Here is a 112,511-nt window from a genome sequence, read left to right as displayed (position 1 = left end):
GCACTCCGCCGTGACGGACGCGACCACCGAGAACGTGGTCGCCACCCTGCCCGGTGCCTCCGACCACTGGGTGATCATCGGCTCGCACCACGATGCGCCATGGGCGTCAGCGGTGGAGGACGCCTCGGGAATCGCCATGGTCCTGGCAGCGGCGACCCACTGGTCTCGGGTGCCGCAGTCGCAGCGGCCGCACAATCTGATGTTCCTGTTGAACGGCGGTCACATGACCGGCTTGGCGGGTGGGCGGGCCTTCATCGCACGGCATCGCGAGGATCTGCTACCCAACGTCGTCCTGGAACTCCATCTCGAGCACGCCGCGGTGCGCTGCCGCCCCGAGGACGGAAAGCTGGTGCCCACAGACGAACCCGAAGTCAGATGGTGGTTCGCCAGCTCCGGACTCGAGGATGTGGTGCTCGAGGCGATCACCGAGCAGGGTCTGCGGCGATCACTGATTTTCCCGCCCGATGCGCTGTTCCCCGAACCACCCACCGACGGCGCCCACTTCCATCGGGAACGAGTTCCGTTGGTGCACTTCATCACCGCACCGCCGTACCTATTCGACTCCTGCGACACGCTCGACAAAATTGATGCCGAGGGGCTGGTACCGCTCAGTCGCGCAGCTATCCGTATCGTCGCCTCGACCGCAGGACAGCACCCTCCGCGCACAACCTGAGCGCGATTGCGGATATCCGACGCCGCCGACGCAACCCGACCGGCGCGCGTACGAAGATCTTTCGGGAATACCCGACACAGGATGTCGTGTATCCGATGCGAAGCTCAGCAGCATGGGATACGGAGGTGACGCGGTGATGGACGAGCTGGACACCAGGTTGCACCAGATCGGGCAGCAGCCCTTTCGCGCGAAATTCCGGTTGCGGGGCCGGGACCGCGCGGTGGTCGACCTGCGCGGCATCACCACCGTCCGCAAACACGCCGAAGACCTGATCGCCCGCAGACTAGCCCCGGCCGAACCACTCAACGACGGCCGCCAAACCCCCTACCGCGGTCACCCCGTCTTCGTCGCCCAGCACGCCACCGCCACATGCTGCCGCACCTGCCTCGCTCGCTGGCACCACATCCCCGCCGGGCACGCGCTCGACCCCGCCGAACGCAGCTACGTCGTGGAAGCGATCTGCCGATGGATCGCGAACCAGTACGCCCCCCAATCCCCACCGCCGTAGTTCCTCGGCTCCGGTGCGCACCACGCATCTGGATTCGTCTTCGGCGCAACAGAATACGACCTGAGAATCATCGACGCCGCCGGCTTCAAAGCGATCGTATTTCTTCGGCTTGCACCTGGTCGTCGAAGCGTGCGCGTGCGCGCTCGACGTCCGGCAGTGTGGTTGTGGTCCATCGCAGGAGTGCGTCGATGAGGTCTTGCAACGACCGTCCGAGGGACGAGAGGCGGTACTCGACGGCGACGGGTCGCGTGCTTGTGACGACGCGCTCGACCATCCCGTTGCGCTCCAGACGGCGGAGTGCGGCGGTGAGTGACTTCTGCGTCACGGCGGGAATCGTTCGACGCATCTCGTTGAACCGCAAGGGCCCTCCCTCGCACAGTGCGTCGAGGATCTGCAGTGACCACTTGTCGAGCATCTGGTCGAGCAGTTCGCGGTGTTGCTCGGTGAGCTGAGGGCTGTCCGACGGTGGCGGAGTGGTTTCCGGCATGAAACCTAGTCTCGTTGAAGTGTCCTTGGAGTACCAGGTAGACATCAGATACCTACTCCGAAAGTGAAAGGACACCCATGGCAGTCCAGCTGCTGACCCCGGAAGGCATGTTCACTCCTGTTCCGTACCACCATGTTTCGATCAGCACAGGTACTCGCCACGTGCACGTGGCCGGCCAGATCGCCCGCGACGCCGACGGCAATCCAGTCGCCACAGGCGATCTCGCCGGTCAGGTCGCGCACGCAATGCGCAACACCGCCCTAGGCCTCGCCGGCGCCGGCGCAACCTTCGCCGACGTAGTGCGTCTCCGCTTCTTCGTCACGAGCTGGAGCCCAGACAAGTACGCCGACTTCGTCGCCGGAATCGAGCGCGTCACAGAAGAACTCGGGCTACCACAACCGCTGCCACCCCTGTCGGCGATCGGCGTCGACTACCTCTTCGAGCCCGACGTACTCGTCGAGATAGAAGCATTCGCCGTGCTCGACTGAGCTCCAGACCCCGCCTCATGACCGTGGTGACGTGGCGGACCCGCCACGTCACCACCAAACACCCTGAGAACTCCGCGGCGCGACAATCCGCTTGTAGGATCCCCAGTCCTTCCTGCGGATGGGAAATCGAGTTCCGGCAGGGCGGGCAGAGTGGGACTGTGACCGAAGGCGTCTCCCACTCCTACTATTCCCAGGAATGAGCGTTGGCCCGATCTGCCGCAGAGCGCCCTGATGCTGGTCGAGACGACCTGCCAGCCGTGTTGGCAAACCCGCCATGGCGGCCGCGGCGTCATCCGCCGCGCACGATCCTGACCCGGATGGCGCCGAACCGCCCGCTGACTCTCGAATGGCAACCGGGCGAGCGGCAACAATGGGCTGAAATTCCCCTGGGCTCGGAGGAATTGTGGCGCATCAAGGCGGCTTCGTTCCTCGGAGATCTTGCTGATCCCCGGATGTCCCACCCGCTGGTGAGTGCCTTGGCCGTCGCCCCCGACGAACTCGCGCTCCCGCATCTGCGAACCTTCAAGCCGTGTCGGTTCAGCGGTGACGTGGCCACGCTCCGTCGACTGTTGGGGAGGTTCGGGGTGCAGGCACTGGATTTCGTCTTCTCAGCCGTGCAGCACAACCCCTTGTTTCTCGACATCCTCGCACCGATCGACGGCACCGCTGTGTCGGTGTTCTGGGCACGATGGCTCAACAGCGGCACTCGCCGCACCGCAAAAGCCATCGGCTGGTTCGACCGCCACTTCGATACAGCAGCAACAGATCTCATCGCGGTCGCGCTGTCGAGGAGTGGCAAGGATCGAGTGCCTGCCGAACGCGCACTTCGAATCCTGGCCGCGGCCGGGCAGCGCGGGCGCATTCAAGCCGCGGCCGCGGCCTACCACCCTGCAGCACCAGCTGCGGTGGATGCCATCCTGGACGTCGATCCGCGCCTGCTCTTGCCCGGCCGAATTCCCCAACCGCGGCAGTGGATGGATCTGGACCGCTTGCCGAAGCTGCGGCGGCACGGAAGTCACGACGTTTGGCCGATCACGGCGAGCGTCGATTTCGTATCGATGTTGATGATGTGCCGTCCCGGCAACTATTACGCGGGAGTCCGCGACGTCATCCAAGTCGTCGATCCCCTCTATTTGGCCGGATTCGGGCGCGGGCTGCTCGCCCAATGGGGGCGGGCCGGCTATCCGGCCAAAGATGACTGGGTCTTACATGTCCAAGGGCTTCTCGGCGACCACGAGACCGTTAATGTCTTGGAGACTCGGATCCAGCGGTGGTCGCACATGGCCGACGCGAGCTGCGCCGCCATTGCCACTCTGCGCAACGGCCGCTTGCAGGCCATTGCTAACGGCTATCTACTCGAGAGGCCCTAGCGGGGTCTGAAGAGGTTATACGTCACTTATTTCGAAGATTCCACAGCGCGATCTCAGCAAGCTGTCCGTCGGCAAAGTCGCCCGAATCGAACCTCTGCCGGGCTTCGAGGAGGACCGCACTGCGAGGCTCTTTCACAACCGCAACCGTTCCTGTCAGCGCGAAACCTCTGAGCGAAGAATCCCACACAACCTGCACGTCGCCATCGCCCATGGAGCCGACGTACCGACTATCGGATGTCGTTCGGGCTCTGGGGATCTCTTCACGACAAGCGTTAACGATACCAACGCCTGGGACGGCGAAGACATCGAAGATATCTACGCCGTCCCATACCGTTGCCTATTGCCAGATCATCCATCCCCGCCCGAGCAGAGAGTACGTCGTCACCTTGGTCAGGCTCTTCCTCCTACCGCCGATGAATATCGACGGTAGGCCTCGTCTGCCCTATTACTCGACAGAACGGATGAACTCGTGCAGATCCTGGCTCGCCTGTGTATGACTGCCGACGGCTATGTGACGACACCGGACGGTTGGCCGCCGCAGGTCATCGATCCGGTGCACGGGCCGGGCAGTCACGGCATCGCCGACTTCCTGCGGACCTGCGAGGCCGCTCTGATGGGCCGCACCACCTTCGAACCTGCGCTCACCGCCGATCGCTGGCCCTGGCCGGATCTGGAGGTCTTCGTGCTGGGCTCACACCGGCCAGCGGGAACCCCCGGCGATGTCACCGTCGACGACGATCCGGTGCGGCTACTGGAGAAGATCCGCGCGGCCAATCGCGGTGGCGATGTCCATCTCATCGGCGGTCCCGGCACGATCGAGACCTATCGCGCCCTCGGTGTTCTCGACAAAATCGAACTCGTGGTTCTGCCGTTCTTCGTCGGTAACGGCATGCGCCTGACCGACTCGCTGAATCCGCAGACCGACCTGGAATTCGAAAGTTCTCGGACGTTGGACGGTGGGGCGGTTGAGATCGTCTATCGAGTGCGGCGGCAGCACTGATAATGCTGTCTCACGCCGCGCTTCACACATGAAGTCGATACGAAATCGATCATGTGATTATGAAGCGCGGCTCGAGATCGCTCTCTCAGCCTCGCGCCATGTCCACGAACCGACTCAGGTGCAGCTGGTGCGCCACAGTAATGGTGGCAGTCGGACCATTACGGTGCTTGCCGACAATCAAGTCGGCCTCACCACCACGCGGGTCGTCCCGTTCGAACGCATCCGGACGATGCAACAGGATGACCATGTCGGCATCCTGTTCCAGCGAATTGTGGACTGAAATGCCTTGGGCCACAAAGTTATGCGTGCCGGGAACGGTGCCGTCATAGACATCTTGCGCACCGAGGCTGGTGATTTCGACGACTTTGTCCCAGAAGACATCGTTTGTCGCGAACATCTCGATGTCGGCGTCTTCGAGGACGGCGGCAACCCGCGCCAGGCGGGAACGGCTCGGCGACTTCTTCCACATCGTGGAGCCGCAGAAGCGCGAGCCCATGGCCGCCGAGAAGTCACGGTGGGTCATGTGTTTGGTGGCGAGCAGGCCGCGGACCTTGGTCCAGACTTCCTTGGGAACCGTGTCGACGTTGGTGTTGCGCGCCATCGGGGCCAGTTCGGCCAACGCGAGTTCTGCGGCCTGTCCGCGAGCGCCGTGGACGCCGACGTCCTGCAGGAAGACGGTCTGGTTGTCCGCCCCGTCGATGGTCAGGTGCCAGCAATCTCGATAGCCGGTCTTGGTGACCCGTTTGATGCGTCCGTGGACACCGACTCGAAGCAGTAGCTGCGCAATGTCATCGATGAGGCGGCGGCTGGTCGACGCGTAGTACACCCGCGCCTGTCGACCCTCGGCGTCCCAGCGCACGGAGCCATCCGTTGCCCACAGGTGGCGAAGGAAGAGTGCGACTTGGTCGTTGGGCAGCGCGAAAATCTGTTGCGGGACGAACTTTTCGTAGCTGCGCAGCGTGGTCACGCGGGCGGCCGCGTATTCGTCGCGTGCCGCGGTGACACCGAAGTGGGTGGCGGCTTCGGTGACTGCGCTGAGGTTTTCTTCGTCGACGCTCGCGTAGCGGATCGGCTGCCGTTTGACGCAGGAGCCGTCGCCGATCATGTGCGCAAGCAGGATGATTTCGGCTTCCGGCATCCGAGTGGTCTGCACGGGCTCTGGGACGAGGCGTGGTGTGGCCAGCCGGTCGCCGATCGCCAACTTCTCCAACGCGATCCAGCCGTCGACGGTCAAGAACGGGTGGTTGCCGGTGGCCTCGACTACTCGTCCGGAGGCGAGGCGCAGGCGGAACACTTCCTTGCGTCCGCTGGGGAAAACTTTCACCATCGGACGCGCAACCATGCGCATCCGCTCATCCAGCGACCACACCAGCGGCTGTTCGCCACTGGCCAACAGCTCCCCGAGCGTGGTCTCGCCACCGGTGTCGGCCCGCAGGATTCGTGTCGAGGCAGGCAAGCAACCCGATTCACGAAGGTCGGACACCATTGGTCGCTTGTCGGTTCGTTGTTCCGGACCACGGTTCAGCTGACTGATCGCGATCACTGGAACTTCGAGTTCCTTGGCGAGCAGCTTCAGGTTTCGGGAGAAGTCCGAGACTTCCTGCTGGCGGGATTCGACCTTCTTGCCGGAGGTCATCAGCTGGAGGTAGTCCACCACAACGAGTTTCAGGTCGTGGCGCTGTTTCATCCGCCGCGCCTTCGCCCGAATCTCCATCATCGTCAGGTTGGGCGAATCGTCGACGAACAGCGGCGCTTCACTGATCTCACTCATCCGCCGCGCCAGCTTCGTCCAGTCGTCGTCGCTCATCCGCCCCGAACGCATATCGCCCAGCTTGATCTTCGCCTCCGCCGACAACAGCCGCATCACAATCTCGGTGCGACTCATCTCGAGCGAAAAAATGACACTGGCCAACCCATGCTTGATCGAGCAACTACGCATGAAGTCCATACCGAGCGTCGATTTACCCACTCCGGGTCGGGCGGCGACGATGATCATCTGCCCTGGGTGGAGGCCGTTGGTGAGTTCGTCTAGTTCGGTGAAGCCGGTGGGGACGCCCAGGGAGATGCCGCCGCGGCTGGCGATGGAGTCGATTTCGTCCATCGTCGGCTGGAGGAGTTCCTCGAGCGGCATGAAGTCTTCGGTGGTTCGGCGTTCGGTGACCTCGTAGACCTCGGCCTGGGCGCGGTCGACGACCTCGGCGATGTCTTGGCCGTCGGCGCCCGCATAGCCGTATTGGACGATGCGGGTGCCTGCTTCGACGAGGCGGCGCAGGATCGCCTTCTCGGCGACGATTTCGGCGTAGAAGCCTGCGTTGGCCGCGGTCGGGACGGTCTGGGTGAGGGTGACGAGGTAGGGCGGGCCGCCGATGCGTTTGAGTTCGCCGCGGCGGTCGAGGCCTGCCGAGACGGTGACCGGGTCGGCGGGCTCGCCGCGACCGTACAGATCGAGGATGGTGTCGTAGACGGCTTGATGTGCGGGACGGTAGAAGTCGCCGGGCCGCAGCACTTCGATGACGTCGGCGATGGCGTCCTTGCTGAGCAGCATGCCGCCGAGCACGGACTGTTCGGCCGCCATGTCGTGCGGGGGTTGGCGCCCGAAATCTTCGCCGGGCGGTTCGGGCGGGAAGTTCGCGTGTCCGCGGTCATCGACGACTGCCATGCGACTCGACCGTCCTCTCTCCACCCACCGGGCTCACCCTATTGATGACTGGTTCTACTCTCGGGCTACGACACGTCTGCCGCAGCGGCAGCGACGGCCTGCCGCGCGATGGTTGGTGCCACCTGCGGCTTCCAGCTACCGTTGTGAAATCCACGGATTCCGGACGTTCTCGGCCCCGTGTTCACGTCGTAGCGACGAACCTAGGCGACCTCGCGGGTGGTCGCCAAACCCTACTGTGCACACACCTGTGGATAAGTTGGGGACTGTTCACCTAACCGTGTGCACCCCCTGTGTACTACTTGGGGAAAACCCAGGTCATCCGGCCAGAACCCGCAGATAGATATCGATTTCTCGATCTATCCACGTGTGGATTAATAAAGTCGCGGCGTGTCGGTCAAGTTGAACAGCCGGGCGTGTTGGGTTAACAGCACGGGTGACGGCTATGAACTGAATCACATTGCCACCGGTCGGTTTCTCTACTAATCCACAGGCCGCTCGAATATGACCCCGATGACCAGCGACGATTAACCGAGAATGTTCCGTATGGCAAGGCTGCCCACCGCGCTAACAATCAGTTATCAGAAAAGGTGGGCAGAATCGCACAGCCGAAGACCACTCCCGTGCCGAACACGGGAGTGGCCTCAGCGGTGGGTATTACGTCAGCTGGCAGCGACCTGCAGGTCGAACTTGGCCACCACGTCCGGGTGCAGGTGCACCACGACGCCGTGCTTGCCGACCGACTTGATGTGCGACTTCGGCAGCTCGATGCTGCGCTTGTCGAGCACGGGTCCGCCTGCGGACTTGATGGCCGCGGCGACATCCGCCTGGGTCACCGAGCCGAACAGCTTGCCGGTGCCCGCCGTCTTCACCGACAACGAGACCGCCGTCAGGCCCTCGATGGCCTGCTTCAGCTCGTTGGCGTGGTCCAGGTCGCGCACCTTGCGCGCGTCCTGCGCCCGACGGATGCCAGCGACCTGCTTCTCGGCGCCACGGCTGGCAACGATCGCCAGGCCGCGGGGCAGCAGGTAGTTACGGCCGTAGCCGTCCTTGACCTCGACGGTGTCGCCGGGCGCACCGAGGTTGTCCACGTCAGCAGTCAGAATCAACTTCATTTGCGTGCCTCCCTTACTCAGCGAGCCGTCGACACGTAAGGAAGCAGGGCCACCTCACGCGAGTTCTTGACGGCAACCGCGATATCACGCTGGTGCTGCACGCAGTTGCCGGTGACGCGGCGGGCGCGGATCTTGCCGCGATCGCTGACGTACTTACGCAGCAGTGCCGTGTCCTTGTAGTCGATGTTGACGATTCCGGACTTGGCTTCCTTGCAGAATGCGCAAGCCTTCTTCTTGAGCACCTTTTCGCGCGCGGGCGCTTTAGGCATGGTCTTTTACTCCGTAATCATTGATGGTCCACGCGAAGTGGGCCTATGAGTGCCGTTATCAGAACGGCGGTTCGTCATCCATGCGGCCGCCCCCGAAGGAGCCTGCCGCGGGCGCACTGCCCCAAGGGTCGTCCTCGGCACCGCCGGAACGCCCACCGCCACCACCGGAACCGGAGCCGGCCGGTGCGAAGTTGCCTCCGCCGCCGGAACCACCGCTGCCGCCGGAACCGAAGCCGCCACCGCCGCCACCGCCGCCGCGACTGGTCTTGTTGACCTTCGCGGTGGCGTACTTCAGCGAGGGGCCGACTTCATCGACCTCGAGCTCGACGACGGTGCGCTTCTCACCCTGAGCGGTTTCGTAGGAGCGCTGCTTCAGCCGCCCACTCACGATGACTCGGGAACCCCGGGTCAGGCTTTCGGCGACATTTTCCGCAGCCTCGCGCCAGATATTGCAGCGCAGGAAAAGGGCTTCGCCGTCTTTCCATTCGTTCGAATTACGGTCGAACATCCGGGGAGTCGACGCGACGGTGAAATTGGCCACCGCCGCTCCCGCGGGCGTGAATCGAAGCTCGGGGTCGGCCGTCAAGTTTCCGATGACGGTGATGACCGTGTCGCCTGCCATGTGGTTCCTCCTGCTCGGGGTTGCAGTCCGCGTCTCGCTGTTGCGCTAGAGCCTAGAGACAGACTCCGACGCAATCGAGGTTTGCGGGACTACTTGTCGTGGCGCAGAACCTTGGTGCGCAACACCGACTCGTTCAGGCCGAGCTGGCGGTCGAGTTCGCTCACGGTCGCGGGCTCCGCGGTCAGATCGACCACCGCGTAGATGCCCTCGGCCTGCTTGGCGATCTCGTAGGCAAGCCTGCGGCGGCCCCAGATATCGACCTTGTCGACCTTGCCGCCTTCGGTACGAACCACGTTGAGCATCGTCTCGAGAGACGGACCAACGGTGCGCTCGTCCAGACTGGGATCGAGAATGACCATCACTTCGTAATGACGCACGGACCAATCACCTCCTGTGGACTAGGAAACGGCCACGGACGGTCCGTGGCAGGAGGGTCGTTGCGTCAGCAACCCGAACAGGCTACCTGACCCCCCGATGACCAGCGAAACCAGGTCCGAGCAGAGCGCTGGGTCCGTCGGACGCCGGACGTCGCGCCGATATTCGCACGAGAGTTACCGGCAAGCGATGCCTGCGCCGCTTAGGGTGGTCCCCATGTCGACCGGACTCGCCACTCGCGACTTGCTCGCGCGCCGCGTGACCCGCCGCGTAGCGCTGGCGGCGGCGGTGTTGGTGCTGTGCGGGCTCACGCTCGCGCTCGGGTATGCGAACAAGGCGCGTTGCGCGGGAGCGCCGTTCGACGCGGAGGGGCGAAGCTCGATCTTCGACACCACCAAGGATTCGAACGTCTGCTATTCCGACATCCAGTTCCTCTGGCTCGGCCGCGACATCAACGAGCACGTCTTTCCCTATGTCCATGGCGGCATCACCGACGACGGCACGCTTGTCGGTGGCGCCGTCGAATATCCGGTGCTCAGCGGCACACTGATGTGGCTCGGGGCGCTCGGCGCGGACAACGACGCCGAATTCCTGCAGCACTCAGCGCTATTGCTGGCGCCGTTCGCGTTGCTGACCGCCTGGATGCTGGCCAGGCTCGCCGGTCGAGCGGCGCTGCTGTGGGCGGCGGGACCGCCGCTGGTGCTCTACGCCTTCCACAACTGGGAACTTCCGGTGGTGTGCATGGCGGTCGCCGCGGTGTACGTGGTCGCCACGCTGACCCGATATTCGTTGCGCACCAGAGGAATACTGGCCGCGGTGCTGCTCGGTCTCGGCTTCTGCTTCAAGCTGTATCCCGGCATCTTCGTGCTGCCGCTGCTGGCGTACGTGCTGACCGGTGGTGTCGAGCGTGATCCGGACGAGCGCGGTCTCGATGTGCGCGGCGCGCTGCTGGCCGCGGGTGCGGCGATCGGCACCGTGATCGCGGTGAACCTGCCGTTCGCGCTCGCCGGCTACGAGGGCTGGCGCGCGTCGATCACCTTCCAGCAGTTGCGTCAGGCCGACATCACCACGAATTCCATTTGGTACTGGGGACTTCGGCCGCTGTTCGGCTCGGACACCGAGAGCGAGTCGTCCTTCCAGCAGATCGTGTCGGTCGCGTCGCCGACGCTGGTGCTCGCCGCGTTCGCGCTGGCCATGTGGCTCGGCTGGAAGCGCTACACCGCGACCGGGGTGTTCCCGTGGGTCGGGGTGAGCGCCGCGATGCTGTGCGGATTCCTGTTGTTCCACAAGGTGCATTCGCCGCAGTACACGCTGTGGTTGGTGCCGTTCCTCGTGCTGCTCGAGGTGCCGTGGGCGGTGATCGGCGCCTATCTGGTCGCCGACGCCGCGCTCGGGATCGGGGTGTTCCGGTACTTCTATGCGTTGGGCACCGGTAGACCGTTCGAGTTGACCGAGAAGGTCGTGCAGTTCGGGGTGTGGGGCAGGGCCATCTTGTTGGTCGCCCTGTTCGTGCTGTTCATGCGTGCCGCACCGCGCGGCTTCCGTCCGGTGCTGCCACCCATACCGCGCTTCGCGCCGGGCGAGTTGATCCCGGTCGGGTAGGTCTCGCGCCACCATGCGAGGTGCATCACTGCCCGCACCCTCGTCAGTTGCCCGAGACTTGCCGAACGCCCAGCTCGCGAGCTGACCGAGGTCGTGCCCGCGGCGCGGTGCCGGGCGTCGGTTGCCACCGATCGGCGGAGGGGCGCACTCCGTCTGGTCTTTTGTCCGTTTACGCTGGCCGCACTGGGCGCGTCTTCGCGCCTCTCCAGTGGCCGGGTGGCCGCGGGCATGAGGTGCGGCGCTGTCCCGTGGTATCGATGAGGTGGCTGCCTCGCATTCGCTCGACCCGGCGGGAGTTGGGCACGACTGCGTCTGGCCGCGTCGAGCAGACGGCGATTTCGAGGCGGTGGAGAACAGGATGGACCAAGCGGATGCGCACTCGCCTGCCGCCGTGCGGTTGACGTTGCTCAACGGTGTGGAGGCGCGCCGCGGCGACCAGGTCCTTCCGCTCGGCCCGCCGCAGCGCCGTGCGGTGCTGTGTGTGCTGGCATTTCGGCGGCGGCAGTGGGTCTCGGCGTCGAGTCTGCTTGCCGCGCTGTACGACGATGTGCCGCCGGCCAGCGGCGTCGGCGTGATCCAGACGTACGTGTCGGCGCTGCGCCGGGTGCTCGAGCCTGACCGGAAACCGCGGACACCACCGGTCGTCTTGCTGTCCGGGCACGGCGGATATCAGTTGCGGATCACGGACGAACAGACCGACCTCGGTGTGTTCGACCGGTTGGTCGCTGAGGCGGGCCGGGCGCGCGAAGCCGGTGATCTGGCGCGCGCCGAAGACCGGTACGCGCAGGCGCTTGCCCTCTATTCGGGCGAACCGCTGGCAGGGCTGCCTGGCCCGTTCGCGCAACGCCAGCGCGAGGCACTGGCGGAGCGGCGGCTCGCCGTCGTCGAGGACAGCCTCGATGTCGCTGTCGCACTTGGTCGTTCCGATGAGGTCATCGATCGCCTGCGGGTGCTCACCGCGGAACATCCGTTGCGGGAAGGCCCGAGGGCGGTGTTGATGCGCGCGTTGTACGCGCGAGGTCGCCAGTCCGAGGCGCTGGACGTCTACCGGGAAACCCGGGCCCTGCTGGTGGATCGGCTCGGCGTCGAGCCCGGTGCGAAGCTGCGTGCGCTGCACGAACAGATCCTGTCCGGTGCGGGTATGCCGGATGTCGTGGTCGGTCGCGGCGCCACCGGCAATGGTCTGACCGCTGCCAGGTCGTCGGCCGCTAGCAAAGACAACACCCGGTCAGATGCTCAGGGCAAGGCCGCTGATGCAGCAAATAGTCCTGGTGCACAGAGCATTTCGAATGATCTCGACGAGCAGCCGGTGGCGGATGATCGGCTCGCCATGGTGGCAGCGCCACGGCTGGAGCCGGTCGCGGTGCCCGACCAGGCGGCACCGGTGGTCTTCGAACGTGAGCAGGAGCTGACTCGGATCGCGGCGTGGGTGGAGCAGGCCGGAGCCGGTAGTGGTGGACTGCTGGTGATCTCGGGGCGGCCCGGACTCGGCAAAACGCAACTGCTCGACGAGGTCGGTCGTCGAGTGCCCGGTGCGCGGCGGATCGACCTGTCGACACCGTGGGGTGCCGCACCGACTCTCGGCTTGGTGTCGGAGCTGGCCGGGGAAAGCGACCCGGGACTCGCCGTGGCCTACACCGATGCGCAGGTGGCGGAAGCGTTGTGCGCCACCTTGACTCGCGATTCGGCGGAGCGTCCACTGATCGTGCTCATCGACAACGCGGAGCAGATGGACGAACGGTCGGCGCGGGTACTCGCCACCGCGGCGCCGCGGTTGCGCAGGATGCCGGTGCTGCTGGTGCTGGCGTTGGACGAAAGATCGTGGGAACCAGCGATTCTCGATCTGCATGCCAAGCTGGAGCCGCCCGCCGTCGCGATCGTCCGGTTGAGCGGACTCAGCATCGGCGCGATCGAGCGGCTGTACACACTGCGCACCGGGACCGAGTGCCCGCCCGGCTTGGCCGCCGACATTCAGCAGGCGACGGCGAGCATCCCGCTGCTGGCAGGTGCGCTGATCACGGACCTGGCCACGCTGCGCGACCCAGGGCAGCTCCCGGACTATCTGCCCGACGGGTGCTATTCGCGCTCGATCAGCCGACTACTCGGCAGCTTCTCGCCGCGCGGAGTCGTCATGCTGACGGCGCTCGCCGTACTGCAAGACGTCACACCGACCATCGATGTGCTCGCCGCCGCCTGCACCGAACCGGCGGACGTGGTCCGCGATCGCTGTGAAGTGCTCACCGCCGCAGGAATTTTGGCAACGGCTTCGCCGCCGTCCTTTCCGCATCCGCTGGTCGGCAACACGATTCGCTGGCTCGGTCGCCGCGAAGACGCGGACCGCATCCGCGTCGCCGCGGCCGAACAGGCGCGCATCGCCGGATATTCGGCCAGGCAGGTCGCGACCTACCTGCGTGACTTGACCGGGGTCGCGTACGCCCGTTGGACGGTGGTGCTGCTCGATGCCGCCGAGGAAGGCCTGCGCCACGGCATGATCGCCGACGCGGTGCGCCAGCTGGAGGTGGCGTTGCGGATCGCCGCGCCCGCCGACCGGGACGACATCCTGGTCCGGCTCGGCCAGCTGGAACTGTGGACCAATCCGGCGGCGGCCCGCGCGCACCTGGAGGCGGCACTCGCCAGCGAACGTGACCGCGGCGTCGCGCCCACCGCCCTCATCCCGCTGGCCTGGACCTTGGCGACGCACGGGCAGGCCACGGCGGCGATGGCGCTGATCGACGCGGTGCACGCGGCGACGGCGGCGCGAGATCCGCGGGCGGCCAGGAACATTCGAGCCGCGTCGTGGGCGGTCGCCGCGCTGACGGCGACGACGTGGCAGGAATTCATCGCCACACTGCCCGGCGCCGGGGCTCCCGGATCCGACGGTTCGGCCGAGCACGCCGATCAGATCACCGCCGCGGTGCTCACCTGGGACGACGCCTTCCGCGTTCGGTACACCGCGCGGGCAACGCTGGCGCGGTTCCCGTCCGAACCGGACCCGGCCCGTGGCTGGGATGCGTTGCCGCAGCAACTGGTCGGGATACTCGCCCAATTGTCCATGTGGACCGGCGACCTCGCGCTGGCCAGGCAACTCAGTGCCCAGCGCAAGGATCACTACTTCGGCAGCATCGACGTGTATCGCCTCGTCCTGCACTCGGAAGTGCTGCTGCGCTGTGGCGATTACCGCGAGGCGTTGCGTCAGCTGGCCCCTGGAGTCGGCAGTCTCGGCGACGAATCCATCCGGCCGCCGCTCGCGCTGGTCGCCCAGTATGCGCACGCCCTGCTCGGTCTCGGCCGACTCGTCGAGGCCGAACGGTGGCTCAACAGCGTGACCGCGCACGCCAACCCGGAGACCTGGGAGTGGACGGTGGTCATCCATGTGAAAGGCATGCTTTGCGCGGCGCGCGGTGATTCCCGTGCCGCGGTCGCGCATTTCCTCGACTGCGGCAGGCGCACCGCCGCGGTGGGCATCGCCAACCCGGCGCACATCCCGTGGCGCAGCTCGGCCGCCCTCGAGCTGGTGCGCCTCGGCGAGCACGAACGCGCCCGCGAGCTCGCCACTGCCGAACTCGAGGTGGCACAGCGCTGGGATACCCCAGGCACCGTCGGAAGGGCACTGCGCGCACTGGCCGCCACCGACGCCGACGGGGTGGACGCGGATCTGCTTGCCCGCGCCGTCGCTCTGCTGCGCCGCTACGACTCTCCCGTCGAACTGATCCCTGCCCTCCTGGAGCTCGCGGCCGTACGGCAGGACAACGGCGACGTCGACGGCGCACGTGAGCTGCGCTCGGAGGCTCATGCGCTGGCCGAAACTGTCGGTGCCGCAAGATATCTCGAACTCATCGCCGATCTGCTCGGCACTGCGACGCCGCCGTCACCCGGCGGGGTGCCCGCCGGGTGACGAGTGCGCGGCGCGTTCGGCGACCTGTGTGAGGTCGACGACCGCTTCCGGTCCGTTCCTCGTTCGGCGGGTTGTCCGCCGAACGTCGAAGGCCCGAAGTTCTTGTGCCCGGACGTAACTCGGGAACGATCAGTTCGTCGGCTGCACCCGAGCTGGTGGTGTCCACCGAATGTCGTTGCATCCCGTGGACTCCCGGTCGGCTACTGGTGAGGTCGCCGTACCCGCTGTGATCTCACTTCGTCGGTTTGTCCACCGAAAGACGTTGCGCCCGTGGACTACTGACTGGCGGCGGCCTGGGTGATCAGGTCGGCGATCGCGTCCGGTGCGGTGATCATCGACGCGTGCCCGGTCGCCAGCGACACGATGTGGTCCGTGGCGGTCACCTCGTGTGCCATCCGGGACTGCAGGGCGGGCGGAATCATCGCGTCCAGCGTGGAGATCTGGTACCAGGTGTTGTCCCGCAGCGTTTCCCACGCGGGCGTCGCGGCGCCCGAACCGGCAAGCGACAGCACCGAAGTCGGTTTCTGGGTGGCGGCGAGCAACGCGGCCTCGCGCGGGTCGGCGTCGGCGGCGAAGTCGGCGTGGTAGCGGTCGCGGGCGATGATCAGGTCCGGGGTCTCGGCCGTGCCGATGTTGACCAGGTCGGCGCCGCTCGGCAGCTGCTCACCGAACTCCTGGTTGATCTGGAACGCGGACTGGCCTGCGGTGGGCGCGTAGGCGGCGACGTACACCAGCCCGGTGACGTCGGCGCGGCCGGAGCCGGCCTGGCTGATCACCGCGCCGCCGTAGGAGTGGCCGACCAGGATCGTCGGCCCGGTCAGCGCGTCGAGGTCGCGGACGACGACAGCCACGTCCTCGGCGAACCCGCGCAGCGGGAGCTGGCTGGCCACCACGGTGCCGAAACCCTTGTCGCTCAGCCGCTCGATCACCTTGTTCCAGCTGGACCCGTCGGCCCAGGCGCCGTGTACGAGCAACACATTCGGGGCGGTGGTCATTCAGTTCCTCCAAGTTCGGGTCCGATCGCCTGCGCGGGCGATCGACCACAGCGTCCTCAGCCGACTGAACGTGGTCTGAATGTCCACCGAACGTGCAGCTCAGCGGCCTAGGTATGCCTAGCGCGGAACGTCGCACCTTTGACGCGGTTACCGCAGATGGTCATGTCGCACCAGCGCCTGGTGCCGCCCCGTGACGCGTCGACGTACAGGCGGGTGCATTCTGCACGGCCGCATTCCTTGATCGAGGCGGGGCTGCCGCACAGTTCGATGGCCGAGCGGGCGATCGCGGTGAGTGCGGCGGCGGGCGTGCCCGAGCGGGTGATGGTGCCGTCGGCGCCGAGGGCGATCTGCGGAAGTTCGCCTTTGGCCACGGTGTTCACGAGCTTGCGGTCGGCATCGGCGGGTGCTTCGCCGCGTGACTTGGCGACAGCCATGCGATACGCGGCTTCCCGCAGGCGCACGGCAGCGGCGAGGGCGGCCGCGTCGCAGTCGGGGGCGCGGTCGAGCAGATCGGCGGCGACCAGCCAGTCGGCGAGATCGGCGGGCGCGCCGAGGCCATCGTCGGCTGTCCCGGTGCGGGCCTTGACCGTTCCCGCGAAGTCGAGGGCGAGGTTGCCGCTCACAAAAGTGAACACCTCCACATAATAACCACCTTGACAGGTTAGGTGGAAGCCTGTCACGGTGATAACCACCTAAGGCGGTTATTTCAGGAGGGCCTGTGCAGACTCGATTCATGACGGTGGCCGCGCAGCCGGTGTTCGTCGTCCTGTGGAGCAGCGCGTTCATCGCGGGCATCGTCGGTGTCGGCGCCGCGCCGCCGATGCTTGTCCTGTTCGGGCGCTACGCGATCGCGGGTGTGCTGCTCACCGGGTACGCCGTCATGGTGCGCGTGACCTGGCCACGCGGTCGCAGGCTGCGCCACGTCGCGGTCGCCGGGCTGCTGATGCAGATGGTCCAGTTCGGCGCGTTCTACACGGCGATGGGCAACCATGTGCCCGCCGCGGTGATCGCGCTGGTGCAGGGCCTGAATCCGGTGGTCATCGCGTTGTTTGCCGGAGTGCTCGGCGAAACCGTCACGGCGCGACAGTGGTTCGGCTTCGGTATCGGCGGCGTCGGCGTCGCGCTGGCGGTCTTCGACCAGTCGAATTTCTCGTTGATCGGCTTGGTGCTCTGCCTGATCGGGTTGCTCGGCTTGAGCATCGGCACGGTCTACCAGAAGCACTACGTTCCCGACGTCGATCCACGGGCGTCCACCGCGGTGCACGTGGTGGTGAGTGCACCCATCGCAGGCGCGCTGGCCTTGGCGACCGGTCAGACGCACGTCTCGGACGTGACGCGGTTCGCCGGATCGCTCACCTGGATGGTGCTGGTGAACTCGATCGCCGCGTTCCTGCTGCTGAACATGATGCTGCGCCAGTGGGATGCGACCAGGGTCGGCAAGTTGTTCTTCGCCACTCCCGTGGTCACCGCGATCCTGGCCTGGGTGCTGATCGGTCAGTCGGTGGGCGTCTTGACCGTTGTCGGCCTCGCGATCGGTCTGATCGGTCTGGTGTTCGCCGCACGCAAGCCGTCGAGCCCCGCCGTCACCGCCCCGCAGCCCGCACTGGCAGTGCGCTGAATCCACACCGGCGCGAACACGTTACGCACTGACTCGAGCACAGTGGGAACTGGTGGCGGACGCTACTCGGGCGCGATGCCGCCACCAGTTCCCACTGTCCGGAAATCGGGGAGTAGCTCACTTACGAGCGCTGTGCCAGTTCATGCCCCATCGGTACGCCTCGTCGATCTCGCGCTGCGCACCGTTGATGTAGTGCACTTCCCGGTGCACGGTGATCCCGGAGCCCTGGTTCTGCAGCAGGGCGATGGCACACGAGCGCGCACCGTCCACCGGTGAATCGAGGCGTACCTCGATCTGCGGGCCCGCCGTCGGATACAGCGTGACCACACCATCGGCGGCGGCCCAGTTCGGCACGCCCTCGTAAATGAAGGCGAAGATCAGGATGCGCCGAAACAGCTCGGGCCGAGCGAGATTGATGTGCATGTTCTCGCCGCCGGTCGCGCTGCCGCTGCGATCGTCACCGTCGAGTTGGATATACGGCTCGCCCTCCAGCGACCCGAAATTATTGCCGATCGCCTGCACGACACCCTTGTTGCCGTTGGCGAGCTCGTACAGGCACCCGAGATCGAGGTCGACCGGTTTGGCCTTGCGGAAGAAGCCCTTCGAACCCGAGGACCAATTCAGGTTCACCCGCATGGCCCCTTGCTGCTCACCGGGTTTGGTGAGGTTGATGCTCGGTGTCGCCTTCGACAGGGTCACCTTGGACAGGTTCACCCCACCGGCGTTGTTGTCGATCGCCATCGGCGCGATCCCCCTCCAGAGAAATGAGAGCGGCAGCGGTCCTCCCGCAGGAGTGGCCGCTGCCGCATGGGTCTTCGGCTGAAAATCAGCCTACCGGGGTGGGCTCTCGTTCGCTGTTGACTTCTTCGTCGTCGTTCTCACGGCGGTTGCGGATGATGCTGGAAATGAATGCCGCACCGATGAACCCGACACCGACCAGGCCGGTGATGAGCTCGTTGATGTGCACGCCGATCGAGACGAACAGGATGACCGCCAACGCGCCGATCGCCCAGTGCGCGCCGTGCTCGAGGAACACGTACTCGGACAGCGTGCCCTTGCGGACCAGGTACACGGTGATCGAGCGCACGAACATGGCGCCGATCAGACCGAGGCCGAGCGCGATGATGATGGGGTCGGCGGTGATGGCGAACGCGCCGATCACACCGTCGAAGGAGAACGACGCGTCGAGGACCTCGAGGTAGAGGAAGAGGAAGAAGCCGGCTTTACCGGTGGCCTTGACCAGCTCGGAGGGGCCGCTCTTCGACTCACCCGATTCGGCCATCTCCTCGGTGTGGAACAGCGAGCCGAGCCCGTCGACCACGATGTAGACGACCATGCCGAGCAGGCCGGCGAGCAGCACGGTGGCACGCTCGTCGTCCGGCGTGATCAGTTCCGCGGTCAGTACCAGGCCGATGGACGCGACGACCACCGAGAGCATGTCGAGCTTGCCGAGCTGCGCGAGCGGGCGCTCCAGCCAGGACAACCAGGTGATGTCGCGCTCTTCGAAGATGAAGTTGAGGAACAGCAGGAGCAGGAACATGCCACCGAACGCGGCGATCTGCGGATGCGCGTCGGTGAGCAGGGTCTCGTAGCTCGGGTCGCCGTTCGGGAAGTAGGCCGCATCGTCTGCCGGCGGGTTGAGCGCCAGATCGAAGGCCTTCACCGGGTTCAGCCCCGCGGTGATCCACACGATCGCCAGCGGGAAGACCAGGCGCATGCCGAACACGGCGATGAGCACACCGATGGTGAGGAAGATCTTCTGCCAGAACTCGCTCATCCGTTGCAGCACCGTCGCGTTGATGACGGCGTTGTCGAAGGACAACGAGACTTCCAGGATGCCGAGGATCGCGGCCAGTGCCAGGGCGGTCGGTCCGCCGTACAGCAGCGCAACCACGAGCGACAGCACCGTCACGATGATGGACATGCCGAATATGCGCAGGACCACGCGGGGACCTTTCGTTTGCGTCGGAAGGACTTCCGTCCACCCGAGCGCCTGTTGATATATCCGAGTTGGCGCCGCTGTTTCCAGCGTGGCCGCAGATCCGCCGGATGTCCAACGGAGCTGTGATCGTCTGCAGACTGTACTGCCGGTCGTCGCTATGACAGCACGTCAACCATCTAACGACACAGCGACCGTCGGCGTTAACCGTCTAACGGCCCAGTCGCCGTTGGCGTTCCCGGCGTACCGGTCGCACAACGAGGGGGCCCGTTGCCGAGCCCCCTCGAACCACGAAGCGTTCCTTAGACGTTCACGCCGTAGTCGCGGGCGATCCCGGCGAGACCGGAGGCGTAGCCCTGGCCGATGGCGCGGAACTTCCACTCCGCACCGTTGCGGTACAGCTCGCCGAAGACCATGGCCGTCTCGGTGGAGGCGTCCTCGGTCAGGTCGTAGCGGGCGAGTTCGTTGTTGTTGCTGCGGTCGACAACGCGGATGTAGGCGTTGCGGACCTGACCGAACGACTGCTGCCTGGTCTCGGCGTCGTAGATCGAGACGGGGAAGAAGATGCTCTCGATGGTCGGCGGGGTGTTGGCCAGGTCGACGTTGATGACCTCGTCATCGCCCTCGCCCTCGCCGGTGGTGTTGTCACCCGCGTGCTCGATGGCGCCCTCCGGCGACTTCAGGTTGTTGAAGAACACGAAGTGCTGGTCCGACAGCACCTTCTTGTCCGCGCCGGTCGCGATGGCGCTGGCGTCGAGGTCGAAGTCGGTACCGGTGGTGGTCCGCACATCCCACCCTAGGCCGACCGCAACGGCGGTCAGGTTAGGCGCCGCCTTGGTCAGCGAGACATTGCCGCCCTTGGACAAACTGACACCCATGCGGGATTCCCTTTCAATAGTCCGTCATTGGTTCCCAGCATGTCCGAATCGCCGGGTACGCCTTACGACAGTAGTAGGTTTCCGCGAACTTGCGTAGGAACCCGCAGAACGCTGGGTGAACACGGCAGACCTACTACCGGGTACACGCAAATGGTGGGTTGTCTGCCGATAAATCGCGCTAGCCGGAGGATCCGCAGAACGGGCGTTGCCGGACGGAGTCCGCCCATAATCGCGCTAGCCGCAGCGAAGGCGCAGGATCCGCAGAACGGGCGCTGCCGGGCGGAGTCCGTCGATAATCGCGCTAGCCGCAGCGAAGGCGCAGGATCCGCATACGATCGGAGCGTGGTAGGCCGAAGGCGCGGATGGTTCCGGTCATCTGGGAACAGCGAATGGATCGAGCAGGCGCGAGGGTCGCTGGCCTCGGCGTTCCTCGACATGGACAAGCGCCAGAGCGCGGCGGAGGCGGCGGTGCACGCGTCCGAGCAGGTGTTCCCCGACCGCAGACTGGCCGTGCGCTGGGAGCCGGTGCGCAGCCGCTGCTATGACGCGGCCGGCGCCTACGTGACGTTGACCGAGCTGCTCGAGCAGGCCGAACGCGACGACACCCCGATCGTCGACGGCCCGGCCCGCGCGGAGGCCGTGACCAGGCAGCTGACCGACGCGGCGCGCGCCGTCGACGAGTTCTACCGCGGCAACCAGACACAGCTCGAGCACGCGGTGTCCGTCCTCGGCACTGTCCCGCAGTTTGCCAGGCAGGTGAAGATCACCGCGGCAGGCGTGCGCCGCCAGGCCGCCGAGTCGGCGTTCGCGAGCTTCCCATCGGTGCGCGAACACGCCGGAACCGTGGATGAGGCTCTGGTCACATTGGAGGCCGCGGAACGAGACGCCCCCGTAGCGACCGTCCGGGAGGCGGCGAACCGCCTGGAAGCGGCCACAAAGGTATTGGCAGATGCGTTGGCGCAGGCCCCATCTCGGGCGGGCGCGGCGAAGACCGCGATCGCCTCGGTGACCACCCGGCTGGCCGCGGCGCATACCAAGGCGGAGGGACTCGCGCCTGCCTACTCGGCGTTGCTGCGAGAATTCAATGCTGCGAGTTCGGCCGATCTAGCTGACAATGGTCGCGAAAGCCAGCGAGCCATCGAGGCCGCGGACGCTGCCCTGGCGCGGGCGCGTGCGGCAGCGGCGGAGAACAACCCGGAGATTGCACTTGATCTGACCACATCCGCCCGCGGGTACCTCACCGAGGCCGAACGCCTGGTCGACGCCGTAACGAAGCGGTTGTCCCTGTTGCGAGAGGTCAGGTCCGACCCGCAAGACAAGGCCAAGGCCGTACGATTTCGGCTGCGGGACGCACAGATGCTCGCTGTTAGCCGCGGGCTCGTCACCGAATGGGGCTCTGTGCTCGACGCACAGGCCGCCCGGATCGATCGAATCAGCGAAACACTCACGGGGCGCCACCCCGACTACTGGGCCTACGTGGCCGAACTGGATACCGTCACCGACTTCATCGCCGGAGTGGTGGATCGAATGAGAAAACAAGCAGGACCACGACGAGAATGAGGGTGGGATAACGATGACCGCAGGCATCGCCGTCCAGCAGGAGGTTTCCCTGCGGAAGCGAATGCCGCTGCGCCACTTCCGGCAGCTGCACGGCCCGGAGGCCCGGAATCTTTTCCACCGGGAACCCGAACCGTTCGGCGACGACCATACGGATCGCGAATTGCTCGCGGTCGGGCTCGGTGCGACGTTGTACGCACCGGCGACCCGACCGGATCTCGCACACACCATCAGCAGGCGGGCCGAGCGTGGCGTGTGCTCGATGGTGATCGACCTCGAGGACGCGGTCGCCGATCACGAGGTGGAATTGGCCAAGCGGCAGACGGTCGCGGCACTGGATCTGTTGGCGGCCAACGGGGATGCGAATCCGCTGCTGTTCGTCCGGGTGCGGGACGCGGACACGATCAGCGAGCTCGTCGAGCAATTGGGTGCGGGCGCCGGGGTGCTTACCGGGTTCGTTTTTCCGAAGTTCGACAGCAACACGGGCCCGGCGTATCTGGACACGTTGAGCGCCGCGGTGCAGCGGCTCGACCGGCCGATCTACGGGATGCCGGTGCTCGAGTCGCCAGGCCTGGTGCACCGGCAGACGCGGGATCAGGAGCTGACGCAGATCGCGGAGTTGCTTGCCGCGCACCGGGAACGGGTGCTTGCCGTTCGGGTCGGGGCGACCGACATGTGCTCCACGTTCGGCATTCGCCGGGACCGGGATCTGACGATCTACGACGTGCGGGTGGTCGCCGATGTCATTGCCGACATCGTGAACTACCTCGGGCGGGCGGACGGGACGGGGTATGTGATCACCGGACCGGTCTGGGAGTATTTCGCCGATCACGAGCGGATGTTCCGGCCGTTGCTGCGCACCGCGCCGTTCGAGGAATCCGACGCGGTGCCGTTCCGCCAGTACCTGGTCAGCCGGGACCTGGACGGGCTGCTGCGCGAGATAACCCTGGACCGCGCCAACGGGATTCAGGGCAAGACGGTGATTCATCCGTCGCATGTGGCGGCGGTGCACGCACTGTCGGTGGTGACGCACGAGGAGTACTCGGACGCGTTGGACATTCTGCAGGTCGATGTCGGCGGAGTGGCGGCGTCGGGGTATCGGAACAAGATGAACGAGATGCGGCCGCACCGGAGTTGGGCGCGGCAGACGCTGTTGCGGGCGCGGGTTTTCGGTGTGGCGAATAAGGGAGTTTCGTTCGTGGATTTGTTGACGGCGTTGGTGACCGTATGAGCGGCGCGACGCTCGATTTTGTGGGAATTCCTTGGGTAACAAAAACTCTCGGCTTGCGACTGGATCATGAAGAGTCCTTCGGCGCGGCCGCGCCGGATAGCGCCTTGCCTGCCGATCTGGCGATTGCCTCGCTGATTCAGCCTGGCCTGCGGCGCAATCCGCGTAGGGCGCATTTGCTGGTGTCGACCGTGTTGGGCAAGCATCTGCCGACCGATCCGCGGGTGGTGCTCGACAGCGGCAACCGGCTCGGTGACCTGGTGCGCGAGGTGCTCGGCGCGCGTGCGGCTTTGGTGCTCGGCTTCGCGGAAACCGCAACCGGGCTCGGGCATTGCGTCGCGGCACGGATCGAGGCGGTGGGGTATCTGCATTCGACGCGACGTGATGTCGACGCGGCGCAGACCCTCACCGGATTCGAGGAGGGGCATTCGCATGCCACCTCCCATCAGCTGCAACCGGTGCCCGCCGACATCTTCGTGAACGACCTGCCGCTGGTCCTGGTCGATGACGAAATCTCCACCGGCGCAACCGCACTCGATGCGATTCGTGCGCTACATGCGTTCGCGCCGCGCGCGCACTACGTACTGGCGTCGCTGGTCGATATGCGGCCTGCGGCCGATCGCGCCGTGTTCGACGAGGCGGCCGCGGAGCTCGGGGTGCGGATCGACACGGTCTGTCTGGCTTCGGGTCGCACGGTGCTGCCGAACGGTTTGGTGGACGCGGTGGCCGAGCTTCCGGAACCCGCCTTGAATCCGGTGGCCGAGCAGCGTGGCTCGTCGGTGCGGATCGAGGTGCCGTGGCCTGCTTCGGTGCCGGAGGGCGGCAGGCACGGGATGCTGCGCTCGGATGTCGCGGCCTTCGACGCCGCCGTCGCCGCGGCGACCGACGTGGTGCGGGCTCGGCTCGCGGCGGACTTCCCGGATCGGCCCGTGATCGTGCTCGGGCACGAGGAATTGATGTATCTGCCGTTGCGGTTGGCCGCGGCGCTCGCTGAGTCGGGGACGCCGACGCGGTACCAGACGACTACGCGTTCGCCCGCGTATGTGCTGGATGAGCCCGGGTATCCGCTGCGTCGTGGATTCCGGTTCACCGCACCGGAATCCGGGCAGGAACAGCCGCGCTATCTGTACAACGCGCAGTGGACCGAGGAGTTCTCCGGCGCGTTCGGGGTGTCGAGCATCGAGACCGTCGCGGCCGCGCCAGTCTTGCTCGTGGTTGTCGACGCGCCCGCCGACACGGCCGAACTCGTCGCCGACGGTGGGCTGGTCGACGTGCTCACCGCGTCCGGATCCGATGTTGTTGTCGCGGTGCTGCCCGGCGCTGATCCGCGTGAATTGGGTGCGGCACGGGCGGAATTGGCGGTATCCGCCGTTCCGGTGTCGGATTCGGCTGCGGAATCCGCGTTCGCAGGTTCGAGCACCGAGTCCGCGCGGCAGGCCGGGGATCCCGCGACGGCATCGCGATCCGCTGCCGACACGGCAGCGCCGAATCTGCCTGCGCCGCTGCATGGTCCTGACTTCGGCTCGTATGCGGCCGACGAGGTTTCCTGGCTGCTGACGGACCTGTCGGACGCGGACCTCGAGGCCGGCGTCCTCGAGCGGGAACGCCGGATCCAGGCGGGCGTCGCGCACTACGCGGAGTCCTTGCCGATCGAATACCAGCCCGACGCCGCCTATCGTGCGCTGTTCGACGAGGTGCTCGCGGACAGCGCCGAGCGGCTCGCGCTCGCCGTGGCGACCGTTGCCGAACTCGTGGTCGCCGAACGCGGCGACGACATCGTGCTGGTGTCGCTGGCTCGGGCAGGCACGCCGATCGGGATCCTGATGCGGCGCTGGTTGCGCTCCGGGCGCGGCGCCGGACTGCCGAGCCTCGACGTGCCGCATTACGCGGTGTCGATCGTGCGCGATCGCGGCATCGATGCGGTCGCGCTGGATTATCTTGCGCGCCACCATGATCCGTCCACGATCGTGTTCGTGGACGGCTGGACCGGCAAGGGCGCCATCACCAGGGAACTCACCGAAGCCCTCGACGCGTACCACGCGGCAGGTGGCGCGCGGTTCAACGACGAGCTGGCCGTGCTTGCCGATCCGGGCCATTGCGTGCGCACCTACGGCACCCGCGACGACTTCCTGATCGCCTCGGCCTGCCTGAATTCGACGGTGTCCGGCCTGGTTTCGCGCACCGTGCTCAACGACACCCTGATCGGACCCGGTCAATTCCACGGCGCCAAGTACTACCGCGAGCTGGCCGAGGACGACGTCTCGTTGCGCTTGCTCGACACCGTGGCTGCCGCGTTCAACGCGATCCGCGATCGGGTGCCCGCGCACGTGGCCGCCGTGCTGGCCAGTGATCGCAGCCCCACCTGGACCGGCTGGGCCTCGGTCGAGCAGGTCCGTGCCGAATACGGCATCGCCAGTGTGAATTTCGTGAAACCCGGCGTCGGCGAGACCACCCGGGTGCTGCTGCGGCGACTGCCGTGGCTGGTGCTGGTTCGGGACGCGCACGCGCCCGAGCACGCGCATATTCGCCTGCTCGCCGCGGCCCGCGGCGTGCCGGTCGAGGTCGTCCCCGACCTGGCCTATTCATGCATGGGACTGATCAAGGACGTGCAGACATGAGGGAGCTGGGCTTATGCAGGAGGGAGCTGGGCTGATGCTTGACTCGAGCCGACTACGAAGACACACGCTGGTCGCCACCGACCTGGACCGAACGATGATCTACTCGCGCAACGCCTTCAGCGCGCATGCCGATGTGCCGACAGTCTGCGTGGAACACCTGGAGGGTGCACCGCTGTCGTTCATGACGACCGCCGCCGCGCTGAAGATGCAGACGCTCACCGAGCCCGCGGCCGTCGTCCCCACCACCACCCGCACCATCAAGCAGTTCGCCCGCATCCAATTGCCCGGTGCCCCATGGCGTTACGCCATCACCAGCAACGGAGGCAACATCCTCGTCGACGGCGTCCCCGACCTGCGGTGGCGCATCGACATCGACGCCAAGGTGCGCGCCGGTGGTGCGACCCTCTCCGAGATCACCGCCGAACTGCGATCCAGGATCGACGATTCGTGGGTGTCCAAATTCCGCGTCGCCGACGACCTGTTCTGCTATCTGGTGGTGCGGCCCAAGGAAGTTCCCGAGGGATTCCTCGCCGAATGGGACGCCTGGTGCCGAGCCCGCGGCTGGTCCGCCTCGCAGCAGGGACGCAAGATCTACTCCATGCCGGATGTCGTCTGTAAGAGCCACGCGGTCGCGGAGGTTCGCCGCAGGCTGCTCGATTCCGGCGAACTCGGCACCGAGGCACCCACTTTCGCCGCGGGCGACGGCGCACTCGACGCCGAGATGCTGCGCGCCGCCGACTTCGCCATCCGGCCGAGGCACGGGGAGCTGGAACACCTCAACTGGACCCACCCCAATCTCACCGTCACCCGCGCCACCGGCATCCTCGCCGGTGAGGAAATCATCAACTGGTTCATCAAGGGCGCACCGCCACTGGACGAGCGCTAGGCGGATCGCGCCTCGCACGTCCGAGCTGTTTGCCTCGCAGGGTCGTCGAGAGTTCGCTTGAAGTCCGGGCATTCGACGAGGGGCTCGTGCGTGCAGGTGGCCGCGTGGCGCAGGCCCTCACGCATGCGGGTGAGGCGGGCGATGTCCGCGTCCACCTCGTCGGCCTTGCGCGCCAACCGCGCGCGCAGATCGGTGTCGCGCGGGGTGGCCTGCAGGAACCGGGTGATTTCGGCGATCGTGAATCCGGCCCGTCGCGCACACGACACCAGCCCGAGGCGGGCGAGCACGTCCGGTCGGAAGGTGCGGCGTAAACCGTTGCGGCCCGCCGAGGCGATGAGGCCGCGCTTCTCGTAGAACCGGATGGCAGAGGGGGCGAGGCCGGACTGCTCGGCGACCTCGGCGATGTCCAACAAGGTCATGCTTTCTCCTTGACTTGAAGCGCGCTTCAAGTCAGAGACTACTCGGCATGACCATTCATCACCTCAATTGCGGGTCCGTGCGACAGATCGAAGCCACCTACTCCGGACCTGCGCCCGCGCATGCCGTGAACCATTGCTTGCTGGTCGAAACCGATTCGGCGGGACTGGTTCTCGTCGAGACGGGCCTGGGTCTCGACGATGTCCGCGATCCCGAAGGCACGCTCGGCGCAGAGTGGGTGGCGATGGCGGAGCCGGTGCTCGCCGAAGCGGAAACCGCGATTCGCCAGATCGAGCGTCTCGGCTACGCACCGGAGGACGTCCGCCACATCCTGCTCACCCACCTCGATGTGGATCACTGCGGTGGTCTGCCCGACTTTCCGCAGGCCGAGGTGCACCTCTTGGCCGCAGAGCTGACGGCGGCGCGTGCCGAGGCGCCGAGCCGCCGGTATCGCGACGCGCACTGGGCGCACGGCCCGCGCTGGGTCACCTACACCCCGGACGGCGGCGACGACTGGTTCGGTTTCGCCTCGACGCCGGTGCAGGGACTTTCCGACGACTTCCGGCTGATCCCGCTCGGTGGCCACACCGCTGGTCATACGGGAGTTGCTGTGCGAGAAGGCGATCGCTGGCTGCTGCACTGCGGCGACGCCTACTACTACCACCGCGAACTGGCCACCGACCATCATCCACACCCGATCTTGGACATGGTCCAGACCTCCTCAGAGGTGCACCACGACCTCCGCATCGGCACCCAGGCGCGCCTACGTGAACTCGTCCGAAGCCACGCCGACGAAGTCTCGGTCTTCAGCGCCCACGACCCATGGGAGTTCAGCCACTACAACTGAGCATTCCTGGCCACGAGTGGCACACCATGGAGGGCTCTTCTCGCACTTTGCCGCAGCCATGTGCCACTCGTGGTCGAATGCGGCTGGCTACGCGTCGATTTCGTTGAGTACGCCAACGATCAGGGCTCTTGCCTCTTTGCCGTAGACGGCGGAGTCCTGCAGCGCGTCGAACATTCGGGCGTACAAACCCAGTTCGCTCGGTTGGGTCACCTGGATGCTCGCGGTCGGCGTCTCCAGCGCGACCAGGGAGTCGTCGAACATCCAGAATCCGGTCGCGCCGACGCCGGTGCGTTCGGTCATCAGCGGGATGATGCCCAGTGAGATATGCGGCAGCGACATCAGCTCGAGCAGGTGACCTAGTTGTCCCACTTGGGTTTCCGCGGAGCCGAACAGGGTCCGCAGCGCCTGCTCCTCGAGCACGACCACGAATCGCTTGCCCTCGAGCTGGAGCACCTGGCGTCGCTCCATGCGCACCGCCACCGCCTGATCCACGTCGTTCGGCGCCCGCAGAAAGCTGATCCAGAACGACAGGATCGCCGCCGAATACTCCGCCGTCTGAAACAACCCGGGAATCATGTTGTGCTCGTAGATCCGAAAGAGATCGGTCTTCTCGTACTGCTTCAGCGTGTGCGCCCCGAGCACCCGCCGCATCCCCGCCCTGCTCTCCCGGCGCGACTCGACCGACGCCGAATCCGCCACGCGCAGCACCGCGATCAGCTCTGCTTCCTGATCGGCCGCCGCGCACGCCGCACACCACTCCCGCACGTCCCGTTCGGTCGGTGCCTGCACCCCGTTCTCGATTTTGCTGACCCGCGTGAAATGCTGCCCCGTCGCCGCCGCAAGCTGGCGCCCCGTCAGCCCGGCGGCCCGCCGCACCTCCCGCAGCCGCCCACCCAGCTCCCGCCGCACCTGCTCAACAGAGCCCTTCCGCTTACCGGTCACGACGCGATGACGACCGCACCCAGATCACGAAAAACCCGGCACCACAATCGCTTACCCGGGATCACACCCAAGACCCCACCTACCTCAAAGTTTCGACCAATCGCTCATCCATCCTCATCGTCACGCCCCCGCCAACCCACGTCAACGGTGCTCCCGCGCAAATCACAACAATTCGCAACCACACCCCCGACCCGTAACCTGCCACCTCACTCACGAGCGGCACACCACCGAGCCCCCTTCTCGCGCTGCGCCGTACCAGATCCCGCTCGTGGCCGACGTCCGCGAGTGCCACGCCGTGGTCTATTGCGCGTCCACGGCAAGCATCCCGAACCGAGTGACGCTGGCATGGTTGTGCCCATCGGCGCTGGTGATCACGACCTCGGTCGGATTGGTCAGTGCGATGCAACAGTAGTTGTCCTGATCGTGCTGAACGCTGACGGACAGCAGACGCCGTTCATTCGCTTGCTGCCACTCCGCCATGCGGTCGTACAGCCCTCGCATGGAAGGACTTTCGAAGTAGACGAGATTGTGTTTGTTCATATCCGACATCGGACCGATCTCCCTTCGTGCCGTATACGCCTCTCCTCGTGAGATACCCGCTGCGGACCGAATCAGCGGCGCAACGGCAGGAAATCTGTTCGATCGGTGGACCGTGAAGGTGATCTCCACTAGCGGCGGCCGAAGGAGCGGTTGAGCCAGTCGAAGCCGTCGCGGAGGGTGGGGGAGGCGTTGAGCTCAGGGGCGACCAGGGGGGAATGTTCCTGTGGGGGTTGGGAAGTGGGTGCGGTGGCGCGTTTGTCAGGGGCGAAGGGGATGCCGGTGGCGAGGGCGCGGAGGCCGAGGGTGAGCATTTCGCCGAGCATGCCGACACCGAGCGAGAGGGTGATGGGGCGCGCGTCGGGGTGCATGCCCATGGTGCTGCCGAGGAGGGTGACGGCGAAACCCGCGGCGGCGGAAGTTGCCCAGACGACAAGGGTTTTGCCGGTGTAGCGCTGCCAGAGGTGGCCGTCGCGGGCGAAGAGGATGGTGGTGGTGCCGCGGAGGGCGCCGAAGGCGATGCCGACCAGGGCACCGATGATCAGCCAGGTGATGTCGGTGGCGGTGAGGTTGTCGACGTGGGCGACGCTGTAAATGCCGATACCGACCAGGATCAGCGGGGTGACGAAGGTGTCGCGGGCGTCGACGGGTTCGCCGAGGAATCGCTTCACGATCAACACGATCGCTCCGGCGATGATGAGGAACATCAGACCGATGCTCATGGTGCCTCCCAGCATGAAAGTCCTGCTGGAAAACTAACGTCGCCCTGAGCTCGGCCGAGTCCGCCGAATGGACGAGTCGGGGGATGACTCCGGGTCGTCCGTGACCCGAACCGTCCTCACCTAACGCTGATTCGGGCGGCGATCTCTGTCCGACGAGTGGGGGCGCCCGCCTCACAAGCACAGGCGCCCCCGTCCGATCAGTAGTGCTGTTGCCCACCCAACTGCTGGGTGATGAACCCCTGCAATCGCTGCAGTCCGCCCGGCGAGATCCCGCTCTGGATCTGCCCCTCGATGGTGCGCACGAGCATCGCGTCGCTGAGCACCTTTTCGCTGGACTGGATCAGCACCGTCCCGGCACCGGTGAAGTCGAACTGGCGTTCCTCGCCGGAGCTGACGCCGAAGCGCGCGGCGCCCGCGGCGAGGAAACTGTTGACCCACCGCTGGTCGTAGTGGTGGCTCGGCGACGGGCAGTCGGCCCAGCCGACCAAGGATTCCGGGTCGACCCGCAGCGGCGGCTCGGCGAACATGACCGGACCGTTGGAGGAGGCGAGGAATTTACCGGTGCCGATGAGTGTGAGGAAGCCGGGCACGATCGACTGATTCAGCGACAGACCGGGTTCGAACGCCAGCAGGTTCGCGGCGCGAATGGTGAGGTTGCCGTTGTCCTCGAGGTCATAGGAATTGATGTCGTATCCGCGGTCGCCGATGATCAGCTTGCCGTGCCCCTCGGCCACGACATAGTCGCCGGTGAACAACGGCGCCGAGAACTGCTGCGAGACCATGTGCAGCAGCCCGCCCTGCAGGCCGTGGGTGAGCATCTGAAAGCGCATGTCGCCGTAGTAGGCGATCATCGCGCCCTTGCGCATGAACCACGGCTTGTTCAGGTCGATGCAGTACGCGTAGCTGTTGCCCGGAATGTTGTCGCTCTCACCGAGAGTCATCGGGTTCAAGATGTCAGTCATGTTCACAACTTCTCTTCGGAGGCCTGCACGTAGACCACACCCTGTCCGACACAATGCAACTGCATAGCTTCTCCTGATCCGCGACCGACCGCGTCGCGCCAGCTGAGCGCGGTCTTCAGCTCGGTCTGCACATTGCCGTACGCGGCGACGAACGCCTGCGGATCGACGACGATCGGATTCGGCCCGCCTACTTGCAGTTCCAGGAATCCGCCGTGTGCGAGCAGCACCGCGGCGCCCTGCCCGGACAGCTGCGTGGTGAACATGCCCTGTCCGGTCAGCGCGCCGGACGCGGCGCCGCGCAGCGCACCCATCAGGCCGCCACCGCCGCCGCCACCACCGGAACTCATCACGGAGACAATCGAACTCTGCAATCCGGCGGTGTTGGCAAGCAGCCGCGACGCCTCGACACGCAGTGTCGCGCCCGGTTGCATCTGCACCACATGGACTTCCAGCCCAGCGAACCCGTAATGCACCTCGCCGGTGCCCTGCGCCAGCATGGTGCGCTCGTGCTCACCTGCCATCATGCGCCCGGCCATCCGCATCAGCCCGCCACCGCCGCCCATCCCTTGACCGCCCGGAATCTGGTGCGGGGCAAAGGAAACATCGCCGGTATAGAAGAGCATCGCGCCGGTGCGGGCGACAACGCCACCCGACATCCCGACGTTGACCTTGACGACCTTGCCGTTGACTTTCTCGAACATCCGCTCGCCCTTACCGTTCCGCAGGCTGGATCAACACGACGCCTTGACCGTCCCACCGCAGCGAGAACGCCTCACCGGCATCCTGGCCGACGACGGTGCGCCACGAGATGTCGGTGATGAACGACTGATTGAGGTTGCCGCGCGCTGCGACGAACGCGTCGGGGTCGACCACCAGCGGGTACTGCGGCGACACCTCGAGGTGGATCAGCGGTCCGCCCGCGGAGAGCAGCGCGACCTGACCCTGTCCGGTCACCGTGGTGGTGAACAGGCCTGCGCCGGTGGATGCGCCGCGCAGCCCGGCGAAGCGCACGTCGGTGCGCAGATTTCCGGCGAACGCGAGCAGCTGCTGCGATTCCACCTGCAGCGTCTCGTTGTTGAGGTTGACGACGGTGACGTGCTGGCCGTTCACCGCGAAGAAGACCCGGCCGTTGCCGGAGCATTCCATCAGCGAGAGTTTCTCGCCGGTGGCCCGGCGCTTGAGCCCGGCGATCACGCCGTCGCCGCCGCCGAAACCGGCCGCCTTGAACTGCACATTGCCTTCGTAGGCGACCATCGAGCCGGAAATCGCGCGGAGACTTGTTCCGGCGAGATGCGCCTCGATCACCTTTTTGGATTGTTCGAAAAGTTGCGCCATAGGGGTGTTCAGCCTGCTGTCTCGTAGGGATGGCAGCCGGTGGGACCGGCAGGGTAGGTAGGGGACAGGGAAAGGGCAGTCGGGCGAGCCGACGGGCGGGTATGTAACTGGCAGCATGGGTTAATCGCGCCACGTACCACCCGCGTTTCGTCACCTTGAAAGGCGGATCCTCCGCCTTCGCTACGGCTAGCGCGGTGTTCGGCGGACTCCGTCCGGCAGCGCCCGTTCTGCGCAGCGTGACGGATTCTATCCACAGACCGCATCGCATCGGGTGCAATGCCGGGATGCGGAACGGGTGCCACGAGAACTGACGGCCCTATCGCGATGTTCACCTGAACCCGTGGCTTGCGCCTTTCTCGTAGAGTGGCATTCGAAAGCACCGACAAGCGAAGGGTCGATCTTGTCCGCAACACTCGCCAAGGGCCAAAACGGTCCGCTGGCCACGAACGACGTGGTGGTGTCCATCCAGCTCACGGCGCCGGCGGATCTGTCCGCGCTGCTGGTCACCGAACAGGGCAAGGTCCGCTCCGACGCGGATTTCGTCTTCTTCAACCAGCCGAGCGGCCCGGGCGTAAACCTGCAGCCCGCCCCGGCCGGGCAGCCTGCCTCGCTTGCGGTGTCGTTGAACTCGGTTCCGCAGGACATCGCGCAGATCCGCGCGGTGATCACGCTGGACGACGCGACCAGCAACTTCGGCCGGTTCCCCGCGCCGACCGCGATCGTCTCGGATGCCACCGGTAATCGGTTGTACGAGTACCAGATCGACGGGTTGAACACCGAGTCGATCGTCATCGCGCTCGAGCTCTACCGCCGCCAGGGCAGCTGGAAGGTGCGCGCGGTCGGCCAGGGCTACGCGGGTGGTTTCGCCGCGTTGGTCACCGATCACGGCGTGACGGTCGACGATTCGCCCGCGCAGCCTGCGACGCAGGCCGCACCGCCGCCCCCACCACCGCCTGCCTACCCGACCCAGCCGCCGCCGACCCAGCAGGCAGCGCCGAACTACCCGCCGCCGCCCGCGCCCCCGTACCCGGGCCAGCCGCAGCAGCAGTTCGCGCCGACCGCGAGCTACCCGCCGCCGGGCCCCGGCTACCCGCCGCCGCAGGGTCAGCAGGGCTTCCCGCCGCAGGGTGCGCCCGGCTACCCGCCGCCGCCGGGACCGGCCCAGGGCTACCCGCCTGCCGGACAACCGGTTCCGCCGCAGCAGCCGCCCGCCGAGGTCAGCCTCAGCAAGGACCGCCCGGTCAGCCTGGTCAAGGGCCAGCGGGTCACCCTCCGCAAGGAGGGCGGCGCCGCACTGACCTTCGTGAAGATGGGTCTCGGCTGGGATCCGGTGAAGAATCGCGGCATGTTCGGCAACCGCACCGTCGACGTCGACCTCGACGCCTCGGTGGTGATGTTCGCCGACATGAACCCGGTGGACGTCGCCTACTACGGCCAGCTGACCTCCAAGGACGGCTCGATCCGGCACCAGGGCGACAACCTCACCGGTGAGGGTGAGGGCGACGACGAGGTGATCCTGGTCGATCTCACCCGCATTCCGGCGCACGTGAGCACGCTGGTGTTCATCGTGACGTCCTACAAGGGGCACACGTTCGAGCAGATCCAGAATGCGTTCTGCCGCTTGGTCGACGGCACCAACAATGCCGAGCTGGCCAGGTACACGCTGGCGGGCGGCATGCCGTTCACCGCGATGGCGATGGCCAAGGTCTTCCGCGTCGGTAACGACTGGAAGTTGCAGGCGCTCGGCGAGGGCTTCACGGCCAAGCACCCCGGCGAGGCGGTCCCGAATCTGGGCCGATTCCTGCAGCACGGTTGATCGAGGCGACGCGGACAGCAAGGCGAACAACGTGATTCAGCTCAAGGCCGGTCAGAACATTCCCCTGGCCGGTGATGTCGTTCGATTCAGCGCGAAAGCCGAAGGAGCGCTGGATGTTTCGGCGCTGGTGGTGGCCGAGAACCTGAAGGTGTTCTCCGAACAGGATTTCGTCTTCTACAACCAGCCGACCGCGGCGGGCGTTGCGCTGGCCGGCGAGGAGGTGACGATCACCCTGGCCGAGGTGCGTGGCGACGCCAAGGCCGTGCTGCTGGTGGTCAGCGCCGATCCCGCCGTGCCTGCGCGGGCGCAGGGGCTCGGCACGGTCACCGCGTCGCTGGTCGAGAACGGCACGGTGGCAGCGGAATTCACAGTCACGCCGTCGGCGGGGGAGGCGGCGCTCATCTGCCTCGAGGTGTATCGCCGCGGCCTCGACTGGCGGCTGCGTGCCGTCGGACAGGGTTACTCGGGCGGTCTCGGCGTGCTGCTGACCGCGCACGGCGTCGAGGTCGAGGACGAGCCCGCGGATCCGTCCGCGCAAACCGGGTCGCCCGCGCAGGCGGGCACCGTGCCGCAGCCGACCGCGACCGCGCAGCCGGGTCCCGGCGTGCACACCATGGCCGGTCCGATGGCGAGCGAGGCCCGCTCCGCCAGCGCGTCGCCGATGGAGGTCGGGCACGGCCTGGAACGGCTGTGGATGATCTTCGAGGATGCCGCCCGCTCGGCGGCCGCGCTGGTCTCGGCGCGCGACTACGCGGCAAAGCGGCTCGATCACGAGTTGTCCGCCGCCGTCTCGGATCCCGCGACCAGGAACACCCCGGCCGCGGACGCCGCGCGCCGGGCCGCGCAGCAACGCAACGACGAGCTGGTCGCCATCGCGGAGACCAACCATCGCCGCGACAGCGAACAGCTGGTGCGTGAGCTCGCCGACGCCGACCTGATGCTGCCGCCGTCGCTGGCCAGCTGGGACTCACCGGTGTGGGACAAGCCGATCACGCCGAGCGACGGCATCCGGCTCGGCGAGCTGTACGCGGACGACCGCGGCGCGCTGCGGGTGCCGTATTGCGTTCCGGTGCCGTTGAATCGGCCGCTGTGGATCGACACCGAATCCTCGCGCGCGGTCGCGCCGGTGGTTGCCGCGTTGCTCGCGCGGTTGCTCACCTCGACGCCAGGCAGGCGCACCGTTGTCGACATCATCGATCTGACGGGTGCGTTCAGCGCCTTCACCGGCCTGCTCGCCCCGGTGCTGAACGCACCGCCGATCACCGACCACTCCGGGATCTCGGCCAGGCTGGAAGAACTCGCCAGGGCCGCCGAGATGGCGGAGCTGGCCATGTCCAGCGGCATGGGCAGCGCGCCGAGCGAACACCGGGTGCTGATCGCGGCCGACTTCCCGCACGGGTACCAGAGTTCGGATGCGCAACGGATCGGTTCGCTGATCGTGCGCGGCGACCTGATCGGGCTGTCGACGGTGATCATCGGCAGCGACGAATCCGAGTCGGACAACGCCACCGTGGCGATGCTGTCGCAGTCGTGCAGGCACCTGCCGACGATGGGGCAGACCCCGCTGTTCGATCCGTGGACCGGCAGCCCGTGGCAGCTCGACCTGGACATGCTGCCGACGGAAGCGGCGCAGCTCGCGCGCTACCTGCGCACCCACTGAGCCGGGGCCACCCGAGGCCGCAGGAACTCGGGCAGCCACGGCAGCAACGGATCCGGGGCCCGGTCGAGGATGCCACCGACCGGGTCGTCGACGTAGTCGCGGCGCACCAGGTCCTCGTCGGGCCGGTAGATCTGCCGAACGATCAAGGCGCACAGCGCGAGCACCGCGAGGTCGCGCAGCACGACGGTGCCGGTGAACCACTGCTCGGGCAGGCCCTTCTTGTCCATGCCGAGGTAGTAGAACATGCGTGGCGCCCAGACCAGCGCGTCGATCGTCATCCACGCCAGCAGGATTCGGCGATGCGGCAGCGCGAGCACGGCAAGCGGAACCAGCCACAGCGAATACTGCGGGCTCCACACCTTGTTCGTGATCAGGAACGCGGCGACCACCAGGAAGCACAACTGCGCGAGCCGCGGCCGCTGCGGCGCGGTGAGCGCGATGTAGCCGATCACCAGGCACGCGGCGATGAACACCAGCAGCGACACCGCGTTCAGGACGACCGGCAGCTCACCATCGTTGAGCGGCCCGTCGAACCCGGGCCAGCCGGTGAACGAGGTGATCACGTTGTACAGCGAGTCGGGGTCGGCGTGCCGTTCGCTGTTGAGCCGGAAGAACTCCCACCATCCGTTCGGGAACGCCGCGGCGATCGGCAGGTTCACCAGCACCCACGTGAGGATCGCTGCCACCACCGTGACCGTCGCGGCACCGAGCGGGCGGATGCTGAACAGGTGGAGGCGATAGGGGGTTTCGCGCAGCCAATCGCGCGCCGTTGCCACGCTGTCGATATCGCGAAGACGCAGCCCGAGTTGCGTGCTCGGCAGCCGCTGCATCGGGTCGGCCCGCAGGCACAGCAGCACGATCGGGCCGAGCAGCAGCAGCGGATACAGCTTGGTCGCGCCGCCGAGTCCGAGCAGCAGACCGGCCAGCGCGGGGCGCCTGCGGGCCCAGGCCAGCAGCCCGGTCGCGGCCAAAGCCGTTGCCAGGGCATCGAAGTTGGTGAAGATGTGCACGATCACCAGCGGCGAGCAGGCGACCAGCGCGGTGTCCCACACCCGGCGCCCGGCCAGCTGCGTGGTCGCCCACACGGTGACCAGCCAGGCCAGTGCGAGGCCGAAGGCGACCACGTTGAAGTAGATCACCACCTGGAGTGCGCCGGGCAGCGGCGTGGCATCCCAGGCCTTGGCGATCCGCATCGAAAAGTATTGGTACAGACCGGATAACACCGGGTACTCCATGTACCTGGTCTGCTGGGCGCCGCCTTGGTTCTCGGTCCACGACTTCTTGTACGGGAACGCGCCTTCGTTCAGGCGCTCGGCGCCGTACAGCGGCACCGTGTCCGAGTAGCACATCGCCACGTACTGGCGCCCGTTGTTCCAATCGAGCGTGAGCGCCCCGTCCGCGGTGGTGGTCTGCTGGATGCACCCCGCCTTGCCGAACCAGCCGAACGCCAGGAACACCACGGTGAAGGCGAGCAGCACCCGCATCGGCGTCCAGAACCGCACCCGGCCGATCAGCGCGTGCTCACCGACCGGTCCGCCGATCACCGTCGACAGTTGCGCGGTCAGTGAATCGTTGCGGCTCGGCCGATCTCGGGCATCGGCCGACCGCAGATCCGGCGCGAGCGGTGCGGGCGCGATGTAGGGCGCCGCGCTCGTCGGCGCGGCATCGCGGTGCGGCTCGCTCCCGTTCGTCCGCTGATCCACCAGCTGCTGCTCGGTCACGGCACCCGAGGCTACCGGTCGGGCGCCGTCGGGTGCCGTCGGCACCTGCTCCCCCCTGGTCACTCGAACAGGTCTACCTGACGCGGGTCGTCGGCGCCGTGGTCGGCTCGTCGTTCTGCGAATACCCGTTCTGCCCATTGGCTCTCGGCGAAGCGGTGTTCGTCGGCGACGAGCCGTTGGTCGGCGCGATGGGCTGGCCGGGCAGCGGACCGGAATCCGGCTTCTCCGGTTCGCTGCGCTGCTGCGGCTGTTGCTGCGTCTGCGGGCGCGGCTGGCCGCCGCCGGGGATCTGGATCGGGCCGAACGGCGTATCGATCGTCGGCGGGATGTAGATCGGCGGCAGGATCGACGGTGCGTCGGTGGTCGACGGCGGGGTGTACGGCGCCGAGAACTCCGGCACGCCGGCCTGGCCCTTGATGGGTGCGGGCTTCGGGAAGGTCTCGTTCTTGCTGCCTTCCAAGGCGCCGTCCATGGTGGCCTTCCAGATGTCGGACGGCAGGCCGGAACCGTAGATCATGCCGCCCTGGTAGTTGCGCAGCTTCGTGTTGTCGATCGAACCCACCCAGACCGCGGTCGACAGCGACGGTGTGTAGCCCACCATCCATGCGTCCTTGTTCTCGCCGGTGTCGCCGAGCTGCGCAGTGCCGGTCTTGGCTGCGGACTCGCGCCCACCAGCCAGGTTGTGATTGCGCGACCACGCCGCGATCGGCTTCATCGCCGCCGTGACATTGTCGGCCACTGCGGCAGACACGCGCTGCTCACCGGCCACCTCGCCACGATCGAACAGCACCTCGCCGTTGGCGGCGGTCACCTTCTGGACGAAATGCGGGGCGTGGTAAATGCCCGAGGCCGCCAATGTCGCGTAGGCGGAAGCCATGTCGAGCACGCGCACCGGATACTGGCCGAGCACGATGCCGTTGTTCGGGCCTGCGCCGCCCGACTCGGAGAGCGACTTGCCCTCCACATTCGGAATGGTCTCCGGGATGCCGAGCTTGTGCGCCATGTCGGCGATCTTCTGCGGGCCGTTGCCCATGTCGATCTGCATCCGGTAGAAGCTGGTGTTCAACGACCGCTTCAGCGCCTCGGCGATGGTGCACGTTCCGCAGTTCTCGCCCTCGACGTTGGTGATCTTGATGCCGTTGACGGTGATCGGGGTGCTGTCGTACATCTGCGACAGCGGGATGCCCTGGTCGAGATTCGCCGCGAGGCCGAACGACTTGAACGATGAGCCCGGTTGCAGGCCCGCATTCGCGAAGTCCCAGCCCTGGCCGTTCTCGCCACCGTAGTAGGCGCGCACCGCACCGGTCTTCGGATCCACCGAGACCACTGCGGTGCGCAGCTGCTCCGGCTCGCCCTGCATCTTCTTGCGGGCCGCGTCGACGGCCGCCTGCTGCGCCTTCGGATCGATCGTCGTGGTGATCGACAGCCCCGACGTGAAGAGCTGCTGTTCACTGATGCCAGCGGCGGACAGCTCCGCGAGCACCTGGTTCTTGATCAGGCCCTCCGGACCTGAGTCCAAGGTCTTGTCCTGAGTCTGGGCGATCGGGACGACCGCGGGGAACTGTATCGTCGCCCGGTCGGCGGCGGACAGATCGCCGCCCGCAACCATGCCGTCGAGCACGTAACCCCAGCGGGTCTTGGCGCCGGTGGGGTTCTTCTCCGGATCCAGGCCGGACGGCTGCTGGATGGTGGCGGCGAGCACCGCGCCCTCCGCGACGCTGAGCTCGGACACCGGCTTGCCGAAGTAAGCCTTGGCGGCCGCGTCGATGCCGTAGGAGTTCCGGCCGAAGAAGATGGTGTTCAGGTACGCGGTGAGGATCTGATCCTTGCTCCACTCCCGCGCCATCTTGGCCGAGATGACCAGCTCACGCATCTTGCGGGTGAGCGTGCGCTCATTGGTGAGCAGCGCGTTCTTCACGTACTGCTGGGTGATCGTGGAACCACCGCCTGCGCTTTCCCTGCCGAGGACGTTGTCCCTGGCCGCGCGCGCGAAGCCGGAGATCGAGAACCCCGGGTTGGAGTAGAAGTCGCGGTCCTCGGCGGCGATCACCGCGTTACGGACGTGCGGCGGGATCTGATCGATCGTCACCTCGGTCCGGTTACCTTGCGGCGGAACGATTTTGCTGAGCACCTGCGTGCCGTCGGCGGCGAGGATGGTGGCGACCTGGTTGGTTTCGACATCGCCGGGCTTGGGTATAGGCACTGTTGTGTACGCGATCAAGAAGACGCCGCTCGGGATCAAGATGCCCATCGCGATCAGCACATAGATGACGCGGCGCACGATTCGCCACGGCGACTTCTTCTTCTGGCCCGGCTTGCGGCCACCCGAGCCACCGCTACCGCCACTGCCACCGTTGCGGCGCGGCGGGGGGCCGGCGGGCGGACCGCCTGCGGTCTTCCTGCGTTCGCCGGTGCCGTTGCCGGAATCGCCTGCCCGGCGGGCTCGTTCGGCCGTGGGCCGCGGGCCGGTTGCGGGTGATGCGCCGCGCCTGGCCACCGCCTCGTTCGGCCGCTCGATGCGCTGGGTCGCCTGTGCGCCATTCGGCGCGCCTGCGGCAGGCCTGCCCTGCTGGGGTCGCTGCTGCGGCGGCGGGCCTGGCCTGCGCTGCGGCTGCGGCCCACGGAGTTCCCCCGGATAGGGCGCAGGACGCTGCGGCGGCGGGCCGGGCCTGGCACCGGGCGGCGGTCCCTGGCGTGGGTGTGGCTGCTGCGGGGGTCCTGGATGTGAACCGCGTGGAGTACGGCCGCCGTGCGGGTCATCGCCGTAGGGGGAAGTCTCGTAGGGCGAATTCACTGACAAGATCTCCATAACTCGTGACGTTGCTGGTGGCTCGGAGCGGCGTACGCCGCTGCGGACACGTTGTGGCTCCGCGAGTCACCCGACGGGCAGATGACCAGGCACTTCATTCGGCTGCGGTGCGCCGGTTGGCTCGGGTTCCCGCGCGGCGGCGCGGCGGCGCAGGCGTGTTCCCGAGCACGTAGGACTGCACCAGATGATTCCAGCTGCAGCTTCGGCATACCTCGACGACATGGACCGAGAACTCTTCACGAGTCTCGGCGAGGCGCGTCAGCTCCTCCGGTGCGCGGGCCGATCCTGCCGCCGGACCGAGGGTGTCGCCGTAGACCCAAGATACAAGCGTGAGTTGTTCTTTCCGGCAGATGGGGCATGTGACCTCGCTCCCCCGCCCGTGGAACTTCGCCGCACGCAGCAGATAGGGATTTGCGTCACATACTTCGGCCACGTCGACGCGGCCCGCATACACGTCAGCCAGCAACGACCGCCGCCGAAGGGCGTAGTCGACCACTTGCCGCTGGATTCGCACGAGAACCAGAGTAGCGGTGTTGTCGGGGGGCCGCCCCGGCTCAGGGGTACCGAAAACCCGCTAAAGGGCCGTTTATATCGACGAGAGCTGTAGACAGTTATATCGCTCCGATATAGTTTGGAGTCGCATCCATCGGTTAGGTCTGTACATAGTCAGGGAGGTGAAGCCCGGTGCTCGAGCTGGCAATCCTCGGGCTGCTCCTCGAATCGCCCATGCACGGCTACGAGCTGCGTAAGCGGCTGACCGGCCTGCTCGGCGCGTTTCGGGCCTTCTCCTACGGGTCGCTCTATCCCACGCTGCGCCGTATGCAGTCGGACGGACTGATCGCCGAGGAGATCCCAGCGGGCGTGGTCGCGCGCAGAGCGCGCCGCGTCTACCAACTGACGCCTGCGGGCCGGGAACGGTTCAGCGAACTGCTCGCCGACACCGGACCGCAGAACTACACCGACGACGGCTTCGGCGTGCATCTCGCCTTCTTCAGCCGCACCCCCGCCACGGCGCGGATGCGGATTCTGGAGGGCAGGCGGCGCCAGGTCGAGGAGCGCCGAGAAGGACTCCGGGAGGCGATCAAGAAGGCCAGCGGGTCGCTCGATCGCTACACCCGGCAGCTCCACCAGCTCGGACTCGAATCAAGCGAGCGCGAAGTGCGCTGGCTCAACGAGTTGATTGCGGCGGAGCAATCGACGAAGGCGGCACCACAGAAAGAGGGAAATATCGGCCATGAGTGATGACAAGAAGGCTGACAACGCCAACGAAGTTCGCGTCGCCATCGTAGGCGTGGGCAACTGCGCTTCCTCGCTGGTCCAGGGTGTGCAGTACTACAAAGACGCGGACGAGACGGCGACCGTGCCAGGCTTGATGCACGTCAAATTCGGCAAGTACCACGTCAGGGACGTGAAGTTCGTCGCCGCGTTCGACGTCGACGCCAAGAAGGTCGGTTTCGACCTCGCCGAAGCGATCTTCGCCAGCGAGAACAACACCATCAAGATCTCCGACGTGCCGCCGAGTGATGTTGTCGTGCAGCGCGGTCCGACCCTCGACGGCATCGGCAAGTACTACGCCGAGACCATCGAGCTGTCCGAGGCCGAGCCCGTCGACGTGGTGCAGGTGCTGAAGGCCAACAAGGTCGATGTCGTGGTGTCCTACCTGCCGGTCGGCTCGGAAGAGGCCGACAAGTTCTACGCGCAGTGCGCCATCGACGCGAACGTCGCGTTCGTCAACGCGCTGCCGGTGTTCATCGCCTCCGACCCGGTGTGGGCCGAAAAGTTCACCAAGGCAGGCGTTCCCATCGTCGGTGACGACATCAAGAGCCAGGTCGGCGCGACCATCACGCACCGGGTGATGGCGAAGCTGTTCGAGGATCGCGGCGTACAGCTCGACCGCACCATGCAGCTGAACGTCGGCGGCAACATGGACTTCAAGAACATGCTCGAGCGTGAGCGGCTGGAGTCGAAGAAGATCTCCAAGACCCAGGCTGTGACCAGCAACCTGAAGAAGGAGATGGGCGCCAAGGACGTGCACATCGGCCCGTCCGATCACGTCGGCTGGCTCGACGACCGCAAGTGGGCCTACGTCCGGCTCGAGGGTCGCGCCTTCGGTGACGTGCCGCTGAACCTGGAGTACAAGCTCGAGGTGTGGGACTCGCCGAACTCGGCGGGCATCATCATCGACGCGGTGCGCGCGGCGAAGATCGCCAAGGACCGCGGCATCGGCGGACCGGTCATCCCGGCGTCGGCCTACCTGATGAAGTCCCCGCCGAAGCAGCTCGCCGACGACGTCGCCCGCGAGCAGCTCGAGGCCTTCATCATCGATGCTGAATAGTTGGCCGCGCGGGCGCGGCGTGTTCGTGGCCCCCTTGGTCTCGCGTCCGAGCGGCCGAGACTAGCGCCTGCGGCGCATGCGCTTCGGCCACTCGGACGCGAGACGGGCCACGAACGGCGCTCGTAAGGCTCGCGCTGTGCGTGGTCGGGTAATCGATGACAGTCGCCCGGAGGTGTAAACCTCCGGGCGACTTGGGTTCAAAGAGTTACTCAGTCGAGGGAGACGTAGACCTCGACCGAGGTCGGGCCCGTGTACCGCTCGATTTCGGCGGTGTGCGAGCGGGTGATGGTGCCTGCGCTCTCGGCCTTGCGCACCTGGGCCCACGCGGTGCGTAGCAGGTCGTAGGGCTTGTCGGAGACGACGAACTTGGCGTAGCGGCCGGTCGGCACGCGGGTCAGCACGTCGCCCGCGTCCATCTCGGCCATCGACTCGACCTCGTAGCCGAGCACGGCGACGGCATGATCGTTCTGGCCGATGTAGGCGGCCACCCGCGGCACGTTCTTGTCCCGCGCCAGGTAGCGGTCCCAGGTGAAGTTGACCAGGTCGAGGTCGCGTGCGGTGACCTCACGGCCTGCTAGCGGGACGGTCAGTCCGGCGACCAGGCTCTCGTCCAACGTGACAATCTCGAAGTCCACAGTGTTGTTCCTACCCGTCGACTTGATCGTCTGCCAGAGCTACGAAGACTTCGACCGTGCGCGCGTCGGGATAGTGCTCCCAATCGCCGGTGTAGGCGCGCACGAATCGGCCCGCCGCCTCGGCATCCCACACCGAGCGCCAGATGTAGACCACGGTGTCGCCGAGGTTGTCGCCGCTGGCGATGAACCGGGCGAATCGACCGGCAGGCACCCTGGCCAGCACATCGCCGGGGAGTAAGTCGTCGAGGTTGCGGCAGCGGTAGCCGACGATGTGGGTCAGATACGAATTGATTTCCGGCGCGTGGTCGACGTACGCGGTCGTCGGCGGCCCAGGCAGCTGGCGAGCCAGGTTGCGCTTCCACGCCTCTTCGACTTTCGCGCGGCGCGGTCCTTCGACCGCGAGCGCCGGGCTGCGAAGTACTGTTCCCGCCACCAGCGTCTCGGGTTGGTCAACGACATTGAAATCCACCGGCGTAGCCCCTATGTCTCGTCTGTCTCCAATTGGCGGCGCTCCCGGGCTCCTCCGTGGTCACGCTAGCTGCCACTGCCGGGTCTGCCGCTCGCGCCGCCGTCTTCATTCGGCAGCATTCCCCGCACTGTGGTGTGCCATTCGGGTCTGCCGCTCGCACCGCTGTCTCTAAGTCGTCGCTCGAGCGCATATCCTTCCGCATCGATCCCGCGGCGTCGGCGTCGGCCTGGTTCCGACACAGTCGTTATTCGCTCTCACTCTGGCAAACGATGCTGCCATGTCATCCGTTCCCCCGGGGACGCCGAAGGTCACAGCATCATCGCTATCCAGGAACCGGGATGCTCAGCCCGGGAAAAATTTCCATTTCCTTAGGTCCTTCCGGGGCGGGCGGGATGATGATCACCGGTTCCCGCGGCGCGCCCTGCGGCGGATTGAGAATGTCGTAGCTGCCGCTCGACGGCTTGCTCGTGGTGGGGGCGGCCTGTGCTGCCGCCGCTCCTGCGGGGAACTGCTCGACCGGGGTGCCGTCGAGCGCGTTGTCCATCACCTGCTTCCAGATATCGGCGGGCAGGCCTGCCCCGTAGATGTCGCTGCCGCGGGCGGTGCGAATCGGCTGCGATTGTGCGGTGCCGATCCAGACCGCCGTGGACAGCGACGGGGTGTACCCGATCATCCACGCGTCCTTGTTCTGCTTGGACTCGCCGAGTTGGGTGGTCCCGGTCTTCGCCGCGGACGGGCGGCCACCGGCGAGGGCGTGACCGTTGGAGTAGGCCGCGATCGGCGTCATCGCCTGGGTGGTGTTCTCGGCGATGGTGCGCGGAATGCGTTGCTGCCCAGCGGGGAGCTGCTTGCCGACCTGCTGGCCGGGGGCGCCGCGATCCAGCAGCACCCGGCCGTCGCCGGTCACCACGCGCTGCACGAAGTACGGCTGGTGGTACATGCCCGACGCGCCGATCGTCGCGTACGCCGAGGCCATGTCGATGGGGCGAACGAGGTACTGCCCCAACACGATACCGTTCAGCGGTCGCCCGCCGTCCTCGGTGAGCGTCTTGCCTGGGACGCCGGGGATCTCCTCCGGAATGCCCGCCGCGTGCGCCGCGTCGGCGATCGCCTTCGGCCCGTCGAACATCGACATGGTCAGCCGGTAGAAGCTGGTGTTCAGCGAGCGCTTGAGTGCCTCGGCCATGCTGCACCGTCCGCACGATTCGCCGTCGACATTGGTGATCTTGGTGCCGCGGTCGGTGACCGGCGAACTGTCCAACATGCGATTCAACGGCACGCTCTGCTGCTGCGCGGCAACCACGGCGAACGGCTTGAACGCCGAGCCGGTTTGCAGCGGCGCCTGCGCGTAGTCGTAACCGATGCCGTCGAACCCGCCGAAGTAGGCGCGCACCGCGCCGGAACGCGGGTCGACGGACACGACCGCGGCGCGCAACTCGGGCGGCTGCCCGTCGAGCCTGCCGCGCACCGCGTCGAGCACGGACTGCTGCGCCTTCGCGTCGATGGTCGTGATGATCTGCAGCGCACCGGTATTCAGCTCGTGCTCGCTGATCCCCGCGGAGCGCAGCTCGCGGACCACCTGGGCGCGGATCAGGCCCTCCGGCCCGCGCGCCACGTTGTCGTCGGGGATCTCGCTGAGCGGGATGATGGCCGGGAACTTGGTGGCGTCCCGGTCGCCCGGCGCGAGGACACCCATCTCGACCATGCCGTCGAGGACGTACTGCCAGCGGGCGGTCAGGTCGGGGAGATGAGTCTCCGGGTCGAGGATCGACGGCGTGCGGACCAGCGCGGCGAGCACCGCGCCCTCGGCCATGGTGAGCTGATTGACCGGCTTGTTGAAGTAGGCCTTGGTCGCCGCCGCGATGCCGTAGGCGCCGCGGCCGTAGTAGATGGTGTTGAGGTAGGCGGCGAGGATGTCGTCCTTGCTCCACTGCCTGGCCATCTTCGCGGCGATGACGAGCTCGCGCATCTTCCTGGTCAGCGTGCGCTCGGAGCCGAGGAAGGCGTTCTTCACATACTGCTGGGTGATGGTCGAGCCGCCGCCCGCGTTCTCCTGGCCCGTCAGGTTGTCGCGGGCCGCGCGGAGGAACCCGGACGCGGAATAGCCCGGGTTGCTGTAGAAGTTGCGGTCCTCGGCGGAGAGCATCGCGTCGCGCACCGGCTGTGGCACCTCGGCCAGCGGGATCGGCGTCCGATTGCCGTTCGGCGGAACCACTTTGGCGATCACCGTGCTGCCGTCGGCGGCAAGGACGGTGGCGATCTGGTTGGTCTGCACTGCGGCCGGATCGGGGATCTCGGCGCTCCAGTAGACGAGCACGCACAACAGCAGCGGCACCACACCGAAGATGACGAAGAGCGCGAGCACCAGCCGCCGGATGCGTTCGGCTCGGGTGCGCGGCGGGCGATTCGGATCGGGGGTAGGAGTTGGCCGCGCAGGTTTGGCCGAGTGCGCATGGCGCTTGCCACGCGCTGGGCCGGTCGTCAGCTCATTCCAGCCTGCGAGCGAGGCATACGGCGCCGCCTGTCTACGCCGTTTGCGGAAGCCCACGATCATCTCCTCCCGGAGCGTCGGTCGAAACTCACCTGCACGAACAACGATCGGAAATGGCCCCAGAATCACGACTTTACTCGCGCCCCAGGGTGACCCGCGATGCTAGCAGCGCGTGTTTCGCACCGTCTGAAAACGGTGAGACATGCCCGCATACGGCGGTATTCGGGTCGGCACGGCCGCTGCGGCCTGCCGCGCCGACCCGGCGAGACTCAGCTCTTCACGCCGCCGGCGGTGAGGCCGGAGATGATCCTGCGCTGGAACAGCAGCACCATGATGACCAACGGAATCGACACGATGGTGCCTGCGGCCATGATCGCCGCGTACGGCTCGACCAGCGGGTTGTTCCCGGAGAACCGGGCGACCGCGACGGTCACCGGTTCGGTCGTGCCGCTGGAAAGCAGTCGGGCCAACAGGTATTCGTTGACCGCGGCGATGAACGCGAGGATCGCGGTGGTGAACACCGCAGGCGCGGCCAGCGGCAACATCACCAGCCGGAACGCTTGCATCTTCGTCGCGCCGTCGATCCGCGCCGCCTCCTCGAGCTCCCATGGCAGCTCGGCGAAGAACGAGGCGAGGATGTAGACGGTCATCGGCAGCACGAACGAGATGTTCGGGATGATCATCGCCTGGTACTGCCCGATCCAGCCGAGGTTGGTGAACAGCTGGAACAGCGGGGTGACCAGCACGACCACCGGGAACATCGACGCGCTCAGGATCAGCCCCGACACCAGGTACTTGCCCCGGAAGGTGAGCCTGGCCAGCGCGTACGCCGCGAGCACGCCGATGATCAGCGCGATGACGGTGGTGATCGATCCGATGATCACGCTGTTGAGCAAGGCCTTGCCGAAGTTGTTGCCTCGGGTGGTGTCGAAGGCGTTGCGGAAGTTCTCCAACGTCACGTGAGTGGGCCACGGGGTGTTGTCGAAGGTGAAGTCGGGATCGCGGAACGCGGTGACGACCATCCAGTAGAACGGCCCGAGGCCCCACAGCAGCACCACGATCACACCGGTGTACAGCCGCACCGAGCGCAGCCGATGTGTCCACGGAACTGCTTGCCCGGCAGGCTTTTCCGTTGTCCGTGTCGACATCAGTGTGCCTCCCGCTGTTCTTCCTGGGTCCGAACCGCGTTGGCGCCCAAGACTTTCACCAGCACGAAGGCCACCGCGAAGATCATCAGGAAGGTGATCGTCGACAGTGCGGCCGCGCTGTTGGGCCCCTGCCTGACCTGGTCGACCACCAGGATCGACACCACCCTGGTCGCCGGGTTGTTCAGCGTCATGATCGCGGGCAGGTCGTACATGCGCAGCGCGTCCATGGTCCGGAACAGCACCGCGACCAGCAGGGCAGGCTTGAGCAGCGGCAGCGTGATCTGGGTGAACCGCTGCCAGGCCGAGGCGCCGTCGACCCTGGCGGCCTCGTACACATCGGCCGGGATCACCTGCAGTCCGGCGAGCAGCAGCAAAGCCATGAACGGTGTCGTCTTCCAGACGTCGGCCGCGATCACCGCGAACCGGGCGGCCCACGGGTCGGAGGTCCACAGGATGTGCGTGCCGAAAACCCGGTTCACCACCCCGTCGTACTGGAACATGAACTCCCACAGCCGCGCCGTCACCGCGGTCGGGATGGCCCACGGGATCAGCACCGCCGCGCGCAGCAGCGCACGGCCGCGGAAGGTCTTGCCCATCACCATGGCGAAGCCGAGACCGAGCGTGGCCTCCAGCGTCACCGTGATCACGGTGAGGAACAGCGTGACGCCGATGGCCATCCAGAACTGCGAACCGAGGTTGCCGGTCGGGCAGCTGACCGTCTCGCCCGCCGCCTGACACTGCTGCAGCAGCCAGTGCGTGTAGTTCGAGAAGCCTGCGCTGCCGCCCTCGACGAACATGCCGGTCGACTTGTCGAGGCCGGGATCCTTCTGGAAGGACATCCAGACGGCCCGGACCACCGGGTAACCGATCACGACCGCCAGCGCAAGCAGCACCGGGGCTATGAACAGCCAGGCCTTGCCGGAGCGGCGCATTTCCAATGCCAGGGTTTCGCCGAGGCCACGCTTGCGTGGCAGGAACTCATCGCTCGACACAGTGCTGGCCGCTCCCGAGGGATCCGACACCGTTTCTCTCTCCTACGGGTCTCGTCGGGTCCGTTTCGCTCTCCGCGCTACGATCCCGCGGTTTCGATGCCCTTTTGCATGCCGATGATCGCGTCGTCGACGGACTTGGTCTTGTTCAGCGCAGCGTAGGCGTTCTCCTGGATGGCCTTCGACACCGGCGTGTAGAACGGCGTGACCGGGCGCGGCACCGCGCTGGCGATGGAATCCTTCAGCGCGGGCAGGTACGGCATCTTCGCGATGAGCGCCGGGTCGTCGTACATCGAGGCGCGCACCGAGGGCAGCGCGCCCGAGGCGACGATGTGCTGGGCGTCCTCGCTGATCAGGAAGCGGAGGAAGTCGAGCGCGGTGGCCTTGTTCTTCGAGAAGGCGCTGATCGCGGCGTTGTAACCGCCGAGGGTCGACGCGCCGACACCGTTCTCGCCGGGCAGCGGGGCGACGCCGAACTTGTCCTTCACGGTGGAGGCCTCGCCGCCGACATCACCGTAGGTGGACGGCCACGACCGCAGGAACATCAGCTTGCCCTGCGCGAAGGCGTTGCTGCTCTCCGGTTCCTTGAAGGTGATGGCTTCCTTCGGGATATCGCCGTTGGCGAAGGCGTCGACGAGCACCTTGAGCCCGGCCCGCGCCTGCGGGCTGTTCACCGTCGGGGACTTGCCGTCGGCGCCGACGAAGCTGCCGCCGTAGGCGTTGATCACCTCGGCGGCGTTCACCGTCAGGCCCTCGTACGGCGCGAACTGGCCCGCGTAGCAGCCGATGTTCTGCTCCTTGGCGATGGTGCACTGGCCGAGCAGCTCTTTCCAGGTCTTCGGCGGGTCCTGCACCAGGTCCTTGCGGTAGAACAGCAAGCCGCCGTTGGTGTTGCGCGGCGCCGCGTACAGGGTGTTGTTGTAGGTGGCGCTGGCGACCGGCGGCGAGAGCAGGGCAGAGGTGTCGATGCTGAAGGTGTCCTTGAGCGGCTGGATCCAGCCCTTCGCGGCGAACTCGGCGGTCCACGGCACGTCGAGGGCGACAACGTCGTAGTTGGACTGCTTGGAGCGCATGTGCTCGACGAGGTCGTCGTACTGCTGCGAGGCGTCGTTCGACTGCTCCTTGAACGTCACCTGCTCGTCCGGGTGCGAGGCGTTCCAGCGCTCGATGAGCTGCTTGACCGCACCGGTCTCGGTGGTGTCCTTGCCCTCGACATAGGTGATCGGCCCGCGGCCGGTCAGGTTCTGGCTGGTCGGGCTGCCGCCGCTATCGCTGGAGCAGGCGCTGGTGAACGTCGCCGACAGCAGCGCGACCGAGACAGCCGCCATCGCGGCCCTCGGTACGAGCGACGTACGTAGGGACGACACCTTTTTCACAGCCATCGCGGACTCCAGATCGATCGTGAGCATTCGCACACCCTGCCGGTTGCACAACGCAAGATACATGGTGTGGGAGTGACTCGCGGGATTGTGACGCGAAGTCCCCGCGATCGACGGACGGATCCACCCCGTCCGCGCTCGTTATGCTCGCTGGTGATGACATCGCAGAATCAGGTTCCCGAGCGGATGCTGACACGCATCGGTGGGCTGCTGCGTCAGGCCGAGTCCACCGACAACGAGCACGAGGCCGAGGCGTTCCTCGCCGCCGCGCAGCGGCTGGCCACGACCTCGTCCATCGATCTCGCGGTGGCGCGTGCCCATATCGCGGGTCGCGAGCGCAGGCCGACGCCGATTCAGCGGGTCATCCCGATCGGCGAGCCGGGCAAGCGCGGGCTGCGCACCTACGTCCAGCTGTTCGTTGCGATCGCATGCGCCAACGATGTGCGCTGCGATGTCGCGCGCACGTCGACGTCGGTGTACGCCTACGGGTTCGATTCCGATATCGACACCTGTGAGGCGTTGTACGCGAGTTTGCTGGTGCAGATGGTGCGTGCCTCGGATCAGTACATCAAGTCGGGGCAGTACCGCTCGGCCACGGTGGAGAAGGTGGTCACCGAGCGGCGCTGGGGTCACCGGGTGCAACGCCGCGTTGAGGCGCCGGTGGCCGGCGTGACGGCCCGATTGAACTTCCAGATGGCGTTTGCCGCGCGGATCGGGCAGCGGCTCGCCGCGGTGAAGGCGGAGGTCGAGGCCGAGGCGGTGCCCGAGCAGTCCGCCTCGTCCGGCACCGCACTTGCCTTGCGCAACAAGGAGATCGAACTCACCGACTTCTACACCCAGAACTCGGAAGCGCGGGGCACCTGGCGCGGACCGCAGGCGTCGGCCGGGCATTCGGCGGCGGCCCGCAGGGCCGGTGACCGGGCAGGAAAAGCGGCGCGGCTCGGGACGTCTCCCGAACTCGGCGCGCCGCGTGGGCAATTGACGCGCAAGCCGCGCGGTGCGGACGACGGTTCCGCGTGAGCGCGCGCCGAGGACGATGCTCGTGACGGTGCGAGACACACAGCGCGCCAAGGTATACGACGCCGAGCAGCTGGTCCGCGGCGTATTCGACCGGGCAGACGAGCACGGTAGCCGCACCGTCGAGCTCTACGGCTCGCACATCACGCTGCCGATCGAGCGGCGGTTCGCCTCGGTGGATTCCGTGCAGACCTACGCCGACAAGGTGCTCGCCCTCAATTGGGTTCGCGCGCACTGGGATCGCGCGGGCACGCCGGTGCGCGTCCGTTCCCGCGCCGGGACAACCGCCGCGCACTACGAGTCGGCGGACGCCGTCCTCGCCGTGCCACTGCACACCGATGACGGGACCGCCTGGGCGCTGCGGGAACTGGTTGTCCTGCACGAACTGGCCCATCACCTGGAGTCCGTCCCCGGCTCGGTCGCCGCACACGGCCCCGAATTCTGCACCCGCTACCTGGAATTGGTGGACGGCATCATCGGCCCCGAAGCAGCCCTACTGCTGCGCGCGACCATGCTCGGCTGCGGCGTCCGCCTCGGCTGAAGACCCACCGCAGCGCCGAAATCCGCACCCTTTCTGGCAATCCGCACCCTTTCTGGGCTGCTAGAGCGTGTGCGTATTCATAGAAAGAGTGCGGATTGTCAGAAGGGGTGCGGATTCTCGAGGCACTGTCGCACTCGGGTGGCGGGGACCGCTGGCGCAGGTGTTCGTTCGGAACTATTCCGGCGGTGTCTCGACCAGGCGCATGGCCCGCTCGAGTCGCTGCTGCCACCAGGCAACCCGTTCTGGATCTTGTTGCCGGTACTGCTCGGCGAGCGTGGGGTCCGGTTGTGGTGGTGTGCGCGGGACTGGCAGGTAACCGTCGACGGGACGCAGGGAGTCGGTCACCAGGTCGCCGGTGAGCAGCGACAAGGTGCCGAGGCCGCAGGCGAAGTCGAGGGTGGGAAGCGCACCGGCGAGGGCGAGTTGGGCGGCGAGACCGACGCTGGTTTCCAAGGCCGAGGAGACGACGCAGGGCAGGCCCGCCGCTTCGGCGACGCGCAGCGCGCGGCGAACGCCGCCGAGCGGGGTGCATTTGAGGACCGCGATGTCGGCGGCGCCCGCGACGGCGACCCGCAGCGGATCCTCGGCGCGGCGGATGGATTCGTCGGCGGCGATGCGGACCTCGACGCGGCGGCGGACCGCGGCGAGTTCCTCGATGGTCCGGCACGGCTGCTCGACGTACTCCAAACCGCCTGCGGCCTTATCGATTCGGGTGATGTGCCGAACCGCGGTGTCGACATCCCACACCGCGTTGGCGTCCACTCGGATGGCCCCGCCGGGACCGAGTGCGGCGCGCACCGCCTCGACCCTGGCGAGGTCTTCGGCGAGCGAATCGGGATGGTCGGCGATCTTCACCTTGGCGGTGTCGCAGCCGGACCCGGCGACGATCGCGTGCGCCCGCTCCGGATCGACCGCAGGCACCGTGCAGTTGATCGGAATCCGCTCCCGCACCGGCGCAGGCCAGCCCACCGTCACCTGCTCGAGCGCGGTGGCCAGCCAACCCGCCGCTTCGCGGTCGTCGTACTCGGTGAACGGACAGAACTCGCCCCACCCGAGCGGGCCGCGGATCAGCATCCCCTCGCGCACGGTGATGCCACGGAACCTGGTCCGCATGGGGATCGCGTAAACGATGCTCTCAACAGCGTGATCGGTCATCGCCGCCAGCCTAATAGGGACGCACCGCGCGCAGATCGCCACTCATGGGTGGGCGATGGGCCTCGCTGAGCCCAGACGAGCACGGATTTCCCCCATGGCGACTGAGTAGTTTTGCGGTCCTGCCCACGCCGCCGGATCGCGACGCTCAATGTATGACGACGTACTACCCGATGGCGCAGCCGCAGTTCGCGGCTCGACCGCAGCAGCGGACCTGGGACCTGGTGCTTGCCCTCGTGCTGTATTCCCTCGCGGCGGCACTCGGACTCGTCGCCGCTTACCTCACCGTCTTCTTCGCCTTCGCGGCCGACCCGTGCTCTGCGAACAACTGCCGCGACGGTTATCTCGGCGCCGCGTTCGCGGTGTCCTGGGGCGGCACTGCGGTGGCGCTGGTCGGTTCGCTGGTGATGATCATCGTGGCGGCCGTGAAGCGCTGGTACATGTGGTACTGGCCGGTGCTCGCGATGATCATGATCGTCGCCTCGTTCCTCGGCGGTGTTGCGCTGGCTTCCCAGGTCTACCCAGGTTCTTAGCCTGCTGTTTGAAACCCCGTGCCCGAGGGCAGATCATTCCTATGTGGTCCGGCGAGCACGGGAGTGGGTGCTGGACATCGTGCGCGCACTACTCGCTTCGCTGATCGCGCTCGGATGCGCCGGGCTGGCAGTGGCTTTCGTGTCGCTCTACGAGCTGGTCGCGCCGGACAGCAGATACCTGGCGATCGCCCAAGTAGTCGGCTGGGGTGGCGTTGCCGTGGCGCTGATCTGGACGATCGCGCTGATGATCCGAAAACTGCGCTATCGCATGCCGATCGCCTGGACCCCGATGACGGCGGTGCCGTTGATCATCGGATCGTGGCTGCTCGGCTTCCTGATCGCATTGGTCCTCGCCGAGATCTGACGCGGCGCCCACCGCGAACGATGGGCACCGGCTCAGCTCGAGATCAGAGGCGTTCGAGGATCATGGCGTTCGACAGACCGCCTGCCTCACACATGGTTTGCAGGCCGTAGCGGGCGCCGCGGTCCTGCATGGCGTGCACGAGGGTGGTGGCCAGGCGGGTGCCGGAGGCGCCGAGCGGATGGCCGATGGCGATGGCGCCGCCGTTGACGTTCACCTTGGCGAGGTCGGCGCCGGTTTCCTCGGCCCAGGCGAGGACGACCGGGGAGAAGGCCTCGTTGACCTCGAAGAGGTCGATGTCGGAGAGTTGGAGTCCCGCGCGCTGCAACACCTTTCGGGTCGACGGGATCACGGCGGTGAGCATCAGCAGCGGGTCGTCACCGACGACGGCGAAGCTGTGCAGGCGAGCCAGCGGCTTCAGGCCGAGTTCCTTCGCGCGCTCGCTGGTCATGATGAGAACCGCCGCGCTGCCGTCGCTGACCTGGCTCGCGGAGGCAGCGGTGATCTCCCAGCCGATTTGCGGGAAGCGGGCGCCCATCGCCTCGTCGTAGTAGGCGGGACGCAGCTTGGCGAGGGTGTCGAGGGTGCTGCCGACGCGGATGCCCTCGTCGGTCTGCAGCCCGTTGATCGGCGCAAGTTCGCGGGTGAACAGGCCGTTCTTCGTTGCCAGGGCGGCCTTTTCGTGGCTGCCGAGGGCGAATTCGTCGAGCTGGGTGCGGGTCAGTCCCCACTTGGCGGCGATCAGTTCGGCGCTGATCCCCTGCGGCACCAGCCCTTCCGGGTAGCGCGCGGCGAAGCCGACGCCTGCGACGTCCTCGGAGCCGACCAGGTTGGCGCCCATGGGAACTCGCCCCATCGACTCGACGCCGGCGGCGACGACGATGTCGTACGCGCCGGAGATGACACCTTGGGCGGCGAAGTGGATGGCCTGCTGGCTGCTGCCGCACTGCCGATCCACCGTGGTCGCGGGCACAGACTCGGGAAAACCCGCGGCGAGTGCGGCCCGGCGGGTCATGTTCATGCCTTGCTCGCCGACCTGGGTGACGATGCCGCCGATCACGTCGTCGATCAGTGCCGGATCGATGCCGCTGCGGTCCACCACCTCGCGCAGGCTGTGTGCGAGCAGGTCCACCGCGTTGACGTTGTGCAGAGCACCGTTCGGCTTGCCCTTGCCGATCGGCGTGCGTACCGCTTCGACGATTACCGCGTCTCTCATGACGCTTCCTTTCGGACCATGAGCCCGGCGGCCTTGCCTGGCTCTATCAACACATAGTCAGGTTACACCTGACAATAGTTGAGGAAAGTCAGCAAGGTTATGATGTTCGTCATGGCAGCAGTGATGGAAGGGCAGTTGGCCGATCTGAGCTCGTGGCAGACGACGAATTGCTCGATCGCCAAGGCGATGGATCTGGTCGGCACCCGGTCGGCCATCCTGATCCTGCGCGAGGCGTACTACGGCACCACCCGGTTCGACGGATTCGCCAAGCGGGTCGGCATCACCGACGCGGCCGCGGCCAGTCAGCTTCGCAAGCTCACCGAGGCGGGACTGCTCATCAAGCAGCCCTATCAGGAGCAGGGCAAACGCACCCGGCACGAGTATGTGCTGACCGACATGGGCCGCGACCTGCTGCCCGCCGTGCTGGCCCTCATGCAGTGGGGCGACACCTACCTGCAGCCGGGCCCGGCGCCGCTGCTGCTTGTCGAGGAATCCACCGGTGCCCCGGTGCGCGTGCAGGTCCGCAGCGAGTCCGGCCGTGAGATCGCGCTGGAAGAGCTCGGTGTGCGCGTCAACGACGACTATCTCGCCGCCCGCAAGGCCGCCAAGCGCTGATCGCGTTTAGTCCGTGCGGACGTTCCCATCCTCGTCCAGGGGGAACCACCGGCTTGCCCATCGATTGAGTGCGGCGACCGCTCCGAGTCGAGATGAAACCGGGGCTGTCACAACAGAGTTGGAGATGGAAGTGGATACCGTCGACCACAAGAAGACTTTTCGCGCGGCCTGGGAAGACTCGGCCAACACGACCTACGAGCTACCGCCGCTTGACGTCAACCAGGTGCTCGCCGATCGCTACGAGCTGGCGAGCCCCTTGGTTTTCACCCGAACCATGCTGTGGGACATGGAGGTTCGCAAATCCAGGCACCCGGACATCTACATCCCGTACGTCGTCAGCGGAGCGGCGCAATCATGGGGCGAGGGCGACATCTTCGTGCGGAGCTCCACCCAGCGGCTGTGGCTTCAACCAGAGACCTACGGCCTCGTGCTCGAACAGACTCACCTCGACCACGCGAACCAGATCGTCACGTTCATCGGTGCCGCCGAAGTGCCCGGCCCCGACGGCGAACTCCTGCACGCGGGAACGGGTCAGCCGATCTTCCATGTCGAGCACGGGGTGTCGGGTACCGAGGAACGACCACTCAACACATGGCGAATCGTCTCCCTGACCGAAACCCCCGACCCCCGCTTCGTCGAGGTCTTCGACCGAATCGCGGCAAACCCCGACCTGCCGGGTTTCCTGGAGATCTACATCCGCGACGTGCTGAAGATCGAACTGACCCCACGTCGCGAAGTTGAGTAGGTCCCACAGGCTTTGCCCACTATCCACAAAGGCTAGAACCTCTGTGAACAGCACCGACCCTCTGTGATACCAGCAAAGGCCACGACCGCACCCCTCCTGTAGATCCGCGCCCGCTGTGGGCTGCCAGAACGCGTGCGGATGTCCGGAAGGGGTGCGGCTCAGGGGATTCGGGTCAGTTCAGGCGACGTCCGTCTTGGGCGGAGAAGAAGTAGGTGTGCGTCGGGTCGGTGGACAACCGCACCCGGGTGCCCTTCGACGGCGGGTTACGCCAATCGGCCCGCGCCACAATGGTTTCCCCGGCGGCGTTGCCCGCGGAGGTGGTGCGGCCGTAGATGTAGGCGTCGGAGCCGAGCTCCTCGACCACGTCGACCTCCATCTCGATGCCCGTCCCGGTGCCGTTGCCGAGCTCGAAGTGCTCGGGCCGGATGCCGACCACCACCGAGCCCTCGGCGGCGTCGACGACCGAGCGCGGCAAGGGCAGCTCGTGCCCGCCGAGCGAGACGGATCCGTTGGGCACCGGCAGCGTGAACAGGTTCATCGCGGGCGAGCCCATGAAGCCTGCGACGAACACGTTGACCGGGTCCTGGTACAGGTCGCGCGGCGTCGCGCACTGCTGCAGCAGGCCGTCTTTGAGCACTGCCACGCGGTCGCCCATGGTCATCGCCTCGACCTGGTCGTGCGTGACGTACACGGTGGTGGTGCCGAGCCTGCGCTGCAGCTGCGCGATCTGCGTGCGGGTCTGCACGCGCAGCTTCGCGTCCAGGTTGGACAGCGGCTCGTCCATCAGGAACACCTGCGGCTGGCGCACGATCGCCCGGCCCATCGCGACGCGCTGGCGCTGGCCGCCGGACAGCGCCTTCGGCTTGCGGTCCAGGTACGGCTCCAGGTCGAGCAGCTGTGCCGCCTCGAGCACCCGCTTCTGCGTCTCCGCCTTGGCGACCTTGGCCAATTTCAGCGCGAAGCCCATGTTCTCGGCGACGGTCATGTGCGGGTAGAGCGCGTAGTTCTGGAACACCATCGCGATATCGCGTTCCTTGGGCTCGGCGTGCGTCACGTCGTTGGCGCCGATCAGGATCCGCCCGTCGCTGACGTCCTCCAGGCCGGCGAGCATGCGCAGCGAGGTCGACTTTCCGCAGCCGGAAGGGCCGACGAGAACAAGGAATTCACCGTCTGCGATCTCGAGATTCAACGCATCGACAGCGGGTTTGGTTGAGCCGGGGTAGAGCCGCGTAGCGCGGTCGAAGGTCACCGTGGCCATGACAAATCACATCCCATCACCGGCAGGAACGTGCCGGACGATCCGAGTAAGGGTTGACCCGCGATGCTACTAGGTCTGCTCGATTCCTGCTCGAAATGCTCGAGCTTGCGCACCAGAACATTCCGGCCGATTCGATAGCCGGCTGCCATGGCAGAAGGAAGAGGCACCATCGGCGGCCATATCTTCCCAGGTGTGGGCCGTAGCGATCCTGCGAGTCGTTGTGGTCCGCGCCTACGATGTCTGGTGCGCCCGCGCTGGTGCCCCACAACCGGCCGACGGCGATCGACAGGAGACTTTTGTGGAGAGGCCGATTTCGGCGATTCCCCCGCTCGATGAGTGGCTCGCGTTGGTGTCCCCAGCCTGGGTGCCGGCTTTCTCTGGACAGCAGCCACCACGTAACCGGATCGTCGGAGGTTGGCCGGTGTCGGCGGGCGGTGCGGCCGGGCCGTTTCAGCCGAATCCCGGCTATGTGCCCGCCGATGATTCGGAACCGACCGACCCCATCGACGCGATCCTCTGGTTGATTGCCGGGGGTGAGCGCCTCGTCGACGACCTCGTCTCCGCGCTCCGTCGATGGGCCGTCGTGATCGCGTGCGATGAACAGGACCGGCCGACCGTGGTGACCGCGCCCAACGGCAGTTCTTGCGTTATGGCGGCAACCGCCGAAGTGCAGAAACTCGGGGTGACGGCAAGCCATTGGATGTCTGTGCTCGGTGTCGATCTTCCGGATATAGTTCCCGCCGGAGTTGATATCCTCCTCAACCCGAATGGCTCCGCGCCTTCCAGTCTCCGCATCGACCTGTTGCGGGAAGAATCGTGAATCCAGTCACCCGAGCGTTGGAACAAGTCGGTAAGACGCTTGCGCATACGTTCACGCGTACCGGCCGCGCACTACGCAAAAACAACGACGACACCGTACAGCCCGGATTGCACGGCATCGCCGAACATGCCCGGGCAGTCGACGGGGCCGGCCTTCGACGTCTGGGCGGCATTGATCCGGATGGTCGGCAGCGCACATTCAGCCCTCGGCGTGTTCGAAGTGTCGAGCTTCGTGGGCGCACGCAGGTGGGCGAAACAGTTTTGGGTGAGCCCCGCGAGGAATACGGCACCATCGGGATAGATTTCTCGGTGGCTAAGGAGTCACGTACCCGCCACCGCTATTGGGCGGGCGCAAAACGCAGAGATGATGACGCGTACTACCCGAAAGAAGGACGCGCGAGCGCGGGGAAAACGCCGTGGTCATATGAGAAGCTCGATTTGGATGAGCCATTTACTGCTACGGATGGAGAAGGGCATGCCAAGCAGCTGGCGGAATTGCTGAACAGGCCGCATGGGGCAAGCTCGGGAAAGGCGCCATTCTTTTCATTCTCGGATACCAATGGAGAAGAATATCTGCTACGGGTGCGGAAATGGCTGGGCGGGTCCAGAATCGTGCGAGTGAGCGGCGAGGACTACGGTGCCGTTGTCGGGCACAAGATGGAACAGCTGCAGCATAAGTATGATTCTCGCGTCGGTGGAATGGGTCCGTTGTTTCAGGGGCCGGTGGCTCTCTTGTCGGAAAAACCTGCTAATGGTGCGGCAGCCGACGCGGCCGCGGCACTGCATCAATCCGACATTCAACGGGACATCCATACCAACAATGTTCCGATTAGAACACATGCAGATATCGAGTCCAAAGCGGACGAATACAGGTATGAGGATGAGACCGGATATTATCCGCCTAACGCAGTGCTTTCCGAGCTGCGTTTGGATGGCGACGACGGAACGAGCCCGGGCGATACACCGTGGACGGTCCACCCGGCGCCTGCGAAGCCGCCGACAACTGGAGTCGATTAGACCGACCTTGGTTCACCTACGTTGGTGGGCGTGTATATGTACAGTGACAGATTCAAACACAAGGGCCATCGCCGCACCGGTGAATTTCGATTGATGGCGGACGGCCGTGCGGTCGTGACGGTCTTCGATCCGTACGCCGACAATGAAGTGTGGCAATGGTTTGAAAACGGTATTGAAATCCTTGGCGCCACGGATGTGGTGCGTGCAGACGATGGTCTTGCTTTGATGCGAGCATTGCTGCACCCGGCCGATGAGAGCCGCATCATTTGCCGAGATGAGAGCTCGAAGAGCTGACTTTCCTGTTGGTGGGCTCCGGCGACCCCAACGGCGCGCACTTCGAATGTTGGACCATGCTCGCCGCCTTCGCCGAGCAGACCGGGCGGGTGGAGATCGATCCGAGTAAGGGTTGGCCCGCGATGCTACTGGATCTGCTCGAAACGGACCTTTCCCGTAGCCGAGCGCCCATGCCGCCGTAGCTCGGCCGCAGCCGTGGTCGGGCGCTCTTCCCCGCATTGGTAGGCGGGTCCCATTGCGGCGTTTAGGATTTCGGCTCGGCTGCGGTATCGCTATCCCAAACGGACGGGGCACTTGCGATGGTTGTTCGGGCTCGGTGGTCGCGGGCGGGTGCTGCTTAGGTGGAACGCCCGGTCGATGCGTTGTTGGCCCACATTCCCCCTCCGGTGCAGGAGATGGTGTGTGGCAGCGAGTTTCCCCGTGGCGACCCGGCGGGGATGCGCCGAGCGGCCGCCGTGTGGCAGGAACGCGCGGGACGGTACGAGCAACTGCGCAGGGAAGCGGACGTGCTCGTCGGCGGGTTGCGCGTGGTGGTGGGTGCGTCGACAGTGATCGGGTCGGCGGTCGCCGATGCCGGAAATCGGTTCGCGGAGCAACTGGAACAGGCGGCGAGCTTCTGCACCGAGAAGGCGACGCAACTGGAGCGAAACGCGCTGAACGTGGAAAAGGTCCAGTGGGAGATCGGCTTTCTGCTGGTGACGGTGCTGTACCAGCTGTTGTGTGCGGGCGGCTGGAGCGGCATCGGCGGATTGATGGTGGCGCGGCGTGCGCGGGAGAGCTTCGAGTGCCTGCTGGCGAAACTCATAGCGGCGGCCGCATCGGAGTCGGCGACCGTTACCGGGGTGCGCACGGCGCTGCTGGCGACCCGGGTGCTCGGCGTGGGAGCGCTACAGGCGGGCATCGATCTCGGTGCCCAGTTGGCGCAGGGTGAGCACCGCGCGAGCATTGACGGTGCATCGATACTCACCGCCGCTGTGGCGGGCACAGGTGCGGGTGTCGGCGGCGTTGTCGGTGCGCGCGCCGCCGCGGCGTTGGTGTCCGAGGCCACCGCAACCGGACGGCTCGCGGTGAGCGCGGCTGCCGGTGTCGCGGGTGTCTTCGGTGCCGTTTCCGCTGCGGCACTGATGAATCGAGAGGTCGATCTGAGCTGCGCGGACATCATCGGTGGGGCGGTCTTCGGCGCCCTGGCGGGGCGTACAGGTGCGGGCCGCGCAATCGAAGGAGATGTCGAGCGGATTGCCGCGACGAGCCGGACACCGGACCGCGCAACCGAAGGGGACGTCGAGCCGCTTGCTGCGACGAGCCAGACGTCGGGGCACGCACCCCGAATCGACATCGCAGAGCAGGGAATTGGCACGCTGCAGCGACTGGCGGCGACCGCCGATCGGGAGGCCATGGACCTGTTGTGGCGGTTGGACGGAGTCCAGGTTGTGGGACCTGGCGGGGTGCAGGGGCGTGGCGGCGACGGCGGATCGGTGAGCTGGCCGAGTGGACACAGCGATCCCGGCAGCGGTTGGGCACCACCGGGGGCGGCGGGGTTCGGTGGGCCCGGTCCGGCGGGCGGCGGTGGCCATGACCACGTTTCCGCATCAAGCGGGGCCGGCCCGCTATGGGGGCGTGCCGCGGTGGGCGGACGAGAAGATGCCGGCGCCGGATTCGCTTCGGGCCGAACGGGTCTGCTCGGCGCGGCGACCAGACCCGTCGGCGGTGTCGAGACGTTGCCTGCCAGCGCGACATCCAAGGCAAGAAGTCAGGCATACCTGTCGATACCCCGGCCGCACGAAGGTGGCCCGCTCGAGAACACGCCACCGCCGCGGCCTCAGATCTGGGTGGAACGGCAGCAGCAACTCGGTGTGCCGGTCCGGACCCCCGAATTCGAAGTTCCGGCGCGGCCCGTATCGGATCCGGCGGTTCCGGCGCGGCCTACATTGGATCCGGCGGTTCCGGCGGCGCCCGTATCGGATCCGGCGGTTCCGGCGCGGCCTACATTGGACCCGGCAGCTCCGGCGCGGCCTGCATCGGACCCGGGCACCCCGTCACCCGGAGAAACGCCGCAGCGGATCGCTCCGGCGGTGCGTGCGGACACCGAGGCGGGATCTTCCTCGACCTGGCCCGCTCGCCCCCTCGCTGTTCCGCGCCACACCGACTTCGTGTTCACGCCGGAAACCCAAGGTGCGCCCAGTGACCCGACATTGGCTCCGCCCGTGCTCGATCCAGGCGAAGTGCGGCCTGGTGCCATCGCGTCACCCGGTCGGATCGCAGACCCGACCGAAATCGATCAGCTGAGTCTTCAGCCGACGCCGAGCGGCGACGGCCAGGGCGACGACGCTGCTCCGCCTGTGCCGACGCCGCACCTAGCGGCGTCGGATGAGCCGACGTCGGCTGCGGCATCCGACGACAGCGCAGCGGCCGCGGCGACCGAAAGTGGTGCGGGACCGGAGGACACGCGGTTCCGCGGCCGTGGTACCGAGGATGCCGCGATGCGGGACGAGACGGGCGAACGACCGGCCGCTCCGGAGGCGGATCGGCTCGTGCAGTGGTGGCAAGCTACGGAGGCAGCGCACGAAGCCGGGGTACCGACACAGAGTGTGAATCAGTACGCGCGCATGCATCAGCTGGACGAACAGCAGGTACGGCGCTGGCTGATCACTGCGGGCGTTGATCCGGATGGCCCGTTGGCGGCGCCGGATACGCCTGTGCCGCAACCGGATAGCGATCTGGCGGCGGATTGGCTACGCGAGATGCGACGGTACCTGGCCTTGACGCCGGACCAGATGGCGGAGTTGACGGGAGTCGGCGTCGGTGTGTGGCCCGCGCTGGAATCCGCGCGAAGCCATCGTGGTGCAGGTCCGTGGCAAGCGGCGCTGCGCAGGGCCGTTCGGGCGCTGCTGCGGCGGGTGCCCGATGCCCGCCACCTGTACGGCGCCACTATGCCGCGGTTCGGACTCGATCGAGGCAGGCCATCCGGGATGGGCGAATTCCTGCGCTCGCTGCGGGAGTCGAAGGGCTGGACGCTGGAGCAGCTCGCGGCGGCGCTCGGTGATCGGGTCGCCGCGGTCACCGATCGCGAGACCGCGCGTGGGTTGCGGAAAGGGTGGGATAAACATCTGGTGGTGCTCGCTTTCGGAGCCGAGCCCGTCGATCAGTGCGAGAGCTCCGTCGGTAGTGCGCTACAGCAGCTGCGGGAGCAGCTCGAGGTGACGCCGGAGCAGCTTGCGGCGCGAATGGCCGTGGTGGCCCGTGACATTCAGGACATCGAGGCGGGTTCGGCGGCGCCGACATTGGCGATCGTCGAGTTGTATGTCCGGGCGTTGGCACCCGACGGTCGCGCCGGGCCGTTGCTTCGGCAGCTGCGCGTCGAACGAGGTGGGGAGACGCGTCAGTTCATCGTGGCGGCGCAGGTCAGCATGACCCGGCTGCACGCGCGCGAGCGCATCGGGGTGCTGCCTTCGGTGGAGGCATGGGAAGCGCATTTGGGAGCTCTGCTCGGACCACCGCAGGGTGCGGCCGAGGGCGGCGTTCACCTCGGGACGTACTTGCGTCATCTTCGCGAGCGCGCCGACCTGACCATCGAGCAGCTGGCCGAGCGTATGAGCCCGACCCCTGCGATCATTCGTGCGCTGGAATCGGGGAGCTCGGCGGTCTCAGCGGAAATCGTGGAGCCATACCTGGCGGCCCTGGCTCCGCGCATACCGCGCTTCCCTGAAGGGCACCCGATTGTCGGGTCCTATATCCGGACCCTGCGGGAGGTCGCGGAGTGGACCACTCCCGAACTTGCCGACGCCGCGGGCGTCAAGAAAATGGCGGTCGACAGCATGATATCCGGACGATCCATTGGGCCGGATGCGGATGTAGTGGCGGCTTGTTTCCATGCGCTTCCGCATGCCTCGGCCACGTGGTCCGAGGTGGGGGAGACGTTTACCTACATACCGAAGGAAGCAATCGTGTTTCCGGATCCGTACGCGACCGTGTCGTTGCACGAATACGCGCGATACTTCCAACGGATCAACAGAATCGGCAAGCTTAAAATGGACGAGCTTTTCGGAATGCAGATCAATGACTACGGTCGTGAACTGGCGAGATCATCCGTCCGGACAGCCCTGCGGGTATACGACACGCTCCTGTGTGAGTCCGGCATACCGTGGAATGCATTTGCCGTGGCGTGGGACTACGGCTATTGGATGGACCCTCGTGGAGAATCCGTGCCTCGTCCGGTTGATTACGGTTCCGTCAATGATTGGGTGTGGGCGCTCCGTCATTTCCGGCGTGCGCGTCAGCATGAATTCAGTGAGCTCATCGGTCGCTCCGCAACGTGGGTCCACCATGTTGAAACCACGTCTTCGAAGCCGAGCCTGACGGCGTTGCGTGTCCTGGCTGACAGGTGCGCTGTGCCCAGTTCGATACTCCGAGAGGCGATAGAGAAGTTCTCTGCGCGAGGCCTCGGTATCGACGCTGACCGCGAGGAAGTCGCGCTGTTCTGGCGCTATATAGAAACCAGGCCCGGTTCGGAGGAAGAGCGTGCGATCCGCAACCAGATCGCACAGAAGTACGCGTGGATCCCCCGCTTCATGGCCCGCCGCCGTTCCTACCGGGCGCTGGAAGATCAGGATCTTCTTCAGCGCCTGCACGAGACGGTCATCAGAACGATCATGCATCATGTTCCTGGCTCACCGTTTATTCCACATGTGATGGCGAACTGCCGCGGCGCGATGTACAAATTCATACTCGCGCAGCGGTTCCCGGACGCGCCCGAGCGAACGCGAGAGCTGATCAGCAAGGTCGAGCTGTACTCCAACAAGCGCTACCAAGAAACCGGCGCACAACCGACCGCGGCTGAGATCGCCCATGCTCTCGACCTCACCTCAGAGCAGGTCGACGAGGCCAAGTACTGGCAGAGCGTCGCCCGTCCCTCCTCCTTGGATAAGCCAATAGAGAGTGCCCGGTCTCGCGACAGCAACCTCACGCTCGCCGACAAGGTCGCCGACAAAACACCGCCGCCACCGATCGAGGATGATCCGAACCTGACGGACACCATCCGTGATGCGGTGGCAGATCTGCGTGATCCCGACACCGTGACGCGGCTCGTGGAGCTGAACTATCTGCACGGGTACACCGTCGCCGAGGCGGCTACCCAACTGAAGTTGGATCCGGCGGAGGCCGAGCACCTCCTCGGGCAGGCGGCGGAACGACTGCGAGCACTCTTTTCCGGCGAATCGGACCGGTCAACAAGCATCGAGTGGGACGACGTGATGGATCTGGATCCCTGATTCAGCGAGGCGAGGCGATGGCCTCCTCCTGGACGGTCGAGGAGCCGAAGCCAAGGGTCGAGCTGCCGCAGCGCCGGTAGCCTCGATCGAGGAACCCAACGCGATGAGGAGATGCCATGAGTCGAGCGGTGCGGATCGGAGTCCAACTGCAGCCCCAGCATGCGCCGAAGTACGGGCTCATTCGTGACGCGGTGCGGCGCGCGGAGGACGCGGGGGTCGACATCGTCTTCAACTGGGATCACTTCTATCCGCTCACCGGCGACCCCACCGGCGCGCACTTCGAATGCTGGACGATGCTCGCCGCCTTCGCCGAGCAGACCGAGCGGGTGGAGATCGGTGCGCTGGTCACCGGCGGCGGTTACCGGAATCCGGACCTGCTCGCCGATATGGCGCGCACCGTCGACCACATCAGCGACGGCCGCCTCATCCTCGGCATCGGCGCAGGCTGGTTCAAGAAGGACTACGACGAGTACGGCTACGAGTTCGGCACCCCGGGCAGCAGGCTCGCGCTGCTGAAGGAGAACATGGCCAGGCTCAGCGCGCGGCTGAAGACGCTGAACCCGCTGCCGACCAGGGACATCCCGATCCTCATCGGCGGCGGTGGCGAGAAGAAGACCCTGCGCCTGGTCGCCGAGTACGCGGACGTGTGGCACAGCTTCGCCGACCTCGATGACCTCGCCCACAAGAACAAGGTGCTCGCCGACCACTGCGCCGCCGTCGGCACCGATCAGGCGCGGATCGAACGCTCGGTGCAGTGGCCCGGCCTCGCGAAGGCTCCTGCGTTTGTGGAGGCAGGCGTTTCGCTGTTCACCATCGGCGTCAGCGGTCCCGCATACGACCTGAGCGAGGTGGAGCGCGCGATCCGCTGGCGGGACGAGGTGAACCCGGAGCCGGTGCGTGGGCTTGCCTGAGCCGGTGAACCAGAGTTCGGATCACGATGATTTGAACTCCACCGGCCCTGGTCCGACTTGTCCCGTTCCTGGTGGCGGTGCGCTGACGTCGGGGTAGCTGCGGGTTAGCACCTCGCGCGCGGCTAGGGTTGTTCATCATGGCTGGTCTGCCCGCTGTGCGGTCTCGTGCGTTGATCGCCGTGATATTGCTTGCCGTTGGCCTCGCGGCCACGGCTTGTGGTTCCGGCACCGAGGGTGATGCGTCGTCGGAACGCAACCTGTGCTCGCCGCCCGGGGTGAGCTCGGCGTCGGCCGCGCCGACGAACCTGGCCTCCGCGCAGACCGCGGGCGCGGACAAGTACACGACCGCGACCACCGCGCCGCTCGCCTCGATCGACACCTCGAAGCTCGGGCTGATCACGCCGGGCAAGCTGAGCGTCGGCACGCTGTCGGACGCGCCGCCGAGCATCTGCGTGAACGGCAAGGGCGCGTTCACCGGCTTCGACAACGAGCTGCTCACCGCGATCGGCGCGAAACTCGGCTTGCAGGTGCAGTACTCGGGCACCGAGTTCGCCGGACTGCTCGCCCAGGTCGCCGGCGGTCGCTTCGATGTCGGCTCGTCGAACATCACCACCACCGACGCGCGCCGTCAACTGGTCGGCTTCACCAACGGCTACGACTTCGGGTACTTCTCCCTCGTCGCGCCGAACAGTAGCGCCATCAAGGGCTTTGCCGACCTGAACCGCGGCACCCGCATCGCCGTCGTGCAGGGCACGGTGCAGGACGAGTTCGTGATCAACACCCTGCACCTGGACCCGGTGAAGTTCCCCGACTACAACACCGCGTACGCGAACCTGAAGTCCGGTCAGGTCGACGCCTGGGTCGCGCCTGCCGTGCAGGCCGAGGGCCTGATCAAGCCGGGTGACGGAATAGCGGTGTCGCAGAACACCTTCAGCCTGGACAACTTCGTCGGCTACGCCGTCGCCAAGACCAACCAGCCGCTGATCGACGCGCTCAACAGCGGCTTGGACGCGGTGATCGCGGACGGCACCTACGCCAGGCTCTACGCCGATTGGGTGCCGAGGGAGCTGCCGCCGGGCTGGAAGCCGGGTTCCAAGGCGGCGCCGCTGCCGCAGCTGCCGGACTTCGCCGCCATTGCCGCCGAACGCAAGCCCGCCGATGCCGCCGACAACGCGCCGAAATCCACGCTGCAGCAACTGCGCGACACGTTCTTCGATTGGTCCTTGTACCGCAAGGCTTTCCCCGACCTGTTCAAGACGGGTCTGCCGAATACCCTGATCCTTGCGGTGGTTTCGGGTGTGCTCGGCACCGTCCTCGGCATGTTGCTCGCGGTGGCGGGCATCGCACGGACGCGCTGGCTGCGCTGGCCTGCCCGGGTCTACACCGATATTTTCCGCGGGCTGCCCGCGGTGGTGATCATCCTGCTGATCGGCCTCGGCATCGGCCCGGTCGCCAAGAACATCACCGGAAACAACCCGTACTGGCTCGGCGCGGTAGCGCTCGCATTGCTGGCATCGGCCTATATCGGCGAGATCTTCCGTTCCGGTATCCAGTCCGTCGAGCCGGGACAGCTGGAGGCGGCGCGGGCCATCGGGTTCGGCTACCGGCAGGCAATGACCTTGGTGGTGATCCCGCAGGGTGTCCGCCGGGTGCTGCCCGCGCTGATGAACCAGTTCATCGCGCTGATCAAGGACTCCTCGCTGATCTACTTCCTCGGCCTGCTCGCCACCCAGCGCGAGCTGTTCGCGGTCGGCCGCGACCTCAACGCGCAGACCGGCAATCTCTCCCCGCTGGTCGCCGCCGGTCTGGTGTACCTGCTGCTGACCATCCCGCTCACCCACCTGGTGAACTACATCGACCGCCGCATGCGCACCGGTCGGCCGGACCGGCCGATCGACCAGGTCGAGGCCGCCACGATCACGGAAGGGCGCGGATAAAACATGAGCGAGCGCAGCGAGCGAATCGACAACACAGCGCCAGGAGGCGATCATGACGGAACCGAGCGCCAGCGAGGTGGAGGCATGAGTGCCTCCCTCACCGGTAGCGGTTTGCATCTGCGGCTCGGGCACAATCATGTGTTGCGCGGCATCGACATTCACGTCGACGCAGGCAAGACCACGACCGTCATCGGCCCGTCCGGCTCTGGCAAGTCGACGCTGTTGCGCGTGCTGAACCGGCTGCACGAGCCGGATCAGGGCGACGTGCTGCTCGACGGCAAGTCCGTGCTCACCGAGGATCCGGATCGGCTGCGGCAGCGCATCGGCATGGTGTTCCAGCATTTCAACCTGTTCCCGCACAAGAGCGTTGCCGACAATGTCGCGCTTGGCCCGCGCAAGCTGCGCGGGTTGTCCAAGGAGCAGGCGCGTGCGGTCGCGGCGGAGCAACTCGAGATCGTCGGTCTCGCCGACAAACTCGACGCGCGGCCCGCGAATCTGTCCGGCGGACAACAGCAACGGGTCGCGATCGCCCGCGCGCTGGCGATGAAGCCCGAGATCATGTTCTTCGACGAGGCCACCTCGGCGCTCGACCCCGAGCTGGTGAAGGGGGTGCTCGCCCTGATGGCCGATCTCGCGTCCGGCGGCATGTCGATGATCGTGGTCACCCATGAAATGGGGTTCGCCCGCACCGTGTCCGACAGCGTCGTCTTCATGGACGAGGGGCAGGTCGTCGAGACGGGAACACCCGATGCCCTGTTCGACAGCGCCGAGACGCCGCGACTGCAGCGTTTTCTGTCTCAGGTGCTGTAGCGTCGCCTAGCGCACCCTTGGTTAACTCCATTGATGCGCACCTGTTAATGTGTTGTCGCTCACATATCCATCTGTCCATGCGAGGAAAGAGGGAGATCTGATGACGACAGCGCACATGGAGCACACCGCGCACGAGCACGCGCACGGCCCCAATTGCGGCCACACCGCGGTCGAGCACGGTGACCACGTCGACTACGCCCACGACGGCCATCTGCACCGCGAGCACGACGGCCACTACGACGAGTGCGAGCCGAGTGGCCATGTCGAACACGCCGGCCACGACCACGTGCACGGGCCGGACTGCGGCCACGAGGCCGTGCAGCACGGCGACCACGTCGACTATCTGCACGACGGCCACCGCCACGCCGCCCACAACGGGCACTACGACGACCACTGAGGTTGCCCATGGTCGCGGAAGACTGGACTGCTTCCGCGGCCACCGGCCGGGCGGGTACCTCTGCATCGTCGGTGTGAGGTTCTAGAGTCAACTCCGTGATCGAGGCAATCGAGATTCCTACCGCTGCAGGCACCTTCGATGCGCTGGCCTGCGGGGACGTCGGCGGGCGGGAAGTCATGCTGCTGCATGGGTTTCCAGAGTCGGCCATCGAATGGGAGTTTCAGCTTCGCGCGCTCGGCGGCGGCGGATGTCACGTGGTCGCGCCTGATCAGCGCGGGTATTCGGCCGGAGTGCGGCCGACCAAGGTCGCCGACTATCGGCTCGAAGAGCTGGTCGGCGACGTCACCGCGATCGCGGACGCACTGGGTTGGCAGCGTTTCGATCTGGTCGGACACGACTGGGGCGCCTACGTCGGGTGGGCGGCAGCGGCGGAGCTGCCCGAGCGGATCCGTAGCTTCACTGCGGTGTCCTTCCCGCACCCCGCCGCATTCTTGCGGGCGATGACCGAGGACGAGGACCAGGCACAGCGCTCGCAGTACTTCGCACTGCTGCGCAAACCGCGCGTCGCCGAGCGGGCACTGCTCATGGACGACGGCGCCGGGCTGCGGAAAATCTTCGAATGGAAGATCCCGGAGGAGCGCGTCGACGAGTACGTGCACCGGTTCAGCCAGCCGGACGCGCTGACTGCCGCGTTGAATTGGTATCGGGCGATGCACCTGTCCGGCCCGACCGCGCCGGTGACGGTGCCGACGCTGTACGTGTGGAGCACCGACGACACCACGGTCGGCTCCACTGCGGCATTGGCCACCGAGAAGTATGTGACCGGGCCCTACCGATTCGAAATGGTCGAAGAAGTGTCGCATTGGATTCCGGAGCAGGCTCCCGAGGAACTGACCCGGTTGATCATGCAACACCTGCTCGCACACCGTTCTTGACCTGGTTGGGCGAACCGGATTCGCGCGGACACCACATCACTAGACTGGGATTGCAAGCGCCACATTGCGTTCGGTGGGGAACGTAGTCCGCGAGGGGACTGTGATGTCGTACGAATGGCCGTTGGATCCCGAAGACCTGTTCGTCGAACGGTATCCGCAGATGTTACGCAGCGGCCTGACCGCCACCGATATCCGCGAGGTCCGCGCGGCGGTCGTCGAGATGTGGCCGGACGCCCCTGGCGGCTGGGTCTACGAATGGTCGAAGCTCGCCGCGCGTTACGCGGCGGACGGACGGCACGATCGGGCCGCGGCGGCCTACGGATGGGCGAAGTTTCCCTGTCTCGCCGACGAGGCCAAGCACGAGGCCCTCGATCGCCAGTTGGCGCAGTACCTGCTTGCCGCACCGGGTTTCGGTGTCGACTTCGAGCGGCGCGTCCTGCGGCTGCCGTATCGCGACGGCACGACCGACGTGCCCGTGCACCTGTTCACGCCGCCCGAACTACCCGACGCCGCACCGGTGCTGCTGGCCAGCGGCGGCGTCGACACCTGGAAGATGGACCTGCACAGCCTGTTCGTCTTCTTCGCCATGCAGACCGGAGTCCGGTTGCTGGCCTTCGATATTCCGGGCACCGGCGAAAGCGCCGTGCCGATGCGTGGCGACGAGGGTGGCCAGCTGGTGGACGGCCTGATCGAGGCAGCCCGAAAGCTGGGCGGCGGCAAGGTCGCTCACCTCGGCATCTCGATGGGTGGCTACTACTCGGCCCGCTCGGGTCTGTCCGGTGCGGTCGATGCCGCCCTGGTCCTCGGCGGACCGGTCGAGCACGCGTTCACCGAGGACCGCCCGTGGCGATACGGAATGGCAGGCATCATCGGCAACGCGCTCGGCTTCGACGCGCCACCCACCGACGCCGCCCAAGCCGAAGCGCTGCACGGGTTCTCGCTGCGTCCGCTGCTGGACAAGGACGACAACGCACCCATGCTCGTCATCAACGGAGCCGACGATGTCCATGTCCCACAACACGACACGTTGGTTTTCGCGGGTCGCCGCGGCACCGAGGTCGCGCTGCTTCCCGGCACCGGCCATTGCGCGACCAGCGAATTGGCGCAGGTCGTGCCACGAATGACCGGCTGGCTCAGCGCGACGCTGGCGTCGTGAGCGCGCCGAGGTCACAGCATTCGATGATCTTGGTGACGATTCGATGACGCGCCGATCCGTGCGGCGCACCGCTCCGAATGCGGAGCATGCCCACGAGTACACGCAACCTGCATGAGCTGCCAGCGGAGATCGCCACCGTTATCCGTGACGTTGTCGCGACCGGCGAAGACACGGTCATCGCCGACGGCGGCACCGAGATCGCGGTGATCATGTCGATCGCCGACTACGAGCGATTGCACGAGTACGCCGATATGGCCGACGCCGCGCGGCCGGGCTACGCCGGCGAGAGCGAGGTCAAGGCGATGTCCATCGCGGAGATGCTCAACGTGCTCGGTGTCGACCCGACCGTGGTCCGCACGTTCCGCGATTGACCTAGGGCCTACACCTGGAAGGTGGCGAAGGCCGACCACAGCAGCGGCGAGTGCTCGATGGTGCGTTCGGTGCGCCAGGCACTCAACTGCTTACGCTGCCACTCGGCCAGGGCGGCGACCGGGTCCGGCTGCTCGTGCGCCGCGTCGATGGCGCAGATGGCCTGCTGCAGCGGGGTCGCCTCGGCGGGCGCGCCCGCGATGCGATGGAAGGCGAGGTCGGTCGGCAGCGGCCAGCGGCTGGCCGTCACCAGCTCGGCGCCGCCGCTGATCATGGCGGCGGTGAGGCCGAGCGCCTCGGTGAAGCGCAGGTCGCCGCCGCTTTCGCAGGCGATGAGCGCGACCCGGCTCGGGATCGGCCAAAGATCGTGCCCAGCAGTGGGTTCCCCGGTCAGCGTGTGCGTGCCGAGCAGGAAGTCCTTGGCGGACAACGGGCGATGAGCACGGGTCGAGGTGGCGAAGCCGAGTGCGTCGGCGGTGCAGGCCAGGTGGAGCTCGGCCGCCTCGCTCTGTCCCGATTCCGGTGCCGCGGCGGTGACGTGGCCGACGTAGACGAGCCGGCTTGCCCCTGCGCGCAGTGTGGTGCTGAGCCACTCCCTGTCGACATCGGTCCGACGGAAGACCTCCGTCGGATCGGGCACCGCGGGGCGCAGGCGGTCGTGTGCCGCGTAGTCGGCGATGCGTTGGGCCAGTGGGGTATCCGCCGTCATCCGGCCGAGCACCGAGCCGAGGAACGAGTCGGCGCGGAAGCCGGGGATGCGCGGGTCGAGCACCGCAACGATCGGTGCGTCGTTGGTGTCGGCCCAGGTGCGCGCGGGACGTCCCGGCGCATGCGCGATGCTCGCCGGCGCGAGCAGGCTGACGTCGGCGATGTCGATCAATCGCACCTCGGGGCCCGGCGCGATGAGCTCCCACGGCACCTGGGCCACCCGTGGCGATGGTTGCAGTCGAATGTGCGGGCGCACGCCACGCTGGTACAGCTCGTACAGCTGGGCGGCCAGCGCCTGAGGGAGCAAGGCTCGGGAAAGAGCCTGGGCGACTAGGTATTCGGCGTTGTGGTCGGCGAATGCGCCGGTAGTCATGGCGCGTTCGACGCCGCCGGGTTCGGCCGGGTCCGGCAGGGCGGCGGCCAGTCGGTGCACGGCCTCGAGCACCGGTTCACCCGGCAGCATGGCAGCGCCGCGCGGTGCGGTGTCCCCGGTCCACCGCCAGGACATGTACACATCGCCCGCGTCGGCCATGCGCACCACGACGGTCGGTTGCTGTGCGGTCATCGGGTCAACGCCAGCGGTCATACGGTCAGCACCAGCTCGTCTCGGATCGCGCGGCCATACCGTTGTTCGGCCGCTTCGATGTAGGGAGCCAACGCGATTCGGCCTTCGGCGGCCAAGGCGAGGTGCGGTGGCGGGGAGACCGGCAGTCCGGCGCTCGCCGCGACCCCGGCCAGCGCCGCACCCAACCGCACGGGGACGGCAGTCGGCGAAAGGGGTGCGTGGAGTGTGGTGGCACCCGGTTGGGTGGCGGAGTCGACCGGTGGCTCCGGTAGTTGGAACGGCAGCTGCGTGCGGTGACCGCCTTCGGCCCGGTCGATGTTCACGGTGGTGCCCGCGCACTGTGTTTCGATCAGGTCGGCGAGCAGCAGTCCGTTGCCGGTCAGGTAGGCGAAGCGGAACGCCAATCGCATGGCAGGGTCGGCGATCTCGCGGTTCCACTGGTCGCGCTGGCTGCCGGTGGGCAGTGTGTAGCGCACGGCGTCGATGGCGAGTGCCGCGGGGACGGCGAGGCCGACCGCCGTGGCGAGCAGCTCGGTCGACGGCGGCTGCGTGGCCTCGATCGCGCCCTCCAGCAAGGTGGCATGCCAGTAATCGAGCTGGGCACAATGCATTCCGAGACCGTGCGCGGCGTAGGTGTGGAACGCCTCGGCGAGCAACTGCTCGCACTCGTCGGGCCGTTCGGTCTTGAAGGCCACGGTGGCCAACCGGATGCGCAGGTCGGCGGCGTCGAGCACCGCTCCGGACGCGACGAAATACGTGAGACTTTGGCTGTAGAGCTCTGCCGCCGTGGCGAGATCGTCGCGACCCTCCGCGAGGAATGCCATGGTCTTGAGCCCGATTCCGGCGCGGTGGCCGAGCCCGGCCTGCTCGAAATACTGCTGACTGGCCCGCAACGGCGCCTCGGCCGCATCGAGGCGGTCACAGCGGACCAACATGGTGGCCAGATTCTGCTGTGTCTCGGCGACGGCATTCCGGTCGCCCGCCGAGTCGAACGCCGCGAGGGCCTGCTCGGCGAAGTCGATGCCGAGGTCGCGCCGCCCGGTCTCGAAATGCGTTGCGGCCAGGTTCATCAGCGGATGCCCAGCCAGGTGCGGTGCGAAACGCAAAGCCGCGTCGAGAGATTCGGTGGCGAGCTCGGCCGCGTAGGCCCAGTGCTGGCGATGCATGGCGACGGCGGTCAACGACAGCAGGCAAGCGACGCGCAGCACCCCCTGATCAGTGCTGTCCGCCAGCAACTCGCGCGCCTGCTCCAACGCGGCCTGCGCCTCGTCGAGCTCGCCGAGGTGCTGCAACGCCTGCGACATGTTGACCAGCGCACTGGGCCGAAGCCGCGGCGCATCGGCAGGCATCGCCGCCAAGGCCTCGCGGTACAGGCCGAGTGCCCTGGTGTGCTCGCCGAGTTCGTCGGCCATGCTCGCCGCATTGACGATCGCGCTCAAGCGCACGTTGCCGGTGGTGGCGCGGGCCGCGTCTTCGAAGATGCGCAAAGCCCCTGCGGTGTCGCCGCGGGTGTAGGCCTCGGCGCCTGCGGCGAGCAGGGCCGAGTCCTTGTCCGGTGTTTCGTCGTCAGCAGGTGGCATGTCGGAAATCCGAATCGGAGTAGGCCGCCGAAACAGCGAGGCGGCGGGCAAGAACGTCGTCGGGCGACTCGTGGCCGGTGTCGGCGAATGTCATGTCAGAAGTCCGATTCCGAGTCGGCGGCGGCGATTTCGGCGAGCAGCGGGAGATCGGCCGCGCTGTCTGGCGCTTCGGCCGCGCGGCGCAGCCGAGCCGCGGCCAGCTCGCGCACGCGGCGGCGCAGTTCCGCCTCAGCGGTGGTGTCTTCGACGCGCGATGACGGAATCTCGTCGGCCGCGAGGGGATTCGCGGCGTCGGCAGTGTTGCGGCCGACGCCGGGAACCGAAACATCAACGAATAGTGCGGATTCCGCGCCTTCGGGTGCGGTGACCGCCGCGTGCCAGGTGTCGCCGTTCAGCTCCATGGTCGTCGTCGCGGTGCCCGTTGCCGTGCGGATCAGCGCGTGCGGATGCAGGTGCGGTGGCACTTCGCCACGCAACTGCGGTGCGGCGACCGCCCGCACCTGGACCGTCGTCGTGCCTGCGACGCGCAGCACGTCCCACGACACCGCGCGTTCGGAGGCGTCGAGCAGGCCGGGCGGGCACCGGCGCCAATCCCAGCCGCCGGTTCCCCTGGCCAGGACGAGTGCGCCCGGTGGTGGTGTGGTCGAAGGCCCTGCGGCGAGGGCATAGTCCTCGGCGCGGCCGAGCACCGCAGGCATCAGCTGCCGCTCGTCTGCCCCGAGGGGCGCATCGGCACCGTCGACGAGCATCTCGCACTCTTCGGCCAGCGCGGCGATCTCGTCGAGGAGCAGCCGGTCGTCCAAGGGCGCGATGTCCTCGATGATCGATGCGGGCCACCATCGGGCCGCCCAGTGCGCGTAGCTGAGCCGCCACGCGTTCGCGACGAGCTCAGGAAGGGCTGGGGCGGCGGGGAATTCGCCGGTAGTGCCCTCGTCCACCGCGAGGGCGACCGCTTCGCCGAACACCGCCCAGATCCACTCCTGCGCCTGCTCGGCATCGTCGACTACGGCGGCAGGCAGCCGCTGGTCGCCGTGCAGCCCCCAGGACAGATACCCGCCCACCACTTCGAGCACCAGCGTATCGATCGCCGGTGCCCCGTCGAGGACGGTCGGCGCGTCATCGGGCCCGATGACGACGAGTCCGTCGTCCTGTCGTCGGACGTGCACGATATCGAGCATCAGCTTGCCCTCGATTCCGCCGAATCCGGCCCTGCAGCAAGGGCACTGGCGCTCAGCGCCTGTTTGACCCTGGTCCGGTGGTCGAGCATGACCGAACGGGCGACGCCGTCGAGCAGATCCCACAGCTCGTTCGGATCGAACACGCCGAGCTCGCGAACATCGCGGCCGTGCAGGCGAACCCAGAGCCGCCGCAGGTACGGCCGCCACGGCGTGGACAGCTCGGCGGCGATGGCGGCCAACGGGCCTGCCGGCGCGGCGTCGGTGTCGATGTGTACCGCTAATCGCCGGGCTTGCAGCACGTAGGCCTCACGTTGCCAGCGGCTGTTGATGATTCGATGTGCGGCGGTCTCCGCGTCCGCGTGTGGTCGCGCCTGGGCTGCGTCGACTCGATGCCGCCGGGTCGCGGTCCCGATCGGGGAAAGGCCTTGGGCAAGCGTGATGCCCGCTGTCGCCGTCACCCGCAGCGTCTCGTCCAACAGTGCCAACGGCGCACAGCTGCGCGCGATCTCGGTGGTCACCAGCTCTGGAACGGGCGGCAGTTCGGCGCGTTCGGTCGACGCCTGCAACGCCGTGAACACCCGTTCGTACACAGTGCGATCGAACGGCAGCCCCAGCGTTGCTGTCGAGGCCGACGCCCCGACCGCAGGCCGCTGCGGTGCGCGGTGCGCGGTGAGCCCGAGCTCGCCGGCGGAATACCCGGAGTCGCTGCGCCACAGTCGGATTCCGGCATGGGTGCCCGCGTGCGCGGACACCAGCTGATCCAATGCCGCCTGTCCGTTGTCCCTGCGCTGCGCCAGCCGCGCGGTGGCGCAGGTGTCGAGGAGCGCGCGCAGAGTGACCGTGTGGTCGGCGCCTGCCGGACCGTGCAGCGGCCGCCGCCCCCAGGCGATCTCGATCAGCCCGGCAAGTTCCGAAGTCCGTTCGGCGACATACTCCTTCAACGCCTGGGTGGTTCGGCCCGCCGTGTACTCGTGAATGTCGCGCAGCGCCGCCTCGGCTACCGCCTTGTCCCGCAAGGGATCGGGCAGCCCCGTCGTCGTCGCGAGTTCGAAACAGCGCTGGAAGTACAGGTCCTGCGGATTGCCCTCGGTGATCCGCAATGTCCGCCGCACCTGCTTGAGCAGGGTGAACCAGGCCGCGGTCGCGCGCAGCACGTCGGCTGCCGCGTGCACCCGTGCCGCGAGCAGCACTGCACCGTCGGCAGTGAGGATCGGCCCCGCACATGCCGGATGCTGCACCGGCCGGATCACCAGCGGATCGAGCACGAGCTTCACCGTGCGGCGCAGCGGACCGCCGTGTGGGCCGCTGAGCGGCTCGACACCGTCGAGCTTGCGCCACACCTCGTCGAGCACCATGGCGCGCGGTCGTCGCATTCGACCAGGCTAACGGACTTTTCCCGAATCCGGCCCGGCGAAAACCTGGGATCGGTAGGCCGCGCATCGTTCCTACCTTTCTCATATCGGCCCACCCACTCCCGGGGGGAACGAACCGAGAAGGGCACCGGCCCTTCGCCGAAAGGAAGCACCATGAACACCAAGTCCGTCACCGCCGCCCTCGCCGCTGCTGCCGCCGCGACCGCGCTCTTCGTCACCGGCTGCAGCGACAACGCGAGCAGCACGCCCGCCAAGTCCTCGGCGGCGCCTGCCACGCAGGCCAAGACGACGCCGTCGGGCGACTCGTCCGCCTCGGTCGACGGTAAGCAGCTCGCCGCGAAGTTCACCACCACCTGCGCGAAGCAGGCGGGGACGCTGGCACTCGCACTGACCGACACCGCCAACGGCACCTACGGCAACCTGTCCGTGAGCGCCACCATCACCGGCACCGACACGGTCCAGGCGGTGGGCATCGCGGGCAGCAAGGGCGGGGACTCGGGTCAGCCCTACGCGGTCGGCTTCGGCAACGGAATGCCGGGCGGCTCGGCGAAGCTCACCAAGGACGGCAACACCTACAAGATCAGCGGTGAAGGCGTCGGCGCCCCCGACCTGACCAACCCGCTGGCAGGGCCGAAGACGTCCAAGTTCGATGTCACCTTCGCCTGCTCCTCCGTCGTCGGCGGCTGAGCTCACCCACCATCACCCGAATTGTCCACGGCCCGCTCGAGTTCGAGCTCGAGCGGGCCGACAACACCGGCGTGCCTGCCGAATAACCAAGGACCATCATGAAATCCCTCCGCTGGATCGCCGTCGCCCTCGCCGCGCTCGCCATCGGTTACTACCTCCTGCACGGCCTCACCTACGTCCGCACCTCCGAGTACGAGCCCGCCGGAATGGGTTGGCTCGGTTGGCAGATGGTGTTGCCGATCATCGCCCTCACCCTTGTCCCGATGGTGTTCGCGTTCACCGGTGAGGGCATCATCGCCGCGTTCACCGGCCGCAACAGCGCCGCGTTCCGCAACGGCCTGCTCGGGCTCGGCACCATCACCTCGTTCCGGCAGACCGGTTTGACGGTCAACGACCAACCACAGGTTCGCATCGAGTTCCGCGTCGAGGGCATGGACGGCAAGACCTTCGACGCCGCCGCGAAAATGATTGTGCCGCTGACGGAATTGGCGCTGCTGCAACCCGGCGTCGTGCTCCCGGTGCGTTATCTGCCCGACCGGACCGACAAGGTCGAGGTCGACCTGTCCGGCGATCCGGCGACGGCGCAGCAGGCGATGAACGAGTCGCTGATCCGCAAGGGCATCACGACCAGGCACAAGCTCGACATCGCCGAGCGCGGCATCGCCACCCAGGCGGTGGTGCAGGCGCTGTCGGTCACCGGCACGATCCGGGACGGGCACTCCGAGGTCGCGCTCGGACTGGTCGTCACGCGGCCGGACGGCTCGACCTACCGCACTCAGGTCACGAAGTTCCTGGCGCCGAGCACCATCGGTCAGGTGCAGGTGGGCCGGATCCTGCGGGTGCACTATCTGCCGGGCAACGAAGACGAAGTGGTCATCGCTTTGCCGGTGAATGCCTGACGGGCACGGCCGACCTCAGCCCGCATTGGGCGGGGCCGACCCTGGCCCGCAGTGGGCGGGGCCGACCCAGGCCCGCATTGGGCGGAGGGCAGGCACGAAGTCCACACCCAGAATGCCGCGTTGATTCGAGTCTCTCGAACAGCGCGGCATTTGTTTTGCTTGGAAGTTGCTCGAATTGGTAAGCGTGCCCTAATTGGGCAACTGTTCATCTGATTGTCGTTTCCGTATTGTCCGAATCGTTTACCGTCCGGCTGTGAGCTTGCAGCCCCTTGCCCTCTTTGTGAAGCACGACGGTCAGTCGGCACGTGCCTCCTTGACCTGCGAATACAAATGCGCCAATGCGTGCTTCCACGAAGTCCCCAACACCTCGGCCGGTCAGTATTTCGGCGATATCGTCAGTTCGCTGAATCGGCGTGGGCTGATCAAGGGTGGCGCTGCGGCCGTGCTTGCTGTCGGTGCGGGCAGTGTGCTCGCGGCGTGTGGCGACGAGGTCGCACAGACCGGGTCGTCGAACCCGTCGCCGAGTGGCCCGCCCGGCACCGGCACCGGCTTCACGGCGGTCGCGCCGAACAAAGACGACGCCATCGTGATCCCGGACGGCTACGAGCAGTCCGTCGTGATCCGCTGGGGTGACCCGCTTTTCGCGGACGCACCCGCCTTCGATTTCGAGAAGCAGACCGCCGCCGCGCAGGCCAAGCAGTTCGGCTACAACAACGATTTCGCCGCGTTGCTGCCGATCGAAGGGCAGGCGAATGCCTTCCTGCTCGTGGTCAACCACGAATACACCACGGGCCCACAGATGTTCCGCGGCTACGACAAGGCCAACCCGACCGACGAGCAGATCGATATCACCAAGGCCGCGCACGGCATGGCGGTCGTCGAGGTGCGCGGCGAGTCCGGCACGGGCAAGCTGGTGCCCGCCTTCGGCAAGTACAACCGCAGGATCACCGCGACCACCGAATTCAAGCTCACCGGCCCTGCCGCGGGCAGCGACTTCGTCAAGACCTCGGCCGATCCGAGCGGCACCAAGGTGCTCGGCACCTTCGCCAACTGCGCGGGCGGCGTGACTCCGTGGGGCACTGTGCTTTCCGGTGAAGAGAACTTCAACGGCTACTTCGCCAACGGCGACAAGGTGACCGAGGCGGCCGCGGCCGCGCGGATCAAGCGCTACGGTTTCACCGCGGGCAAGACCCCCAACCAGTGGGAGCGCACCGACAAGCGCTTCGACCTGGCGCAGGAACCCAACGAGGCCAACCGATTCGGCTACGTCGTCGAGGTCGACCCGTGGGATCCGACCTCGACCCCGATCAAGCACACCGCGATGGGCAGGCTCAAGCACGAAGGGGCCACCATCTACGTCACCAAGAACGGTGACGTCGTCTCCTACACCGGCGACGACGAAAAGTTCGACTACATGTACAAATTCGTGTCCTCGCGCAAGGTGCAGTCGGGCGGTGGCGCGTCGAGCATGCGGCACAACCTCACCATCCTGGACGCGGGCACACTGTATGTGGCGAAGCTGACCGGCGACCATGCCGACAAGATCGACGGCACCGGCGCGACGCCGTCGGACAAGGGCTTCACCGGTAAGGGCCAATGGATTCCGCTGTTGGAGACCGGCGCTGACGGCAAGGGCAAGTCGCTGGTCGACGGCATGAGCGCGGAAGAGGTCGCGGTGTTCACCCGGCTGGCCGCCGACAAGGTCGGCGCCACCAAGATGGACCGCCCCGAGGATTTCGAGGCCAACCCGTACACCGGCAAGGTCTACGTGGCGCTGACCAACAACGACAACCGCGGCGCCGAGGGCAAGCAGGCCGCCGACGAGGCGAACCCGCGCAGGCTGAACAAGAACGGCCAGATCCTCGAGATCGACGACCAGCACACCGGCACCACGTTCACCTGGTCGCTGCTGCTGGTCTGCGGCGACCCGAAGGCGGCGGACACCTACTTCGCCGGCTACGACAAGACCAAGGTCAGCCCGATCTCCTGCCCGGACAACCTGGCGTTCGACCCCTACGGCAACCTGTGGATCTCCACCGACGGCAACGCCCTCAAGTCGAACGACGGCCTGTTCTCCGTGGTGCTCGACGGCGCGAATCGCGGTGAGACCAAACAGTTCCTGACGGTGCCGCGCGGCGCGGAGACCTGTGGCCCCGTGGTCACCGAATCGCGGGTCATGGTGTGCGTGCAGCATCCGGGTGAGGCCGATGACGCCACCCCGGACAACCCCCTGTCACACTGGCCGGACGGTGGCAGTGCCCAGCCACGGCCCGCTGTTGCGGTCGTGTGGAAGAAGAACGGCGGCCGGATCGGCGTCTAGCCGGGCAGCCCCACCACCGCGAAACCGCCACTGTACCTGCAGGAGTGGCGGTTTCGTGGTTTCTACATGTTGGCGAAGCGCGCGAAATCGCCTTGGGCGCCGCTGTAGACGTTGAGGTCGGTCGGTCCAGGGATGCCGTCGATGCCGCCGCTGTCGGTGGTCTGCCAGAACGTCCAGGTCGGCCAGCCGCCGGGCACCTCGGGGTGCTCGTTGCCTCGGTAGTCGGCGATCCACAGTGGGTACCTGGTGAATTCGTTCGTGTCGGCCATCGCGGTCCGCCAGAAGTACGGATAGGTGTAGATGATCGGGACCCGGCCGGTCAGCGTCTGCACCGTATTCAGGTACCGGCGCGTCCAATCGATCAGCGCGGCGGGCGGTAGTCCGCCCGTCGTCTCCAGATCGAGCACCGGAGGCAGGTCGAGCGCGCCGTTCTGGCCGAGTACTGCCGTCGCGTAGAGCATGGCCTGCGGTTCCGGTGGCAGGTTCGGCCTGGCGTAGTGATAGGTCCCGCGCGCCACCCCCGCGGCCCGCATGATCAGGCTGTCCGGCACGAAGTACGGGTTGAGATAGCTCACACCCTCGGTGGCCTTCACCATCGCGAAGTCGTGGCCCGCGCGCTTGACCGCGAACCAGTCGATCAGTCGGCCGCCGCCGTGCTGCCAGGACGAGACATCCGGGCCGGTCGGCGCGGCCGCCGCGGTGCCGGACAGTGTTGCCACCAGGATGCCCGATAGCGCGATCAGCGACAGCGCAGCGCCGCGGCGACGAATGGTCGAGCTCCAACGATGGTTGCTCATGACATTCGACGATAGCCATTTGATCTTTATGTGGCCAGTGTTGCGCACGAGGCGATTGCGCAATATTCGCTCGAACGTCGATCGGGCGCAGGCACATCGCCGATGCCGCAGCATTCGGCCCCGCCGATCCAGCCGCTGAGCCGGGGTCGATTCAGCCGAGCCAATCCAGCACCGACGCGGCCGTCCACGACTGCTGCATGCTGCCGAGCGGTTCACCGGTGAACGGCTCGTAGTACTCCGCGAAGCTGCCGTCGCTGGCCTGGCGCAGGCCCTCGGCCCGCAGCATGAACGAGCGCTCCGCCCAGCCGCGCCTGGCGAACACCCAGGAGAACAGCCAGCTCATCACCGGCCACACCGGCCCACGCCAATATTCGCGGGAGCGGAAGTCCCGCGAGACCGGCGACGTCGAGGGCGGCAACGCATAACGCAGATCCGGATGCCCGCAGAAGCGCGGGCCCTCGAACGTGCGCAGCAGGCTGCGCTCGGTATCGCGCGGCAACCCACCGCACAGCAGCGGCGCGAACATCGACAGCGTCTCGGTGCCGATCCAGCGCTGCAGCCGCACATCGAAGTCCCGTGCCGCGCCGGTGCGGGCGTCCGTCGTCGCGATGACACCAGCGCGGAAGCGGTCGGCCCAGGTGTACAGGTCGCGCACGTCGGCGTGCGGCTGCTTGTACTCCTCGCCGATATGCGCGAGCACCTCGCAGGCGAGCGCGAAGATCCCGGTGACGAACACGTCCTCGACGGCGAAGCTCATCGTGGAGGCAAGCAGATAGTCGTCGTAGCCGGCGCGGCGCATCTGCTCGACCAGCCACAGGTATCGGTCGTATTCGCGGTCACTCGGCCGCTGGGTGCGATCGGCGACCACCAGCACGTCCTCGCGGTGGTACGGCGGCAGGTCGCCGGGAATCACGTTGTCGTAGGCGCGATCCCAGCGCGGCGAGTTGTCCATGCCCGATTCCCAGCCGTGATACAGCGTGATCCGGCCGGTCTCCTTCGGGTCGCGCGCGTGCGCCAGCCAGCGGTGCCAGCGCACCAGGTCCGGCCAGCGGCGGTTCAGGAATTCCTCGGCGACCGCGCGGGTGCTGCGGCCGTGCCGCCGGGAGTGGTCGAGGATGCGCTGCACCGCGATGGCGTGCACCGGCGGCTGGGTGATCCCCGAGGTGTCCGGGCCGTCCGGCGCGTTGACCGCCAGCTTGCGGCATTCCCAGCGTGCCGGGCCGGGAAAGTAGCCGTCGACGCCGTTGGCGAAGACGATGTGCGGGATCATCCCGTTCTTCCACTGCGCCGACAACAACGTGTCGAGCTCGATCACGGCCCGCTCCACGCTCAGCGGGGCGAGCCCGACCGCGACGAACGCGGCGTCCCAGCTCCACATGTGCGGATACAGCCGCGGCGCCGCGCTGGTCATGGTGCCCAGATCGTTGCCGCGCAGCAGGTAGGCGGCGCGGGCCGCGAGCTGTGTCGGTGTGAAACCGGGGTGTGCCATCCCCCTATTCTGCGATGCCACCCGCAGGTATGCCCGCTCGGTGGTGGCCTGCTCGGCCTCGATATGCACGCTCGACTGCCCCGTTCGTAATTCAACGCTCGAGATTTTGTGTGGATGCATGGCCATCGTTCATTTTTCGGGTGCCATTACGGTGGTCGCATGACCAATGCCGTGACCAGCCATCCGCAGCCGACCGCGCTGATCACCGGGGCCAGTCGCGGGCTCGGTGCCGCCATCGCCCGTGAGCTCGCGCCGACCCACGATCTGCTGCTCGGCGCCAGGTCCGTCGATGCACTGCGCGACATCATGAAGGAACTGCCCGACGCGACCGGCTGGCCGGTCGACCTGACCGACTATCCGGCGGTGGCGGACGCGACCGCGCCGATCCAGCGGCTGGACGTGCTGGTGCACAGCGCGGGCGTCGCCGACCTGAACAGCATCGCCGAATCGACCGTCGACCAGTGGCGGCACACCTTGGAAGCCAACCTGATCGCGGTCGCGGAGCTGACCAGGCAGCTGCTTCCCGCGCTGCGCGCCGCCAACGGCCATGTGGTGCTGATCAATTCGGGGGCCGGGTTGCGCGCGAACGCGGGCTGGGCCTCCTACGCCGCGAGCAAGTTCGGGCTGCGCGCCTTCGGCGACGCGCTGCGGCTGGAGGAGCCGGCACTGCGGGTGACCTCGATCCATCCCGGACGCATCGACACCGACATGCAGCGCGAGATCATCGCGCACGAGGGGCGGGAATATCGGCCCGAGCAGTTCCTGCGGGCCGAGACCGTCGCGGGCGCGGTGCGCAACGCGGTCGAAACGCCGCGCGACGCGCATCCCACCGAAATCGTGTTGCGGCCGAGTTAGCCGGTGGCCCAGCCTTCCTGGGTCTTGCTCGACGCGGCGGATTTCGGTTCGCTCATGGCGTCGGGGGCGCGCGTACCCGCAGGTGTTGAACAGTTCAGCTCGCGGACAGATTCGGTCGGTATCGTGCCGCTGTTTTGCATAGTCGCCGCGCTGAGCGCCGGGCGGCGATGTTCGAGAGTGGGGAAGTTGTGGATAGACGTCGGATGGTGCAGCTGCTCGCGGGCGGCACCGCGGCAGTGTTGGCCGGATGTGCGGTCGCCGAGGGCGATCCGATCAACAGCGGGTCGGCGGGGAGCGGGCCGCTGGCGCCGCCCGCCCCGTCCCGGCTGTTGCCGCCGCCCGGCGGACCGAAGACACCGATTCCCGCCGCGACCATCACCGCGCTGCCCGGGCCGGGCACCAGCATGGCCTTGACGGTGGACGACGGGGCGAGCCCGGAGGTGGTCGGCGCGTACATCAAGTTCGCCAGGGACACCGGCGCCCGGTTCACCTTCTTCGTCACCGCGTATTACGACTCGTGGTCGATCCACCGGGACGCGTTGCGGCCCCTCGTCGATTCCGGTCAGATCCAGCTCGCCAACCACACCTGGGACCACCCCGACCTGACCAAGGTGTCCGCCGGTGCGGTGGCCGGCCAGCTGGAGCGGGCGAAGACGTTCCTGCGCAACAACTTCGGCGTGGACGGCACCCCGTACTACCGGCCGCCGTTCGGCAGGCACAACGGCACCGTCGATCGGGTGGCGGCCGACCTCGGCTACACGGTGCCGACCATGTGGTACGGCTCGCTCTCGGACTCCGGCGTGATCACCGAGGAGTACCTGATCGAGTGCGCGCGCAGGTACTTTCACCCGCAGACCATCATCATCGGGCACGCCAACGCGCCCGCGGTCACGCACTGCTACGGCCAGCTCGTCGACATCATCAAAGAGCGCAACCTCTCGATGGTCACCCTCAACGACGTGCTGCTGCCGCCGCGCTGACCCCGAAATCCGCACTCCTTCCGCGCATCCGCACTCGTTCTGGCAGCCCAGAAGCGGTGCGGATCCACAGAAAGGGTGCGGATCCGGTCGGCGGCGAGCCGTCAGGCGACGATGTTGATGAGTCTGCCTGGCACGACGATCAGTTTGCGCGGCGGTGCGCCGTTCAGCAGCGCGGCAACCTTCTCGTCGGCCAGCGCCGCCGCCTCGATGGCGGCGTTGTCGGCGTCGGCCGCGACCTGAATCCGGCTGCGCACCTTGCCGTTCACTTGAATCGGGTACTCGACCGACTCGTCGACGAGCAGCGCGGGATCGGCCACCGGGAACGGTCCGTGAGCCAGCGACTCGGTGTGGCCCAAGCGTTCCCACAGCTCCTCCGCGATGTGTGGGGACAGCGGGGCAAGCATCAACACCAGCGGCTCGACCACCGACCGGGGCGCACCGTCCGGGTAGGTCTTGGTGAGGTGGTTGGTCAGCTCGATGAGCTTCGCGCCCGCCGTGTTGTCGCGCAACAACACGTAGTCCTCTTCGACACCGGCGATCGTCTTGTGCAGCAGGCGCAGCGTTTCCGGGGCAGGCTCAGCTTCGCTGACCCTGGTGCCGCCGGTCTCCTCGTCCACCGTCAGTCGCCACACCCGCTGCAGGAACCGGTGCGCGCCGACGACATCCTTGGTCGCCCACGGCCGCGAGCTGTCCAGCGGGCCCATCGACATCTCGTAGAACCGGAAGGTGTCCGCGCCGTACAGGTCGTACATCTCGTCCGGCGAGACCGCGTTCTTCAGCGACTTGCCGATCTTGCCGTACTCCTGGAACACCTCGATCTCGGTGCCTGCGTCGGTCCAGAAGAACTTGCCGCCCCGCTCGACGACCTCGGCCGCAGGCACGTACGCCCCACGCGCGTCGGTGTAGGCGTATGCCTGAATGTAGCCCTGGTTGAACAGCTTTCGGTACGGCTCGGAACCGCTGACGTCGCCGAGGTCGAACAGCACCTTCTGCCAGAACCGCGCGTACAGCAGGTGCAGCACCGCGTGTTCCATACCGCCGATGTACAGATCGACGCCGCCCGGATCGTTAGGGCCGTGCTCGGCCGTGCGCGGGCCGAGCCAGTACTGCTCGTTCTCCTTGGCGCAGAACGTCTCGGTGTTGGTCGGGTCGGCGTAGCGCAGCTGATACCAGGAGCTGCCTGCCCAGTTGGGCATCACATTGGTGTCGCGGCGGTACCGCTTGACGCCCTCGCCCAGGTCGAGCTCGACGTACACCCAGTCGGTGGCCTTGGCCAGCGGCGGCGACGGCTCGGAGTCGGCGTCGTTCGGGTCGAAGGTGACCGGCGCGAAATCGTCGAGTTCCGGAAGTTGCACCGGCAGCATGGATTCCGGCAGCGCGTGCGGCCGGTCGTGCTCGTCGAAGACGATCGGGAACGGCTCGCCCCAGTAGCGCTGGCGTGCGAACAGCCAGTCGCGCAACTTGTACTGGATGGTGCCCTTGCCGTGGCCCTCGGTCTCCAGCTTGGCGACGATGGTCGCCTTGGCCTCGTCCACGGACAGGCCGTCGAGGTAGCCGGAGTTCACCAGCTCGCCGTCGCCCGAGTAGGCGGCCTCGGTGATATCGCCGCCGGAGATGACCTCGACGATCGGCAGGCCGAGCACCGAGGCGAATTCCCAGTCGCGTTGATCGTGGCCGGGCACCGCCATGATCGCGCCGGTGCCGTAGCCGCTCAGCACGTAGTCGGCGATGAAGACCGGCACGGCCTGGCCGTTGGCCGGGTTGGTGGCGTAGGTGCCGAGGAAGACGCCGGTCTTCTCCTTGTTCTCCTGACGCTCCAGATCCGACTTGGCGACGATCGACTTGCGGTAGGCCGCAACGGCATCCGCGGGGTTCGCGGCGTTGCCGTTGGTCCAGCGCGGATCGACGCCCTCGGGCCATGCGGCCGCGGTCAGCGTGTCGACCAGCTCGTGCTCCGGGGACAGCACGACATAGGTCGCGCCGAACAAGGTGTCGGGCCGGGTGGTGAAGACCTCGATCTGCTCGCCTGCGGCATCGAACTTCACCTGTGCGCCGCGCGAACGCCCGATCCAGTTGCGCTGCATCGCCTTCACCTGATCCGACCAGTCCAGGTGGTCCAGGTCGTCGATCAGCCGGTCGGCATAGGCGGTGATCCGCATCATCCACTGCCACAGGCGCTTACGGAAGACCGGGAAGTTGCCGCGCTCACTGCGGCCGTCGGCGGTGACCTCTTCGTTCGACAGCACCGTGCCGAGGCCGGGGCACCAGTTGACCATCGAATCGGTCAGGTACACCAGGCGATACGAGTCGAGCAGCGCGCCGCGTTCGGCGGGGGACAGGTCGGCCCACGACCCGCCGTCCGGGACCTGCCGTGCGCCACTGGCGAATTGGTCTTCGAGCTCCGTGATGGGGCGGGCGCGATCCAATTCCTGGTCGTACCAGGAGTTGTAGATGCGCAGGAAGATCCACTGGGTCCACCGGTAGTACTCGGGATCGGTGGTCGCGAACGAGCGCCTGCTGTCGTGGCCCAGGCCGAGCCTGCCCAATTGGCGCTGCATGTTGGCGATATTCGACTCGGTCGTCACCCTGGGGTGTGCGCCGGTCTGCACCGCGTACTGCTCGGCGGGCAGGCCGAAGGCGTCGAAGCCGAGGGCGTGCAGCACATTGCGGCCGTGCATCCGGTGAAAGCGCGCGAACACATCGGTGGCGATGTAGCCGAGCGGATGCCCGACGTGCAGGCCCGCCCCGGACGGGTACGGGAACATGTCTTGGATGAACAGTTTGTCCGTCGGCGTTTCACCCGCGAGCGGACCGACCGGGTTGGGCGCATGGAAGGTTCCGCGCTCCGCCCACGTCCGCTGCCACCGCTGTTCGATGCGGCCGGCAAGCTCGGCGTTGTACCGGTGCTCGGGTACATCGCTATCGGTTGCACGAGTGTCCTGCACGGTCCTGCCTTCTTGTCATCGTCGATCCCCGACAAACTTCGTCTATCAGGGTAGAACGTGTGCACCGCAGTACCGAAAATCGGGCTGTGCCGACTCCGTCGGCGTGTCCGCTCCGGTGCTGTGATCCGGGTTACCTGCCCGTCGGTATGTGACTGCGGCGCACCGGATTCCCGGCACTCGCGGGTTGGCGTTCGCCTTCGGGCGGAGCCGACAATGCATTGGGTTGCTACATTCCCGCCCGGGAGCGGCGCAATGTGGAAAACGCTCGTCCGGTGTGTGGCAGGCCGAGTGCCGAACGGTTGCGGGGGAGTGGCCGACGCTCCTCCGCTACCGATGCGCTAGCCTGCATGGGTGTTCGTCGTCGCTCTGCTCCTGTTCGTGCTGGCCCTGGTGGCCGTCACCACCGGTGCGCTCGGGATGATCGGCAGGCTGCCGCGCAACCGCTTTGTCGGAGTGCACACCGAGGCCGCGCTGTCCGACGCCGAGACCTTCCGCGTCGCGAATCGGATCGCCGCCCCCACCTCGCTGGCCGCCGGAGCCCTGCTCTTCGCCGGTGGTCTCGTCGCACTCGCCGCGAGCGGCATCGTCTCGATCCTCGTCGCCGCGGGCGCGGGCGTCATCGCCCTGTTCACCCTCGGCGCCGGAGCCAACGCCGCCGCCTCGACCGCCGAAGCCCTCGCCCCGCCCGCCGAAGTCGGTGGCTGCGGCAGTGCCTGTGGCGCCTGCTCGTTGCGCGACGCCTGCCAGCCCGCGAGCTGATTTCGCCGTCGATCACCCGAGCCGTTCCGGCTTGTCGATGAACAGATCGGTATCCGTCTTCGAATCCTGTTGGCAGCGGTATGAGCTGGTCCCATACTGAGGGCGGCAGTACTGGCTCTATTCCGGGGTGGATATGGGTGTGATCGACCGGAGCGTCGCGGCGAGCTCCGAATTTCTTGTTTCGGCGGGCGATACCTGGGGGATATCGGGACCCGAATTCCTGCGGCTCTATCTGCTGTTCGTTGTGCTTGCGGTGCTACTCGGTATTTGGCTTCGGCTACGGGTGACCCGCGGGGCCATCGAAACTCAGGGAATCGCCCAACCCGGTAGCGAGTTGTCGGCGCCCGAAGTGGCGATGCTGTTCGACGACAAGCGTGCGGTGCTGACCGCGCTGGCGCAGCTGCGCAGTCGGGACCTCATCGACTCGGCCGCCGCGCCGTGGCGGCCGATGGAGCAGGTGGACCGGCAGGGCCTGGACCCGTTCACGCTGTCGGTGTACGAGCGGATCACCTCGGGAACCAAACCGACCGTTGTCTCGCTCACCGCGGGATCGTCGGCGGACGTCCGGCAGCTGCGCGACTCGATGATCAAACGGGGGTACTTTCCCGACGCGGACTTCCGGCGCAAGCTGTGGGATGCCGGGCTGCCGGTGCTGATCGTCGGCGGCGTCGGCGTGGTGCGGTTCATCGCCGGAACCTTGAATGACAATCCCGTTGCCTTCCTGGTCCTCGCGCTGCTTGTGCAGGCTCTCTGCTACTGGTTCCTGACGGGCAAGCCGCGGCTGACCCCGCTCGGCCGGTTGGCCAGGACGAACGCGATGCGCACCAACGGGCACCTGCGGCCGTCGAATTCGCCCGCCTACGCCACCTACGGCGTCAACAGTGCCGCGCTCGCGGCCGCGATCTTCGGCGGTGCCGCGCTGATCTCGCTCGATCCCGGCTTCGCGCAAGCCGTTGAGCCGCCGAGCTCATCGGGTGGCAGCGACGGCGGTGGTGGCAGCGACGGCGGCGGTGGTGGCTGCGGTGGGGGTGGCTGCGGAGGTGGCTGTGGCGGCTGACGGCATGCAGCCATGACGGGACCGCTCCGCGACGGCGCGCTCGGCATCGGCTGGCGGCCGGAGATCTGCGGGGTGATCGCGGAACTGGACGGGCTCGGATTCGTGGAGGTGATCGCGGAATCGCTGCCCGCGCGCCCGGCCGGTCGACGAGGTGCGGAGATCGCGATCCCCGCCGAGCTGACGGCGTTGCTCGACCGCGAGGTTGCTGTTGTGCCGCACGGCATTTCGTTGTCCCTCGGCGGTGCGGACCCGGTGGACGAGCAGCGGATCGAGCAGCTCGCCGCCTGCGCCCGTGCGCTCGGCGCGCCCTTGGTGAGCGAGCATGTCGCGTTCGTCCGAGCCGGTGGACTCGAAGCCGGGCACCTGCTGCCGGTGCCGCGTTCGAAGGCTGCGCTCAATGTGTTGGCGCGCAACATCTCCCGCACCCAGGAAGCTCTCGACGTGCCGCTCGCCGTCGAGAACATCGCGGCGCTGTTCGACTGGCCCGAGGACGAATACACCGAGGCCGAGTTCCTCACCGAGCTGATCGACCGCACCGGTGTATACCTTCTTCTCGACATCGCCAACGTCTACGCGAACGCCCGCAACCGCCACCGCGACCCCCTCGCCGAACTGCTGCGGCTGCCCGCCGAGCGGATCGCCTACTGTCACGTCGCGGGCGGGCACGAGGCCGACGGCCGCTATCACGACACCCATACGCACCCTGTTCCCGCCGAAGTCCTCACTCTCGTAGGAGAATTCGCCACCAGCCGCCCGGTGCCGTTGATGCTGGAGCGAGACGGCAACTATCCACCCGCTGCCGAACTGCTCGACGAACTCGACGCCATCGCCGCGGCCGCGGACCGCCCGTCGCTCACCGGCCGAGCCCGATCGGCACACCAGTGACCTCGCCACCGAGGCGCGAGGCCGAGGTGCTCGCCGAACGGCAGGCAGAGCTGGTCCGCGCGTTGGTGTCCGGTGGTCCGACGCCTCCCGGTTTCGATACCGAGGCCGTCGCCGCCGCTGCTCGCGCCTTACTGCACAAGCGCGCACGCGACGTGGCCCGCCGTTATCCACAACTGGCGCACGCCTGCGGCGACGACTTCGTCCCCCGCTTCGCCGCCTGGGCTGTCACCGTTCCGAAGACCTCCACCGCAACGGACGCAACAGCTTTCGCCGAACATGCAGGCCTGGCAACCACCCTCGTCGGTGGCCGACCCCGCCGACGCTTGGCCTCGCTCCTCCGCCGCAGCTAGCTACGGCAGGCTACTCGCGGTGGTTTGTGTTGCGAGGTCGAGGGATTCGCCTGGCGCCAGGACGGTGACGTGCGTGTCGAGATCCGCTGCGGCTGCCTGGAACTTGACCAGTGAGTCGTCGACTTCGACATAGAACGGTGGTCGATCGAGGCCGAAGTGGATCGGCACCAAGGTACGGGCACCGAGGATGTGGCCTGCCATGGCAGCCTGCTCGGGGGTGAGGACAGCGGGCAGCGGGCTGGCTGGTTGGAGGTGTGGAAAGTTCACGGCCGCACCGTTTATCGGGAGGAACGCGGCGTCGAAGGGGCCGCAGCGGCGGGCGATCAGCCACCAGAGGCCGTGGAAGATGGTGTCGCCGCCGTGGAAGATGCGGTTGCCGCCCGCGCCGACGACCCAGTTCACCTGGGGGTCGCCGAGGCCGTCCACGGCGGGGACAGCGGTGACGTCGAAGGGGCCGAGGGTGACGGATTCCCATTCCGTCATCACCCGTGTCGCCAGTTCGGCTGCGGCGAAACCTTTTTCGGCCGCCGCAGTCCAGAAGACGTCGTCGTCGGTGCCTGCCATCGGGGCCGGGCGCAGCACGACCCCGTCGGCGGCGAGGATTGTGCGCAACGCGGGTGGATCGGCATGGTCGGAATGCAGGTGGGTGACCAGCGCGGCGATGGCCGTGCCCGGATGCTGTGGCGTCGTCAGTGCGTCGTCCGGTAGGGCACTGCGTAACGGCTCGCTGTCCTGTACCGCGTCGATCACCAGCGTTGCGCCTTCGACTTCGATCTCCAGGCCTGCCCAGCCGAGTCGGCGGATCTTCATGTGTCGTCCCTTCATTCGCGCGTGTGATCGAAGTTTACGGACGATCGTTCGTATTTACTAGCTATGCGTACCAGCTTGAAGGTGTGAGCAAGTACGTACTCTTCGACCCGGGGTCGGGACGAGCTTGGCGTTAGCCTGAGCTGTGCGATTCCTCAGCAAGTTCTATATAGACGGATTCATCCTGGCGATCCTCGCCTCCGTCGCGCTGGCCAGTGTTTTTCCCGCTCGGGGCACGGCTGCCGACGTCGTCGACGTGCTGACGAAGATTGCCATCGCATTGCTCTTCCTGCTGTACGGCACCCGTCTCTCGCCGAAGGAGGCGTGGGCGGGCCTGACGCACTGGCGGTTGCACACCGTCGTCCTGGCGTGCACATTCCTGCTGTTCCCGTTGCTCGGGCTGGCCGCGCGGTTCCTGGTGCCGAGCGTGCTGACCGACGACCTCTACACCGGCCTGCTGTTCCTGTGCCTGGTGCCGTCCACCGTGCAGTCCTCCATCGCCTTCACCTCGATCGCGAAAGGCAATGTGCCAGGCGCGATCGTGAGCGCGACCGCGTCGAACCTGCTCGGCGTCTTCGTCACGCCGCTGCTGGTCATCCTGTTGATGAACACGACAGGCCACGCCAGCGTCGACTTCTCCTCGGTCGGCGACATCGTGTTGCAGCTGCTGGTGCCCTTCGCGATCGGCCAGCTGATCCGGCCGAAGGTGATCGGCGTCCTGCGCAGGTACGCCGAGCCGACGAAGCTGGTCGACCGCGGTTCGATCCTGCTCGTCGTCTACAGCGCGTTCAGCGCGGGCATGGTGGAGGGCATCTGGCACATGCTGTCCCCGTGGCGAATTGTCGCGCTCGCCGCCGTGTGCTGTGTGCTGCTCGCCGTCATCATCGGCGTGACCATGCTGATCGGCCGGTTCGCGGGCTTCTCCCGCGAAGACCGGATCGTGATCGTCTTCTGCGGCTCGAAGAAGAGCCTCGCCACCGGCCTCCCCATGGCGACAGTCCTTTTCGCCAGTCAGCCGATCGGCCTCATCGTCCTCCCGCTGATGATGTTCCACCAGATCCAGCTGATCACTTGCGCCGCCCTCGCCCAGCGCTGGGCGAAAACCGCGGAGCCCGAACCGGAACCGGAACCGGTCGACTAGACCCAATGCCGGGCGGTCGAGGGATCAGTGTGGGCGCAGATGCGGCCTGGGAGTGGCTCCCGTCGGCCCGGTTGGTCGCGGACATGTCTCAGCGGACTGGCGTGCCGTCTTCGTTGGTGCGGGTGGGGCACTCGTGCATCATGAGCAGGTCGATGCTGTCGCGTCGGGTGAGCGCATTCTGCAGGCCGGAGACGAGGACTTCACCGCAGTGGCCGCACGAGTAGCTGATGCCGTCGGCGTCGTCCTCGACCAGGTCAGGAGCGTCTTCATCAGCCTCGGCGTCTTCGTCGGCTCCGGCGTCGCAGCTGGTGTTCCACTTGACCGTCAGCACCTCGTGACCGAACAGATACAGGCCGATTGATTTCATGCTCTCCCCTTGTACCGCACCCTGATCCCGCGTCGTGAACCCGTGGACGCCGGGATCGCAAGCGGCCGGGTACACGGCGCATCACACTAGCGCAGCGCCGCCAGAGCCTGCAGCACCGCGCGGTCGGCATCGGGATCGCCGACCGAGATGCGGGCACTCCCATCGGGATACGCCTTCGCCGCGATGCCTGCGCGCCGCAGCGCCGTCGCTACGCCGGGACCAGGCAGGAACAGGAAGTTCGCCTGACTGGGCGGCGCCGTGATGCCGCAGCGCCGCAACGCGGCGCGCAACGCCTCCCGCTCGGTGGTGATGTGCATGATGCGCGCGGCGAGTTCGGGTTCGGCGGCGTAGGACGCGGCAACCGCGGCCGACGCCGCCGAACTCACCCCGAACGGCAATTGCAGCCTGCGCACCCCGGTGATGATCTCGCGCCTGCCGAAGGCGTAGCCGATGCGCAGCCCGGCCAGCCCGTACGCCTTCGAGAAGGTGCGCAGCACCAGCAGATTCGGGTGCCGGTTCAGCAGCGCGAAGATGTCCAATTGGTCGGCGGCGCCGACGAACTCGACGTACGCCTCGTCCAGGATCACCGGCACTCGGGCAGGCACGTCGCACAGGAACGCCTTCAGCGCGCTCACGGGTAGCACCGTGCCGGTCGGGTTGTGCGGACGGCACACCACCACCAACCCGGTGCGCTTGTCGATGGCCTTGGTCATCGCCACCAGATCCTGGTTGCCGCTCGGGTCGAGCGGCACCGGAACCACCTCGAGCCCGGCCATCTCGGCCATGATCGGGTAGCCGTCGAAGGTCGGCGTCGCACAGACCAGGCCTGCGCCCGGTGTGGTCAGCGACTGCATGATCTGCAGCGCCACCCCGGTCGCGCCGGACCCGACCACCACCTGATCCTGCTGCACGCCCAGATGCTGGGCGATCAGCGTCGGCAGCCGCGTCGGCAGGAACTCGGGATACCGATTCGCCTGCGCCAGTGTGGCGTTCACCGCACGGAGTACTGAAGGTAGTGGCGGGAAGGGATTTTCGCTCAGCGTCAGGTCGAACCGATGCCGCGTCGAGGAGACGCCGCGCTGTCGCGACGGCGTTGTCTCATCGATCAGGGACATGCTCACCGTGCCGCACCCCAGCGGACGGCCGCTGCGCCCGCGAAGTCACCGGCATGCGCGAACGCCGAAAGCAAAACGACCGAGCCGTTGCGCAGCCTGCCCGCCTGGTTCTCGATGTCCAGCGTCACCGGAATGCCTGCGGCGAACAGGTTTCCGCACTGGTCGAAGGTGTCGGGATGCCGTTCGGCGGGCAGCTCGAGCGCGTCGTGCCAGTTGCGCAGGAACAGCCGGTTCGGCTGATTGGTGACGAAGGTGTCGATGTCGCGGCCCTTCACCCCGATCCGATCGCACACCGCGAGCGCCACTTCCGGCACCAGCCGGTTGCCGCGGGCGAACACCTTGGTGATCTTCGATTCGGTGAAGTTCAAGCAGCCCTGACCTTCGCCCGGCTCCCAGTACTTGCGGCCACTGTCGGTCGTGAAATTCATGTCTCCCGAGAATTCGGGGTAGGTGCGGCATTCGATGTCGAGGATCGGCGCGCTGTCGTCCTTGACCAGCAGGCCGACGCCACACCCGTCGCCGGGAATCGGCGCCTGCGCCAGCTTGCGGATCTCGGACTGGGTGAAGATCGGGCCCGCGCAGTTCTGGGTCGCCGCGATCAACGCCGTGCGCGCGTCGGTCGTCTGCAAGATCATCCGAGCCAGCGACATCATGTGCACGAACGCGGCACAGCCGCCGTTGCGGACGTCGTAGGCGAAGCTCGGCCGGGCACCGATCCGCTTGGCGACCTCGGGCCCGCAGCCCGTCACCGGATTGGTCGGCATCTGGGTGTGCGTGATCAGTACGTCGATGTTCGAAAGATATTGCGCCCCATGGCGTTCTATCAGCGGGGCGATGGCGCGCTCGATCATGTCGACGTCGCTCTCGTCCTGGCCGACATGGTGGCGGGCCTTGGGGGACCGGAACATCACGTTCTTGGCCATCCGGTCCGAGCGGGAGAACTGGGTGAAGTATTCGGTGCCGACCGGCTCGCCCGGCAGGTAGCTGGCGACGTCGACCAGGCTGACCGCAGGGAGCGCGGAGGCGCGGGGATCGGTGGGGATCATGCGGATCTCATTTCATCCAGTCGGGCTTGATGGGCAGGCCGTTGGCCGCCCGGTACTCACAGATGGCCTTGAGGTTGTCCATCTCCAGCTGGTGGCCTGCGGAGAACATCTCCCAGAAGTCGCCGACCCACACCGGCCGCTTCGGCGGCGCGGTCTCCGGGTACGGATTCTGGTCGTAGAAGGGGTGTTTGCAGTTGACCCACAGCACCACCGAACCCGGCTTGTCGAACACCGTCTGCGCGTCGACCACCCGAAGCAGGTAGATCATCCAGAGGTGGTCGGCCTGGTCCCAGGCGCAGTGGTAGTCGACGGTCATCGCGTCGGGATGGGCAACGGTGCGGGTGAAGATCTTGGTTTCGCTGCCGAGCCGGTCATAGGCCAGCCACAGTCCCTGCTCGTCGGTCGGGACGAACCCGCGCAGGCTGTAGGTCCACTCCTCCAGCGAACGGGTGTCGGCAAGGTATTCGAAAACCTCCTGCGGTGGCGCGGCGATATACGCCTGCACCGGACAGAATTCGCCGTAGATCTGGTCGTGCGGATAGACCGACCGCAGCATGTCGACGATGATCGGCGTGGTGGCATCCTTGTCCGAGTTCTCGATGCGAACGACGCCGGGGACGCCCTCCTCCGGGATATCGCTGAGTGCGGGCAGCGCACCCGTCGCCCGGCTACCACCCCTGATGGAATCGATACTCGATGCGGTCATTTGGTACTCCTGGATTGTTCAATGGTGGTCAAGAACGGCAGAAACGGCGGGACCTCGTCCGGGTCGACCTCGATCGAAAGGAACGACGGCCCTTGGATTTCCATGCAGCGCCGCAATGCGGTGCCGAGCTCGTCGCGAGCTCGCACGGAGAAGGCCGGTAGGTCGGGGAACATGGCGGCGACGCCGTCGCCGAGGTGCGCGGGCTGGAATCGGTTGAAGCTGTAGCGGTTTCGGTAGTACAGCTGTTCTCTGGTGACGCACATGGCATGCGCGTTGTTGTTCAGCACGATGAAGGTGATCGGCAACGCGTGCTCGACGGCGGTGTGAATCTCCATGCCGTGCATGTAGAACGCGCCGTCCCCGGCGACGACGACCGTGCGGCGCGTCCCGTCCGGCCCGTGCCGCCGCGCGAACGCCGAGCCGATGCCTGCGCCGAACGCGTAGCCCATGCCACCCATGCCGAGCGCGACGACGAACCGGCCGCCGCGCGGCACTCGCAGGTGATGCACCACGGCAGCACCGGTATTGCCGGCGTCCGCGTAGACGTCGGTGCCCTCGGGCAGGCCTGCTTCGATGGTCTCGATCAGGTGCCGATAGCGCAGGCCGGGCCCTGATGCCTCCGGGACATGAAGCGGGAGTAGCGGTGCGGGTTCGCGCCGCTCGGAAATGGTTGCCGTGGTGGTGAATTCGTCGGCCAGCTGGGCCAGGGTGCGGGCCAGATCGGTGCTGGTCACATGGATCGTCGGCAGGTACGGCAAGGTCACGCCGATGCTCGCCACGGTGGTGCCCGCCAGCAACTCGTCGAGGCCGGTGCGTGCGGTGATCGGCATTGGGGTGCCGATCACCAGACACAGTGCGGCCGAACGGATCGCCGCCGTCAGCTCGGGATGCCCCATGCTGCCCGCGACACCGCAGAAGCTCGGGTCGGTGTTGTCGTAGACGTCCTTGGCGTCCGGCGCGACGCCGACCGTGGCGTCGAGGCCTGCGGCCAGCCGCGCCAACGCGTCGCGCGCGTCGTCCCTGGCGACTTGGTCGCCGGCGATGATGACGATCTTGCCGGTGCTGCGGGCTATCGTGAGGGCGGCCCGCAACCGGATCAGTCCGGTCTCGTCGCGTCGATACTCCTTGGCGGGCAACCGAAACGGCGGCGCCGCGCCGATGCTCGACTGCTGCACATCCTTGGGCAGCAGCAGCACTGCGGGGCCGCCGCCGCGGGCGGCGCCGACCGCCATGGTCACCACGTCGGGCAGGTCGGCGCCGGTGTCGACGCGGGCACAGTACCGGGTGATCGCGTCGAACATGCGGACAGCATCGATGGTGCCCGCACGGCCACTGGAGTCCTGAAACGCGCCGTTGCCCTCCAGTGCCGTCGGTGGCTGGCCGACCAGGGCGAGCACGGGTACTCGCGACGCGAACGATTCGGCAAGTCCGGCAACGAGATTCATCGCGCCGCCGCCGGAGGTCGCGACGACGACGCCGATGCCGCCGGTGGATCGCGCGTAGCCGTCGGCCATGGTTGCCGCGGAGAACTCGTGCTTGGCAACTACTCCGGTGAGGTCGTGCGGTGCGTCGAAGATCGCGTCGTACAGATCCTCGATGTTCGCACCGTCGACGCCGAAGATATGCCGAACACCAAGGGCGGAAACCGCATCTACCAGATAGTCCACCACCCTGGTCCGCATCGGCACTCCTTCTCGCCTGTGGGGAACACGGTGATTGCTTTTCCGTGTACAGCAGTAATACGAGCAGGCGGAGCGGATGGTTCAACGCTGAACCGAAAGGGGGTGGAGCTGGCTACCTCATAGCGTGATCGGGTCGCTGTAGATGGCGTCGCTGGTTTGGCCCGCCGCGGTGATCAGCGTGAATTTCACGAAGGTGCGAATGGTGACCGGGCCGAGCGCACCGGTGACGGTGAGATGGGTATTGGACAGGTCGGCGTAGGCGAACGGCCGGGTCAGGGTGAACTTGGCCAGCGTCGTCTCGGTGATGCCGCCGTGGCCGACCTGGAAGGACAGCTGCTGGGACGGCAGGATCGTCGCTTGCGCGCCCAGTTCGGCGCCGAGCTTGGCGGACAAGGGGAATTCGACCTGGGCGCCGGGAACGGGCGCGATATTGATCTGCGGCGTCACGCCGGCCGAGATCTCCGGCCTGACCGCGCCGGTGACCGAGACCGACGGTGAGTTGAGGGTGACGGTAATCCCGTTGGGCGCGAAGGCCACTGGATAGCCGACCTCGTAGCCCACCTCCATGAAGGCGCCGCCGACGTTGGCGCCGGCCGGCCCGTCGACCTGGCCGATGCCGACACCGTTGAGGAAGGCCTCGCGGCTGAACGGGCTGCCGTCCAGCGGCGGGATGGTTCTTGCGCTGGTGTTGGCCTCGGTGGTCATGATGGCGTAGCCGTCCAGGGTCGGCTTGACCTGCTGGTGGCCGACGCGGACCGGCAGGGTTGCGGTGTCGAGGAAGTCCGCCGAGGCCGGTGTTGCCGTGCTCAGCAGCACGGCAATGGCGATGGGGCAACTCGCTAGCATGGTGCGGAGTCGTAGCGTCCGCCGAGCACTCTGAGGCATCACTGCAGCACTTTCTCGCGACTTACCTGGGTTTTCGGGTGCCGGGCTGGCAGCGTCGCCACTCGGACCTGAGTTCAGACTTCGTCGGCTAAAACCTCAGTGAATGTTCAGCAACTTACAAGAACAAGCTTTGAAATGGAAGCTTTTCGCCAAGGTGGGTTCCACCACTTGCGTGTACGTATACATCTACGTATAGTCGGATCATGCCCAACAAGACGATTTATGTTGCCGATGACGATCTGCCGCTGTTCCAGCGGGCCCAGGAACTGGTCGGCGGCAACCTGTCCGGGGCGGTGACCACCGCGCTGCGGCGATTCATCGAACTGGAAGAGGGTCGGCAGGAGGGCTACGAGGAGGTCGTCCTCCGGGTCGGCCACAACGGCGCCCGCCAGGTCCGATTCTCCGGTGCGCTGCTCGGCGAGTTCAAGGACTTCGATGCCGAGCAGACGACCGAACGGCTCTACAAGGTGTACCGCAGCCGCAAAGGCAAGTTCGTGATGCATGCCCAGTACGTCAACTGGGGTGAATATCCCCAATCCGACAACTGGATCAAGGATTTGACGAACTGGCGGCGCTTGCTCGGCGTCGGCGGTCAGGACTGGGGCGATTTCGTGCTGGAGATCGTGGATTCGCTCGACGAACTGAAGGGCAAACTGCCCGACACGCTGTACCAGCGGGTGGCCGACATCGCGAAACATCCGCAGGTCGAGGACCTCGATATCTAGTCGAATTTCGCTACCGCACAACTGAATACACCCAACTCGACACCTCGAGCCGCACCGGGACACCGGGAGCGGTGTCGATCAGTCATGCATTCATGCGCATGCGCATTCGCATAGGAAAATCGAAAGGACCGTCATGGTCAACGGCCATCGCGCACCCGCCATTTCGGCGCTCGGCTTGCGCAAAGCATTCGGCGAGCACGTGGTGCTCGACGGCATCGATATCACCGTGCCCGAGGGCACGGTCTATTCGCTGCTCGGCCCGAACGGCGCGGGCAAGACCACCACCGTGCAGATCCTGAGCACGCTGATCCACGCCGACGGCGGCGAAATGCGGGTCGGTGGCTACGATCTGGAGGCCGAACGCGACGAGGTGCGCAACGCGATCGGGGTCACCGGTCAGTTCTCGGCGGTCGACGAGTTGCTCACCGGCCGGGAGAACCTGGTCCTGATGGGTGACCTGCAGCATCTGCCCAAGCGGGAAAGCCGAAGGCTGGCAGCGGATCTGCTGGAGCGCTTCGATCTCACCGAGGCAGGCGACCGGCCCGCGAGCACCTATTCCGGCGGCATGACCCGGCGGCTCGACCTGGCCATGACCCTGGTCGGCGATCCGCGCATCATCTTCCTCGACGAGCCGACCACCGGACTCGACCCGCGTAGCCGCCGGGTGATCTGGGATCTCATCCGTGGCCTGGTCGACGATTTCAACGTCACGGTCTTCCTGACCACCCAGTACCTGGAGGAGGCCGATCAGCTCGCCGACCGCATCGCGGTGCTCGATCACGGCCGGATCGTCGCCGAAGGCACTGCGGCGGAACTCAAGCAGCTGGTGCCTGGCGGTCACATCCGATTGCAGTTCGCCGACCGAAGCGCGTTGTTCGCCGCCGCGACCGCGCTCGGGATCAGCAGCGGGATGGTCGACGAGGACGAGGAGTGCACGCTCGCGGTGCCGAGCGACGGCAGCGTGAAATCCCTGCGCGCCCTGCTGGATCGGCTCGACTACGAGCAGATCGAGGTCGACGGACTAGCGGTGCACACGCCCAATCTCGACGACGTATTCCTCACCCTCACCGGCCACCCGACCTCCGAAAAGGAAACGGTTTCATGAGTATGTCCTACGCCCTCGCCGATTCGGCGACCATGCTGCGGCGAAATCTGATGCACGCCAAGCGGTATCCGAGCATGAGTGTCGGCGTCATCCTGATGCCGACAGTGCTCATGCTGGTATTCAAGTTCGTGTTCGGTGGTGCGCTGGAGCAGTCCTCCGGCGGCAACTACATCGACTACCTGGCGCCCGGCATGCTGCTGATGATCCCGGCGTACATCACGGCATCGGTGGCGGTCTCCATCTGCACCGACGCCACCAAGGGCATCGTGAATCGGTTCCGCACCATGGGAATCACCCAGTCGTCGATGCTCACCGGACACGTGCTCGGTGCGTTGCTGCAGGCCCTCGGCGGCGTCGTGGTCATGAGCGCGGTCGCATTGCTCATCGGCTGGCGGCCCAATGCCACCGCGCTGGAATGGGTCGCCACCTTCGGGCTGCTGACCCTGATGATCTTCGCGCTCAACTGGCTTGCGGTCGCCTTCGGGCTGCTCGCCCCGAACCCGGAGGGCGCGAGCAACATGCTCTTCCCGGTCATCATGCTTCCGTTCCTCGGTAGCGGCCTGGTCAGCACCGACACCATGCCGGTCGGCCTGCGCCAGTTCGCCGAGTACCAGCCGTTCACCCCGATCACCGAGACCATCCGCGGCCTGCTGATGGGCACCGAGATCGGCAACAACGGCATCCTCGCGGTCGCCTGGTGCCTCGGCATCGCGATCGGTGGCTTCCTGTGGGCGAACTCGATCTTCCGCCGCAAGACCGCCTGAGCGATATCAGCGACATCCCCCGCCAGCAGAGGGGTCTGGCGGGGGATGTCGGCGTCGCGGCTCAGACCGTCGCGGTCAGCAGCACCTTTCCCGTTGCGGCGGAACGGATCTCGACGGCACGGACCTGATCCGGCGCGACGTCCAGGGTGCGGTCGATGGTCAGCTCGGTGCCGGGATTGGCAGGCCACTGGTCCAGCGGCTCCTGCTGCCCGTTGGTGCGGATGACATACAGCGCGAGGTTCCAGTTGTAGCGCTGCTCGCCGGGGCCGTAGCTGCAACTCATGATCAGCCGCGTCTTACCGTCGGACTGAACGAGTTTGACGCTCGCCGAGACCGGCGTCGGCTCCAGCGGCTCCATCCGCCGTTCGGCGAAGACCACATCGGTGGTGCCGGGACCGGAGCTGGTCACCGTCGCCACCACCGGCACCGCGATCGCCACCGCGGCGGCGGCCGCGACCACGGCGGCGCCGACGGTCACCCACCGGCTCCGGCGCCTGCGTCGCTCCGCCGCGTCGGCGAGCTTCGGCAGCAGTTGCGGCAGCGGCGGAGTCGTCTCGATCGGCGCCTGGGGCGCCTCGGGCGGTGCGATCATCGCCAGTGCGGTCTCGTTGTCGACCAGCGCGAGCATGCCGGGTAGCCCGGCCAATTCGGCGACGGAGGCCTGGCAGGAGGGGCACCCCGCCAAGTGGTCTTCGTATTCCCGGCGCTCGGTTCTGGTCAGGGAGCCGAGCACGTACGGCGCATCCCACGTGGTGTAGTCGTCGGCAAGATCCGTCATTGGTTCGTCACCCCCATCTCCTGTAGGGCCAGCCGTAGGGCCCGCATGCCGTAGTGCATCCGGGATTTCACCGTTCCCGCGGGAATGTCGAGCTCCGCGGCGATCTGGTGCGTCGAGAGGCCTCGATAGTAAGCACGCACGATCACCTCGCGGTGGTCGGCGCTGAGCTTGCCCAAGGCGTCCGCGACCAGCCAACCGTCCAGTGCACGGTCGGACTGGTCGGGTGCGGCCACCTCGGGCGGGCTGTCGGTGCGGAACTCGCGCCGGTTGCGGGCGCTGCGATGTTCATCCACGGCGAGATTGCGTGCCACGGTGAACAGCCATGCACGCGCCGACGTGGTGGATTGATCCAGCACATTCGGGCGTTGCCACGCCCGCAATAACGTCTCCTGCACGATGTCCTCGGCCCGGCCGGGGTCGCGGACCAAACCGAGCGTGTACCGCCACAGAGCAGCCGCGTGTTCGTCGTGTAGGACCCGCAACAACTCGGTTCGGTTGTCCGGCATTGCTCACCTCCCGCTCATCCCACGAATCAGCAGGGGTAAACGGTTCAATACGAACCACCATGTCAATTGCGCTCGAGTTCGATCGGGTGAGTGGCGAGTAACGACAGCGGCAACGGTTGGCGGCGCAGCACGTGGGCCCACAGGTCGGCGCGGCCGGTGCTGATCGGATCGGACGGCAACGCGGACAACACGATCCAGTCGTTGTTCTCCAGCTCGCCTTCGAGCTGACCGAAGGTCCAGCCCGCATAACCTGCGAAAATGCGGATGCCTTCGACCAATTGCCCGATCTCGTCCTGGTCGGCGTCCAGGTCGACGAGGACAACGCGGCCGTCGATCCGGCGTAAGCCGTGCACGCCGTCGATGCTCGCGCCGACGCGGACGGTGCCGAGGCACAACGCCGCGTCCCGCTTGACCGGACCGCCGATGAACAGGGTGCGCGGCGCGGCGGCCAACTCCGTCCAGCGGGGTAGTACATCGTGCACGGCGGTGTCGCTCGGGCGGTTGAGCACGACACCGAGGCTGCCCGCCTCGTTGTGCTCGATGATGTAGACAACGGTGCGCCGGAAAGTAGGTTCGGCCAGTTCGGTCGCCGACACCAGCAGGGTGCCGGCGCGCACCACCTGCTCGCCGTGCCGGAAATCGCGCCGCTTGCGGTCGCCGTGCCCGCCGCGAGTTTTCCGATCATCCGGGTCGTCTGCGCGTGCCACTCGGACATCATCGCAGTTGTTTCCGTGATATGCGCCTTCTGCGGACGAGTTCGGGTCATCGGATTTTGCGTCAGGGCCCCGTAACCGGCGATTCGGGGCATCGTAGAGTCCGTGTCATGGAACCGCCCGAGGTGCGCCTCGAGAACAGCGACACCGTGTACGACTTCTATCTGACGCATCGCCAGAATCGGCTGAAGGCCTGGGGTGCCTACGCCATTCTGGGGCGTCGTTACCACCCACGCGTCTCCTATGCCGAGGGTGCGCGCGCGGGTTTGCGCGCGGCGATCAAGCAGGGGCGACCGCTGTTGATCTCGATCAATCATCTTTCCGAGAACGATCCGTACACGGTCGCGGCGGCGGCGTGGCGCAGCGGGCTGCGACCGGTGATCGGGCGAACGCGAGTGCTTGCCAAAGACGAGTTGTTCCTCGAGGACGAACAGCGCCGCAAGATCGACATGATGGGCGGAATTCCGGTGTTTCGCGGTAAGGACCACGGCATTCGCGCGGTCAATGCGGCCGGGCAGCGAATGATGGATATCTGCGCGCAGCGGATGGCCGCGGGTGACGGTGTCGCGGTTTTCCCCGAGGGCACCTGCAATGAGGTCGACCCGACACAGGTGCAGGCGGTCGGCAGCGGCATCGGGCATATCGCGTTTCGCGCCATGAAACTCGGCGTCGAGCCGGTGCTGGTGTCCATGGCCATGAGCTATGGCCCGCGCACCGATCCGACCGTGCAGCCGACCAAGGAAGAGGCGAAGGGGGCCAGCTTCTACTTCGGTGTGCCGATCGCCGAGCTGCCTGCCAAGCCCGGCGATATCGCGCGGCTCGTGCGCACCGATCTGCAGCAGGCGCTCGACGGAGCGGTCGCCGCTTACTGAGGCAGGTTCAGCCCGTCGCGGGCCCAATGCGGCACCATCACCAGGTATTCGGGCCTGGTCTCGATGAAGTGGTGCACCATCGGACACATCGGCAGCGCGCCGAGTTTGTCCCGCGCGGTGCTGTTCAACGCCGCTTCTACTAACTCGCGGCCATAGCCGTGGCCCTCGAACTTCGGGTAGATCTCGGTGTGGACGAACGCCCGTTCCGATTGCGTGTCCTGGTATTCGACATAGCCGGCGATCGCACCGTCGACATGGATCTCGAAGCGTTCCAGTGCGGTGTTGAGACGGACCTCGGTCGACATGGCTCGACGCTACCCCCGTGGGCCGCCATCTGCGCATTCTGCGTCGAGTACCTGCGGAATCGGACGCTCGACTTGTCTGGCCGTCCCGGCCTGCGCAGAATGCTCATGATCGGGGTCGCGCGCGGGTAAGCGCGGTGGCGGCCCGGGGAGGTACGAAACATGATGAAGGTTCGGCTGTTCTCCCGCGCCGCGGTGGCGATGGCTGCCGCGTGTGCGCTCGGCGGCTCGATGCTGTCCGGCTTTGCCGGTGCGGCGCCGGGGGTTTCCTTCGGCGACTGCCCGGCGGATGCGGTGGCGCCAGGGCACGGTGTGCAGTGCGCCGTCGTCGAGGTGCCGATGAACTACGCCGAACCGGACGGTCCGCGGATCGAGCTGACCGTCAGCCGGATCGCCGCCAGCGGGCAACGTCGCGGTGCGCTGTTCGCCAATCCGGGTGGGCCCGGCGCCGAGGGGCTGGACTTCTGGGGGCAGCGCACCGACGTGCTGCCCGCGGCGCTCGCCACCGACTACGACCGGATCGCGGTGCAGCCGCGCGGCCTGCGTTTCGCCACGCCACTCGACTGCATCGGCGCGGACGGCGCCCCGGTTTCGCTGAGCAACGGCAACCGCGACGTTGTCAAGAAGGCTTGCGACGCTTCGCACCCCGGCTATCTCGACACCATCACCACCGAGAGCACCGCCCGCGACATGGACGAGGTGCGCGCCGCGCTCGGGCTGGATCGGATCAGCTATCTCGGCACCTCCTACGGCACCTATCTCGGCGCGGTGTATGCCTCGCTGTTCCCCGACCGGGTGGACCGAATGGTGTTGGACTCCAACGTCAATCCCGACTGGGTGTGGACCGAGGAGTTCGCCCAGCAGCAGGTGGCAGGCAAGCAGCGGCTCGACGATCTGTTCGCCTGGATCGCCGATCACGGCGCCGAATATCGTCTCGGTGACACGGCTTTGCAGGTCTATCAGAACTGGGTACGCATGGCGGTCGACCAGGGCGGCGGCTGGTACGCCAACCTGACCCCGCCGCCGGCCAGCCTCGCCGACCTGCCCGGCAGCTTGCCTGAGCCGCTCGCCGAGATCGCCCGCGACGGCTACAGCGGCGGCATCGAGCAGACCGGCAAGCTGCAGAACCTGTTGCGTGCCTTGGTCTCCGGCGGCGCCTCCGCGCAGGGTCCGTTGCTCGGCGCCACTCAGGTCGCCACCTACACCAGGACCTACTGGCCCGCCTTCGCCCGCGCGATGTCCGAGGCCGCCGCCGACCCGGCGAACACGCAGCGCCTGCGCACCATCGAGGGCGCGACCTCGACCGGCGCGACCGGCCGCTCCGTCTTCGCCGCAATCACCTGCAACGAGAACGCCATTCCCGGCAGGCTCGACGTGATCGGCTCCGCGATCGCCACCATCGCCTCCGGCGGCAACGCCATGGACGCCCGCGCCGACCTGGTCCGTTCCGGAATGGCGTGCGGCGCTTGGAAACCCGTCACCAAGCCGGTCCCGATCAGCAATGCGGGCCTGCGCACCCGTCCGCTGGTCCTGCAGAGCAGAAACGACGCCCTCACCAAATATGAAGGCGGACCGGCCATGGCCAAGGCACTCAACGGCGCGCTGATCACGGTCGCGGGCGGTGATCACGGCAACTTCGGCCGCGGCAACCGCGCCGTCGACGACGCGGTGCTGACCTACCTGCGCACCGGCGAGGTCACCATCACCGAGGCCGCCGAGGCACCCCTGCCCACCCGCTGACCGTCTGGTAGCCCAGACAATTACTCGGCCGGAGCGCACCGCGGGGGAAGTGTGGGGATCACACTGCACACCATGATGACGTGGACTCCGCTGCACGGGCAGCCGTATCAGCCAATTCCCTACCACCCGAACCGGATTCCCGTTGCCGACGCGCTTGCCGCGTCCGCCGCGTTTCGCGCGCGGATGGACGAGCGCAGGACAGTGCGGATGTTCTCGTCCGAACCGGTGCCGGTGCAGTTGGTGCTCGATGCGGTCGCGGTGGCGAACACCGCCCCGTCGGGGGCGCATCAGCAGCCGTGGACGTTTGTGCTGGTCGAGGATCCCGCGGTGCGGGCCAAGATTCGGGAGGCGGCCGAGGAGGAGGAACGCATCTCCTATCGTGGGCGCCTCGGCGAGGAATGGCTGTCCGCGTTGCGCCCGCTCGGCACCGATGAGCACAAACCGCATCTCACCGACGCACCGTACCTGCTCGTTGTCTTCCAGCAGCGCTTCGGACTTCGTGCGGACGGCACCACCTACAAGCACTACTACGGTGACGAATCGGTGGGCATCGCCGTCGGCATGCTGCTCACCTCGCTGCACATGGCGGGCCTCGCGGCCCTCACCCACACCCCGAGCCCGATGGGCTTCCTCTCGAAGGTGCTCAATCGTCCTCGTAACGAAAAGGCTTTCGCGGTAATCCCGATCGGCTATCCCGCCGACGATGCGGTCGTGCCGAATCTGGTCCGCAAAACCATGGACCAGATTCTCGTCCGCATCTGACGGCCCTCACGGGACGAGGACGACCTTGCCGGTGACGGTTCCGGACTCGGCGAGCTCCATGGCGCGCGCGGCCTCGGTGAGCGGGATGCGCGCCGCCACCTGGGCGCGCAGCGTGCCTGCCGCGGCGAGGTCGAAGACCGCGCCGAGGTCCTCGGTGATCCGATTGCGGAACCGGGTGGCGTTGCGCTTGCCTGCCCAGATGTTGAAGAAATGCGCGCTTCGCTTGTTGGGCAGCGCATTCCACCAGAGCAGCTTGGCGAACAGGCGCAGCACCGGCAGCCGCGAATTGCCCTCGTCGTTCTTGGTCGATGCGGTGCCGTAGGACACCAGGGTGCCGCCGGGCGCGAGCAGCCGGAACGAGTCGACGATGCCGGGTCCGCCGACGTGGTCGAAGACGGCGTCGACGCCGTTCGGAGCGAGCGAACGGACCTGCTCCGCCACGTCGCCGCGGTAGTCGATCCAGGTCGCGCCGAGCGCTTCGACGGCCGCCGCGTTGCGGGCCGAGGCGGTGCCGATGACGTGTACGCCTGCCGCGCGGGCCAATTGGACCAGCGTCGAGCCGACGCCGCCGTTGGCGCCGTGCACCAGGATGGTCTGACCCGGCCGCACCGACGCGCTGCGGTAGAGCATCTGCCACGCGGTGATCCCGTTCACCACAAAGGTTTCCGCTTCCGCCGGATCGAGTTCGCCGGGGACGCGCACCAATTCGGCGGCGTCGAGGACGACCAGGCTGCTCCAGCCGCCGGTCTTGGTCAGCGCGGCGACCCGCCTGCCGATCAGCGTCGGATCGACCTCGGCGCCGACCTCGATGACCGTGCCGACGAGGTCGTAGCCGGGCACGAACGGGAAGGCGGGCTGGTCGTAGTACTTGCCGCGGCGCATCTGCTGCTCGGCGAAGGAGACGCCGGAGGCTTCGACGCGGACGAGTGCCTGGCGCGGTCCCGGTGCGGGCAGGTCGCGCTGGGTGACCTGCAGGCCGTTCGGCTCGACGCGGCCGGGCAGGACGATTTCGAGTGCGGTGTTCATAACGTTCTCTCCTGGTGTGTGACTGGTCAATCACTCTTGCGGTAAAAAGAGTGCCCCGCGGACGGGGCGGTGTTGGAGCTAGTGGGCGTTCGGGTGGCGAATGCCCTCGGTCAGGATGGCGGCCCACGGGCTGTCGTGGTTGTCGAGGTCGAGGGTGGTGATCATGTGGCAGAGCTCGCCGTACGCGATGAAGCGCTGAACGTGCTCGTCCGCGGCGCAGGAGCGTTCCTTGGCGAACATGGTCACCCGCCCCATCCCGCGCCGGACCGCCTCGGCGATCTCGGGGATATCGCAGGCCGACCGCGCATGCACCTGCAGCATCAGCAGCTTCTTGTCGGCGATGAGTTCCGCGTAGGCGCCGCCCATTTCGTACAGGATCTGTTCGGGACTGCCGCCTGCGGCGCGCGCCGCGCCTGCCGACATCGCGCGCTCGACCAACTCGGTGCACCGGTCGAGCGCGGCGACGAACAGTGCCACTTTGCCGGGGAACAGCTTGAAGACGTACGCGGGGGAGATTTCCGCCCGCGCCGCCACGTTGTTGATCGGCGTGCCGTGGTATCCGCTCTTGGCGAACTCGGCGATGGCCGCGTCCACCACGGCGTCGCGTCGGACGTCCGATGTGGAAAGGGTGGCACCTCGTCTGCTCATGTGAGTGACTGTACACTCACTCTTTCGAGAGCGTCAACACTTGCCTCTTAGAACGCAGGTCAAGCCCAGTTTTCGGATTACCGGGGCGGTGGTGACTCGGCCCAGTCGGGAGCGTCGGCGACCAATTGTTCGGGGGCGGTCAACCGCCATGCCTCGAAGACGAGTTCCGCGAGTTCGTCGGCCTCGATGCCGGCGAGCTGGACCACGACCCAGCCGAAACCGCCCGCGGTGAATTGGATTTCGAAGACGTCGGGCCGCTCGGCGACCAGCGCCTGCTGTTCGGAGAGGGTTTGCTTCAGGCCGACGGTGTGGGTGGGCGGCCAGTAGTAGCCGAACGGCCTGCCGTTGACCTTGAACGTGGTGTACTTCCCGCCCGGTATGGACTTGGCGTCGGCGAGCGTGCCGACGATCCGGAAGAGCACGTCACTGTCCACTGCCATCTCGGGTCCCTACGGTCTTGTCCGCCAACGCTCCCGTAATCGTGACAGAGTCGGAACCCGGCCGACGACGAGACCGATCCCAGTCGCGCGAACTCGCGGTAGCGCTGCCATGGCGACCGCAGCGCGGGCGCTCGGTGCTGCTGGGCTGGCGCAGCAGCACCGATGCCGGGCCCGCGATGGGCAGCGCTCGCGGCGAACCTATTTCGTTGCCGCAGGCTCCGGCAAGACCTCGCCGGTCTCCAGCAGGGTCTTGAGGCTGGCGAGGATGCTCGGCCAGCCTTCGGTGATGCTGGTCAGCAGTGTGCTGCCCGGCCCGAAGCCGTCGTGCACGACGGTCAGCTTGACCACTTCGCCCGTCGGCTCCAGCTCGAAGCTCACCTTGGAGCGTGGTTCGCGGGCCCAGGCGGCGATCCTGTCCTTGTCCATCCCCATGGTATCGGCGAACGCTGGATCGAAGGTGTGCCAGGTGTAGGCGAGCCTGGTGTACGGATTCGCTTCCAGGACAACTTGTTCTGCGTCTTTGCTGCTCCAACCCCGCTGGTGCCACACCATTTCGGCGCCGGGCTGCCAGTCGGTGTCGAAGGAGGCGCCCCAGTAGCGGTCGGTGAAGGCCGGGTCGGTGAGTGCCTGCCACAGCTTTTCCGGCGTGGTCTTGATGTAGGTCGTGTAGACGAAGGTGTTGTCGCTCATAGGGTTTCCCTTCAGTGCTTTCTTGAGATCGGCGAGCGCGTGCACGCGAGCCCTGTCGTAGCGGGTGATCCAGCGTTCGGTGATGGCATTGATGGGCTCGGCATTGAGGTAGTGCAGTTTTTCGCGGCCGCTGCGCCGGGTGGTGATCAGGTTGGCCGCCTCGAGCACGGCGAGATGCTTGCTGACCGACTGGCGTGCCATCGCCAGTCCGGCGCACAGCTCGCGCAGGGTCTGCCCGTTGCGCGCGTTGAGGCTGTCGAGCAGCCGCCGACGGTTGGGATCGGCCAGCGCCTTGAAGACCTCGTCCATGCCACCTTTCCGGTTTATGCAGCCCCCTGGCTGCATGTTTGAGAATAGGCAGCCGAAAGGGTGCATGTCAAGAGGATCGAAAAGGGCATTGTGACGGCAGTATGTAGTAGATATGCTACGGGTGATCGAATTCTCACAACGGGAGGATGAGAATGACCGTGGGCACCGGCGTCGCGCTCGACGTCGACACACTGCGGATGCGATACGGGACCGCCGACGTCTTGCACGACGTGACCTTCCAAGCGCATCACGGCGAAGTTCTGGTGCTGCTCGGCCCGAACGGGGCGGGCAAGACCACCACCATCGAGATCCTGGAGGGCTTCCGCATGCGCTCGGCGGGCCGGGTCGAGGTGCTCGGCGTCGACCCGGCGCACGGCGACGAGGCATGGCGCGCACGCATCGGCGTCGTGCTGCAATCGTGGCGCGACCACGGCAAGTGGCGGGTGCGGGAACTGCTCGAATACCTGGGCGCCTTTTACGCGTCCTACAGCACCGAGCGGGTCCAACGGCCTTGGGACACCGACGAACTCATCGCGGCGGTCGGACTGACCGAGAAGGCGAACAGCAAGCTCAAGGATCTGTCCGGCGGGCAGCGCCGCAGGATGGACGTGGCGATCGGCATCGTCGGCCGCCCGGAGGTGCTCTTCCTCGACGAGCCGACCGCAGGCTTCGATCCGAAGGCGCGGCGGGAGTTCCACGATCTCGTGCACCGGCTGGCCGATCAGCAGACCACCATCCTGCTCACCACCCATGACCTCGACGAGGCCGAGAAACTCGCCGACCGGATCCTGATCCTGGCAGGCGGCCGGATCATCGCCGACGGGTCGGCCGACGAGCTGTCCCGCCGGATCGCGGGCGAGGCCGAGGTGAGCTGGACCAACGACGGACAACGCTTCGTGCACGCGACGACCGAATCGACGAAGTTCGTCCACGAACTGTTCAAGCAGCACGGTGACGCGATCGGCGACCTCGAGGTGCGCCGCGCCTCGCTGGAGGACACGTACATGACATTGGTGCGCCGCTTCGAATCCGGTCAGATCGAGTCCGAGGTACACACGCTCGAGGAGGTAGGGCGATGAACCCGATCGCCATCGCCGTCCGGCAGGGCTGGACGCGCGGCATGATCGAGCTGCGCCAAACGCTCACCAATGGGCAAGACCTGTTCGGGTTGCTGTTCTGGCCCGTTGCCATGCTGGTGGTGCTGTTCTTCATGCGGAACGCGACATTTCAGTCGAGCGGCTTGTTGCTCGGCTCGCTGGCGCTGCCGAGCGTGCTCGGCATGCTGGTCGCGGTCAACGGGATGATCGGCATGGGTCAGCAGCTCAGCCTGGATCGCGAAGACGGAACACTGTTGCGGGCCAAGGCAACCCCGAACGGCATGGTCGGCTATCTGATCGGCAAAATCGTCTTGGTGGCCGGGCAGGTGATCGTTCCTGGTGCCATCATCCTGATCCCCGGTGGGTTCCTGGTCGCCGGCTTGAACCTCGGCAGCGTCGGGTCGTGGCTGACGTTGCTCTGGGTGCTGGTGCTCGGACTGCTTGCCACCTTGCCGCTCGGCGCCGTCTTCGGATCGTTGTTCGCCAATCCGCGTAACTTCGCCTTGATGACCTTCCCGATCATGGGCTTGATCGCGGTGTCGGGCATCTTCTATCCGATCACCTCGATGCCGGGCTGGCTGCAAGGCGCGGCCCAGGTGTTCCCGGTGTACTGGCTCGGGCTCGGCATGCGCTCGGCGCTGTTGCCGGACGCGGCGGTCGCGGTGGAGCTCGATAATTCCTGGCGGACGATGGAAACCGTGGGGGTGCTCGGCTTCTGGGCGGTCCTCGGGTTGCTCGTCGCCCCGGTGGTGCTGCGTAGGATGGCACGTCGCGAGTCCGGATCGAGCGTGGCAGAGCGCCGCGAGAAAGCGATGCAGCGTGCCTACTGAGGTCATCTACAACCGCATCGCGATGCTGCGCGCCGAGCGCGGCATCTCGCGGCGCGAGTTGGCCGAGGCCCTCGGGGTGCATTACCAGACGATCGGCTATCTGGAGCGCGGCGAATACAGCCCGAGCTTGCACCTGGCACTGCGGATCGCGGCGTACTTCGAGGTGACGGTGGAGGTCATCTTCTCGACCAACCCCTTCCCCCGCCTCGGCTCGAATGCCGAACCTGCCTGACCTGCAAGACAACTGACCGCCGTGTCCCTGCGCGCGTCGGTCTCGGCATTTCCGCGGCGAGCTGCGCACGGAGGCCGGAGATTGCGTGCGGCTGCACTCCGATAGCGGTGCTGGCCGCCGCGATGGTTCGCGGCGACCAGCTGCCCCCTGATCGGTATTGCGCCCGGCTACGACTGGCTGCCGCGCATGAGTGCGTAGGTGGAGACCGCCTCGCCCTTCTCCTCGCTCGCGGCAACGGCCTTGCGCCAGAACGCCTGTGCGGTGTGCGAGAACGTGGCGTCGACGCCGACCTCCTCGCTGGCGTCGATGATGTGCTGCGCGCCGGCGTCCATCATCTTCAGGCTCGCCAGCGACGCCCAGCCGCCCGCCTGGTTGGCGACGGAGAACTCCGCCATGAAGTAGGGGAACGCCTCGCTGGAGCGCACCGCGAACGGGACGAACTGAGCGATGTCG

At 66.8% G+C, this 112,511-nt stretch carries 106 protein-coding genes and 1 pseudogene (2 of these 107 cut by a window edge); 54 read left to right on the top strand and 53 right to left on the bottom strand.

Annotated elements, in window-relative coordinates; genetic code table 11:
* On the top strand, positions 1-673 hold the 3' portion of the coding sequence (locus ACGFNJ_RS03780; RefSeq protein ID WP_393443005.1) for a M28 family metallopeptidase. 674 nt of this gene lie to the left of the window's left edge; only the last 673 of its 1,347 coding nucleotides appear in the window; the start codon falls outside the window, past its left edge; its stop codon occupies positions 671-673.
* Between the two features lie 112 nt (positions 674-785).
* Positions 786-1,181 (top strand): DUF4186 domain-containing protein, encoded by a 396-nt coding sequence (locus ACGFNJ_RS03775; RefSeq protein WP_393443003.1) that lies wholly within the window; start codon positions 786-788, stop codon positions 1,179-1,181.
* Between the two features lie 85 nt (positions 1,182-1,266).
* Here ACGFNJ_RS03775 and ACGFNJ_RS03770 read toward each other — a convergent pair whose 3' ends face one another.
* Positions 1,267-1,668 carry a winged helix-turn-helix transcriptional regulator gene (locus ACGFNJ_RS03770; RefSeq protein WP_393443001.1) on the bottom strand — a complete coding sequence of 134 codons (402 nt, stop codon included), beginning with the start codon at positions 1,666-1,668 and terminating at the stop codon, positions 1,267-1,269.
* 77 nt (positions 1,669-1,745) lie between these two features.
* Between ACGFNJ_RS03770 and ACGFNJ_RS03765 the strand changes: the two genes are divergently transcribed.
* The 3 genes from ACGFNJ_RS03765 (at position 1,746) to ACGFNJ_RS03755 (ending at position 4,526) form a co-directional block, all read left to right on the top strand.
* Complete coding sequence (locus ACGFNJ_RS03765) at positions 1,746-2,156, top strand: Rid family hydrolase (RefSeq protein WP_393442999.1); 411 nt, start codon at positions 1,746-1,748, stop codon at positions 2,154-2,156.
* 317 nt (positions 2,157-2,473) lie between these two features.
* Entirely contained in the window at positions 2,474-3,526 is a 1,053-nt protein-coding gene (locus tag ACGFNJ_RS03760) for a hypothetical protein (RefSeq protein WP_393442997.1), read from the top strand.
* 469 nt (positions 3,527-3,995) lie between these two features.
* On the top strand, positions 3,996-4,526 hold the full coding sequence (locus tag ACGFNJ_RS03755; RefSeq protein ID WP_393442995.1) for a dihydrofolate reductase family protein: 531 nt from the start codon (positions 3,996-3,998) through the stop codon (positions 4,524-4,526).
* 85 nt (positions 4,527-4,611) lie between these two features.
* Here ACGFNJ_RS03755 and ACGFNJ_RS03750 read toward each other — a convergent pair whose 3' ends face one another.
* The 5 genes from ACGFNJ_RS03750 to rpsF form a co-directional block, all read right to left on the bottom strand.
* Positions 4,612-7,185 carry a replicative DNA helicase gene (locus ACGFNJ_RS03750; protein ID WP_393442993.1) on the bottom strand — a complete coding sequence of 858 codons (2,574 nt, stop codon included), beginning with the start codon at positions 7,183-7,185 and terminating at the stop codon, positions 4,612-4,614.
* Positions 7,186-7,844: 659 nt separating this feature from the next.
* Entirely contained in the window at positions 7,845-8,297 is a 453-nt protein-coding gene (rplI, locus tag ACGFNJ_RS03745) for a 50S ribosomal protein L9 (RefSeq protein ID WP_393442991.1), read from the bottom strand.
* Between the two features lie 17 nt (positions 8,298-8,314).
* Positions 8,315-8,566: a 30S ribosomal protein S18 gene (gene rpsR / locus ACGFNJ_RS03740; protein WP_014989074.1), complete on the bottom strand. Its 252-nt coding sequence runs from the start codon at positions 8,564-8,566 to the stop codon at positions 8,315-8,317.
* A 58-nt stretch (positions 8,567-8,624) separates the two neighbouring features.
* Positions 8,625-9,188: a single-stranded DNA-binding protein gene (locus ACGFNJ_RS03735; RefSeq protein WP_393442989.1), complete on the bottom strand. Its 564-nt coding sequence runs from the start codon at positions 9,186-9,188 to the stop codon at positions 8,625-8,627.
* An 89-nt stretch (positions 9,189-9,277) separates the two neighbouring features.
* Positions 9,278-9,565, bottom strand: a complete 288-nt coding sequence (rpsF, locus tag ACGFNJ_RS03730; RefSeq protein ID WP_014989072.1) for a 30S ribosomal protein S6 — start codon at positions 9,563-9,565, stop codon at positions 9,278-9,280.
* 214 nt (positions 9,566-9,779) lie between these two features.
* On the opposite strand from rpsF, the gene ACGFNJ_RS03725 reads away from it, so the two are divergent.
* Together ACGFNJ_RS03725 and ACGFNJ_RS03720 are read left to right on the top strand one after the other, a co-directional pair.
* Complete coding sequence (locus ACGFNJ_RS03725; protein WP_393442987.1) at positions 9,780-11,165, top strand: glycosyltransferase family 87 protein; 1,386 nt, start codon at positions 9,780-9,782, stop codon at positions 11,163-11,165.
* Between the two features lie 358 nt (positions 11,166-11,523).
* Complete coding sequence (locus ACGFNJ_RS03720; RefSeq protein ID WP_393442985.1) at positions 11,524-15,060, top strand: BTAD domain-containing putative transcriptional regulator; 3,537 nt, start codon at positions 11,524-11,526, stop codon at positions 15,058-15,060.
* A gap of 275 nt (positions 15,061-15,335) precedes the next feature.
* On the opposite strand, the gene ACGFNJ_RS03715 is transcribed toward ACGFNJ_RS03720, so the two are convergent.
* Together ACGFNJ_RS03715 and ACGFNJ_RS03710 are read right to left on the bottom strand one after the other, a co-directional pair.
* Positions 15,336-16,055, bottom strand: a complete 720-nt coding sequence (locus ACGFNJ_RS03715) for an alpha/beta fold hydrolase (protein ID WP_393442983.1) — start codon at positions 16,053-16,055, stop codon at positions 15,336-15,338.
* A gap of 107 nt (positions 16,056-16,162) precedes the next feature.
* Positions 16,163-16,690, bottom strand: a complete 528-nt coding sequence (locus tag ACGFNJ_RS03710) for a CGNR zinc finger domain-containing protein (protein WP_393442981.1) — start codon at positions 16,688-16,690, stop codon at positions 16,163-16,165.
* 83 nt (positions 16,691-16,773) lie between these two features.
* Here ACGFNJ_RS03710 and ACGFNJ_RS03705 point away from each other — a divergent pair, with 83 nt between their 5' ends.
* Positions 16,774-17,673, top strand: a complete 900-nt coding sequence (locus ACGFNJ_RS03705; protein WP_393442979.1) for a DMT family transporter — start codon at positions 16,774-16,776, stop codon at positions 17,671-17,673.
* A gap of 117 nt (positions 17,674-17,790) precedes the next feature.
* Here the strand turns inward: ACGFNJ_RS03705 and ACGFNJ_RS03700 are convergent, their stop codons facing one another.
* The 3 genes from ACGFNJ_RS03700 to ACGFNJ_RS03690 form a co-directional block, all read right to left on the bottom strand.
* Entirely contained in the window at positions 17,791-18,414 is a 624-nt protein-coding gene (locus ACGFNJ_RS03700) for a Tellurium resistance (protein WP_393442977.1), read from the bottom strand.
* A gap of 85 nt (positions 18,415-18,499) precedes the next feature.
* A complete protein-coding gene (locus ACGFNJ_RS03695) occupies positions 18,500-19,618 on the bottom strand; it encodes a DUF475 domain-containing protein (protein ID WP_393442975.1) in 1,119 nt (372 codons plus the stop codon).
* Positions 19,619-19,914: 296 nt separating this feature from the next.
* On the bottom strand, positions 19,915-20,490 hold the full coding sequence (locus tag ACGFNJ_RS03690; RefSeq protein ID WP_014989064.1) for a TerD family protein: 576 nt from the start codon (positions 20,488-20,490) through the stop codon (positions 19,915-19,917).
* A gap of 342 nt (positions 20,491-20,832) precedes the next feature.
* Here ACGFNJ_RS03690 and ACGFNJ_RS03685 point away from each other — a divergent pair, with 342 nt between their 5' ends.
* From ACGFNJ_RS03685 to ACGFNJ_RS03670, 4 genes are read left to right on the top strand one after another with little or no spacing between them, the layout of a single operon-like run.
* On the top strand, positions 20,833-22,050 hold the full coding sequence (locus tag ACGFNJ_RS03685; protein WP_393442972.1) for a hypothetical protein: 1,218 nt from the start codon (positions 20,833-20,835) through the stop codon (positions 22,048-22,050).
* Positions 22,051-22,063: 13 nt separating this feature from the next.
* The gene (locus ACGFNJ_RS03680) at positions 22,064-23,278 is read left to right on the top strand and encodes an HpcH/HpaI aldolase/citrate lyase family protein (RefSeq protein ID WP_393442970.1); all 1,215 of its coding nucleotides are present in this window, start codon (positions 22,064-22,066) and stop codon (positions 23,276-23,278) included.
* Positions 23,275-25,893 (top strand): phosphoribosyltransferase domain-containing protein, encoded by a 2,619-nt coding sequence (locus ACGFNJ_RS03675; protein WP_393442968.1) that lies wholly within the window; start codon positions 23,275-23,277, stop codon positions 25,891-25,893. The genes ACGFNJ_RS03680 and ACGFNJ_RS03675 overlap by 4 nt, the downstream gene beginning before the upstream one ends.
* A gap of 34 nt (positions 25,894-25,927) precedes the next feature.
* Positions 25,928-26,779, top strand: a complete 852-nt coding sequence (locus ACGFNJ_RS03670) for an HAD family hydrolase (RefSeq protein ID WP_393442966.1) — start codon at positions 25,928-25,930, stop codon at positions 26,777-26,779.
* Here ACGFNJ_RS03670 and ACGFNJ_RS03665 read toward each other — a convergent pair.
* Entirely contained in the window at positions 26,776-27,198 is a 423-nt protein-coding gene (locus tag ACGFNJ_RS03665) for a MerR family transcriptional regulator (RefSeq protein ID WP_393442964.1), read from the bottom strand. The genes ACGFNJ_RS03670 and ACGFNJ_RS03665 overlap by 4 nt on opposite strands.
* A 47-nt stretch (positions 27,199-27,245) precedes the next feature.
* Here ACGFNJ_RS03665 and ACGFNJ_RS03660 point away from each other — a divergent pair, with 47 nt between their 5' ends.
* Positions 27,246-28,043, top strand: a complete 798-nt coding sequence (locus ACGFNJ_RS03660) for an MBL fold metallo-hydrolase (RefSeq protein WP_393442962.1) — start codon at positions 27,246-27,248, stop codon at positions 28,041-28,043.
* 87 nt (positions 28,044-28,130) lie between these two features.
* On the opposite strand, the gene ACGFNJ_RS03655 is transcribed toward ACGFNJ_RS03660, so the two are convergent.
* The 6 genes from ACGFNJ_RS03655 to ACGFNJ_RS03630 form a co-directional block, all read right to left on the bottom strand.
* Positions 28,131-28,985, bottom strand: coding sequence for a helix-turn-helix domain-containing protein (locus ACGFNJ_RS03655; RefSeq protein ID WP_393442960.1), 855 nt, complete (start codon positions 28,983-28,985; stop codon positions 28,131-28,133).
* Positions 28,986-29,285: 300 nt separating this feature from the next.
* A complete protein-coding gene (locus ACGFNJ_RS03650) occupies positions 29,286-29,534 on the bottom strand; it encodes a hypothetical protein (protein WP_393442958.1) in 249 nt (82 codons plus the stop codon).
* Positions 29,535-29,653: 119 nt separating this feature from the next.
* The gene (locus tag ACGFNJ_RS03645; protein ID WP_393442956.1) at positions 29,654-30,244 is read right to left on the bottom strand and encodes a hypothetical protein; all 591 of its coding nucleotides are present in this window, start codon (positions 30,242-30,244) and stop codon (positions 29,654-29,656) included.
* 197 nt (positions 30,245-30,441) lie between these two features.
* Entirely contained in the window at positions 30,442-31,206 is a 765-nt protein-coding gene (locus ACGFNJ_RS03640) for an AIM24 family protein (protein ID WP_393442954.1), read from the bottom strand.
* Positions 31,207-31,208: 2 nt separating this feature from the next.
* The gene (locus tag ACGFNJ_RS03635) at positions 31,209-31,907 is read right to left on the bottom strand and encodes an AIM24 family protein (protein WP_393442952.1); all 699 of its coding nucleotides are present in this window, start codon (positions 31,905-31,907) and stop codon (positions 31,209-31,211) included.
* Positions 31,908-31,917: 10 nt separating this feature from the next.
* The gene (locus ACGFNJ_RS03630; protein WP_393442950.1) at positions 31,918-32,541 is read right to left on the bottom strand and encodes an AIM24 family protein; all 624 of its coding nucleotides are present in this window, start codon (positions 32,539-32,541) and stop codon (positions 31,918-31,920) included.
* Between the two features lie 400 nt (positions 32,542-32,941).
* Between ACGFNJ_RS03630 and ACGFNJ_RS03625 the strand changes: the two genes are divergently transcribed.
* The gene (locus ACGFNJ_RS03625; protein WP_393442948.1) at positions 32,942-34,357 is read left to right on the top strand and encodes a TerD family protein; all 1,416 of its coding nucleotides are present in this window, start codon (positions 32,942-32,944) and stop codon (positions 34,355-34,357) included.
* Positions 34,358-34,388: 31 nt separating this feature from the next.
* A complete protein-coding gene (locus ACGFNJ_RS03620) occupies positions 34,389-36,017 on the top strand; it encodes a TerD family protein (protein WP_393442946.1) in 1,629 nt (542 codons plus the stop codon).
* On the opposite strand, the gene ACGFNJ_RS03615 is transcribed toward ACGFNJ_RS03620, so the two are convergent.
* The 3 genes from ACGFNJ_RS03615 to ACGFNJ_RS03605 form a co-directional block, all read right to left on the bottom strand.
* On the bottom strand, positions 35,999-37,738 hold the full coding sequence (locus ACGFNJ_RS03615; RefSeq protein WP_393442944.1) for a glycosyltransferase family 87 protein: 1,740 nt from the start codon (positions 37,736-37,738) through the stop codon (positions 35,999-36,001). The genes ACGFNJ_RS03620 and ACGFNJ_RS03615 overlap by 19 nt on opposite strands.
* A gap of 73 nt (positions 37,739-37,811) precedes the next feature.
* Positions 37,812-40,547 carry a transglycosylase domain-containing protein gene (locus tag ACGFNJ_RS03610; RefSeq protein WP_393442942.1) on the bottom strand — a complete coding sequence of 912 codons (2,736 nt, stop codon included), beginning with the start codon at positions 40,545-40,547 and terminating at the stop codon, positions 37,812-37,814.
* A gap of 94 nt (positions 40,548-40,641) precedes the next feature.
* Complete coding sequence (locus ACGFNJ_RS03605) at positions 40,642-41,061, bottom strand: DUF5318 domain-containing protein (RefSeq protein WP_167837604.1); 420 nt, start codon at positions 41,059-41,061, stop codon at positions 40,642-40,644.
* A 170-nt stretch (positions 41,062-41,231) separates the two neighbouring features.
* Between ACGFNJ_RS03605 and ACGFNJ_RS03600 the strand changes: the two genes are divergently transcribed.
* On the top strand, positions 41,232-41,789 hold the full coding sequence (locus ACGFNJ_RS03600) for a PadR family transcriptional regulator (RefSeq protein WP_069161339.1): 558 nt from the start codon (positions 41,232-41,234) through the stop codon (positions 41,787-41,789).
* Positions 41,782-42,882, top strand: a complete 1,101-nt coding sequence (locus ACGFNJ_RS03595; RefSeq protein WP_393442939.1) for an inositol-3-phosphate synthase — start codon at positions 41,782-41,784, stop codon at positions 42,880-42,882. The genes ACGFNJ_RS03600 and ACGFNJ_RS03595 overlap by 8 nt, the downstream gene beginning before the upstream one ends.
* A gap of 209 nt (positions 42,883-43,091) precedes the next feature.
* On the opposite strand, the gene ACGFNJ_RS03590 is transcribed toward ACGFNJ_RS03595, so the two are convergent.
* From ACGFNJ_RS03590 to ACGFNJ_RS03565, 6 genes are all read right to left on the bottom strand, one after another.
* Positions 43,092-43,517: a GyrI-like domain-containing protein gene (locus ACGFNJ_RS03590; RefSeq protein ID WP_393442937.1), complete on the bottom strand. Its 426-nt coding sequence runs from the start codon at positions 43,515-43,517 to the stop codon at positions 43,092-43,094.
* Between the two features lie 10 nt (positions 43,518-43,527).
* A complete protein-coding gene (locus ACGFNJ_RS03585; protein WP_393442935.1) occupies positions 43,528-43,986 on the bottom strand; it encodes a GyrI-like domain-containing protein in 459 nt (152 codons plus the stop codon).
* Between the two features lie 322 nt (positions 43,987-44,308).
* Complete coding sequence (locus ACGFNJ_RS03580; RefSeq protein ID WP_393442933.1) at positions 44,309-46,540, bottom strand: transglycosylase domain-containing protein; 2,232 nt, start codon at positions 46,538-46,540, stop codon at positions 44,309-44,311.
* A gap of 206 nt (positions 46,541-46,746) precedes the next feature.
* Entirely contained in the window at positions 46,747-47,625 is an 879-nt protein-coding gene (locus ACGFNJ_RS03575) for a carbohydrate ABC transporter permease (protein ID WP_393442931.1), read from the bottom strand.
* Positions 47,625-48,557, bottom strand: a complete 933-nt coding sequence (locus tag ACGFNJ_RS03570; protein WP_393443747.1) for a carbohydrate ABC transporter permease — start codon at positions 48,555-48,557, stop codon at positions 47,625-47,627. The genes ACGFNJ_RS03575 and ACGFNJ_RS03570 overlap by 1 nt, the downstream gene beginning before the upstream one ends.
* Before the next feature lie 137 nt (positions 48,558-48,694).
* Positions 48,695-49,996 (bottom strand): ABC transporter substrate-binding protein, encoded by a 1,302-nt coding sequence (locus tag ACGFNJ_RS03565; protein WP_393443745.1) that lies wholly within the window; start codon positions 49,994-49,996, stop codon positions 48,695-48,697.
* 153 nt (positions 49,997-50,149) lie between these two features.
* Between ACGFNJ_RS03565 and ACGFNJ_RS03560 the strand changes: the two genes are divergently transcribed.
* Complete coding sequence (locus ACGFNJ_RS03560; protein ID WP_393442929.1) at positions 50,150-51,013, top strand: DUF2786 domain-containing protein; 864 nt, start codon at positions 50,150-50,152, stop codon at positions 51,011-51,013.
* A gap of 16 nt (positions 51,014-51,029) precedes the next feature.
* Positions 51,030-51,551 carry a TIGR04338 family metallohydrolase gene (locus ACGFNJ_RS03555; protein ID WP_393442927.1) on the top strand — a complete coding sequence of 174 codons (522 nt, stop codon included), beginning with the start codon at positions 51,030-51,032 and terminating at the stop codon, positions 51,549-51,551.
* A 174-nt stretch (positions 51,552-51,725) separates the two neighbouring features.
* Here the strand turns inward: ACGFNJ_RS03555 and ACGFNJ_RS03550 are convergent, their stop codons facing one another.
* Positions 51,726-52,706, bottom strand: a complete 981-nt coding sequence (locus ACGFNJ_RS03550; protein ID WP_393442925.1) for an o-succinylbenzoate synthase — start codon at positions 52,704-52,706, stop codon at positions 51,726-51,728.
* Between the two features lie 152 nt (positions 52,707-52,858).
* Between ACGFNJ_RS03550 and ACGFNJ_RS03545 the strand changes: the two genes are divergently transcribed.
* Together ACGFNJ_RS03545 and ACGFNJ_RS03540 are read left to right on the top strand one after the other, a co-directional pair.
* Positions 52,859-53,236 carry a hypothetical protein gene (locus ACGFNJ_RS03545; protein WP_393442923.1) on the top strand — a complete coding sequence of 126 codons (378 nt, stop codon included), beginning with the start codon at positions 52,859-52,861 and terminating at the stop codon, positions 53,234-53,236.
* A gap of 43 nt (positions 53,237-53,279) precedes the next feature.
* Positions 53,280-53,600 carry a hypothetical protein gene (locus ACGFNJ_RS03540; protein WP_393442921.1) on the top strand — a complete coding sequence of 107 codons (321 nt, stop codon included), beginning with the start codon at positions 53,280-53,282 and terminating at the stop codon, positions 53,598-53,600.
* A gap of 43 nt (positions 53,601-53,643) precedes the next feature.
* On the opposite strand, the gene ACGFNJ_RS03535 is transcribed toward ACGFNJ_RS03540, so the two are convergent.
* The gene (locus ACGFNJ_RS03535; RefSeq protein WP_393442919.1) at positions 53,644-54,813 is read right to left on the bottom strand and encodes a thiolase family protein; all 1,170 of its coding nucleotides are present in this window, start codon (positions 54,811-54,813) and stop codon (positions 53,644-53,646) included.
* Positions 54,814-54,912: 99 nt separating this feature from the next.
* Here ACGFNJ_RS03535 and ACGFNJ_RS03530 point away from each other — a divergent pair, with 99 nt between their 5' ends.
* Together ACGFNJ_RS03530 and ACGFNJ_RS03525 are read left to right on the top strand one after the other, a co-directional pair.
* The gene (locus tag ACGFNJ_RS03530; RefSeq protein WP_393442917.1) at positions 54,913-55,428 is read left to right on the top strand and encodes a winged helix-turn-helix transcriptional regulator; all 516 of its coding nucleotides are present in this window, start codon (positions 54,913-54,915) and stop codon (positions 55,426-55,428) included.
* A 124-nt stretch (positions 55,429-55,552) separates the two neighbouring features.
* On the top strand, positions 55,553-56,173 hold the full coding sequence (locus ACGFNJ_RS03525) for a hypothetical protein (protein ID WP_393442915.1): 621 nt from the start codon (positions 55,553-55,555) through the stop codon (positions 56,171-56,173).
* A gap of 172 nt (positions 56,174-56,345) precedes the next feature.
* On the opposite strand, the gene ACGFNJ_RS03520 is transcribed toward ACGFNJ_RS03525, so the two are convergent.
* Positions 56,346-57,431: an ABC transporter ATP-binding protein gene (locus ACGFNJ_RS03520; RefSeq protein WP_393442913.1), complete on the bottom strand. Its 1,086-nt coding sequence runs from the start codon at positions 57,429-57,431 to the stop codon at positions 56,346-56,348.
* Between the two features lie 190 nt (positions 57,432-57,621).
* On the opposite strand from ACGFNJ_RS03520, the gene ACGFNJ_RS03515 reads away from it, so the two are divergent.
* The 12 genes and pseudogenes from ACGFNJ_RS03515 (at position 57,622) to ACGFNJ_RS03460 (ending at position 71,345) form a co-directional block, all read left to right on the top strand.
* On the top strand, positions 57,622-58,251 hold the full coding sequence (locus ACGFNJ_RS03515) for a type VII secretion system-associated protein (protein WP_393442911.1): 630 nt from the start codon (positions 57,622-57,624) through the stop codon (positions 58,249-58,251).
* Positions 58,248-59,267, top strand: a complete 1,020-nt coding sequence (locus tag ACGFNJ_RS03510) for a hypothetical protein (protein WP_393442909.1) — start codon at positions 58,248-58,250, stop codon at positions 59,265-59,267. The genes ACGFNJ_RS03515 and ACGFNJ_RS03510 overlap by 4 nt, the downstream gene beginning before the upstream one ends.
* Before the next feature lie 30 nt (positions 59,268-59,297).
* Entirely contained in the window at positions 59,298-59,561 is a 264-nt protein-coding gene (locus ACGFNJ_RS03505) for a hypothetical protein (protein WP_393442907.1), read from the top strand.
* A gap of 17 nt (positions 59,562-59,578) precedes the next feature.
* Positions 59,579-59,659 (top strand): annotated as a pseudogene (locus ACGFNJ_RS03500) (LLM class F420-dependent oxidoreductase); the annotation flags it as partial.
* Positions 59,660-59,902: 243 nt separating this feature from the next.
* Positions 59,903-64,828 carry a helix-turn-helix domain-containing protein gene (locus tag ACGFNJ_RS03495; RefSeq protein WP_393442905.1) on the top strand — a complete coding sequence of 1,642 codons (4,926 nt, stop codon included), beginning with the start codon at positions 59,903-59,905 and terminating at the stop codon, positions 64,826-64,828.
* A gap of 116 nt (positions 64,829-64,944) precedes the next feature.
* Complete coding sequence (locus tag ACGFNJ_RS03490) at positions 64,945-65,739, top strand: LLM class F420-dependent oxidoreductase (protein ID WP_393442903.1); 795 nt, start codon at positions 64,945-64,947, stop codon at positions 65,737-65,739.
* A gap of 137 nt (positions 65,740-65,876) precedes the next feature.
* Entirely contained in the window at positions 65,877-67,676 is a 1,800-nt protein-coding gene (locus tag ACGFNJ_RS03485) for an ABC transporter substrate-binding protein/permease (protein WP_393442901.1), read from the top strand.
* Positions 67,677-67,760: 84 nt separating this feature from the next.
* Positions 67,761-68,486, top strand: coding sequence for an amino acid ABC transporter ATP-binding protein (locus tag ACGFNJ_RS03480; protein WP_393442899.1), 726 nt, complete (start codon positions 67,761-67,763; stop codon positions 68,484-68,486).
* A gap of 100 nt (positions 68,487-68,586) precedes the next feature.
* A complete protein-coding gene (locus ACGFNJ_RS03475; protein WP_393442897.1) occupies positions 68,587-68,883 on the top strand; it encodes a hypothetical protein in 297 nt (98 codons plus the stop codon).
* A 95-nt stretch (positions 68,884-68,978) separates the two neighbouring features.
* Positions 68,979-69,818 carry an alpha/beta fold hydrolase gene (locus tag ACGFNJ_RS03470; RefSeq protein ID WP_393442895.1) on the top strand — a complete coding sequence of 280 codons (840 nt, stop codon included), beginning with the start codon at positions 68,979-68,981 and terminating at the stop codon, positions 69,816-69,818.
* A 103-nt stretch (positions 69,819-69,921) separates the two neighbouring features.
* Positions 69,922-70,974 (top strand): alpha/beta hydrolase, encoded by a 1,053-nt coding sequence (locus ACGFNJ_RS03465; RefSeq protein WP_393442893.1) that lies wholly within the window; start codon positions 69,922-69,924, stop codon positions 70,972-70,974.
* A gap of 86 nt (positions 70,975-71,060) precedes the next feature.
* Positions 71,061-71,345, top strand: a complete 285-nt coding sequence (locus ACGFNJ_RS03460) for a type II toxin-antitoxin system Phd/YefM family antitoxin (RefSeq protein ID WP_393442891.1) — start codon at positions 71,061-71,063, stop codon at positions 71,343-71,345.
* A gap of 8 nt (positions 71,346-71,353) precedes the next feature.
* Here the strand turns inward: ACGFNJ_RS03460 and ACGFNJ_RS03455 are convergent, their stop codons facing one another.
* The 4 genes from ACGFNJ_RS03455 to ACGFNJ_RS03440 all read right to left on the bottom strand — a co-directional run bounded on the left by ACGFNJ_RS03455 (position 71,354) and on the right by ACGFNJ_RS03440 (position 76,729).
* The gene (locus tag ACGFNJ_RS03455; RefSeq protein WP_393442889.1) at positions 71,354-72,616 is read right to left on the bottom strand and encodes a CHAT domain-containing protein; all 1,263 of its coding nucleotides are present in this window, start codon (positions 72,614-72,616) and stop codon (positions 71,354-71,356) included.
* Positions 72,617-72,633: 17 nt separating this feature from the next.
* Positions 72,634-74,196 (bottom strand): tetratricopeptide repeat protein, encoded by a 1,563-nt coding sequence (locus ACGFNJ_RS03450; RefSeq protein ID WP_393442887.1) that lies wholly within the window; start codon positions 74,194-74,196, stop codon positions 72,634-72,636.
* A gap of 95 nt (positions 74,197-74,291) precedes the next feature.
* Positions 74,292-75,374 carry a hypothetical protein gene (locus ACGFNJ_RS03445; RefSeq protein ID WP_393442885.1) on the bottom strand — a complete coding sequence of 361 codons (1,083 nt, stop codon included), beginning with the start codon at positions 75,372-75,374 and terminating at the stop codon, positions 74,292-74,294.
* Complete coding sequence (locus ACGFNJ_RS03440; protein ID WP_393443743.1) at positions 75,374-76,729, bottom strand: hypothetical protein; 1,356 nt, start codon at positions 76,727-76,729, stop codon at positions 75,374-75,376. Before ACGFNJ_RS03440 ends, ACGFNJ_RS03445 begins: the two co-directional genes overlap by 1 nt.
* 171 nt (positions 76,730-76,900) lie before the next feature.
* On the opposite strand from ACGFNJ_RS03440, the gene ACGFNJ_RS03435 reads away from it, so the two are divergent.
* The 3 genes from ACGFNJ_RS03435 (at position 76,901) to ACGFNJ_RS03425 (ending at position 80,653) form a co-directional block, all read left to right on the top strand.
* Complete coding sequence (locus ACGFNJ_RS03435) at positions 76,901-77,434, top strand: lipoprotein LpqH (RefSeq protein ID WP_393442883.1); 534 nt, start codon at positions 76,901-76,903, stop codon at positions 77,432-77,434.
* Positions 77,435-77,529: 95 nt separating this feature from the next.
* Entirely contained in the window at positions 77,530-78,333 is an 804-nt protein-coding gene (locus ACGFNJ_RS03430) for a hypothetical protein (protein ID WP_393443741.1), read from the top strand.
* A 253-nt stretch (positions 78,334-78,586) separates the two neighbouring features.
* The gene (locus ACGFNJ_RS03425; RefSeq protein WP_393442881.1) at positions 78,587-80,653 is read left to right on the top strand and encodes a PhoX family protein; all 2,067 of its coding nucleotides are present in this window, start codon (positions 78,587-78,589) and stop codon (positions 80,651-80,653) included.
* Positions 80,654-80,715: 62 nt separating this feature from the next.
* Here ACGFNJ_RS03425 and ACGFNJ_RS03420 read toward each other — a convergent pair whose 3' ends face one another.
* On the bottom strand, positions 80,716-81,450 hold the full coding sequence (locus ACGFNJ_RS03420; protein ID WP_393442879.1) for a glycoside hydrolase family 25 protein: 735 nt from the start codon (positions 81,448-81,450) through the stop codon (positions 80,716-80,718).
* Positions 81,451-81,601: 151 nt separating this feature from the next.
* Positions 81,602-82,939 (bottom strand): glycogen debranching protein, encoded by a 1,338-nt coding sequence (locus ACGFNJ_RS03415; RefSeq protein ID WP_069161421.1) that lies wholly within the window; start codon positions 82,937-82,939, stop codon positions 81,602-81,604.
* Between the two features lie 159 nt (positions 82,940-83,098).
* Between ACGFNJ_RS03415 and ACGFNJ_RS03410 the strand changes: the two genes are divergently transcribed.
* Both ACGFNJ_RS03410 and ACGFNJ_RS03405 read left to right on the top strand, forming a co-directional pair.
* Entirely contained in the window at positions 83,099-83,794 is a 696-nt protein-coding gene (locus ACGFNJ_RS03410) for an SDR family oxidoreductase (RefSeq protein ID WP_393442877.1), read from the top strand.
* 203 nt (positions 83,795-83,997) lie between these two features.
* Complete coding sequence (locus ACGFNJ_RS03405) at positions 83,998-84,774, top strand: polysaccharide deacetylase family protein (protein ID WP_393442875.1); 777 nt, start codon at positions 83,998-84,000, stop codon at positions 84,772-84,774.
* A gap of 101 nt (positions 84,775-84,875) precedes the next feature.
* Here ACGFNJ_RS03405 and leuS read toward each other — a convergent pair whose 3' ends face one another.
* Complete coding sequence (gene leuS / locus ACGFNJ_RS03400; RefSeq protein ID WP_393442873.1) at positions 84,876-87,719, bottom strand: leucine--tRNA ligase; 2,844 nt, start codon at positions 87,717-87,719, stop codon at positions 84,876-84,878.
* 351 nt (positions 87,720-88,070) lie between these two features.
* Here leuS and ACGFNJ_RS03395 point away from each other — a divergent pair, with 351 nt between their 5' ends.
* From ACGFNJ_RS03395 to ACGFNJ_RS03380, 4 genes are all read left to right on the top strand, one after another.
* Positions 88,071-88,478 (top strand): SdpI family protein, encoded by a 408-nt coding sequence (locus tag ACGFNJ_RS03395; protein WP_393442871.1) that lies wholly within the window; start codon positions 88,071-88,073, stop codon positions 88,476-88,478.
* Positions 88,479-88,611: 133 nt separating this feature from the next.
* Positions 88,612-89,535, top strand: a complete 924-nt coding sequence (locus ACGFNJ_RS03390; RefSeq protein ID WP_393442869.1) for a TIGR04222 domain-containing membrane protein — start codon at positions 88,612-88,614, stop codon at positions 89,533-89,535.
* Positions 89,536-89,547: 12 nt separating this feature from the next.
* Complete coding sequence (locus ACGFNJ_RS03385; protein WP_393442867.1) at positions 89,548-90,420, top strand: DUF692 domain-containing protein; 873 nt, start codon at positions 89,548-89,550, stop codon at positions 90,418-90,420.
* Positions 90,417-90,770, top strand: a complete 354-nt coding sequence (locus tag ACGFNJ_RS03380; protein ID WP_393442865.1) for a hypothetical protein — start codon at positions 90,417-90,419, stop codon at positions 90,768-90,770. Before ACGFNJ_RS03385 ends, ACGFNJ_RS03380 begins: the two co-directional genes overlap by 4 nt.
* Here ACGFNJ_RS03380 and ACGFNJ_RS03375 read toward each other — a convergent pair whose 3' ends face one another.
* A complete protein-coding gene (locus ACGFNJ_RS03375) occupies positions 90,771-91,580 on the bottom strand; it encodes an MBL fold metallo-hydrolase (protein ID WP_393442863.1) in 810 nt (269 codons plus the stop codon).
* A 142-nt stretch (positions 91,581-91,722) separates the two neighbouring features.
* Between ACGFNJ_RS03375 and ACGFNJ_RS03370 the strand changes: the two genes are divergently transcribed.
* On the top strand, positions 91,723-92,718 hold the full coding sequence (locus ACGFNJ_RS03370; RefSeq protein ID WP_393442861.1) for a bile acid:sodium symporter family protein: 996 nt from the start codon (positions 91,723-91,725) through the stop codon (positions 92,716-92,718).
* Positions 92,719-92,806: 88 nt separating this feature from the next.
* Here the strand turns inward: ACGFNJ_RS03370 and ACGFNJ_RS03365 are convergent, their stop codons facing one another.
* The 6 genes from ACGFNJ_RS03365 to ACGFNJ_RS03340 all read right to left on the bottom strand — a co-directional run bounded on the left by ACGFNJ_RS03365 (position 92,807) and on the right by ACGFNJ_RS03340 (position 98,480).
* Entirely contained in the window at positions 92,807-93,085 is a 279-nt protein-coding gene (locus ACGFNJ_RS03365) for a hypothetical protein (RefSeq protein WP_393442859.1), read from the bottom strand.
* Positions 93,086-93,171: 86 nt separating this feature from the next.
* On the bottom strand, positions 93,172-94,200 hold the full coding sequence (locus tag ACGFNJ_RS03360; RefSeq protein ID WP_393443739.1) for an aminotransferase class I/II-fold pyridoxal phosphate-dependent enzyme: 1,029 nt from the start codon (positions 94,198-94,200) through the stop codon (positions 93,172-93,174).
* 2 nt (positions 94,201-94,202) lie between these two features.
* Positions 94,203-95,246: a 3-oxoacyl-ACP synthase III family protein gene (locus tag ACGFNJ_RS03355; RefSeq protein WP_393442857.1), complete on the bottom strand. Its 1,044-nt coding sequence runs from the start codon at positions 95,244-95,246 to the stop codon at positions 94,203-94,205.
* A gap of 7 nt (positions 95,247-95,253) precedes the next feature.
* Positions 95,254-95,952, bottom strand: coding sequence for an SRPBCC family protein (locus tag ACGFNJ_RS03350; RefSeq protein WP_393442855.1), 699 nt, complete (start codon positions 95,950-95,952; stop codon positions 95,254-95,256).
* Positions 95,949-97,634: a thiamine pyrophosphate-binding protein gene (locus tag ACGFNJ_RS03345; RefSeq protein ID WP_393442853.1), complete on the bottom strand. Its 1,686-nt coding sequence runs from the start codon at positions 97,632-97,634 to the stop codon at positions 95,949-95,951. Before ACGFNJ_RS03345 ends, ACGFNJ_RS03350 begins: the two co-directional genes overlap by 4 nt.
* Before the next feature lie 117 nt (positions 97,635-97,751).
* The gene (locus ACGFNJ_RS03340) at positions 97,752-98,480 is read right to left on the bottom strand and encodes an MspA family porin (RefSeq protein ID WP_393442851.1); all 729 of its coding nucleotides are present in this window, start codon (positions 98,478-98,480) and stop codon (positions 97,752-97,754) included.
* 242 nt (positions 98,481-98,722) lie between these two features.
* On the opposite strand from ACGFNJ_RS03340, the gene ACGFNJ_RS03335 reads away from it, so the two are divergent.
* The 3 genes from ACGFNJ_RS03335 to ACGFNJ_RS03325 all read left to right on the top strand — a co-directional run bounded on the left by ACGFNJ_RS03335 (position 98,723) and on the right by ACGFNJ_RS03325 (position 101,113).
* Positions 98,723-99,244: an EXLDI protein gene (locus tag ACGFNJ_RS03335; RefSeq protein WP_069161383.1), complete on the top strand. Its 522-nt coding sequence runs from the start codon at positions 98,723-98,725 to the stop codon at positions 99,242-99,244.
* A gap of 133 nt (positions 99,245-99,377) precedes the next feature.
* Complete coding sequence (locus tag ACGFNJ_RS03330; RefSeq protein ID WP_393442849.1) at positions 99,378-100,349, top strand: ATP-binding cassette domain-containing protein; 972 nt, start codon at positions 99,378-99,380, stop codon at positions 100,347-100,349.
* Positions 100,346-101,113, top strand: coding sequence for an ABC transporter permease (locus tag ACGFNJ_RS03325; protein WP_393442847.1), 768 nt, complete (start codon positions 100,346-100,348; stop codon positions 101,111-101,113). Before ACGFNJ_RS03330 ends, ACGFNJ_RS03325 begins: the two co-directional genes overlap by 4 nt.
* Before the next feature lie 61 nt (positions 101,114-101,174).
* Here ACGFNJ_RS03325 and ACGFNJ_RS03320 read toward each other — a convergent pair whose 3' ends face one another.
* From ACGFNJ_RS03320 to ACGFNJ_RS03310, 3 genes are all read right to left on the bottom strand, one after another.
* On the bottom strand, positions 101,175-101,891 hold the full coding sequence (locus tag ACGFNJ_RS03320) for an anti-sigma factor family protein (protein ID WP_393442845.1): 717 nt from the start codon (positions 101,889-101,891) through the stop codon (positions 101,175-101,177).
* Complete coding sequence (locus ACGFNJ_RS03315; protein WP_069161386.1) at positions 101,888-102,397, bottom strand: sigma-70 family RNA polymerase sigma factor; 510 nt, start codon at positions 102,395-102,397, stop codon at positions 101,888-101,890. The genes ACGFNJ_RS03320 and ACGFNJ_RS03315 overlap by 4 nt, the downstream gene beginning before the upstream one ends.
* A gap of 62 nt (positions 102,398-102,459) precedes the next feature.
* Positions 102,460-103,104: a YqgE/AlgH family protein gene (locus ACGFNJ_RS03310; RefSeq protein ID WP_084654400.1), complete on the bottom strand. Its 645-nt coding sequence runs from the start codon at positions 103,102-103,104 to the stop codon at positions 102,460-102,462.
* A gap of 116 nt (positions 103,105-103,220) precedes the next feature.
* On the opposite strand from ACGFNJ_RS03310, the gene ACGFNJ_RS03305 reads away from it, so the two are divergent.
* Positions 103,221-103,982, top strand: a complete 762-nt coding sequence (locus ACGFNJ_RS03305; RefSeq protein ID WP_393442843.1) for a lysophospholipid acyltransferase family protein — start codon at positions 103,221-103,223, stop codon at positions 103,980-103,982.
* Here ACGFNJ_RS03305 and ACGFNJ_RS03300 read toward each other — a convergent pair.
* On the bottom strand, positions 103,976-104,287 hold the full coding sequence (locus ACGFNJ_RS03300; RefSeq protein ID WP_393442841.1) for a GNAT family N-acetyltransferase: 312 nt from the start codon (positions 104,285-104,287) through the stop codon (positions 103,976-103,978). The genes ACGFNJ_RS03305 and ACGFNJ_RS03300 overlap by 7 nt on opposite strands.
* A 159-nt stretch (positions 104,288-104,446) precedes the next feature.
* Between ACGFNJ_RS03300 and ACGFNJ_RS03295 the strand changes: the two genes are divergently transcribed.
* Positions 104,447-106,024: an alpha/beta hydrolase gene (locus ACGFNJ_RS03295; RefSeq protein ID WP_393442839.1), complete on the top strand. Its 1,578-nt coding sequence runs from the start codon at positions 104,447-104,449 to the stop codon at positions 106,022-106,024.
* A gap of 72 nt (positions 106,025-106,096) precedes the next feature.
* Positions 106,097-106,786, top strand: coding sequence for a nitroreductase family protein (locus ACGFNJ_RS03290; RefSeq protein ID WP_069161390.1), 690 nt, complete (start codon positions 106,097-106,099; stop codon positions 106,784-106,786).
* Positions 106,787-106,792: 6 nt separating this feature from the next.
* On the opposite strand, the gene ACGFNJ_RS03285 is transcribed toward ACGFNJ_RS03290, so the two are convergent.
* The 4 genes from ACGFNJ_RS03285 to ACGFNJ_RS03270 form a co-directional block, all read right to left on the bottom strand.
* On the bottom strand, positions 106,793-107,812 hold the full coding sequence (locus tag ACGFNJ_RS03285; RefSeq protein WP_393442837.1) for a medium chain dehydrogenase/reductase family protein: 1,020 nt from the start codon (positions 107,810-107,812) through the stop codon (positions 106,793-106,795).
* A 78-nt stretch (positions 107,813-107,890) separates the two neighbouring features.
* The gene (locus ACGFNJ_RS03280; RefSeq protein WP_393442835.1) at positions 107,891-108,460 is read right to left on the bottom strand and encodes a TetR/AcrR family transcriptional regulator; all 570 of its coding nucleotides are present in this window, start codon (positions 108,458-108,460) and stop codon (positions 107,891-107,893) included.
* A gap of 77 nt (positions 108,461-108,537) precedes the next feature.
* Positions 108,538-108,900: an MmcQ/YjbR family DNA-binding protein gene (locus ACGFNJ_RS03275; RefSeq protein WP_393442833.1), complete on the bottom strand. Its 363-nt coding sequence runs from the start codon at positions 108,898-108,900 to the stop codon at positions 108,538-108,540.
* Positions 108,901-109,098: 198 nt separating this feature from the next.
* Positions 109,099-109,899, bottom strand: coding sequence for an ArsR/SmtB family transcription factor (locus ACGFNJ_RS03270; RefSeq protein WP_393442831.1), 801 nt, complete (start codon positions 109,897-109,899; stop codon positions 109,099-109,101).
* Between the two features lie 152 nt (positions 109,900-110,051).
* Here ACGFNJ_RS03270 and ACGFNJ_RS03265 point away from each other — a divergent pair, with 152 nt between their 5' ends.
* From ACGFNJ_RS03265 to ACGFNJ_RS03255, 3 genes are read left to right on the top strand one after another with little or no spacing between them, the layout of a single operon-like run.
* On the top strand, positions 110,052-110,978 hold the full coding sequence (locus tag ACGFNJ_RS03265; protein ID WP_393442829.1) for an ABC transporter ATP-binding protein: 927 nt from the start codon (positions 110,052-110,054) through the stop codon (positions 110,976-110,978).
* Positions 110,975-111,826 carry an ABC transporter permease gene (locus tag ACGFNJ_RS03260; protein WP_393442827.1) on the top strand — a complete coding sequence of 284 codons (852 nt, stop codon included), beginning with the start codon at positions 110,975-110,977 and terminating at the stop codon, positions 111,824-111,826. The genes ACGFNJ_RS03265 and ACGFNJ_RS03260 overlap by 4 nt, the downstream gene beginning before the upstream one ends.
* Entirely contained in the window at positions 111,816-112,058 is a 243-nt protein-coding gene (locus tag ACGFNJ_RS03255; RefSeq protein WP_393442825.1) for a helix-turn-helix transcriptional regulator, read from the top strand. Before ACGFNJ_RS03260 ends, ACGFNJ_RS03255 begins: the two co-directional genes overlap by 11 nt.
* Positions 112,059-112,225: 167 nt before the next feature.
* Here the strand turns inward: ACGFNJ_RS03255 and ACGFNJ_RS03250 are convergent, their stop codons facing one another.
* On the bottom strand, positions 112,226-112,511 hold the 3' portion of the coding sequence (locus ACGFNJ_RS03250) for an NAD(P)-dependent oxidoreductase (protein WP_393443737.1). Its footprint extends 668 nt past the window's final position; only the last 286 of its 954 coding nucleotides appear in the window; its start codon lies off the right edge, out of view; it ends in the stop codon at positions 112,226-112,228.

The organism is Nocardia sp. NPDC049149 (assembly GCF_043197455.1).
In the GTDB taxonomy this organism is placed as follows: Bacteria; Actinomycetota; Actinomycetes; order Mycobacteriales; family Mycobacteriaceae; genus Nocardia.
The sequence above is the reverse complement of the archived record's forward strand: the minus strand, read 5'-3'. Positions and strand labels throughout refer to the sequence as shown.

What these genes read in the sequence shown, in the direction of transcription:
- ACGFNJ_RS03775 (WP_393443003.1), top strand. Translation starts at nt 786, where the DNA reads ATGGGATACGGAGGTGACGCGGTGATGGACGAGCTGGACACCAGGTTG.
- ACGFNJ_RS03770 (WP_393443001.1), bottom strand. Translation starts at nt 1,668, where the DNA reads ATGCCGGAAACCACTCCGCCACCGTCGGACAGCCCTCAGCTCACCGAG.
- ACGFNJ_RS03765 (WP_393442999.1), top strand. Translation starts at nt 1,746, where the DNA reads ATGGCAGTCCAGCTGCTGACCCCGGAAGGCATGTTCACTCCTGTTCCG.
- ACGFNJ_RS03760 (WP_393442997.1), top strand. Translation starts at nt 2,474, where the DNA reads ATGGCGCCGAACCGCCCGCTGACTCTCGAATGGCAACCGGGCGAGCGG.
- ACGFNJ_RS03750 (WP_393442993.1), bottom strand. Translation starts at nt 7,185, where the DNA reads ATGGCAGTCGTCGATGACCGCGGACACGCGAACTTCCCGCCCGAACCG.
- rplI (WP_393442991.1), bottom strand. Translation starts at nt 8,297, where the DNA reads ATGAAGTTGATTCTGACTGCTGACGTGGACAACCTCGGTGCGCCCGGC.
- rpsR (WP_014989074.1), bottom strand. Translation starts at nt 8,566, where the DNA reads ATGCCTAAAGCGCCCGCGCGCGAAAAGGTGCTCAAGAAGAAGGCTTGC.
- ACGFNJ_RS03735 (WP_393442989.1), bottom strand. Translation starts at nt 9,188, where the DNA reads ATGGCAGGCGACACGGTCATCACCGTCATCGGAAACTTGACGGCCGAC.
- ACGFNJ_RS03725 (WP_393442987.1), top strand. Translation starts at nt 9,780, where the DNA reads ATGTCGACCGGACTCGCCACTCGCGACTTGCTCGCGCGCCGCGTGACC.
- ACGFNJ_RS03720 (WP_393442985.1), top strand. Translation starts at nt 11,524, where the DNA reads ATGGACCAAGCGGATGCGCACTCGCCTGCCGCCGTGCGGTTGACGTTG.
- ACGFNJ_RS03715 (WP_393442983.1), bottom strand. Translation starts at nt 16,055, where the DNA reads ATGACCACCGCCCCGAATGTGTTGCTCGTACACGGCGCCTGGGCCGAC.
- ACGFNJ_RS03700 (WP_393442977.1), bottom strand. Translation starts at nt 18,414, where the DNA reads ATGGCGATCGACAACAACGCCGGTGGGGTGAACCTGTCCAAGGTGACC.
- ACGFNJ_RS03690 (WP_014989064.1), bottom strand. Translation starts at nt 20,490, where the DNA reads ATGGGTGTCAGTTTGTCCAAGGGCGGCAATGTCTCGCTGACCAAGGCG.
- ACGFNJ_RS03680 (WP_393442970.1), top strand. Translation starts at nt 22,064, where the DNA reads ATGACCGCAGGCATCGCCGTCCAGCAGGAGGTTTCCCTGCGGAAGCGA.
- ACGFNJ_RS03675 (WP_393442968.1), top strand. Translation starts at nt 23,275, where the DNA reads ATGAGCGGCGCGACGCTCGATTTTGTGGGAATTCCTTGGGTAACAAAA.
- ACGFNJ_RS03670 (WP_393442966.1), top strand. Translation starts at nt 25,928, where the DNA reads ATGCTTGACTCGAGCCGACTACGAAGACACACGCTGGTCGCCACCGAC.
- ACGFNJ_RS03665 (WP_393442964.1), bottom strand. Translation starts at nt 27,198, where the DNA reads ATGACCTTGTTGGACATCGCCGAGGTCGCCGAGCAGTCCGGCCTCGCC.
- ACGFNJ_RS03660 (WP_393442962.1), top strand. Translation starts at nt 27,246, where the DNA reads ATGACCATTCATCACCTCAATTGCGGGTCCGTGCGACAGATCGAAGCC.
- ACGFNJ_RS03650 (WP_393442958.1), bottom strand. Translation starts at nt 29,534, where the DNA reads ATGTCGGATATGAACAAACACAATCTCGTCTACTTCGAAAGTCCTTCC.
- ACGFNJ_RS03645 (WP_393442956.1), bottom strand. Translation starts at nt 30,244, where the DNA reads ATGAGCATCGGTCTGATGTTCCTCATCATCGCCGGAGCGATCGTGTTG.
- ACGFNJ_RS03640 (WP_393442954.1), bottom strand. Translation starts at nt 31,206, where the DNA reads ATGACTGACATCTTGAACCCGATGACTCTCGGTGAGAGCGACAACATT.
- ACGFNJ_RS03635 (WP_393442952.1), bottom strand. Translation starts at nt 31,907, where the DNA reads ATGTTCGAGAAAGTCAACGGCAAGGTCGTCAAGGTCAACGTCGGGATG.
- ACGFNJ_RS03630 (WP_393442950.1), bottom strand. Translation starts at nt 32,541, where the DNA reads ATGGCGCAACTTTTCGAACAATCCAAAAAGGTGATCGAGGCGCATCTC.
- ACGFNJ_RS03610 (WP_393442942.1), bottom strand. Translation starts at nt 40,547, where the DNA reads ATGGAGATCTTGTCAGTGAATTCGCCCTACGAGACTTCCCCCTACGGC.
- ACGFNJ_RS03595 (WP_393442939.1), top strand. Translation starts at nt 41,782, where the DNA reads ATGAGTGATGACAAGAAGGCTGACAACGCCAACGAAGTTCGCGTCGCC.
- ACGFNJ_RS03580 (WP_393442933.1), bottom strand. Translation starts at nt 46,540, where the DNA reads ATGATCGTGGGCTTCCGCAAACGGCGTAGACAGGCGGCGCCGTATGCC.
- ACGFNJ_RS03575 (WP_393442931.1), bottom strand. Translation starts at nt 47,625, where the DNA reads ATGTCGACACGGACAACGGAAAAGCCTGCCGGGCAAGCAGTTCCGTGG.
- ACGFNJ_RS03570 (WP_393443747.1), bottom strand. Translation starts at nt 48,557, where the DNA reads ATGCGCCGCTCCGGCAAGGCCTGGCTGTTCATAGCCCCGGTGCTGCTT.
- ACGFNJ_RS03565 (WP_393443745.1), bottom strand. Translation starts at nt 49,996, where the DNA reads ATGGCTGTGAAAAAGGTGTCGTCCCTACGTACGTCGCTCGTACCGAGG.
- ACGFNJ_RS03560 (WP_393442929.1), top strand. Translation starts at nt 50,150, where the DNA reads ATGACATCGCAGAATCAGGTTCCCGAGCGGATGCTGACACGCATCGGT.
- ACGFNJ_RS03555 (WP_393442927.1), top strand. Translation starts at nt 51,030, where the DNA reads ATGCTCGTGACGGTGCGAGACACACAGCGCGCCAAGGTATACGACGCC.
- ACGFNJ_RS03550 (WP_393442925.1), bottom strand. Translation starts at nt 52,706, where the DNA reads ATGACCGATCACGCTGTTGAGAGCATCGTTTACGCGATCCCCATGCGG.
- ACGFNJ_RS03545 (WP_393442923.1), top strand. Translation starts at nt 52,859, where the DNA reads ATGACGACGTACTACCCGATGGCGCAGCCGCAGTTCGCGGCTCGACCG.
- ACGFNJ_RS03535 (WP_393442919.1), bottom strand. Translation starts at nt 54,813, where the DNA reads ATGAGAGACGCGGTAATCGTCGAAGCGGTACGCACGCCGATCGGCAAG.
- ACGFNJ_RS03530 (WP_393442917.1), top strand. Translation starts at nt 54,913, where the DNA reads ATGATGTTCGTCATGGCAGCAGTGATGGAAGGGCAGTTGGCCGATCTG.
- ACGFNJ_RS03525 (WP_393442915.1), top strand. Translation starts at nt 55,553, where the DNA reads ATGGAAGTGGATACCGTCGACCACAAGAAGACTTTTCGCGCGGCCTGG.
- ACGFNJ_RS03520 (WP_393442913.1), bottom strand. Translation starts at nt 57,431, where the DNA reads ATGGCCACGGTGACCTTCGACCGCGCTACGCGGCTCTACCCCGGCTCA.
- ACGFNJ_RS03490 (WP_393442903.1), top strand. Translation starts at nt 64,945, where the DNA reads ATGAGTCGAGCGGTGCGGATCGGAGTCCAACTGCAGCCCCAGCATGCG.
- ACGFNJ_RS03485 (WP_393442901.1), top strand. Translation starts at nt 65,877, where the DNA reads ATGGCTGGTCTGCCCGCTGTGCGGTCTCGTGCGTTGATCGCCGTGATA.
- ACGFNJ_RS03480 (WP_393442899.1), top strand. Translation starts at nt 67,761, where the DNA reads ATGAGTGCCTCCCTCACCGGTAGCGGTTTGCATCTGCGGCTCGGGCAC.
- ACGFNJ_RS03475 (WP_393442897.1), top strand. Translation starts at nt 68,587, where the DNA reads ATGACGACAGCGCACATGGAGCACACCGCGCACGAGCACGCGCACGGC.
- ACGFNJ_RS03465 (WP_393442893.1), top strand. Translation starts at nt 69,922, where the DNA reads ATGTCGTACGAATGGCCGTTGGATCCCGAAGACCTGTTCGTCGAACGG.
- ACGFNJ_RS03460 (WP_393442891.1), top strand. Translation starts at nt 71,061, where the DNA reads ATGCCCACGAGTACACGCAACCTGCATGAGCTGCCAGCGGAGATCGCC.
- ACGFNJ_RS03455 (WP_393442889.1), bottom strand. Translation starts at nt 72,616, where the DNA reads ATGACCGCACAGCAACCGACCGTCGTGGTGCGCATGGCCGACGCGGGC.
- ACGFNJ_RS03450 (WP_393442887.1), bottom strand. Translation starts at nt 74,196, where the DNA reads ATGCCACCTGCTGACGACGAAACACCGGACAAGGACTCGGCCCTGCTC.
- ACGFNJ_RS03445 (WP_393442885.1), bottom strand. Translation starts at nt 75,374, where the DNA reads ATGCTCGATATCGTGCACGTCCGACGACAGGACGACGGACTCGTCGTC.
- ACGFNJ_RS03440 (WP_393443743.1), bottom strand. Translation starts at nt 76,729, where the DNA reads ATGGTGCTCGACGAGGTGTGGCGCAAGCTCGACGGTGTCGAGCCGCTC.
- ACGFNJ_RS03435 (WP_393442883.1), top strand. Translation starts at nt 76,901, where the DNA reads ATGAACACCAAGTCCGTCACCGCCGCCCTCGCCGCTGCTGCCGCCGCG.
- ACGFNJ_RS03420 (WP_393442879.1), bottom strand. Translation starts at nt 81,450, where the DNA reads ATGAGCAACCATCGTTGGAGCTCGACCATTCGTCGCCGCGGCGCTGCG.
- ACGFNJ_RS03415 (WP_069161421.1), bottom strand. Translation starts at nt 82,939, where the DNA reads ATGGCACACCCCGGTTTCACACCGACACAGCTCGCGGCCCGCGCCGCC.
- ACGFNJ_RS03410 (WP_393442877.1), top strand. Translation starts at nt 83,099, where the DNA reads ATGACCAATGCCGTGACCAGCCATCCGCAGCCGACCGCGCTGATCACC.
- ACGFNJ_RS03405 (WP_393442875.1), top strand. Translation starts at nt 83,998, where the DNA reads ATGGTGCAGCTGCTCGCGGGCGGCACCGCGGCAGTGTTGGCCGGATGT.
- ACGFNJ_RS03390 (WP_393442869.1), top strand. Translation starts at nt 88,612, where the DNA reads ATGGGTGTGATCGACCGGAGCGTCGCGGCGAGCTCCGAATTTCTTGTT.
- ACGFNJ_RS03385 (WP_393442867.1), top strand. Translation starts at nt 89,548, where the DNA reads ATGACGGGACCGCTCCGCGACGGCGCGCTCGGCATCGGCTGGCGGCCG.
- ACGFNJ_RS03375 (WP_393442863.1), bottom strand. Translation starts at nt 91,580, where the DNA reads ATGAAGATCCGCCGACTCGGCTGGGCAGGCCTGGAGATCGAAGTCGAA.
- ACGFNJ_RS03365 (WP_393442859.1), bottom strand. Translation starts at nt 93,085, where the DNA reads ATGAAATCAATCGGCCTGTATCTGTTCGGTCACGAGGTGCTGACGGTC.
- ACGFNJ_RS03360 (WP_393443739.1), bottom strand. Translation starts at nt 94,200, where the DNA reads ATGTCCCTGATCGATGAGACAACGCCGTCGCGACAGCGCGGCGTCTCC.
- ACGFNJ_RS03355 (WP_393442857.1), bottom strand. Translation starts at nt 95,246, where the DNA reads ATGATCCCCACCGATCCCCGCGCCTCCGCGCTCCCTGCGGTCAGCCTG.
- ACGFNJ_RS03350 (WP_393442855.1), bottom strand. Translation starts at nt 95,952, where the DNA reads ATGACCGCATCGAGTATCGATTCCATCAGGGGTGGTAGCCGGGCGACG.
- ACGFNJ_RS03345 (WP_393442853.1), bottom strand. Translation starts at nt 97,634, where the DNA reads ATGCGGACCAGGGTGGTGGACTATCTGGTAGATGCGGTTTCCGCCCTT.
- ACGFNJ_RS03340 (WP_393442851.1), bottom strand. Translation starts at nt 98,480, where the DNA reads ATGCTAGCGAGTTGCCCCATCGCCATTGCCGTGCTGCTGAGCACGGCA.
- ACGFNJ_RS03335 (WP_069161383.1), top strand. Translation starts at nt 98,723, where the DNA reads ATGCCCAACAAGACGATTTATGTTGCCGATGACGATCTGCCGCTGTTC.
- ACGFNJ_RS03330 (WP_393442849.1), top strand. Translation starts at nt 99,378, where the DNA reads ATGGTCAACGGCCATCGCGCACCCGCCATTTCGGCGCTCGGCTTGCGC.
- ACGFNJ_RS03325 (WP_393442847.1), top strand. Translation starts at nt 100,346, where the DNA reads ATGAGTATGTCCTACGCCCTCGCCGATTCGGCGACCATGCTGCGGCGA.
- ACGFNJ_RS03320 (WP_393442845.1), bottom strand. Translation starts at nt 101,891, where the DNA reads ATGACGGATCTTGCCGACGACTACACCACGTGGGATGCGCCGTACGTG.
- ACGFNJ_RS03315 (WP_069161386.1), bottom strand. Translation starts at nt 102,397, where the DNA reads ATGCCGGACAACCGAACCGAGTTGTTGCGGGTCCTACACGACGAACAC.
- ACGFNJ_RS03305 (WP_393442843.1), top strand. Translation starts at nt 103,221, where the DNA reads ATGGAACCGCCCGAGGTGCGCCTCGAGAACAGCGACACCGTGTACGAC.
- ACGFNJ_RS03300 (WP_393442841.1), bottom strand. Translation starts at nt 104,287, where the DNA reads ATGTCGACCGAGGTCCGTCTCAACACCGCACTGGAACGCTTCGAGATC.
- ACGFNJ_RS03295 (WP_393442839.1), top strand. Translation starts at nt 104,447, where the DNA reads ATGATGAAGGTTCGGCTGTTCTCCCGCGCCGCGGTGGCGATGGCTGCC.
- ACGFNJ_RS03290 (WP_069161390.1), top strand. Translation starts at nt 106,097, where the DNA reads ATGATGACGTGGACTCCGCTGCACGGGCAGCCGTATCAGCCAATTCCC.
- ACGFNJ_RS03285 (WP_393442837.1), bottom strand. Translation starts at nt 107,812, where the DNA reads ATGAACACCGCACTCGAAATCGTCCTGCCCGGCCGCGTCGAGCCGAAC.
- ACGFNJ_RS03280 (WP_393442835.1), bottom strand. Translation starts at nt 108,460, where the DNA reads ATGAGCAGACGAGGTGCCACCCTTTCCACATCGGACGTCCGACGCGAC.
- ACGFNJ_RS03275 (WP_393442833.1), bottom strand. Translation starts at nt 108,900, where the DNA reads ATGGCAGTGGACAGTGACGTGCTCTTCCGGATCGTCGGCACGCTCGCC.
- ACGFNJ_RS03270 (WP_393442831.1), bottom strand. Translation starts at nt 109,899, where the DNA reads ATGGACGAGGTCTTCAAGGCGCTGGCCGATCCCAACCGTCGGCGGCTG.
- ACGFNJ_RS03265 (WP_393442829.1), top strand. Translation starts at nt 110,052, where the DNA reads ATGACCGTGGGCACCGGCGTCGCGCTCGACGTCGACACACTGCGGATG.
- ACGFNJ_RS03260 (WP_393442827.1), top strand. Translation starts at nt 110,975, where the DNA reads ATGAACCCGATCGCCATCGCCGTCCGGCAGGGCTGGACGCGCGGCATG.